Here is a 115,343-nt window from a genome sequence, read left to right on the forward strand (position 1 = left end):
CGGCGCTGTCGACCTTCTGGCCGTCTGTGCACTACTCGCCGGTTCCCTACCGGCGATCGCGCTGAGCCGACGAATCGTCGGTGCCATACCGGACCGAGTCCATGCCGCCGCCTACATCGCTCTACTCGGCGTCGTCACGGCAGTGATGGTGATTGCTTAGCGAACGGCGTATCGCAGATAGATGACGCCGCCGTCGAAGGTTTTCTCCTCGAGCAGTTGCAGATCAAGCCGGCTTTCCGGGAGAGCTCGCAATCCGCCACCGATATTGACCGGACACAGGAACAGTCTGACTTCATCGACCAAAACCGCCGCGAAAGCACTAACCGCAACCGTCGGTCCACCGATCGAGATATCTTGTACCGCTTCACTCTCGAGCAAACGGATGAAGTCTTCATCGAAGCTCGGGACAATCCTGGTACGTGCGGTCGACACCTCGTTCAGCGTCGTGGAGTACACGATCTTGTCGATTCCACGCCAGATCTGAGCGAACTCGGCGGTCGCCGCCTCGATACCGGCAAACTCGTCCGGAGCCAAAGGTCCTCCTGCCACCGAAGAACGCTCGAGATCCTCGGACGCCATTGTTTCCCAGGGAATCATCGTCTCGTACATCCGGCGCCCGAGCAGGTACGTGCCGACTCCCCTCTCGAGCTCGTTGACGAACGCGTGGACCTGCGCGTCGGGAACCGCCCAGTCGAAGTTCCCCTGCTCATCGGCCACATACCCGTCGATCGAGCAGATCGCCGAGTAGATCAGGCTCACCATCGGTCCACGTGCAGCACGTTGTCGACCGGTTCACGGGCGGCGGGTTTGAACGTCTCGCCGGTGAAGTACGCCGTCGGGATGAGCGCAGCCTGATGGAATCCGGCCGGAATGCCCAGCAGCTCGGCAACTTCCGCTTCACGCTGCAAATGCAATGTCGTCCACGCCGTACCGAGCCCACGTGCCCGCGCGGCCAGCGCGTAACTCCACGCAGCCGGGAGTAGCGAACCCCACAGGCCGGCTTGGTTCCCCTCCGGCAGCGTCTTGCCCGCCTTGATACACGGAATGAGAAGGACCGGCACCTCACCCATGTGCTCACCGAGCCACGCGACGCTGGTGCCCACGCGTTGTTGAATCGGCGCGCGATCGGGATCATCGGCGAAGAGTTTTGCCGCCGAACCGTGAGAGGCAAGGTACTCGTCGGTGACTTCCTTGTAGATCTGCCCGACTGCTGCACGCAGTGCCGGATCGGTCACCACCATCCACTGCCAGCCCTGGCGATTCGAACCGGAGGGCGCTTGCAGGGCGATCTGGAGGCATTCCTTCACCAGGTCCAACGGCACGGGACGGGTCAGATCCAGACGCTTTCGAACGGTCCGCGTTGTGGTCAGCAATTCGTCGGGTGTCAGGTCGAGTACGGGATACGACGTCATCCCCCGATCATTGCACTGTCGCGAGCAGTGAGCAGGACTGTCCGTCTACACTTTTCTGATCCCGTGCGTGCTCGTTGTCGGGAGTATTTCCCGATCAAAGGACTTTCGACATGAGTTGGCACGTCTGGTTGGCGTTCTTCGGAGCAAGTTGGGTGATCAGCCTGTCGCCGGGGGCCGGCGCCATTGCGTCGATGTCGTCGGGACTTGCCTACGGCTTGCGACGCGGATACTGGAACATCTTCGGGCTGCAGTTGGGATTGTTGCTGCAGATCGGAATTGTCGCGGCGGGGGTCGGTGCAATTCTCGCCAGTTCGACCGTGGCCTTTTCCTTGATCAAGTGGTTCGGTGTCGCATACCTCGTCTACCTGGGGATCAGGCAGTGGCGATCGGCGCCCACCGAGGTGGAGACCGACGAGGCAGCCGCGAGCAGCTCCGGTCCGATGATGATGCTTCGCGGATTTCTCGTGAACGCGAGCAATCCGAAGGCCGTCGTTTTCATGCTCGCAGTGCTCCCGCAGTTCCTGGACCCGTCGGCGCCGCTGCTGCCGCAGTATCTGATCATCGCCGCCACGATGTGCGCAGTCGACGTGATCGTGATGACCGGATACACCGGCCTGGCCGCTCGGGTGCTCACCTTGATGCGCTCCCCCAAACAGCAGCGAACCACCAATCGAGTGTTCGCCGGTCTGTTCTTCGGAGCCGCCGGCTTCCTCTCGAGCATCGGGCGTGCAGCGGCTTGATCGGTCACACGGCTCGAGAGATCACAGGCCCGCAATCAAGTTGACGACGGACGCCACGATCACCGAACCGAACAGGTACGACAGCAATGCGTGGCCGAGTGCCATCGCGCGCATGTCCGACGACTTCAAGTTGGTGTCGGAAATCGCGAAGCTCATCCCGACCGTGTACGCCACGTAGGCGAAATCGCTGTACCTCGGCGGTTCTTCCTGATTGAAATCGATTCCGCCGTCGGGGCCGGAGTAGTACAGCCGTGCATATCCGAGGGCGAAGAGCGTGTGGACCGCCAGCCACGAGATCACGACGCTGCCGACTGCAACCGATGCCGCCACTACTTGGTAGTGATGTCCGTCGGGTGCCGCCAGGAGCAGGAACGCGATACCGACCAGGCTCGCGACGGCGGCACCGAGAATCAGCAGGTGCGCGACGTTTCGGGCCGGCTCTTCGCGCGTTGCGTGGCTTGCGGTGAGCGTCGCATCGAAGGGCCAGACCAGAATCCACGTCCACACCGTGAACACCATCGCCGCCACATCCCAGCCGATCAGAAACGCGAATCGGGGATAGCCGACCAACGCCGTGACGACACCGGCGGCCACACCGAGCAGCAGACCCGTCGACACTCTCAGCGCCGGCCCGGCACCCAGGGCGCTCCGTGGAACCGGGTTGATCGGAAGGTCGTGCGGTCGATCGTTCACGGGCTCAGTCAACCACTGTTAGAAGTGAGACGGTGGTTACGTGACACGGCGACTCAGGCGTTGCACGCACCGACTATCGGCTTGCCGTTGAATCTGTCCAGCACGTACTGCAATCCGACGCCGAAATCCGCTACGGCCGGCGCGAGGTGGTTGTTGCCGCTCCCCGGATTCACCGCAGGCAGGGTGTCGGTGAACAACGTCGCCTCGGCCCCGCGCGCGCACCAGTCCTGAACCAGGCGCTGGGTTTGCTCGTACGGGATGAAATCGTCGTTGAGCGCTCCGTTGACCAGAATCGGCGAGGCCGGGGTTCGCCGCCCGATGCGTTGTTCCTCGATCACCTGTTGGATCTCCGGTACCGATTCCACCACGTCGGCGAGTGGTCGTCCGTCTGTGGTCCACGACGCCGTCGACTGCTTCCCGTACTTGGTTCGGGAATCGATGAGGCATTGCCCGGCGACGTCGGCGAGCACGGACCGGCCGTAGTCGTTGAGTCGAGATTCGATCGGCTCTAGGGCGGCGGGATAGCGGTCGAGGACGCCGTTGATCGTGTAGCCGATCGCGGCCATCAGGCCGGTACCGTCGATATGACGCAGAACGCTTGCCAGGTCTGCCGGGGGCGCGCTCGCGTAACTCCCGACCAGATTCAACTCAGGCGCGTATTCGGGTGCCAGTTCGGTTGCAGCGGCAGTGGCGCCGCCGCCCTGCGAGTGGCCCCACAGCGCTATCGGATCGTCCTCTCCTGCCTGCGCGAGGGCTCGGGCAGCGCGTGCACCGTCCAACATCGCATGGGCTTCCTCGGCGCGATTGACGTAGGTATGGACGCCGGGTGTTCCGAGTCCGATGTAGTCGGTGACGAATACACGAACGCCCTGGGTGAGGAAAGCGAAAGCAAAAGCTGACTCGTAGTTGACACCGACACTGTCCACACCGGCACCGTAGTTCGACGGATTCCCGGGTTCCGCCAGGCGGAGCTGACCGGCAGTGGGAAACATCCTCGACGGCGCGCACTGATCACCTTGGCCCTGCGTACCCGGACCGATCACCACCGTCGGGCGGGGGCCCGCTCCTGACCACGGGGCAGCCGGCTCCAGGTACGAGCCCGACACAGCAACCTTGGATCCGTGGGTGTCGGTACTCGAATACAGGATCCGGGTCCCCACACCAGGCACTCCGCCGACGGCACCGGCCAGAGCCAGCGGTTCCGTCCGAATCACCGAACCCGGATCACCGACGTCGCCCGGAATCGCGTCGTAGAAATCGTTCACGGGTTCGGCGTTCGACATCGGTGTGAACAGCAGCGAGGTCGGCAACAGCGCCGATACCGCAACGGCCGAAACCTTCAGTGCCGCGAGGACAACCTTCCGGGTGCTCATGGAAATCCAACGTATAGGCCTCAGTCGACGCGCGGACCGGTTTCGATCTGCGGGACTTCAATCGATCGATACCAACTGTCACGCGAGCGGGCCATGCCGCTGGCCCCCCGATCCCCTGGTTTCACGGCCAGAACCTGATGAATCGTAAGCCTGTGCGGCTCCTCGAAACCCAGGGCACTGGCAGCGAGATACAGCAACCAGGTACGCACCCGGGGAGCACCGACCTGTAAGACCGATGCGTCCCAGTTCTCGCGGAGGTTCTGCACCCATGCGCGCAGTGTCAGTGCGTAATGCTCGCGCAACGCTTCGCTGTCACGCGTCTCGAAACCCGAAAGTTCCAGCGCATCAATGGTTTTACTCAACGGAAGGATCTCACCGTCCGGGAAGATGTACCTGTCGATGAAGCTGGGACCGTCATCGACGTTGTCCGACAACGACTTCACCGCGGCGATGGCATGATTGAGCAGACGACCCCGCGGCACGAGCAGGTCGTAGAGTTTTGCCGTGTACACCGGCAAATTGACCAGGCCCACGTGCTCGGACATGCCGATGCTCGAAATCGCGTCGTAAGGGCCGTCGTCGACGTCGCGGTAGTCCTGCACCCGAATCTCGATGCGATCGGTCAAACCCGCGTCGGCAACTCGCCCCTTGGCGTATTCGACCTGCTCGTTGCTCAGCGAGACTCCGACGACGTCGACGCCGTAGTTCTGGGCGGCGTGTAATGCCATCGATCCCCAACCGCAGCCGACGTCGAGCAGTCGCATTCCCGGCTTCAGATCGAGCTTGCGGCAAATCAAGTCCAGCTTCGCGTACTGAGCAGCTTCGAGGGATTCGACACCTTCCGGCCAGTATCCGCACGAATAAACCATGCTCGGCCCGAGGAACAGTTCGTAGAAGCGATTCCCGACGTCGTAGTGATGGGAGACAGTCGCCGAATCGCGTGATCTACTGTGCCGCTTGCCTCGCTTACTACGCATCTCGATCGCCGGGGGTGACGGTGGTGGACCCACCGCTCCCAAGCCGGCGAAAGTACCGGCGGCGCGAACAATCGAGCGCAGCGGCAACGTCGACAAACGATTCTCACCGAGCCGCGTGACCAGTTCCGGGACGTCGAGGAGCGCGAAGATGTCGCCGTCTACGTCCAGATCGCCGGAAACGTACGCCCTCGCCAGCCCTAATTCGTTGGGAGAGTAGAGGACCCGCCGTAGGGCACGCCGATTCCGGAAGTGAACCTGCGCAGCGGCGTCCGGTGGCCCTGCCTCCGAACCGTCCCAACATCGCACGCGAACCGGAAGCGGAACCCCGATCACTTCCTCGAACACCGTCAAAATCTTGGCCGCGGCACCAGTCACTGATCAACCCTCCGACAAAAGATGGTTAGCCGATGACAGAAAACTTACGCCCGATTCGCGAATCTTTCGCGCCATTTGTCCGAGTTTTGGACAGTGTTCATCGCGGTTTCGGTATTCATCGCCGAGTTCAGGGTTCCACCATTCCGGCGAGGAATTCCACCAGCAGTCTCTTCGTGACCTCACGTGGCAGCGATTCCACTGCCGCGAGGACGGCCGCCATGTCCAAGGGAGAATCGGAAGAGCCCCGAGGATCCAGCCCCGCCGACGTCAACGCTGCCGCGACGGCGTCACTGGGCAACGCAAGAACATCGGCGACGGTGACATCGCCACGTTCGAATGCTCCGGCCAACTCTGCCAGGGCCGGCGGCGCCTCGGCTGCCGCCGAGCCGCGAACGTCGTCGGCACCGAGGACGAGTGCGCTGGTCAACTCGCCGAGCACAGATTCCGTCACCGGGGTCACGGTGAGGTGGGTTGTTCGAGGCAACGTCGTCCCGTCAGGTTGCGTCGATGCCGGCTGCCCTTGAAGGACGAAGCCGCGAGCACCGACAGCGCTCACCCAGCGATGCGGATCCACTCGCCGTTCGAGCGGCACGGAATCGTCGGTAGCGACCGCGAACAGTGGTCCCACCGGCGAGCCCACGACGCGAAGACCCTCGATTGCCTCGACCGTGCCGATCAGTGCACGAGTGGCCCGCTGCGCCCGGGACACCAATTCGGCGTACCCGGATTGCCCGAGGACTTGCGAAATCGCCCAAGCACCGGCAAGAGCAGCAACGGATTTGGAACCGAGAAGCGTGGGATTGACCACCGGGTACCCCGGCCAGTCCGTGAGTCCGAAATACTGCTTGCGATGCAGATCTCGCCCTCGGTGCAGCAGGACCGAAACGCCTTTGGGCGAGTATCCGTACTTGTGGAAGTCGACGGACATGCTGGTGACCCCGGGCACCCGGAAATCCCAGGGTGGCAGATCACCCCACCACGGCAACGCAAGCCCACCGATGCAGGCGTCGACATGCAGTGGAATCGAATGTGCACGAGCAACTTCCGCGACATCGGCGATCGGGTCGAGCGCCGCGAACGGGTAGCTGGGCGCGGAGACGACGATCAAGACCGTGTCTTTCCGAACTGCCGTCGCAATATCTTGTGCGCCGACGCGCCCCGACGTGGGATCTACTGGTACCAGGATCAGTTCCAGTCCGAGCAGGTGAGCTGCCTTGTGGAAAGCGGCATGCGCGGTGGTCGGAAGAACCAGCGAACCCTCACCCGGCGGGAGCCCACGGAAGTCGCGAGCTGCCTTGACGGCCAACACACAACTCTCCGTTCCGCCGCTGGTGACATTGCCGACGACTACGCCTCCGGCGTCTGTATCTGCGGCTGGGTCTGAAGCTCCATGGAGGAACTCGCGTGCGAACGCAACCAACTCACGCTCCATCACCGCGGTGGACGGGAACACCGTCGGGTCGAGACCGTTGACCGGCTGAACCAATCGAGCTGCGTCCGTTGCCAACTCGTCGAGCGCTGCGAGGCCGCTGTCGTACACGTACGACAGAACCCGGCCTCCGTGCGTCGGAGCGTCCTGCTCGCGAAGCGAACGCAACCGACTCAAGATGTCGGCCGCCCTCTTCTTGAGGTTTGCGCTCTCGACGATCTTGCCCTGAAGTTCCTCGGCCCGAGTGGAACTCATCGTTCACCTTTCGTTCTCGTGAGTGGATTCTTGTTCAGTGCGGTAATTCCGCAATACGACCAGGCTGATCGCAACCAGGATCGCCGGCACGACCGAGAAGCCGAGGGCAATTCCGGTCAGCGCCGATTCCGGTTGCACGACAGTCTCGCCCGCAGTTTTCGAGACGAAGCCGGTCACCGCGAGTACACCCAAGAACACCGCGGGTCCCAGGGCAAGGCCTGCGGTTTCCGCGGCGGTCCAGATACCACTGAGCGAACCACCGCGTTGGCGCCCACCGATTCGCGCGTCGTCCTCGATGACGTCCGGAAGCATCGCCAGCGGGAACACCTGCATGCCGGCGTAGCCGACGCCGGCAAGCGCGACGGCACCGTAGATCCACGAACCCGCGTCGACAGCCGCAAGCGTCAACAACGCCGTGGCGACGACGAACAGAACCGAAGACACCACGTAACCGCGAAGCTTTCCGTACCGATGCGAGAACCGGTACCACAGCGGCATGACGACGAGAGCTGGTCCGACGAGTGCAACGAACAGACCGGTGAGCGCACCTTCGTTGCCCATCACATAGGTCGCCAGATATTGCGCACCCGCCAACATCACGGCGGTGGCAAGAGCTTGGAGCACGAAGACGCTGACCAGCAATCGGAAAGCGCGGGTACGTCGTATCGCGTCGAACCCGTCCCGGTACTGCGAGAGCAACGAGCCGACCGGCGCGTCCGCGTGAGTCACCGTGTGGCGCGCGGCTCCGCGAACTGCCCAGATCATTGCCCCGCACATAAGCGCCGACACCCCGATCGCCATGACCAGATAACCGCGTGCTCCGCCCCCGGCAGCATCGCGGAGCTCGGGTCCGCCGGCGCCGATGACCAGAATTGTCAGGGCCAACACCGCAATTCGAACCGATACCAACCGAGTGCGCTCGTGGTAGTCGCCGGTCAACTCGGTCGGCAACGCGATATATGGAACCTGAAAGAGGCTGTAGGCACTCGCCGCGAGCAGGAAGAAGACGAGCACCCACATCGCCCCGACTCCGGGGCCGCCCGACACCGGGGCCGAGAACGTGAGAATGAAGAGCAACGGCAGTCCCAGAGCGCCTGCGAGCATGAGTGGCACTCGCGTACCGGTTCGATGAGAGCTTCGGTCGCTGATCGACCCGATCAGCGGATCGATCAGGACGTCGGCGATTTTCGGGACAATGACCACAAGCGACGCGAGCGCCGCGGCAACGCCGAGCGTGTCGGTCAGGTAGTACGCCAGTACCAGACCTGGCAGAACACCGAATCCACCCGTACCGACACTTCCCGCTGCGTATCCGGCCACCACACCACGCGAAAGCCTGTCAGGCGATCTACCTTCACGAAGACGTACCGGTTTGTCTGTAGTCACCGTCCACACACTAATGTCACGACTCCGTACCGCGAGGGCAAAAGAATCCCGATGACCAGAAGTCGCTCACTCGGACGGGCCTGGCATGCCAGACTGTGACCCGATTCGCACACGAAACGAAGGTCTGAAGACGATGGTTGACCCACTGCGAGAGATCTGGCCTCCGTACGGAGTCACGATCACGTGTGGGCCCGTCACCTTGCTCCCTGTGCGCGACGATCATTTCCCCGAACTCACTGCGCTGGTCCGAGCCGGCATTCACCCTGCCGAACAGATGCCGTTTCTCGTCCCCTGGACGGTGGGCACTCCCGACGAAGTGTCGCGAAGATTCATCCAATACCACTGGTCGGTCCGCGGAGCGATGACCATGACCGACTGGAAATTCGAAACAGCCATTGTCGTCGACGGAGAAATCGTCGGCTGCCAGGCGTTCGCCGCGACGGACTTTCCTACCAGTCGTACCGGTGAAACCGGCTCGTGGATCGGACGCGGGTTCCAAGGCCGGGGTGTCGGCACTCTCGCCCGACAGGCAATCTGCGCATTCGCATTCGACTCTTTGGGTGCACGAAGCGTGGTGTCATCGGCATTCACGGACAACCCCGCCTCGATCACGGTGTCCACCAAAGTCGGGTACCGCGCAGACGGCACAGTAGAGGAGTTGGCTGCCGACGGTCGCATGACCGTGCGTCGTCTCTTCACCCTCAGCCGCGAAGATTTTGTCGCACCGCCGTATCCCGTCGAAGTGACCGGCGTGCGCGCGTTCAAGACGATGCTCGGCATCGACTGAGCGAGCTACCCGTGCACCGTGAGAACCGAGAGAGCAGCGACAACCAGTAGAACAGTGACAACCGATAGAACAGACACATGGAACCCTCCGACATGATGGCCGCAGTCACCTCGTCCATGCGCGACCGTACCGGGCGCACCCTCGAAGAATGGGTTGAGGCCGTACGGACGTCCGGGGTCGACCCGCTCGATCAGAACGAAGTGCGCAAGTGGCTGAAAGCAGAGCACGGTGTACCGCAGAATTCGCAGTGGGCAATTGCATTCGAGACTGCCGAACAGTCCGGATGGGTGGAGCCGACCGTCGAGCAATACATCGACCAGCAGTACAGCGGCCCGAAGGCAGCACTGCGGCCGATCTTCGATGCAGCCCGACGTCTGATCGAAGAACTCGGAGCCGATGTTCGGGTCGAAGGCCGCGGAACCTACACGCCCTTCATTCGCGCTCGCCAATTCGCCGCCATCGCAGCGGCCACCACGGCCCGAGTCGACCTCGGACTACGTTTTGTCGAGGCCCCCGAATCCGAACTTCTTGTCACGGCCAAAGCTCCCGGGCAGTCGACCCACAAGATCGGGCTCAGCAGCACCGCAGACGTGAACGACGAAGTCGGATCGCTGACAGCGATCGCGTATCAACAGAACGGCCGGTAGGTCACTCACTCACCGCCACGCAAACGCACCTGCAGGCTGCACGAAAGTCCCTGTCCTCCTTGTCGGAGAACAGGGACTTTCTTCACCGCGGGGGAAGGTCGCTGCGACGTGTCAGCTCAGGCCGAAGAGCGCGCCGATGATGGTCCGAGCAGCCTCGAAGAGCGCGTCGACGGACGGAACACCGATTTCAGAGCTGATGGAAAAAAGGGAACCCAACATACGATCCTCCGGAGATAGTTTCTGAATGGCTTACTGCCACAAGGGAAATGCTACCGATTCCACTTGCGGAACTGAAGCAAGGGGACCACGGGAGTGACAATTCCGGACCAAAGTCCCGGCCCGTTAGATCTACTGCACCCCAGTATGATTGCGATCCTTCGAATCCGAATCGACACCTTCGAGATAGCCGACGAGAACTTGGGCGACCTCCGCCAACACCTCAGTGCTCGACATTTCCGAGTGGGAGCAGTCGACCAGGTACGCCCGCAACGGCCCCACCAGTTCGGACCACCTTTCGACCAGGTGACGATGTTCAGGCAGATCATGCTGCGCCACAAACAGTTCCACTGACCCGAAATAGTGCCTCGGCGTGTGGTCCCGAACGATTCGCGACAGTTTTTCCACCCGACCCACTACGGATTCGAGTACCGTATCGGAAAGGAAATCCATACCGGTCTGCCTTCGGATCTCTGTCGCAACGTCTGTGAAAGTCAGTGCTGCAGTTTCAGTTTCAACCTCGGATAGCCCGATCTGCGCGAACAGTTCGGAAGGTTTCGGAGCCGCTTGTACCGATGGCATCATCTCCGGTAACAGCGCGTCGAGCATGACAACCGAACCGACCAGATCGCCGGCCTCTTCGAGCTGGCTCGCCATCTCGAGCGCGATCGTTCCGCCGGCAGACCAACCGAGTAGATGGTATTCACCCGACGGCTGCACCGTCCGTACGGCATCGACGTACCCCGACGCCAACTCCGCCACCGTGCCTGGCAATTCACCTGCTCCCGTTGCCTGGATGCCGTACACCCGTCGACCCCGCAGCTGACCGACGAGTCCGGCGTAGCACCAGGCGATTCCGCTGACCGGATGCACACAGAACAACGGCGGCCGTTGGTCATCGGGGTCGCCGCCGAGCATGACGACCGTGTCCAGCGGATCCGAACGAAGCGAATCACCCTCGAAGACATCGGCATGAACGAGATCCATCCGAGAGGCAAGCTCCGCCACAGTTCGGTCGGTGAAAATCCATTGAACCGGGAATTCCCTGTTCAGGCTCTCACGCAAGCGCGTAACCACTCGAACTGCACCCATCGATGTCCCGCCGAGCTCGAAGAAGTCGTCATAGCGGCCGACCGATTTCGCGCCGGTCACGCCCTCGAATGCCTGTGCCACGTGACGTTCGGTATCCGAGATGGGTCGATCCACACTCGACCCTGGCTGCGGTGAAGGAGCAGGAAGTGCCGCTGCGTCTATCTTCCCCGAAGCGAGCAACGGTACCTCGCCCACTATCGTCACCGACGAAGGCAGCAGGTGCTTCGGCAGCAGGCCGGAGACGAACCCGCGAAGCTCCGATTCCGTCGCCGAACCGTTTTCCGCCAGCGTTACGTACGACCGGAGTTCAGCGGCTCCGTGCCCGTCGTCACAGACAACGGTTACCGAGAAGGCCACTGCTCCATGGCTTGACAGGGCCGCGTCGACCTCCGCCGGTTCCACGCGGACACCCCGCACCTTCACCTGCGCGTCGTTGCGACCCAGGTACTCGAGCGCTCGGTCGTGACGCCTACGACGCACGAGGTCACCCGTGCGATACATCCGAGTCCCCACCGCATGAGGATTGGCAACAAAGCGCTCGGACGTCAGAGCCGGGGAAGCGACGTACCCCCGTGCCACATTCTCACCGGCGAGGAACAGTTCTCCCGCAACGCCATCCGGAACCGGTCGGAGCCTCTGATCGAGAACAAATGCTGTCGTACCAGGGACTGGAGTGCCGACAGTGACGTCCGCGTCAGTGATCCGTGCGGAAATCGATGCCGCGATCGTTGATTCGGTCGGTCCGTATCCGTTGACGATGCGATGTCGGGGTGACCACGCCGACGCAAGGCGCGCAGAGAGCGGCTCCCCCATCGATTCGACGATCAACGGTTGCACTGCATCCGGATCGACTGTCGCCAGGACCGTCGGCGTCACGATCAGATGTGTTACGTCGGCGGCTATCAGCAGATTCGTGAGTTCTTCTCCCCCGTAGACGAAGTCGGGAGTCAGAATCAACGTTCCACACCCTGCAGCCGCGAGAAGGATCTCGATCACCGACGCGTCGAAGGTCGACGACGCCAATTGCAGGACTCGGGGGCCACGCTCGAGCTCGGCGATCTCGGCGTGTGCGGTGCAGACGTTCATGATTCCGCGGTGTGAAACCTCCACGCCCTTGGGTCTTCCCGTGGAACCCGACGTGTAGATGACGTAGGCGAGGTTGTCGGGGTGAGCCGGCGTTGCCGATACCTCGGCAGCGCCACCAGCAGTGCGGGATTCGTCCATCGCCACCCACTCGACGCACTCGGGCAAACTCTCGGCTGCACCTCCCGCTGTCAAACCGACAACCGAACCGCATTCCTCGACCATCGTCTGCCGGCGCGCTGTCGGCAGCGCCGGATCGAGCGACAGCCACGCTGCGCCTGCACGCGCTACTGCCCACAACGCAACGATCCACAGATGCCCGCGCCCGAGCGCAACGGCCACCACGTCGTCGGGTCCGATTCCTCGGACCACCAACTCGCGTGTCCAGTGCGACGACTCCTCGTGCAGGTCGCGGTAAGTCCAGCGTCTGCCGTTCTCTTCCAGCGCGACGCCGTCGGGCGCCTGACGCAGAGCGCGTTCGAAAATGTCGGCAATCGTCAGAGGTTCGACGTGGCGAGGATTCGCAGCAGTCAGCGCCGAGCGTTCGAGTCCGGACAGCAGTTCGATCTCCCCGATCACAATCTCGGGTTCCGCGGTCACTGATTCGGCGATACGTCTCACCCGCTGCATGAACAGTTCCGCGGTCGACTCGCGGAACTTCTCCGTCGCATACAGCAATCGAATAGTCAGACTGTCACCGGTGTCGACCAGGTCCCACGTCAAGTCGTAACCGGTCGACGCCCCTGAATTGTCGATGTCGAAGACGGTAATGCCGTCGATCTGCGGCAACTCCAGCGCTCGCCGGTACGCCAGCATGACCGTGAACAGCGGATGCTCGTTCATCCTGCGCGGCGGATCAACCTTCGCAACGACGTCGTCGAACGAGACGTCCGCGTTCGCCATTGCTTCCAGATCGACGCGGCGAACCTCGTCCAGAACAGCAGCGAAACGATCGGTGGAGTTGATTCTCGTGCGCAATGCGACAGTACCCACCATCATTCCGGCGACGCTCAGCAGCGCCGGATCGTTCCGCAGACTCACAGCTGCTCCCACCACGACGTCGTCCGTGACGCACTCGCGAGCGAGCAGCACGGCAATCACGCTGTGGACGACCATGAATACCGTGACACCATGCGAACGAGCCAACGCCGACAACGCGTCGTAGGTGGCGCCGTCGAGGACTTCCGCCACCATCTCCTCGGATCGTGAAGACACGGGACTCCGGGGGTTGTCGACGGGTAGAGCCAACACATCCTCGACGCCACAAAGTGCGTCCGACCAATAGTCGAGTTGCCGGTGAGCCATGCTGAGAGAATCCTCGGGGTCACCCAAGCTCTCTCTCGCCCAGAAACTGTAGTCGCCGTAGCTGATCTCCCCCGACGAGCGATCCCAGGGAAGACCTGCCGACCTGGCCTCGAAGGCTGCCACGAAATCGGTCAGGATCGGGCCCATCGACGCTCCGTCGATCGCGATGTGGTGAACAACGATGACCAGGACCGTCAGTCCTGCAGAGTCGACTCCTGCCTTTTCGGTGAACACACGCACACGGAACGGAACATCTCGTTCGAGATCGAACGGCACAGTCGCGAATGCCGAAGCGCTCGCACGGATATCGCCGACGTATACCGCAGTGAGATCGAATGCAACAGAGTCCATTTCAAGTTGTTGCGGACCGAATTCACCCGGAACACAGACAGTTCGCAATACGGCATGGTGATCGACGACGTCGCCGAGGGCGCTGCTCAAGACCGAACGATCGATGTCGTCTGCCAGGACCGCTGCAAACGTCAGGTTGTACGCAGTCGATTCCGGCTGAAGCTGATTGATCAGCCAGAGTCGTTGTTGTGAGGGCGCCAGCGGGGCCGGCTTGCCGGGATCACGTCGAGTCAGTTCGCGGCGTTTGCCATCGGACGCGCTCGCCGACAGCCACTGAGACATCGCTCGCGGCGACGGATTGTCGAAGACGGCGCGAACAGGCACATCTCGCGCGAAGATCGAGGCGAGTCGACCTGCCACCGCTGCCGCGGCCAACGAATCACCACCTGATTCGAACAGGTTGTGCAGAGCGCCGAAACTTCCGGACACGTGTTCCGACATGACAGCGGTGACGAGTTCCTCCGAAACCGTCACTGCTGCATCGGGCGCCTGGCTCTCGAACACATGGCGCCGCAACGCATCTGCGTCCAGTTTTCCGTTCGTCGTGAGCGGGATCGACTCCAATACGACCACGCGGCCGGGCATCAGATACGCAGGCAACATCGTGGCCAACTCGATTGTCAGCTGATCCGCCTCCACACCATCGCCGACCGCACATGCAACCGCAATGTCGTCGACGAGGACAACCGCCGCAGCCTCGACGCCCGTGCACCGACGCAGAGCTGATTCGATTTCGGCGGGCTCGACGCGGATTCCTCGCACGCTCATCTGACGGTCGGAGCGTCCGACGAATCCGAGCGTGTCATCCGTGCGGCGATGAACCAGATCACCGGTCCGATAACGGCGGTACCCACCGGGTGCTGCGATGAACGACGTGGCGGTGCCGGCAGGATCTCCGGCATAGCCCATCGCAAGCCCGGGCCCGCTGACGTACAACTCACCGATCCCGGCCCACGGCACCGGACGCAGTCGCGTATCGAGCACCTCTGCACCGATTCCGGCGAGCGGGACTCCGATGGTGACCCGATGATCCACTTCGGCGACAGTGGTGACCACCGTGCATTCCGTCGGTCCGTACGCATTGAGCATTCGCGCGCGGCGACTCCACGCACGCGCGGTGGAAGGTGAGAGCACATCGCCACCGACTGCCACCACCTCGAGCGAATCGAACCGCTCCGGAGCCATCGTGTCGAGTACGGCTGGAGTGGACAACATGTGAGTGACGCCGCGTTCTGCGACGAATTCTTCGAGTGCCCTTCCGCCGAAAGCCTCCCGAGGAGCGACCGCCAAGGTAGCCCCGGCGCCGATCGCCAACATCATCTCGAGGATTGCTGCATCGAACGTCGGTTTGTAACCGTGCAGCACAACCGAGTCCGAGGTCACGCCGTACTTGCGGACAGCATCGTCGGTCAGCAGGCCCAGTCCTCGGTGGGTGACTGCAACGCCTTTCGGTTCACCGGTCGACCCGGACGTGTGAACAACGTACGCGACTGAATCCGGATACTGCCGACCGGGAACAGGGCTGCGATCGGAGAGGACTGTGCGCAGCTGCTTCAGACGTGCCGGTGGCAGGTCGGGGTCGATCGGCACGAATGCCGCTCCCGTTTTCGAGATCGCCAACATTCGGACCAGGTACGCGATAGTCCGCACCGCCGGAATCTCGTACACGGCACCCGGTCCTGCTCCCCGAGCCACCAGTTCCCAGGCTTGGGCATCCGAGGCAGAGTCGAGTTCGGCATACGTCACCGTGCGGTGTCCGTCGTCGAGAGCAATGTTGTTCGGGAATCGCGCCGCGGTGGCGGCGAAGATCTCGGTCAGTGTGCGGGACGAATCGACCTCGGCAGCAGTCCAACTGGGCGCCGCGCCCACCACGAGATCCGAAACGAGTACTGGTACATCCTCGGCAATCGAGGTGAGCACTCTCGACAGCTGTCGGGTAACCGCGTCGGCGCTCGAAGGATCGAATGCGCTCGCGGCATAGATGAGCGCTCCGGTCAATGAACCGTCGTCAGCGGGTGCGAGCGAGACATGCATGGGGAACTTCGTTGTCGCGGTCTCGATTTCGCGAGCCTCGATCGTGAGGCCGGAAACCTCCACGGCAGGGATCGCGAAGTTCTGCAGACCCAGCGCAATCTGGGGAGTTCGTCCACCGAGCAGCTCACCAACCAACTCGGCAGGAACAGAGCTGTTTTCGAACGCTGCCACATCAGCATCGAAAGCTGCACCCAACAGAAGATCGATCGGCACGTCCCCGTCGATCCGAAGGCGAAGAGGCACCGTATCCACGAACATGCCGACCACGCCGTCGAGCTGAGGCGCCCGCCGTCCGTCGACAGCTGTCGCGATCACGACATCGGGATTTCCACTCAGCTTGGCAAGCACCACCGACAACGCCGCATGAACCACCGCGAACAGCGAGACCTTCAATCGGTCGGCTCGCGCCTGCAGTGCCGAGGTGATGACGGCTGGTATCACGAAGTTCACTCGCTGCGCTAAGGTATCCGGCCCGCCATCGGAGTGATCCACCGTCAGCGGAGACACAGATGTCACACCGTCCAGCGTTCGGCGCCAGAACTGCTCGACGACAGGGGAAACGTCACGTGCTGCCTCCCACGCGGCAAAATCCCCGTACTGGATCGGCAACGGAGACCATTGCGAATCCAGTCCAGCTCGTCGCTTGCCGTACGCGGTCAGCAGGTCGCCGACCACCGTTCGCATCGACACCCCGTCGACTGCGATGTGATGAAAGCTCACTGCCAGAACGTGCCTGACCGGTGACACCTGGAGCAGCATCCAGCGCACCGGCAGGTCTGCCGCTACATCGAAACCACGCGAGCCGAACTCTCGCAGCAGCACCTCGACCTCGATGTCGGCGACCAGCCGCGTTTCCATTGTCACGGAGGTCGGAGGATCCACGACCTGAACCGGTGGAGTGCCCGGATACCGGGTTCTGAGGACATCATGACGACCGACAAGATCCGTTGCTGCCTGACGCAGCGCGGCCGCGTCGAGTTCACCGTCGATCTCGATGCAGATCGGCAGGTTGTACGCGCCGCTCGCCGTGTTTCGCTGATTCAGTACCCACATCGCACGCTGGTTTCGTGACAGGGGTGCGGGCGTGGGGTCGCGGCGCGGTTCCAGTCGGACAAGATCGGTCACCGAGTCGTTCTGCTCGAACGAATCGAGCCGGGCTGCCAATGCCGCAACTGTTGGATGCTCGAATACGGTCCTGAGCGGAACAACCAGCCCCAGAGTACTACTCAAGAGCGAGGTAACCTCCGCGGCCGACAGCGAGTTGCCCCCGAGCGAGAAGAAGTCTGCGTCGCGGTCGTCCTCATTCCCACCGAGGACGGAACCAAAAGCTCCGGCTACAACACGTTCGGTGGCGGTGGCCGGCCCCTCTGCACGGGAAGCATCCAGTGTCGGCGACGGGAGACGGGCGAAGTCGACCTTGCCGTTCCGCATCGGAAGCTCGCCCTCGATGTCGACGATGGCATGCGGAACCATGTACGTCGGAAGGACTTCTGCGGCGGCAGCGCGAAGTTGACCAGTGTCAACTCTTTCGGCACCTGAACTTCTCACGTAGGCGACCAACAGAGGACTTCCACCTTCGGCCGACCGAACCCCGACGACACAGAAGTCGACGTTCGCGACAGACTGAATGACTGCCTCGATCTCACCCGGTTCGATCCGGACACCGTTGACCTTCACCTGCACGTCGGTTCGCCCGAGATAATGCAGGCGATACGTATTTCCCTCGGATTTGGGGCTTTCCGGCTTCCACATCACCAGATCGCCCGTCCGGTACATCCGGGCGCCTGAACCGGTTGCCACGAATCGTTCCGCAGTTCGGGCCGGTTGGCCGGCGTAACCGCGAGCGAGCATTCGACCTGAGAGATACAGTTCGCCGGCGACTCCCGGCGGCACCGGTTCGAGTCGATCATCGAGCACGACGGCGTCGACCCCGGCCAGTGGATACCCGATCGATCCGTCGTGAGTGTCACCCGACAGTTGTTCGATCGACAGTGGTTCGGTAGCAAGCGAATACATCGTCGACTCGGCAGGTCCGTATCCGTTGATGACTCGGCGTCCGGCTTGCCAGCGCTTCGCCAACGCGCCGCCGAGTCGCTCGCCCCCGAACATCACCGTGGAAAGGTCCGGCAGCGAAGGATCGCCGATCGAGGCGACGACAGTAGGTGTGGCGCACAGATGAGTAATTCGCTCGCGCCTCAGTGCTGATGCGAGTCCCGAGCCGAACAGTTCTTCGTTCTTCGCCAGAACGAGCGTGGCCCCGGACGCACTCGCGATGAGCACCTCGAGCAACGTCATGTCGAATCCTGGCGCTCCGCGATGGAATACGCGAGAACCTGGCCCAGCCGAGAATCGACCGGGCAGGTCTTCGGCGATCACACCGAGCCCGCCGTTGGTCACGACCACAGCCTTGGGGGTTCCGGTCGTTCCTGACGTGAAAACTACGTAGGCCGCCAGGTTCTCGGAATATTCGCGCACCGAGTCGGTGACTTTCTCACCACCAGCGTCTTCAGCACCAGCGTCTTCACCACCAGCGTTGCGGCCGCCGATCGCTCCGGTGCCCAGTGTGTCGAGGACATCGCGTACTCGCGCCTGCGGCTGTTCCGGGTCCGTCAATGCCGGAGCTGCACCGACCTTCGCGATTGCCCACAGTTGCACGATCGACGCAATCGACCGATCTGCAGTCCAAGCAGCGACCTGGTCGACTCCAACTCCCCGGGAGCGCAACTCGTCGGCTGCGACATCCGACTGGGCATCGAGTTCCCGGTAAGTCAGTGTGTTGCCCTCACCCTCGACCGCCACAGCGTCCGGGGCGGATTCGACGCCGAAGCGCAGCATGGAGGCAAGTGTCGTACCGGAAAGTCGAGATCGATCAGGCCGGTCGACCGCGCCGTGTGCGGGGACGAGAAGAGCTCGTTCCGCACTGTCCAACAGGTCGATTTGCCCTACGGCGACATTCGGGTCGACAGACACTTGATTCAGGAAGCGCTCGAACCGGCCCGCAAAGCTCGATACCGTCAGATCATCGAATAGATCAGCGTTGTAGACGAATTCGAGACCGAGTTCGCCCCCGACCCCCTCGTCCGTGACGTTGACCTGCAGATCGAAATTTGCGTGCCTGACTTCAGGAGCAATCTGTGTGATGTCCAGCCCTGGTATCGACCACGCGGCGGTCTCAGCAGTTCGGAACGAGAGCGCCACCTGGAACAACGGATGTCGCGAACGCGATCGCGGTGGGTCGATCAGATCGACCAGCGATTCGAAGGGCATCTCTGCGTGCGCGAACGCCGCTACGTCACGCTGACGAACCTGCTCGACCAACCGGCCGAACGAGTTCGACGGATCGACTTCGGTTCGAAGAACAATCGTGCCGGCAAACATGCCGACCAGCTCGTCGAGTTCAGGTGTGACGCGTCCGGACACAACAGTGCCGACAGCTACGTCATCGCTACCGTTGTACCTCGCCAACAGCGCCGCGAGAGCGGCGTGTACAACCATGAACATGGTCGCGTTGTTCGATCGTGCGAGTGTCTGAAGGCCCGTTCGTACCGAACCTGAGATCTCCACCCGACAGCTCGACGCACGGGCGAACGTCGAACGTGGACGATCGAGGGGAAGCGTCACCTGCTCGGGAAGTCCTTCGAGAGCCTGCATCCAGTAGCTGCGTGCCGTCTCGGGAATCCCCGATTCCCTTTGCCATGCACTGTAATCGGAGTATTCGAGCGCGAGCGGCGACCACTGCGGAGCGTGCTGCGCCGAGCGGGCGATGTACGCCGCAGTGAAGTCGCGGACCAACAATTCGAGTGATCGAGCGTCGGCGGCAATGTGATGGACGACGACAGCCAGGATGTGCTCGACAGGTGAAACCTGGAGAAGTGCCGCACGTACGGGCGGATCAACGGTGACATCGAAGCCCGAACCCACCAGTTCTGCTACACAATTCTCGGCGTCGCCGCCGTCGAGTGCCTCGAGCTGAAAGGCCGGAAGCGCATCCTCGGCGTCGAGCACCGTCTGAACCGGGCCGCCGCCGACAACCGGGTACACGGTCCGCAGAGTGCGATGGCGATTGATCACGTCACGAATTGCCAGTTCGGCCGCAACCACGTCCAGCTCGCCTGCCAAGCGCAGCACGATCGGGATGTTGTATCCGGCGGAGTCTGTATCCAACTGATTCAGAATCCACATTCGATGCTGGGAAGCTGACAGGTGCACTTCCGTGTTGTCCGAACGAGGCCCCAAGGACACGTCAGACGCGTGCTCCGCGCCGGTTCGCCCTACACCTATCCGCGCAGCAGCGATGTCTGCGAGCTGATCGACGGATGGGTGCTCGAACACATCGCGGACGTCGAGGTTACAGCCCAGGGCGGAGTTCAGACGCGACGAAAGACGAGTGGCGATCAAGGAATTGGCGCCTTGATCGAAGAGGTTCCGGACCGGATCGACATGCGGAACTTCCATCAAATCGCTCAGAATGGCTGCGACTGTCTGCTCGAAGAAGTCTCGCGACTGCCGAGTCGGCTGCGTGAGAGACACCGGGGTCGGCAACGATGCTCGGTCGATTTTGCCGTTGATCGTGACCGGTAATGACGCGAGCGCCATCAAAGCCGACGGAACCATGTGCGCGGGCAGCAACGAACGAGCAGTCCGCAAGACGCCGTCGAGGTCGTGTCCGCTCCCCGGGGTGATGTAACCGACCAAAGTCGGCCCGCTGTCGAGTTCTCTCACCACTACCGCGGCCTGCTCCACCGACGTGTGAGCCAACAGCGCGGATTCGACCTCGCCCGGTTCGATGCGGTAACCGCGCAGTGCCATCTGACCGTCGGCGCGGCGAACATATTCGAGTCGGCCGGCTCGCCAACGGACCAGATCGCCGCTGCGGTACATCCGTGATCCATCGAATCCGGGTTCAGGCACGAATCGCGAAGACGTCATCGCGGGTCGACCCAAGTAGCCTTCGGCCACCTGCGGACCCGCAACATACAGTTCGCCGACAGATCCCGGAGGGACGGGCTTCAACGACGCGTCCAGTACGTAGCTGCGCAACCCTGGTAGTGGGGACCCGATCGGCGAGACAGTCTCGTCACCGGGGACAAGATCGAAACTGGTGACATGGACTGTGGTTTCGGTGATTCCGAACATGTTGACGCCCCGCACGTCCGGGTGCCGATCGAACCAAGCCTCCACGCGCCCGGCGTCGAGGCGATCACCGCCGAAAACAATCGTCCGGAGCGGAAGCAGCATTTCCTGCGTGACTTCCGCCAACGCATAGAAGGCGGCCGGGGTCTGATTGAGAACGGTCACTCGTTCCCGCACAATCAGATCCGCGAATCTTTCGGGTGAGCGCGCGACATCACCGTCCACGATCACGAGGGATCCGCCAGTGGTCAACGAACCCCACATCTCCCAGACCGAGAAGTCGAATGCGTACGAATGAAACATCGTCCATACATCTTCGGCGTTGAAGTCGAAGATCTCTCGGGTCGAGGCGAGCAGCGCCAACACGTTGTCCTGAGACACCACTACGCCTTTGGGAGCTCCAGTTGATCCGGAAGTGTAGATCACGTAGGCGGCGGACTCCGACTGTGCAACGGGCCAGTCGGCCGTAGCGTCAGTCGTCTCGTCCACGAAGATGACAAGTTGCTCGTACCCAACGAACCGCCCAGCAGATTCGTCCGTCGACAGAATCGCTTTCGGGCCTGCATCGGCAAGTACGTAGTGGATACGAGCGTCGGGATACTGCAAGTCGATCGGTACGTACGTCGCGCCCGCGCGAACGACAGCGATGATGGCTACGACGAGGTCGACCGATCGAGGCAGGGCGACCGCCACGCGATCACCGACTCGAATTCCTCGATCGATCAAGACAGCGGCAAGGCCCTCCGAACGAACTCGCACCTCTTCATAGGTGAAACGAGTATCGCCACTCGACACCGCGATTGCATTCGGATGCCGGGCTGCGACGGCCCCGAAGAGGTCAGGCAGCGACTGCGCGACAATCGACGGCGCCGGCACCCGAGCCGACAATTCTTCGCGTTCCGCAACACTGAGAACATCGATGTCACGCAGCATGATTGACGAGTTCTCGGTAATCGAGCCACACACTCGACGAAGCCGCTCGACCCAGCTCTGCACGGTGCCTGCATCGAACAGATCGGCGGCATATCGGAAAGTGCCGCGAACACCGCTCGCGTCGCCGTCAATCGTACGATCCTCGCGCACAGTCACTTCGAGGTCGAAGCGAGGGTGGACCGGAGGTAGCGGAGTGCCGTGCGCCGTCAAAGTTCCCATCGCGATCGCGGAGTCGGGCGCTACCGGATCGACAGCGAGAACCACTCTGAGGAAAGAATTCTTCTCACCTACGCCCCCACCGACCGCACGGTCGACCACCCAGTCGAACGGAACGTCGGCATTGGACAGGGCCGCCACATCAACCTCGCGCACCTGAGTCAAGAACTCACCGAACGTGTCTCCGCCGCGAAGGAGCGTTCGCAGCGCGACGGTCCCGACGAACATACCGACGACACCGTCGAACGAAGGATGCGTTCGTCCGGAGGTCGGGGTCCCGATGACCACATCGGACGCACCGGTGATCTTGCTCAGTGCGATCGAAAGGCAGGCGTGCAACACCATGAAGGTTGTGCAGTCGTGCGCGCGAGCGATCTCGTTCAGCGCCGCATGGATGGGTGAGGGCAACTCGAACGTCACGTCCCGAGCCGACGACGGTTGGTCCGGCCGGCGGGATCTGTCCACGGGAAGCGCAAGAGTCGGATCAACACCGGCGAGTGTGTCGGACCAGAATTCCAGCTGGCGTCCTGCCAAGCTCTGTGGATCCGCGGGATCACCGAGAATGGTTCTGTGCCAAGCGGAATAGTCGCGGTAGTCGAGAGCGGGCGAAGGCCAGATCGGCGACCGTCCGTCGGCGCGAGCGTCGTACGCCGCGACGAGGTCCGAGACGATCGTCGCGAACGAAAGGCCGTCCAGGGCGATGTGATGGGCAACCACGGTCATGCGGTGGTCGGCGTCGCTGCCGGAGGCGAGGATCAAGCGAAGAGGCGCATCGGTCGCCAGGTCGAAACCCGCCGCAACCAAATCCGCTGACGCAGCCTCGTAATCCTCGGACGCAACCTCGATCAGAGTCACCGGAGTCGCGGTCGCAACCTGGATCGGCCACGCATCGTGATTCTGGTCGAACGAGAAAACAGTACGCAAGACGAGATGGCGATCGGTCAGGTCACCTACCGCCGCCCTCATCGCCTCGATATCCAGAGCACCACTGAACGCGACCTCGAACGCAATGTTGTACGCCGACGACTGGGGATCCAGACGGTTGAGTAACCACAGGCGTTGTTGCGCCGGTGCGATTTCCACGACGAGGTCGTCCGAAATGCGTTGGGGTTCCACCATCCACTCCGCCCGCCCCGCACGGATTACCCGGGCCAGGCGCGCCGGCGTCGGGGCACCGAACACGTCCCTGACACCAACCCGTCTTCCGAGAGCGGAACTCACTCGCGCGGCAACATACACGGCGTCGAGTGAACTACCGCCCCAGGCGAACAAGTCGGAGTGCGGTCCGAGAACTCCGACGCCGAGGACCTCGGCCATCACCGAGGCAATCAATTCCTCGTCGTACCCGATCGGGTGGTTGACCGCCGCGCGCTGCTCGGCCGGCGCGGACGACGCCGGTTCGGGGAGCGCTGAACGGTCAGTCTTTCCATGGCTCGTGACGGGCAATGCTGCCAAAATGGTCACCGAACTCGGCAGCATGGAACGAGGAAGTCGGGAAGCCAGATGATCGAGCACCATCGTCTGGCTCAACGGATGAGCTGCGCCTTCGTCCGCGGTCACATACGCCGCAAGCGACCCGGATCGCTCGACCACCGCTGCTTGCGCAACGCCGGGAGTCGACAGGAGCACAGCCTCGATCTCGCCCAGTTCGACGCGTACTCCACGGATCTTGACTTGTTGATCAGAGCGACCCAAGAACTCGAGTTGACCGGCATCGTTCCATCGCACGACATCCCCGGTGCGGTACATGCGCTCGCCGGCACCAGTGGCACCAAAGGGCGCCGCTACGAAACGCTCCGAGGTCAGCGTCGCGGAAAGATACCCGCGCGCCAGTCCTGGTCCCATCACGTACAGCTCACCCACGGCGCCGACCGGAGTCGGACGCAACCACGAATCCAACACCACAGCGGCAACGCCGTCGATCGGACGCCCGATCGGAGTATCACCGCCAGGCTCGAGTGGCTCGCTCATGAATGCCGCGACGGTCGCTTCACTGGGGCCGTACGAATTCACGATGTCGACGTGACTCGACCACGCATCCACTAGCGCTCCCGGCGGTCGCTCGCCGCCGACGTTCAGGACTCGAAGTTCCGGCAAAGCCCGAGGATCCATCGTCAACGGAACCGATGGCGTCGAGTTCAGGTGCGTGACACCTTCGAGCCGCAAATAGTCTTCGAGGTCCACTCCGCCGATCAATCCGGGAGGAACGATCACTGCGGTCGCGCCGCAGCCGTGTGCAAGCAGAATCTCGAGGATCGCCACGTCGAACGATGTGTTTGCAAGGAGCGCGACGCGGGAGGAACTATCGATGTTCAGACGCCGTGCGTGAGAACGCAGCAACGGCACAATGCCTCGGTGCGTGACCGCGACACCCTTCGGTCGCCCGGTAGAACCAGAGGTGTAGACCACGTAGGCGGTGTCATCCAGAGACAGGTCGGCGATAGATGAACCCGCCCCCACGCGTCGATCCACCGGCCCTTCGACGGTCTCGTCGCCACTGGGATCAACGACGCACACCCAAGCCGGCACGTCCACGAGTTCGCCACCGACCACAACCGACACGTCGGCGTCGTCGAGAATGAAAGCGACACGCTCGGAGGGTGTTTGAGGATCCACGTAAAGAAGGACAGCACCAGCCCGCACTACCGCGTGGAATGCAACTACGGAATCGGTCGAGCGCTCGGTGAGGATCCCGACGACGTCACCTCGTCCGACTCCGTTCTCCACGAGCAAGGCGCAGAGTGCATCCGCGCGAGCGCCGAGCTGGTCGTAAGTGACGTCCACACCTTGCTCGCGGATCGCGACAGCACTCCCCTGCCCTGCGCCGCCTCTGATGACCGAATCGAGCGTCGCGAATCCGTCCGTCCGCGGACCCAGCGCGGGGACCAGATCCTTCACTTCATCCGTCGAGAGGATGCGGAGGTCACCGAGCGCACAAGTCGCCGAGTCGAGGAACCCCTCGAGTAGCCGAACGAACTGACGATGATGCATCGCCAGGTCACGTTCGCTATAGAGGTGCGGATTGGCTTCGAAGGAAAGGCGAACGTTCTCCCCCGCGATCGACGGATAGATGCTGAAGAACAGGTCTTCGGTGGGGCCGGATGTGAGGACGTGAAACTCGCCGACGACGTCGCCGAGCCGAATGGCTTCGTGAAACATCATGACGTTCACGGCCGGGCCCGCCGCCTCACGGGATCCGCCCTGACCCTCCTGGAAGCCCATGTCCTCGTAGCGGAATCGCTGGTGGCGTAGTGCACCGGTCATCTGAACCGAGATCTGACGCACCAGTTCTCGTGGCGACAGATCCCGTTCGAGTTGCGCACGAACAGGCACGATGTTGGACAGCATCCCACCTGAACGTCTCGACGTCGCCGTGGTGCGGCCGGACACCGGCAAGCTGAGGACTACGTCACCGGAATCCGTCATGCGACCCAGATAGGACGCGAATGCACCGACGAGGACCGCCACCTCGGACGTAGTCCACTCGGTCGCGACATCCGAAAGTTGTTTTGCAAGAGTTGGATTCAGTGTCCGAACCATCATGCGCTGCGGCATGGACGTCAGCCCGGCGCCGTCGGCGAGGCGAACCGGGCGGGGCAGGCCTTCGGACATCTCCGTCCAGTACTGCTCGTCCGATCGATACCGCGACGAGGATCGGTAATCGACGTCGAGGTCATGCAGTGCACGTACCCCGAGACCACCGAAAGGAGTCAGCGTCTTGCCATGAACCAGATGCGAATAGCGCTCGGCCACCCGAGCGGTGAGTGTCATCGCCGCATGTCCGTCGAGCACGAGGTGATGGGCGTGCGAGTACCAGTAGTAGTGCTCATCTGCCAGGTGAAGCAAGGTTGCCGAGATCAGGCGGTCAGACATCACGTCAAGTGGCCGTGAGTATTCCGCTGTCATCCACTCGTTCGCGCGCTGAACCGGGTCGCGGTCGCTGCGTAAGTCGAGGTATGCGAGATCGTCGACGATCGAATGATCGACGACCTGTGCCGGCTCGGCATCGGTAGCGACGAGGCGAACGAACGGCGACTCCAATTCATGACATGCCGTATTCGTTGCCTCGATCAGCGCGTCGACGTCAACCGGTCCGCGTAGTTCCACGTACTGAGCCACCACGAACGGAGTTGACGGACTCAATTGCTGCGCGAACCACAGCGCGAGCTGAGCCCGAGACAACGGAAAAGCACTCAACCCGTCACCTCACATTTCACCAGCCTTGTTTTTCACGAACGTTCGGTGGCTGATCACGTGAATCCATGGGAGCGAACACCACGAACGGCCGAACCGAACCCTACTGTCTCGTCTAAGTTTTCACCACTGGGCCAACACTGCTAGACATGTCGACGCAGCTTTCACGCACTCAAACGTCAGGAGCTTCAGCGGATGAACAACGACACGGTGGGACCAAAGTCCGACGACGATTCCGGGGCTGAACCGAGCGGCTCCAACACCATCCCACCGAGGGGCCCGGAGCGCGAAACCAAGGGGGCGGCCGCTTTTCTCCGAAGCCGTAGAACGGCAGTCGCGATCACCGCAACGACGCTGGTAGTGGGCGGTTTCGTGGCATGGCTCGGGTACACGGCATACGAAGCGAAAGACAACCTGGAGGCGGCTCGCGACCACGCACAGTCGGCGAAGAGCGCTCTCCTGGCCGGAGATACGGGAGTCGCAGAGTCTGCCGCGGCGGAAGCCGATCGCGAAGCATCGGCCGCATACGACAACACCCATTCACTCCCCTGGAACATCACCGCCGCAATTCCCGTCATCGGGTCGCCGTTCGAGTCGACGCGCCAGATGACCGAGGTCGTTCAGGGGCTTACGCGTGACGTTCTCGGCCCTGCCGTGACTACCGGAACTTCACTCGCACCAACGGAATTGGTGCAGCCCGGTGGGCGCTTGGCACTCGCACCGTTACGCGAAGCGGAACCGAAACTGGCCGAAACAGCTATCGCCGCGGAATTGCTGTCGTCGCAGGCACAGGAAGTTCCCGAATCGAAGTACCTGGGCCGAGTTAACGATGCCAGAGCAGAATTACAGTCGCAGACAAGCGAACTGGCTACCCTCCTGACGAACACCGCCACCGCGGCGCGCATCGCACCGGCGATGCTCGGCACCGACGGACCGCGCAACTACTTCATCGGTTTCCAGACCAATGCGGAAGCGCGAGGAACCGGCGGCCTGTTGGGTGGATACGGCATCGTCCGAGTCGACAACGGCGCCGCTCGGGTGGACACACTCTCCCCCAACTCCGAACTAACACTGGACAATCAACCGATAGACCTTGGTCCTGACTTCAACCAGCTGTACGGAAACAGTCGACCGACCACCGATTCTCGCAACAGCAACCTCAGCTCGCACTTTCCCTACGCAGCGCAGATCTGGCAGTCCCTGTGGTCACAGGAGTCCGGGGGTGAGATGGTCGACGGTGCGATAGCGACCGATCCGATCGCCCTGAGTTACATCCTCGAAGCGGTAGGACCGATCAAGATGCCCGACGGAGAGTCGGTCACCGCCGACAACGTCGTGGAACTGACCGAGTCGACTGCGTACGCTCGCTTCCCTTCCGACAACAAGGCACGAAAGCAGTATCTGCAGACAATCGCAGCTCGTGTCGTGGAGAAGATGACCGGGAACATCAAGTCGCCGAGCGCACTGCTGGAAGCTCTGGGCAAGGGCGTCAGCGAGGGCAGAATCGCCGTGTGGAGCTCTCACCCCGACGAACAATCGGTTCTTGCCGACACCGTCCTCGGGCACACCATTCCCGATGATGCGGCTCCGTATGCCGGTGTGGTGATCAACAACCAAGCCGGCAACAAGCTCGACTACTACCTCACACGAGAAATCGACTACACAGCCCAGACGTGCACCGGCGACACCCGAAAGACAACGGTCACCGTTCGACTGACCAACAACGCGCCCGACGCCGACCTGACCGAATATGTCAGCGGGATCGTCGACAACCCCGGACGACTGCCCAATGGCACCAATGTGGCTGCAGTCACTCTGCTTGCGACAGCCGGCGCCAAACTCGATGCCGTCTCCGTGGGTGGACAGATTTCGTTTGCCGTCAACGGAACTGAACAGGGTCACCCGGCCTACATGACCAGGGCCGTCATTCCGCAAGGCCAGACGGTTGAGCTGAAGTTCGATCTGACCGAGCCCACAGCCGAGGGCGAAGCTCGCGTACCGGTCCAGCCGCTTGTCGACGACCCGAAGATTACCGTCGACGTTCCTAGCTGCTGAGCTTGACCGGCAAACGTCGACGAGGCCCCTGGCATGTCGCCGTTTGTCGGGCTCGTGAACTTTCAGCAGATTTGAAACTTTGCCAAAGGCTAGCCTATGCTTCCTGACGCGCCTGGAACCGGCCGTCGGCTGCGATCCGTCGGAGTCTCACTCCTCGGCGCATCGACAACGGAAGGTTCCCCATGCGATACGCCCGCGTGCGCTCACTTCGCCGAACTGTGGCGCTGAGTGGATTGGTCATTGCCGCCCTGGTAATCGGCGGATGCAGTAACAACGACACCGCAACCGAATCGAGCAGCAGCGACTTCGAAACCGTCACCATCGAAAGTGCGCTCGGAAACGCCGTCATCACCGAAAAACCCGAGCGAATCGTGACTCTCGGCATGGGGTCGGCAGAGACCGTAATCGCGCTCGGCACGATCCCCGTCGGCGTCGAAAAGTACGCATGGGGCAGCGACGACACCGGGTATCTGCCGTGGGTCCACGAAGCGGTCACGAAGCAAGGCGGCGAACTGCCAGAGCAGTTCACCGGCGGAACCGATCTCAACATCGAGGCGATCATCGCTCTCGAACCCGACCTGATCCTCGCCCCCTGGTCCGGCATCACACAGCAGCAGTTCGACTCACTCAACGCGTTCGCGCCGACCGTCGCCTACGCCGAGAGCCCCTGGACCATCACGTGGGAAGACCAGATCAACGTCATCGGCAAAGCCATGGGCGAATCCGAGAAGGCGACAGCCGAAATCGACAAGATCAAGTCGCAGTTCGCGGAATCGACTGCAGCACATCCGAACTACGCCGACGTCAGCTTCTCCTTCATCTACAACACGGGCCCAGGAACCCTCGGCGTCTTTTTCGCCGAAGAGCAGCGTGTGGCCATGGTCCGCGCACTTGGCCTGCAGGTGGATCCCGTCGTCTACACCTTGACGGAATCTGAAGGAACAGACTCCGCCGTCATCGGCCTCGAGAACGCAAACCTCCTCGACAAGTCCGACCTGCTCTTCACCTTCTACTCGGACCCGGCCAACCGGGCCGAGATCGAAGCGCAGCCCGCTTACCAGGCAATCCCCGCTGTGGCTCGGGGAACTGTCATCGCTCCGACCGAACAGCCCTTCGTCACCGGTTCCTCGATGATCAACCCTCTGACCGTGCCCTGGTCGCTCGAGCGCTACGTGCCGATGATCGACGAGGCAATCGCGAAGCTGAACAAGTGATGTAGATCAGCATCGTGCGATCGAGAAACCCGCGTCCTATTCGGACGCGGGTTTCTTGCCGTCGCGTTCAGCTTTGAATCGCATCCACTCACTGCTCAGCATGCGATTGTCGATGATCCACCCCATGTAATCGCGCATGTTGAGCACACGAATGTACGCGGGACCGTTGGGATTTGCGTACTGCAGGGCCTCGGTCGCAAGCTTGCGTTGATTCTCGAGATACACGTGCTCTGTTTCGAGGAATCCGCCCCACACGTCGGAATCCATGACGTAGTAGTGAGTCCGATCCCGAGGCTTGCGCGTGAGCTTGACGAACCCCCGGTCGATCAACCGACGAATGTAGGTGGACACCGATCCGCGACTTGCTCCGAGTGCCTGCGCCAACTCTTCGGCGCTGACCCCTGGCGACTCGCTGATCAACAGATAGCCCGCAATACGTCCTTCGATGCGGGCCCCACCGCCGGACTGCCAGTACACGGAGAACTGGTCGATGAACCAGGTGGAGAAATCGTCACCGCGAGCAGGGCTGGCATCGCCCATTCGTTGAGCCTCCGACGTCTCTGGGTACGAACAATTCGCCACTATTGTGCCAGCACCACCGTCACCGAGCCGAAATCACCAGCCCTGGAGTGGTTGCGATGAACTCGAGCTGTTCGATTGTCAAAGGCGACGCCGATGTGGAGCCAGCCGATGTCACGAACTGGGTCACCACTACTGTTTCGCCGGAGGGGTGAACAACCCGGACCGTGTCATCGCCCGAGCCATCGGGATCGACCAGGCGAGTCACGGTGGTGGAGCCTGGCAACGTCAGTGTGTCACCCGGTTCCGGCACAGCGGTACCAACTGATATTTCGACATCGCTGCTGCCGTCCGCTGTCGAGGCGACGATCCGCTCGCACACTCCTCCCTGTCCGTAATCATCTGGAACCAACGAACCGAGCGGGCGCTCCAAAGTGACGCCTGCCGCGCCGAGATCCTTCCAACGTGCATCGAGCAACTGATTCAGTCGGTCGATATCCATGCGCGACGCAGGTGGACCGGCATTCACAGAATCGGTGTAGCAGGATGCCATCGGCGGCGGCGTCGAGTCTGGAACCGGCGCAGTCACCGCAAGCCCCGGCGCGGTCGCTAACGCGATCAGTTCGTCCATCGTCAAGAGCGGGGAAGCATCCGACGAAGTTCCGGTCGACGTGTCGACGCTGGCAACAACCCGGGATCCATCACCGAGATACGCGACGACTCCGCGCTCGCCCCCGACTTCCGAACCGTCTTTGTCTTCGAAATCGGCTCTGTCCTCGAAATCGGCGATGTCGAGCACTGTTCCGTTTTCGAGATGCTCCCGCCGATCCACCAGACCCTCCAAGCACGGCGGCACCGGCTGATCCCATGCACGCACCTGAACCGAGATATCCGCAGTCCGCCCGACGCGAGTCAAGGTTCCCTTCGCCGACGTAGAACCGCTGAACTCGATCGGGTCGACCCCGTCAGGAAACGAGGCACCCCGGTAATTCTGGATCGGCGCAAACTCGAGCGATTTCGATGGACTCGCAAATACAACGTCGACATCGGAAGGCAGCGATTCGAGTAGTGCGTCGCTCATGGCGGTGGCCTTCGGTCCCGAGAACCATGGATAGTCCGGGTCGTCATAACCGGGCTCACCGGCAAAACCGTAGTTGATACGCACCGGCGGACCCGGCGATGCCACCGAATCGCAGCCGGGAATCGACGTGCCCGTGTCCTCGTTCGTCACCGCCGCGACAACAGTTCCCAAGGCGACGATCGAGACGATCACCAGCCCGTCACGCCAGGTCCATTGCTCGCGGCGACGGTTCGACTCGTGTGCGGTGCGCCCAGACATTTCTCGATCATTGCCTACGGCAACAACTACGTCACTATCCGACATACCCAGTGAGGTCGTAAACCGTGGAATTTCCCACGGTCGTCGATGCGAAATTGGCTTCGACCCATTCCTGGATGGCACTCGACGTGCTGTCCCCGCTTTGGCCCTCTCTCTGGCTTCCGCCCTGGCTACCCGCAATGTAGTAGTGAATTTTTCCGTCTGCCACGTACTGGATGAATTGATCCAATGTCGGTGCGGGATCGGAACTCCAACCGCCGATCGCCATCACCGCGGTATTGCTGGCCAACTCGTAGGTTGCTGCGCTTTGCGAGCCGTTGGTCGCGGCCGACCACGTGGTGCCCGCATTGACCAGCATTCCCGTCAACTCGGAAGTACTTTCACTGCCGCTACTCAGTTCTTGCCCGTTCGACGCCGGATTTACAGTCGCGTCAGAAGAATTCGGCGGAGCGTCACCGTTTTGCAGCTCTGGGCCCCCACCCATACCTCCTCCCCCGCCCATTCCGGAGTCGGACACGGCGCCGGTTGGTCCGGCCGTCGGGATGGATCCGCCGTGCGCTGTTGCGGCAGTGGCAATCGCGTAAGACGCAGAACCGGTTATCCCTGCCAACGATCCAAGAATCAATCCAGCGACAGCGAGCTTGCGGAATCGATCCTTGGCTCCCACTAAAACCAAAATCGCGCCGACGACAGTGCCCGCCAACAGAATCCACTTCAGCATCGGCAGCCAGTCGGCATTGCGGTGCAACAACACCCAGCTCCAGATTCCTGCGGCCAGCATCGTCGCAGCCAACCCGCAACGTCCGATCCAACGGGCACGGACCAACCACAGAGCGTATCCACCGGTCCCGATCATCCCCGCGACGGCGGGCGCCAGCGCAACTGTGTAATAGGGGTGGATCGTGCCGGACATATAGCTGAAGATCAGGCCGGTAACGAGAAACCAACCACCCCAAAGGATCAACGACGCACGGACAAGATCTGTGCGCGGTGCGCGTCCCCGAGCGAGCAGTCCGAACACCACTGCGATCAGTGCCGCAGGTATCAGCCAGGAAATCTGGATACCCATCTCGCTGCCGAACAGCCGCTCCAGTCCGGTACTCCCCCCGAAGCTCGAACCCGCACTGCCACCGGCCATTCCGCCACCGCCACCGGTGCTCCCGAAAAGTCGACCCAATCCGTTGTATCCCATTACCAAGTCCATGACGCTGTTGTTGGTCGATCCGCCGATGTACGGGCGAGAATCAGCGGGCCACAGCCACACTGCCAACACCCACCACCCAGCCGATATGACAACGGACGCAGCACCGATGACCAGGTGGGCCAGGCGAGTCCGCAAGCGCACCTGTCCGGCGATCAAATACGCGGCACCAAATGCAGGCAACACCATCAGCCCTTGCAGCATCTTGGTGAGAAAGGCAAACCCCAGCGCTACTCCTGCGAGCGCCACCCACATAGCGGCTCGACGACCTATCGCCGTGCACATGGCGCGAATAACGAAGTAGCCGGCGAGAGTCATGAGCAGAACCAACAGTGCATCAGGATTGTCGAACTTGAACATCAGGGCGGCAGCGGGCGTAGCTGCCAAAACAGCTCCCGCCACCAAACCCGCAGCGGGCGACGCCACTCGTTTGACGGCCGCGTATACGAGCGCAACTGATCCGATGCCCATCAATGCCTGCGGAACTAGAAGGCTGGCACTCGAAAATCCGAAGATTCGCCCGGACACACCCATGACCCACAATGAAGCGGGCGGTTTGTCGACCGTGATGAAATTCGAGGTATCGAGGGACCCGAAGAACCACGCTTTCCAATTCTGGGAGCCGGCCTGCGCCGCTGCAGCGTAGAAGGTGTTGGCGTAGCCACTCGCGGTCAGATTCCACAAATACAGGACTGCCGTTGCTGCCAACAGGATCGTCAGCGCCAATCCTGTACTGCGCGTGCGGAACCACGACGGCGAGGGCTCCGCGCGATGGGCAGTTGGTGCCGGCCGCTGACGCGGGGCCGGATGCAGAACGGCGGTCATCAGGAAGTCCCTTCACGAGTTACTGTCCTGCCAACGATCGCGTCTCCAACCCTGGCGGCACTGGGAGCCGGCTGGAAAGTTGCTGTGAATGGCTCAGGTCAGGGAGCGCTCGAATAGCACGACGCTGAACCAACCGTTGTCGGCATCGTCTCCGAAGTCACGACGCCCTACCTCGGCGAAACCCGCGTCTCGGTAATAGCGGCGCAACCGCACGTTGGTTTCTACACAATCGAGCCGCAGGTACTGCGCGTTCTCCTGCGCGGACCGTCGATGGGCCCAGACGAGTAAGCGTTCGCCCAACGAGGTGCCCGAGAATTCTCGATCGATGACCAATCCGTGCACGTAACCAGCACGCTCGTTCGAATCGGGCCAGACCACAGGGTCCGACCAGATCAACCGCAGGGCGCCGACAATCCTCGACTGCTCCCGGTCTCGCGCAACAAAGAACTCCCCTCTCGAAATCTGCTGCTCGACCTGCTCGACAGACACTTCACGCGGGCGCCACTGGATGATTCCGCGTTCTGCCAACCAGTCTTCTGCCGCGTGCCTCAGCGCCAGAATCTCCGGCCCATCGGTCTCGACCGCTTGCACAACGTCGACAACCATATGACCTCCCCCATATCTGCAGCCGTTCACAACAACACGGCCTCCAGGCCCCAACCCGGGTGTATCTCCGAGTTGAAGCCTATCGGCGTGAAGTTGTGCGCCTGAACGGGTGTCACCACTCAGTCAGGTTTTGAATGTGGTGTTCGCCGGTCGCGGGTGCTGGCCGGGGTCGATCGAGGGCGGCGGGATGAACCACGGTTTGTTGTCGACACCGATCCGGATATCCCATTTCCCGACGAACCCGGATTTCCGGTGCATCAACCGGTGATGTGAACGGCACAGCAGGACCAGGTTGTTCATCACCGTCGGCCCACCGTTCGCCCAGTGCCGAATATGGTGCGCATCAGTCCACGCGGGCACACATGTGCAACCCGGGAACGCGCAGCCTCTGTCTCGGGCGATCAACGCCACTCGCTGTTCAGCGGTGACCAACCGTTTTCCTGGTTGCGCATCGAGCGGTGCCCCGTGACCGTCGAGCAGAACGGTCGACAGGAAACAATCACACCCGAGAAGCCTGGTCTGCGACACCGACAGCGGTCCGAGCCAGGGCATGTGCCCGACATCAAGATCCGACACAGCCATTCCGTCATCAGCAGTGGAGGGTGCTGCGGCGCAGTCCCGATGCTCCGCCAGATCCCGAGCGTTGATGTGCACGTTCACGTGCGGACGCTGACCACCATCGGTACCGGTCTTGGCGCAGTCCAGATAGCGGCGGATCAGTTCGGTGAACCCGTCCGCCGTGCGTTTCGCCGCCGACCGAGCATCCGGCGTCCCATCCGGTGCCGGGGTCGGCATCGTCAGATTCGACAGGACCGACAACAGCATTTCACCGGTCAGGGCATCGAAATCACCACGCACCACCACCCGGCCGTTCAATGTCGAGGCGATCCGCAACTCATTGAGATCGACATCCTCTGCGGGCGGGATCTCATCCGATTCGAACAACCGCTCCAAGGTCGCGATCACGTTCCGCACCTTCGTGGTCGTCGCCTCCACCCCCGATGCCGCAGCCAACAACAAATCGATGCACTTCGGTAGCGCCTCCTCCGGCATGCCTTTAGGTGGTGACTCGCAGAACGCCACGATCAACACGGCATGCTCGAACGAGCAATCCCCGCCATCGAACCGAGCCGCCACACCCGGAAACGGCCGCAAAGCCGCACCCAACGCGGCGATCTTCTTCCCGTCCCGAACCTGCAACATCGTGTTAGCCGCCAACCACGCACCCACCCCGCGGCTCGCAATCACCTGATCATCCGGGCGCAACGACAACTCGTCCACCACCGCCACACGAACGGCTTCCAGGCGCAGAATCTCCGCACTCGCCTCGACAGCAGCAGCGCGCAACTCGGCAGCAGTCAACTGCCACAGGCGTCCGCGTAACCCCACCGCAGAACCTGACACCACATCCGACAACAAGACGCTCATTGAATCCCCCGATCCCCTCCCCATATCATACTCGAACACCCGTTCGAGTCAAGAGTGGTAGACCTCGAGCGCCCGCGCTACCGATTCGTCACCCGCAGGTAGCAACGGCAGTCGCACATTGGGAGTCGGAATCTGTCCCAACGCATGCAATACGCCCTTGATCACAGTCGGGTTCGGTTCGGAAAACAGAGCTCCGGACAGCTTCGACAAACTCCGCCCGAGGTCACGGGCGCCGTCCACATCGCCACTGTCCCAAGCTTTTACCAAGCGGACGAACTCAGCGGTCGACACATGAGCGGACGCCAAGATGCCACCGGCCGCACCCAAGGCCAGAAGAGGCGCGAGAAACAGATCATCCCCCGCCAGTACGGCGAAGTCGCCTGGAAGATCCGCGAAGAGTTCGACGGCAGCTGCGTCGATACCGCCCGCGGCATACTTCACACCAACAACCCCGGGCAAAGTACCCACCTCCTGCATAGTGCCGCTGTCCAGATCGCACGCAGTTCGGTACGGCACGTGATAGACGATCAGCGGCACTGGGCTCGACGACTGCAGATGCGCGAAATGCGCCACCACACCGGCTTTCGACGGCCTCGTGAAGGAGGGAACCGGCACCAAGGCCGCCGAGACCTCAGGCCACCGAGCCAGCCTCCCGAGCGCCTGCGCACTGCCCGCCGTGTCGTTACTGCCCGCGCCGACGATCAACGTCGCGCCTCTCGCACGGCACACATTCGCACAGATATCCAGAACGGTCACTCTCTCCTGCTCGGTGAGTGTTGCGGCTTCCGCTGTAGTCCCCAGCGCAACGAGTCCGACCGCACCCTCGGAGAGGACCTGGTGCGCAAGCTGTTCGAGTGCATCGGTTGCAATACGACCGTCGCTCTCGAAGGGCGTGATCAGTGGAACATGGATTCCGGCCAGGTCAACTCGAGTCACATTCATAGAACTCAGCCTCACCGAACAAACCTTGTAGGTCTAGTTCGCATTTCTATCGTCGAGCGTAAGCTGAGCTGATGCTCGATGTTCGTCGACTGAAGCTCTTGCGCGAACTAGCGCTGCGCGGAACCATCGTTGCCGTTGCCGAGGCGCTGTCGTTCAGTCCCTCCGCGGTGTCGCAGCAGTTGGCCGTCCTCGAACGTGAAGCCGGCGTGCCGCTGCTGGAACGAACAGGCCGTCGCGTCCGGCTGACACCCGCCGGTGAGAACCTCGCACGTCATGCCGAAGCCATCCTGCAACGCCTGGAGCAGGCGTCAGGTGAATTGGTCGACGCACGTCGTGGACTGGCGGGGCCGCTGCGCATCGGAACGTTCCCGACCGCGGCACGGGCGATCCTCCCGGCGGCATTGATCGCCCTGTCTCGCGAGCTTCCCGGGTTGGAACCGATGGTTTCGGAGATCGACCCGGCGGACGTCGCCGACGACCTACGAGCTGGGACTCTGGACTTGGCATTGATTCACGACTACGACTTCGTCCCTCGCCCCACCGAACCGGGCCTGACGACATTGCCGCTGTGCAGCGAAGCCGTGTACCTCGCTTCGAGTGACATCGAGTCAGATCCCCACGACGCTGTCGCATCACTGACCGACTGCGTAGAACGTCCCTGGATTACCGCAATTCCCGGAACTGCTTGTCATGCAATGACTATTCGCGCATGCCAGGCAGCTGGATTCACCCCGAAAGTGCGACACCACATCGACGAGTTCGCCACCGTTCTCGCCCTCGTCGCTGCGGGACAGGGTGTTTCGCTGGTTCCTGAACTCGGAGCAATCCATCCGCCGCTAGGTGTGCGCCTGACGCCGATGCCCATTCGACGAAGGACCAAGATTGCACACCGAGCGGGCTCCGACGCTCACCCGGCGGTCGCAACCGTGACAAACGCGCTTCGCTCGGCCGTCCCGCAACTGCTGGACGCCGAGCAATAGCGGCATCTACATGTCGAGCCCGAGGTCGAGGACCGTCACCGAGTGTGTCAGGGCACCGACAGCGAGATAGTCGACGCCGGTTCGGGCGTACTCTGCGGCAACGTCGATGGTGAGACCACCGGATGACTCGAGTTTGGTTTCTGGAGCAACAGCGTCTCGGCGCTGGACCGCGATCTGCGTCTGCCACAGCGGGAAGTTGTCCAGCAGAACAAGTTCCACGTTCTCCGCCAGCACCTGATCGAGCTGAGTGAGGTTGTCGACCTCAACTTCGCACTCGATGTCCGGGGCGAGCTCACGGACCGCACGAAGTGCTGCGACCACCGAACCGGCAGCAGCAACATGGTTGTCCTTGATCAACGCCGCGTCGCCCAATCCCATACGGTGGTTGACGCCTCCGCCCACGTGGACTGCATATTTCTGCAGAGAACGCAGTCCGGGCAGCGTCTTTCGGCTGTCCCGCACTTTGGCATGAGTGCCGGCGATGGCGTCGACCCACTGTGATGTCGCCGTGGCGATTCCCGAGAGATGGCAGACGAGGTTGAGCATCGTGCGCTCTGCCGTGAGAAGTCCGCGGGTGGGCGCGACAACGGTGAGCACCGATTGACCTGGCGCAACCCGAGTTCCGTCGGCCACCCGATCAACGACCTCGTAGTTACCCGCGCCGATCACCTCGTCGAGAACAAGCAGTCCGACGTCGATGCCGGCGACAGTACCCGAGGAGCGTGAGACGACCGACGCCTTCGCGACCGCATCGGCGGGAACCGTTGCGGTAGAAGTGATGTCGGGTCCATAGCGCAGATCCTCGTCCAGAGCGAGCCTGACCAATGTGAGCAGCTCGTCACGGTCGAGCGGCGCGGGCAGGATCTTCTGCTCGGTCATCAATGAACTCCTGTCAACAACATGTCGGGTATTTCGAGCGCTCCGTCGGCACCCATCTTGATCCGAGTGCTGCGACGCTGATTCGGATCTGTTTCAGGATAGTCGGTGCGGGTATGGCAGCCACGGCTCTCGGTTCGCGCCACGGCCACGTCGACCAATGCAGTCGCGGTCAACGTGAGCGCCGCGTCTTCGAGGTCCGGAGCAGCCACCGCCACTGTCTGTTCGGCGTCGGCAAGCGCGGCTCGCGCAATCTGGAGACCGCCTCCGTCGCGAACCACTGACGCGTGTGCCGTCATGACGGACTGCACGGTCTCTCGCGGCAGGATCGGCATCGGCTTGCGCACCACGTTGACCACTTCGGCATGAACCTCGCGACGCTCGGCAGCTGCGATTCCTGCACGCTCCCCGACTACCAAACCCTCGAGAAGGCTGTTGGACGCAAGACGATTCGCGCCGTGCAATCCCGTGCGAGCCACTTCGCCTGCTGCGTAGAGACCAGGCACTCCCGTTCGTCCATGGACGTCGGTGGCGACTCCGCCGCACGAATAGTGCGCGGCCGGGGCGACCGGAATTAATTGGGTGCGTGGATCGATGCCCGCTTCGAGGCAGGACGCCGTGATGGTCGGGAATCTCGAATCGAAACCGTCGAGCTTGCGAGCGTCGAGATAGACGTGATCAGTGCCGAGATCGCGTAGGCGTGCTGCGATTGCCCTCGAGACCACGTCACGCGGGGCGAGATCACCCAGCGGATGAACACCTGCGGTGACCGAATCACCGTTGGTGTCGACAAGAATCGCGCCCTCGCCGCGGACCGCCTCACTGATCAGGGGTCGGCGGCCTACCCCGCCCGGAGTGAAGAGCACCGTCGGATGGAACTGAACGAACTCCAGGTCCGCAATCGCCGCACCGGCTTCGAGTGCCAACGCGATTCCGTCGGCAGTCGCTCCGGGCGGATTTGTGCTGCAGGCATACAGCTGACCGAGTCCGCCGGTAGCGAGCAGCACCGCGGGCGCATGGATCACTCCGAGGCCTTCCGGCGAGGAGACGATGAGTCCGCACACCCCACGCCGGTTGGTCACCACCTGGACTGCCGCTGCACCGAACAGAACGGGGAGCCCGGCAGCATTGAGAGCCCGCTGCACTTCCGCGCCAGTGGCGTCGCCGCCGGCATGGATGATCCGACGCGTGCTGTGCCCACCCTCGCGGGTGCGCGACACCTCGCCGTCTCGCCCGCGATCGAAGACCGCTCCCAACGCGGCCAGCGCAGCAACAGCGTCGTGACCAGCTTCGACGATGGAATAGACGGCTTCCTCGTCGCACAAACCGACGCCGGCCTCACACGTATCCGAAACGTGCGACTCGACGGAATCGGTATTCAGATCGTCGACGACCGCGATGCCGCCCTGCGCGTACTGAGTCGCGGTGTCCGTCGGACCGCCCTTGCTGACCGTGAGTACTTTCAATCCCCGCAGAGAAGCGGTGCGCGCAGCGGTGAGGCCCGCGACACCGCCTCCCACGACGACCAGGTCGGCATGAGCCTCCCAGGCGAAACGCCCGGCAGGGCTGGTCACTCGCCGCCGCCCGGATTACCGATCTCGATCATGCGCTGCACCGACTTCTGTGCACGCTTGGCCATCTCGAGATCGACGTGGACCTCGTCCTTGCCCTCGAGAAGGCAGCGAAGCAACGCGGCAGGCGTGATCATCTTCATGTACGGGCACGACGCGCGGTCGTTGACGGCCTGGAAATCGACGTCGGGCGCTGCCTTGCGCAACTGGTGCAGCATCCCGATCTCGGTCGCGACCAGAACCTGCTTGCTCTTGGTGACGCGGGCAGCGTCGAGCATTCCGCCGGTGGAGAGAATCTTGACCTTGTCCGCGGGGACCGCGCCTTCACCGGCTAGGTACAGAGCCGAAGTAGCGCAACCACATTCAGGGTGCACGAACAGCTCGGCGTCCGGGTGCGACTTGGACTTGGCCGTCAGCTCGTCACCGTTGATGCCGGCGTGCACGTGGCACTCACCAGCCCAGATCTGCATGTTGGTACGGCCCGTCACGCGCTTGACGTGAGCTCCCAGGAACTGGTCCGGCAGGAACAGAACCTCGCGGTCGGGATCGATCGAGTTGACCACGTCGACGGCATTGGACGAGGTGCAGCAGATGTCGGTGAGACCCTTCACCTCTGCGGTTGTGTTCACGTACGACACCACCAGCGCGTTCGGGTTGTCGGCCTTCCACTCACGAAGCTGCTCGGCATTGATCGAGTCGGCCAGAGAGCAGCCGGCTCGCTCGTCCGGGATCAGCACGGTCTTGGACGGCGACAGGATCTTCGCGGTCTCGGCCATGAAGTGCACACCGCAGAAGACAATCGTGTCCTCGGGCGCCTCGGCAGCGATTCGCGACAGCGCCAGGGAGTCACCGACATGATCGGCGACGTCCTGAATCGCAGGCAGCTGGTAGTTGTGCGCAAGAATCGTCGCGCCGCGTTCGCGAGCCAGACGTTTGATCTCAGCGGCCCACTCGGGGGTCGCTTCGACTCCGTTGTATCCGCCGGGGCCGTCGTGAATCTGCGAGGCCGATCCCTCCCATAACGTCGTGGTCGTCATGGCGTTCTCCTTCACCGTGAACCCGGGCTCGTCACCCAGTTCAAATCCGGACGGGCTGGCCCGGATTTCCGTATTCGAGGTTTTCGACTTAGGATCGAAAACGTGCCCAATAGTAACACCACCCACGAAGTGCTTGCAGCGGTGTTCCAAGTTCGCACCTTCCCCGCAAGCATCGCCGCAGGTGACGGCGATCACTGCCCGCAAGGTCGTGAAGAGTTGGCCGTGCTGCTGTGGCAGCGTGCACTCAACCCACAGAAGGGCACGTGGTCCCTGCCCGGGGGCACTCTGCGCGACGACGAGGACCTGACGACCTCCGCTCGACGACTCCTCGCCGAGAAGGTCGACCTACGAAAGGTCGCCCACCTCGAACAGCTCTCCGTCTTCAGTGATCCACAGCGCGTGCCGGGTCCGCGCCGCATCGCGTCGACCTTCCTCGGACTCGTTCCCCTCAGCGCCGACCCACAACTGCCACCGGACACGGCCTGGCACCCCGTTTCGAAGTTGCCGGAGATGTCGTTCGACCACGGAACCGTCGTACGGCACGCGCGCAATCGACTTGCCGCGAAACTCTCGTACACCAACATCGCATTCGGGCTGGCCCCGGAAGAGTTCGCGATGTCGACACTGCGCGAAATCTACTGCGCTGCCCTCGGTTACCAGGTCGATGCCACCAACTTGCAACGCGTGCTGGGGCGTCGAGGCGTTCTGACTCCCACCGGCAACACCGCACCGTCCGGCAAGTCGGGTGGACGTCCACCCGCCCTGTACCGTTTCACCGACTCCACCTTGCGGGTCACCGACGAATTCGCCGCACTACGGCCGCCAAGCTGACACCGATCGCACTGTCAGGCAACAGCTTCGAGACTTCCGCGCTGCAACCACACCGAGGTCACGGCGCCGGCCGGATCGATGACCCGGTTGATTACACCGAACCGAGTAGTCACCCGATCGAGAATCCGATCGGCCTGCCAACGATCCGTCGGATCGGCGACAATCGCAAAGAAGCGATGGGCAGGTTTTCCCGCCATGACGCGAACCAATTCGGTGACCGTCCGCGCCGTGACTGCCACGCTCCAACCAGCGTCGAGAAACTCGGCGGCCGTGCGCGCACCGTGCTCGAATCCGATGTCCGTGACAAGTACAACTCCCCTGTTGGGGGCGATCTCTGAAACACTCATTGCCGAACCTCCACTCGGAATCAAACTTCTTGACTCCTATGTAAGTCCGCAATCTTGTGCTTCCCTTGTGCTGGTTCTGTGAGAACTCTGGGGAATTGCGCGCCCCACCTCAGACAGCCCTGGAAAGGCCCGCCCAGAAGACCGTCGAGGCCGCGTTCACCACCTCGCCCACCGGCACGTCGCCCAACATTCCGCCCGCAGCAAGCGTCGCGACGCCGTGGAACGTCGCAAAGGCAACCAGCGCAATACTTTCCGGATCACCGGCGGCAATGTCACCGGCGGCCTGAGCTTCCGAAACGAGCCGGACGGTCAGGTCCATCGTCGCGTGCCCCGCGTTGACGACAGTTTCGGCGGCGCCCGGCGCATGCTTGTTGCTGTACATCAGAGAGAGCAGGCCCGGATGCTCCAGCGCAAAATCCACGTAGGCATTGGCGAGCGAGGAGAACCGGGCCCTCGCGGTCGGTGGAGCATCCGCGACTGCCCGCTCGAGCTCACCGGTCATCCGATGGAATCCACTTTCGGCCAAGGCATCGAGCAAAGCCTGGCGATCACGAAAGTGCTTGCCCGGAGCCGCGTGGCTCACGCCCGCCTCACGCGCGAGTTGCCTCAGCGACAACTTGTCGACGCCATCTCGTTCGAGTGTTGCTTCGGCCGACGCCAGGAGTTCCTGTCGCAGGCTGCCGTGATGATACGGCTGTTCGTGGGCGGGCATGGTGGCACCATATCAAAATGTTGTCATTGACAACTATGGTGTCAGTGCCTACATTTGGGATCACCCGAACCGAAGGAGCCACCATGGCCATCGACGTAGCCGGAACCACCGTCCTCATCACCGGAGCCAGCGCTGGGCTCGGAGTGGAATTCGCTCATCGCTTTGCCGCTCGCGGCGCAAACCTGGTTCTGGTCGCCAGGCGGGCCGACCGCCTCGAGGCACTCGCCACCGAACTCCGTGGCGCCCACGGCATCATCGTGACAGTCCTGCCCGCCGACCTGGCCGCACCCGGCGTCGGTGCATCGCTGCACCAGGAGCTGACAAACCGTGGCATCACCGTCGACTCGCTGATCAACAACGCCGGATTCGGAACACACGGGGCATTCGTGGACGAAGATCTCGAGCGCGTCACGTCCGAGATTCAGCTCAACATCGCCACGCTGGTCGAGCTGACACACACATTCCTGCCCGACCTTCTCACCGGCCGCGGAGCACTGGTCAACGTCGCCAGCACAGCGTCGTTCCAGCCGACACCGGGCATGGCCGTCTACGGCGCGTCCAAGGCGTTTGTACTCAACTTCACCGAAGCACTCTGGGCCGAAGCTCGCGGCAGCGGATTGACTGTATTGGCGGTGTGCCCCGGTCCGACGCGCACCGAGTTCTTCGACGTAGTCGGCTCCGAAGACGCGGCGGTCGGGCGAATGCAGACGGCAACTCAGGTGGTGGACACCGCTTTCCGAGCACTGGATCGACGCTACGCGCCGCCGACCGTCGTATCGGGACTGCCGAACTGGGTGTCCTCGATCAGCACTCGCTTCGCAACCCGCCGGTTGGGCGCGCTGATTTCCGGGCGACTGTTGGGTGACGTGCGAATGAAAGCCGAAACCAAGCGCTCGTCGACCTCTGCGGCGTAGCGACGCAACAGTTACGGAAGTTTCGGCTGGCTTTCGACTTCGGCCTGTTCGGTGTCGGTGGCCGGATCCCCAGATTCCGGATCCCCAGATTCCGGATCCCCGGATTCCGGGTGGTCCCCCACCCCGAGGTCGTCGTACGGATTGAGCACTGCAAGAACCAATGTCACGACGCACGCCGCGAGCGGCTGAAACAGAAGCACGAGCAAAGTTCCGACGTTCGGGGCCCGCGCGATGATCTCCCCGACCGCCGGATTGTCGGCCGTGGGGAAACGCAGTTTTGTCACGCCCGAACCCACGAGTGCCATCAGTCCGGTACCTGCCACTGAACCGACTATCAACCCGCCCAGGGCATAAGGACCTCGACTCAGGCGTGCCAACCAGGCCGCCACCGCCGACAGCACACCGACGATCAGTGCCAGCCAGATGAACACGGCGCTCGCGTCGAACTGATGAAGGCTCTCACCCGTCAACGCGACGCCGCGCCCCTCGGACACCACCAACAGGTGCTCGGCCGGAGCCAAGAACGCCCACAGCACACCGACGAGCACGCTCACGCCCGCAATGGTTGCGGCGATCACGATCGCGGTGCGCAGACGAATCTGCCGAAGAGAGATCACACAGAGTGACGCTACCTGCGGGCGACGTCGATCGAGTCGACGACACCGTGTCGGGAGCATTTCGCCCACCATCCGTCAGGGCTGACCTGAACGATCATGCGGCGCCCGCACTGCTCGCAGAAGCGAGGAGGCTCGAGCCCCATCGACGCCGCAGTCGGCGTCGGATCGTCGACGCCGTCGACGATCCGACGCCCGGTGAACGGGTTGTACCGCTCCTCGGTCACCGGAGTGCTCACAGAGTGTCGTTCAGTGCTTTGATCGGCATCTGCAGATCCACCAACAAATCCAGATCCTTCTCGGCGGGACGTCCGAGGGTCGTCAGATAGTTGCCGACGATCACGGCGTTGATTCCGCCGAGGATGCCCTGCTTGGCACCCAGGTCGCCGAGAGTGATCTCGCGTCCACCCGCGAAGCGCAGGATCGTGCGAGGCAGCGCGAGACGGAAAGCGGCCACGGACTTGAGCGCCTCGCTGGCGGGCAACACGTCCAGATCACCGAACGGGGTACCCGGACGCGGGTTGAGGAAGTTGAGCGGGACCTCGTCCGGCTCCAGTTCAGCCAGGTTGGCCGCGAATTCTGCGCGCTGCTCCAGGGATTCGCCCATGCCGAGGATTCCGCCGCAGCACACTCCCATGCCTGCTTCGCGAACCATCCGAAGCGTGTTCCACCGCTCTTCCCACGAGTGCGTGGTCACGACGTTCGGGAAATGCGACTTCGAAGTTTCCAAGTTGTGGTTGTACCGGTGCACACCCATGGCGGCCAGTTGGTCGACCTGCTCCTGGGTGAGCATGCCGAGCGAGCAGGCGATCTGGATGTCGACCTCGTTGCGGATCGCCTCGATGCCTGCGGCAACCTGAGCGAGCAACCGGGCGTCAGGTCCGCGGACGGCGGCCACGATGCAGAACTCGGTAGCGCCCGACTTCGCAGTCTGCTTGGCAGCTTCCACCAAGCTCGGGATGTCCAACCACGCCGCGCGAACCGGCGACTGGAAGAGTCCGGACTGCGAGCAGAAATGGCAGTCCTCAGGGCAGCCGCCCGTCTTCAGGCTGATGATGCCCTCGACCTCGACCTCCGGTCCACACCACTTCATACGCACATCGTGGGCGAGAGCCAGCAGGTCTTCGAGCCTGTCGTCGTCGAGTCGGAGTACGTCGAGCACCTGGCTTTCGGTCAGGCCAACTCCTCTTTCGAGAACTTGCTCGCGCGCCTGGTCGAGGATGTCGACCGTCGCAGGGGCCGTGCTAATCGGGGGCGGGGTCACAGACGTCTCCTTCGAAACCAGCAAAATTGAACACCGTACAAGTTGAACGGTGTTCACGTTAGAGACGTGGTGGAATACTGTCAAAGGCGGGTCCGATCGACATTCGATCGAAAGCGCTCCACAGCGGGACGAAACGAGGGGAACAACAAGTGCAGTTGCGACGCGGCGACGTGCTGGACGGCGCCATGGCGATACTCGACGAGTTCGGACTTGCCGACCTCACGATGCGCAGGCTCGCAACCTCACTAGGTGTCCAACCCGGCGCCCTGTACTGGCACTTCCCGAACAAACAGACCTTGCTGGGCGCGGTTGTCGACAAGATCCTCGAAGACCTCAACGCCCCCGTCGACGCAGACACGTGGCAAGAAGCGTATTCCGAACTGGCACACAGACTTCGGTCTGCCCTACTGGCGCACCGCGACGGCGCCGAGTTGGTCAGCGCCACCTTCGCCTCGCGGATGACAAGCAGCAAGGTGCGCGAGCATTTCGTACATGCCGGGCAAGAATCCGGTCTCTCACGCGAGCACGCCCAACTCGCGGCGTATGCCCTGCTGTATTACGTACTCGGCCATACCGTGGACGAGCAGTCCCGAGCGCAGATGGAAGAGATGGGGGCACTCACCCGGGCTCCCATCTCCCCCGACTCCCCCGAGGTCATCGGCGGCGGTTCCGACGAGGACCTCCTCGACGGCGATCCGACAGTGCGCTTCCAGTTCGGCCTGGACCTGTTCATCGACGGCATTCGCACTCGCCTGAATTCGATCCCCGATTCAACGCCCATCGAATCGGCTCTACGACACTCCTGACAGTCGGAGTACTGCAGTAGTGCCGGCCGCGACAATCACCACGACCACCAACGGCGCCTTGAACCAGGCGCAGATGCCTCCGGCCACCACGCCGAGCATCCGCGCCGGCCCCGCAACGTCATGCCCGGTGAAGACCGTCGATGTCACAACCACTGCGAGCAGCAGCACCACGACAGCACGATCGAGGGTTTTCTCGGCGAAGCCGGAGAGCTTCACCCGAGCGCGGAGCAGAACGCCACTTGCCCGCAAAGCGTAAGAACCGCAAGCGAACACGACGATACCGATCCAGACCGACGCGGTATTCATCGAACCTTCTCCCGGAACGGTATCGTCACCGCGATACTCAGCAGCGCAACGAGCGGAGCGGTACCGGGCGGCAGGAACGGCGACGTGGCCACCGCGACTGCTGCACCGATCAGGGCGGCAAGCAGCGTCACCTTCTCCTTCAGCGCAGGAAAGACAAGGGCCAGAATGACAACCGGAAACGCGGCATCCAATCCCAACGCGCCGGGGTCTCGGACGACGCTGCCGAGCAGCCCGCCCAGGAGAGCTCCGATCGGCCACGACACCGCGATCCCGATTCCACAGAACCAAAAAGCCGCACGCTTGCGCTCCACCGATTCCTGCGCCATGGCGACCGCGACGCTTTCGTCGTTGACCAGGTGCGCGCCGACCAACTTGCGCCAGCCCGAGCCCCTGCGCCAGCCTGAATCTTTGTAGCGATCCCTGCCGAGGAATGATCCTGCCGACATCCCATAGGCGAAGTTACGGGAGTTGATCAACAAGCCCGCCACAACAGCAGCGGTGGCACTGCCTCCGGCTGCGATGATTCCGATGAACAAGAACTCCGAAGACGCTCCCAGAACGAGTACAGCCAACGCCAAAAGCTGCCACAACGAGAATCCAGCCGATCCTGCCGTCACACCGTAGGACACACCGACGATGGCCACGGAGAGACAGATCAGCACGCTCACCCGAACCGTGTCTCGATCAACTGTTCGCCATAAAGAACGCATGTATTCTATGTTGAACGAAGTGACACCGTTCGTCAAGTAGAACGATCGATCGGAGAATCGAACGATGCCCAGTAATGAAACGGATACAGCGGAGACTCCTCAGAAACTGGTCGCCGTCGCACTCAAACGCGAACGTGCCCGAGCAGGCTTGAGCCTTTCGGAGGTCGCCCGGCGCGCCGATATCGCCAAGTCCACACTCTCCCAACTCGAATCCGGACTCGGAAATCCGAGCCTCGAAACTCTGTGGGCACTCGGAAACGCATTGGGCGTGCCGTTCTCACAACTCGTCGACTCTCAGGCACAGACCGTTCAGTTGATTCGAGCCGGAGAAGGTCCCGCGATTGCGTCGGCAAACGCGTCGTACATCGCGACACTCTTGGCGCCGAGCCCACCGAACGCACGACGCGATCTGTATCGGATAGTCGCCGAACCGGGCGAGCCGCGTATTTCGACTCCGCATGCACGCGGCACCACCGAACACGTCGTGATCGGCACCGGACGGGCGCAGGTCGGGCCCACTGCAAATCCGATCGAACTCGGACCGGGCGACTATCTTGCTTATCCCGGCGACGAGGAGCACATCTTTCGGGCGCTCGAACCAGGGACGACAGCGATCTTGGTATCGGAACACACCTGAGCCGCGATGAGTTTCGCCGCTGCGGGAAGTCTGTATCTGGGAGGTGATGTGGCCAGAGCCTCGATTGCCGACGACAGTAACGACCGACAGCAGGAGGACCCATGTCCGGATCCAGCATCAGCAGCATTTTGCTCTCGAGCACCGACCCCGAACGCTTGCGCGACTGGTACGCCGAGGCGTTCGCCCCGAAGGTCGACCGGACTCCCGGCGAACCCGGCTACGACGTGCTCGACTTCAACGGTTTCTACGTGATGCTCGACAGACGCGACGACGTCGGCGAGACCAACCCCCAGCCGGGTCGCATGTTCCTCAACGTCGAAACCGACGACGCCCGGTCGATCGCACAGCGCATCGATGCACTCGGCGGAAACTGGCACGCTCCACTCGAAGACCGCGGGGGCAGTTTGTTCGCCACTGCGATCGACCCCGACGGAAACTACGTTCAGATCATCGAGTTCAGCGAGGAAGCCAGGGCCGAGATGGAATCCGGAATGACGGATTCCCAAACCACCTAGTCCGGCAACCGCTGGGAACGGAGATAGTCATGCTTACAGACACGAAAGCATTCAGCGGATTTTCGGTGACAGACATCGACTCTGCAAAGAAGTTCTACGGCGAAACACTCGGGTTGAAGGTAACCGACGAAGACATGGGACTGATTCGCCTATATCTTGCCGGCGGAACCGAGATCCTCGTTTATCCGAAGCCGAATCACGAAGCGGCGACCTACACGATTCTCAACTTCGTCGTCGACGACATCGACACAACCGTCGACCAACTGACCGCACGTGGCGTGGAGTTTCTCAAATACGACGGATTCCCCCAGGATGCGCGAGGCATCATGCGTGGCAACGGCCCCGACATCGCGTGGTTCACCGATCCCGCCGGCAATGTTCTGTCGGTGATCAAGGAGTCCTGACGCGCTTAACCGCTGAACAGCTGCGACTGCCGCTGTTCAGCGGTGTCGGTGTTGGAGCGTTCTGCTGCCGCAGTTTCACGCTCGGCAGCCAGTTGCTCGGCGCTTTTTGCGTCGACAACGGGCTCCGACGCGCTGAGGTCGGAAAACAAGCCACTGCTCGATTCGTTCACATGCCACCCTTTTGCCTGGTCATCGTTGCCGCGCGCAGATAAACCTGCGTTAGAGATCGGTCGATGGCTACTCAATTACTGCCGCCCGTACGGCGCCGACAAGACGCCGATGACTCAGCAGTTCTTCACCCAGTGTTGCACGCCTGTGTTTTCCACGAGAAATTCGGTCCAGACGGGTTGTCATCGCCCGCACGGCGGAGCAATGTGAAAGATGAGCGCGGAGCAGGTCGGCAGCACTTTCGTCGGACACCTGGCCCCTCAATTCACCGCACAATTTTTGGAGGAATCATGTTGGGAATTGCTTTGGGCCTCGGCAGCGCCGCTGTCGGAATCGGCCTCGGACTGCTTGGCGCAGGAGCGGGAATTCTGCTGAGCGACAAGACCGTCAAAACCGCACGACGTGAACTCACCGCCTGACGAGGGCGAGCGCACTGAATTTTTGGGCACTCGGGTCGGTATTCGGGTGAACGCCGCGATGCGACACCCCGCGCAGTGGGTGTTCGCACGGGCCGCGCATCGACGTGGCGTGCATACCGGCGTAGATGTTCCGACGAGCGCGCAGGACGTGCTCGACCGGTTGACGGCACTCCGAATAAGTACGTGGAGTTACGGATTCGACCACAAGTCGGTCCGTCACCTGGGTCCGATGGCGCAAGACTTTGCGGCGATTTTCGGCTTGGGATCCAACGCCCGCCGGATCTCCGCCGTCGACGCGAACGGCGTCTGCATGGCGAGCATCCAAGCGTTGAACCGCAAGATCAGTGCCCTCGAGACAGAACTCAGCGCGCTCGAGAAGGACGTGAACAGACTGAGACGGGAAACGGGAGACACGAGCACGACTCGGAATGCATTGGAAACAAACAACAATCACATATCCACACCGCTCGACGAATTCGGTGGATCCACCGGTCTGTAGTTTGTTCGGTGTGACCGCCCCTGATTCAGACTCCGACTCAGCGCCCAACGTGATTGCCGCGCTGTTCGACGTGACGTCCAATTCAGTCGGCGACGAACATGTCGAACAGGTACTTGCCGAATTCGGCTTTGGCGCAACGGAGGTCGCGGAGACCGCGGCCCTCATCCGGGCCAGTCGGTCGGAATTTCGGCGACTTCGCCGTCGCGAGAACGAATTGGCGGTTCTCTATTCGAGTGCACGTGAGCTCGCGCAGGTTCGCGACGTGGACACACTGCTGCAGAGGCTGGTCAACCGCGCACACGACATCATGGGCACCGACGTCACGTACCTGTCCGAGTTCGACGTGATCACTCGTGACCTGAATGTTCGAAAGACGGCCGGCGCGGTCTCGCCGGAACTCCAGCATCTGCAAGTTCCTGCCGGCGCGGGACTGGTCAGCGCGATTGCCGAATCTCGAGCAGCCCAATGGGTTCAGAACTACAGCGACTACACGCAGTCGCGCCATGACGAAGTGGTCGATGCCGCGATCGTCGCCGAGGGTCTGGTGGCGATTCTCGGCGTGCCGATGCTCTCCGACGGCCAGATCCTCGGAGTCCTGTTTGCCGCCGACCGCCGGGAACGACGATTTACCGCAGATCAGATCGCCCTGCTCTCGGCGCTGGCTGATCACGCCTCGGTAGTCCTGCAAACCGCACGGGCGCTGGACCGCGCCGAGGAATCCGCCGCCGAGACCGGGCGAGCACTCGACGGGCTGCGCGAGCACGTGTCCGCGCGGGACAAATCGAACATCGTCCACCAGGATCTGATCCACGCCGTTCTCCGCGGCGGTGGCTACGCCCAGGTTGCACGAACCCTCAGCAGCGCACTCGAACGCAGCACCGTCGTCGTCGACAATGAGCTACGCCCTCTCGTCACATCGTCGGGTGAGCAGATCACGACGGTGCCGTTGTCGCTACCTCGCGCCGTGTCCGATGCCATCGACCAGAGTCGCCGCAGTGGCCGATGCACGTTTGTCGCCGATAACAGCGAGACCGTGATCCAACTCGTCAGCGCCGTCACCGCCGGAGAATCGTTCCTCGGGGCCATCTTGCTGAATCGTTCGGACGCGCCGATCGGCCCCGTCGAACTCCGGACCGTAGAACGGGCAGCTCAGGTCACTGCCATCCTCGTGTTGCAACACTCGGCGGCGGCAGCAGCGGACCGGCGTGCACGTGACGAACTGGTCGCCGACTTGCTGAGCACTGCGCCCGAGCGCAGGCGCGATCTCGAACGTAGGACCCGAAACCTCGGCATCTCCCTCGGCGAACTGGACACCGTCCTCGTGGTGTCGGTCGCTCCGGAACTCCGCACCGCCGCGCTCCGCGCAATCGGGCAGTCTCTGCCGGTAGCGGGGTTGGCGGCGCAGCATGCCGGATTGATCGCGGTGGTCTCGCGCTCGGGAAACCCGGCAGCCGCGGCGACGGTCATTCACCGTCAGATCACCGGTTCGGTAGGACCGCACGCAGTAGTCATTGCGCCGGCGACGGCGGAACGCCCCGAAGAGCTCCCGGCGCGCTTCACCTCGGCGCTGCGCACGGCCCGCCTACTCACGGCATTGGGCAAGACCGACGGCGCGGTCACGACGGCGTCATATCTGCCGTACACCGTTCTGTTCGGCGAAAATCCGGAATCACTTCATCAGTTCATCGACGAAGTAATCGGCCCGGTACTCGCGTACGACCGCGACAAGGACACCGATCTCACCGCGACCCTTCGTGCCCTGGTACGCAACGACGGGAGCCCGACCAAGGCTGCCCGCGCACTCAACTATCACCCCAACACCGTCGTTCAGCGTCTCGACCGCATCCGTACGCTCCTCGGTCAATCGTGGCGGGAAGACGAGAACTTTTTCCGGGTGTCCATGGCGACGAGGCTCGACGAACTTCGGGACGTGGGAACCGAAGAGGCCGGAAGCGGCATCACCGACAGCGCCGATGGTGCATGACACTACAATTTCGACCGATCGATGTGTCGTGAGCACGTGGCCTGGCAAGCATCGACCTCCCTACTGTGAAGCGGAGCACAGAACCACTTCAGGAGGACGACCCCACGTGTCTATGAACAACCGGTCCATCAACAGCCGCATCGCCGATTTCCGGTCCTACGACGTCGCCGCACGACGCGCCGAGATCGTCCGCCAGACCGACCTGACCGAGGCAGACATCGCGGTCTACGACGCCGCCGACGGCCTCACCATCGACCAGGCCGATCGCATGGTCGAGAACGTCCTCGGCGTCATCGGCATCCCGGTCGGCGTGGCCACCAACTTCACGATCAACGGCACGGACTACCTGATCCCGCTCGCCACCGAGGAGCCGTCGGTGGTCGCAGCCGCAAGCAACGCTGCTCGCATCGCACGCGGACTCGGCGGCTTTCACGTCTCGAGTACCCCGCCGATCATGCAGGCCCAGATACAACTCGTCGACGTCGTGGATCCGGCAGCCGCCCGTATCCGACTCCTCGAGGCACGTGAAGAAATCATTGCACTCGCCAACGAACAGGACCCGAAACTGGTCAGCGTCGGCGGTGGCGTGAAGGACGTTTCGGTACGCATCGTTTCTTCGGACAAGGCCGCCTACGTCGTCCTCCACCTTCATGTCGACGTACGAGATGCGATGGGCGCCAACGCAGTCAACACGATGGCAGAGGCAATCGCGGATCGAGTAGCCGAGATCGGCGGCGGGCACGTCGTTCTTCGCATTCTCACCAACAAGGCAGATCTGCGGCTGACGCGCGTTCGTGCCGTGTTCGACGCCGAATTGATCGGCGGCGCAGAGGTTGTGGACAACCTGATCCATGCCGCACGCTTGGCAGAGCTGGATCCCTACCGCGCCGCGACACACAACAAGGGCATCATGAACGGCATCAGCGCCGTGGTGTTGGCAACCGGAAACGACACGCGCGCAGTCGAAGCCGGGTGCCATTCCCATGCAGTCAACGCCGACGGAATCTACTCCTCACTCTCGCATTTCGAGAAGAATGCCGACGGCAACATCGTCGGCACCCTCGAGCTACCCATGCCGGTCGGCCTCGTCGGCGGCGCCACCAAGGTGCACCCGGTAGCGCAGGCCGCAATCAAGATGCTCGGCGTCGAGAGCGCCGAAGAACTCGCCGGCATCATTCTGGCAGTCGGCCTGGCGCAGAACCTGGCTGCTGTCCGCGTTCTGGCCAGTGAGGGTGTCCAGCGCGGACACATGGGGCTGCACGCCCGCAACATCGCTGCCACCGCCGGAGCGCAGAAGAGCGAGATCGACGCCGTGGTGGCACGCCTGATCGCGGACAAGAGCATTCGCGTCGAGCATGCCGAGAAGGTTCTCGCCGAGATCCGCGGCGGAAACTGACGACAATGACCGAAACAGTTGCAGGATCACCGGTGTGGAAGCCGGCGCCTCATCGAGTGCCGGCACCGGGACTGCCGACCTCGGTCCGGATCTACGAAGTCGGGCCACGCGACGGACTTCAAGCGGAAACAGCGGTGATCCCGACCGAGACGAAAGCCCAGTTCATCGAACGCCTGGTCGCGGCCGGCTCCCGCACTGTCGAATTGACGAGTTTCGTCTCACCTCGATGGATCCCGCAACTTGCGGACGCGGAAGAATTGATGGGTCGGCTGCACCTGCCGGACTCGGTACGTACGGTCGTTCTTGTCCCGAACCGCAAGGGTCTCGAGCGGGCCGTCGCCGCCGGAGCGAGCGAGGTTGCAGTATTCGTCAGCGCCACAAAGGAATTCGCGAAACGCAACCTCAATTCCACGGTGGACGGCGCGATCGCCGCGGCTGCCGAGGTCACTACGGCCGCCCGAGCCCTGGGACTTCCCGTCCGCGGCTACATCTCCATGTGCTTCGGCGACCCCTGGGAAGGCTCCGTGCCCGTCGAGCGTGTCGCCGACATCGCAAAGACCCTGATCGACAGCGGTGTCACGTCACTCTCACTCGGCGACACCATCGGCGTCGGCACACCTGGCCATGTGCTCGCTTTGCTCGGCGCCCTCCGAGAACGTGGCATCCCCACATCGCAGATCGCCATGCACTTTCACGACACCTACGGCCAGGCGCTGTCGAACGTCTATGCGTCGTTGACCGCTGGGGTATCCGAATTCGACAGTTCCGCAGGTGGTCTCGGACGGTGCCCGTATGCCAAGGGCGCGACCGGAAATCTCGCCACCGAGGATCTGGTGTGGATGCTCCACGGCCTCGGGATCGACACCGGCATCGACCTGGATTCGCTCACCGATACAAGCAGCTGGATGGCCGAACAGATCGGCCACTCGAGCCCGTCCCGAGTTGTCACCGCCCTCCGCGCAGCACGCACCTGACACCCGCAACGCAAGCCCCTCATCTCGCAAGCCCCTCCCTGTACGACCCCGCCATGCATGACACTGGAGAAGACTGATGTCACCACCGCAGCCGGCAACGACGCCGACCACCACAACCGAGCCGACCGAGCAGCAGACATACCTCGAAGTCTGGGGTGACACCGTCAACGGTCGACACCTCGCGATCTCCGTTGCAGTCGGCAGTGTCGTCGGCGCCTCGGCCCTTCTCGCGGCCCAGGCACTGTTCGAACGGGTCGTCAGCGAACCGTCGTTGGCCCAGGCGTACAGCCTTCTGGTCGGCATCGCGGCCTGCCTGCTCGCCGGCGTGGTCTGCGGAATCTTCATCAAGCCGAAGCGGATAGTCGCCTTGGCCGCCGCCGACGCGGAGTCGATCGACGGTGTCATCACGACGATGAGTGAACAGCGCCAGGGTCTGGGCACTCTCGCCGACATTCCGGAGCAGAGCCGACAGGAACTTCGCGAGCTGGGTCTGTACGACCACTTCGCCGCTGCCGAGGCCGAGCACGCACGGGTCTCGAACACACCGAAGGACGGTGGGCGCGCATGAGTTCGGTTCTGACCAACGAAATTCTGATTGCCGTTCTCTTCGGCATCATCGGTGCGGTCGCGTTCACGTTCATCGGATTGATCTCCGGCACGGACGAGACCGCCACGATCGCACCGCTGACTCTGCTCGTGATTCTGCTCGGCGCTCCCCCGGCGGCGGTCTTCACGTTCTTCCTCTCGGGTGCGATCGCCAAACACATGACGCACGCGGTGCCGACGATGCTGCTGGGCATTCCCGGCGACACGATGGCGATTCCACTCTTGCCGGAAGCGCAGATGATGCGCTCACTCGGCATCCCGCACATCGCACTCCGCAAGGCGATCTCGGGAGCAGTGATCTCGGCGTTCGTCGCTGTGCCGGTTGCCGTTTTGTTCGCGACCATCCTCGCGCCGTTCGCGGACACCGTTCAGTCGATAGCACCGTGGCTGTTCCTGGTCGCCGCCATCGGCATCGCCTACGCCTCACCAGGCCGCTGGGCCGGGGTTGTCGCCCTCGTTCCCTTCGTCATCTTGATCCTCGGCGCCCGCGCGTTGACGTCGAATTACGATGTGTCGCTGAACATCAGCTACTTCCTTGCGATCGCAGTCGGGCCGCTGATCGCGGACCTCGCATTGACCTTGGGCCCGTCGAGCCGTAAGGACATGGAACGCAGTGAACCCAAAACCGTTGCATTGGCCCCGGACATCAAAGGATGGAAGGGATACTTCCCCAATCCTCTGAAGGTCCTCGATCGCAAGCAGATCGGTTACACCGCCGCCGCTTCCACGGTGTCGAGCGCAACCTTCGTCTTCAGCCCGGTCGCCATGACTGTTCTGATGGGTGAGCTGGTAGGTGCGCGGATCAAGAACGGCTATCACCGACTGACCACAATGGTCTCGGCGAAGAACGGTACGACGGAATCCACCTACATCGCGGAAACCCTCATCCCACTCGTCGCTTTCGGCCTTCCGCTCAGCCCGCTCGCGGCAGGCCCCGCAGCCCCTCTGTTCAACGCTCCACCGGTGTTCGAGACCAATCAGGAAACCGGAGTGATCAACAATCTCTCCACGTACCTGACGCAGTGGGAGTTCCTGCTCTACGGACTGCTCGCAGTGGTCACGGCAACGGTCATCGCATACCCGTTTGCCATGAACTACGCGTACCGCGCTGCGTCAGCGGTGGTCAAGCACATCAGTCACGAAGCTGTGATCGCGGTGTTCACGGGACTCGTCGTCGTCATCAGCATCTGGGAGGGCGGCATCCTCGGGCTTCTGATCACCGTGACGGTCGGCCTGGTCGGTGGTCTTCTCGGGCGCCTGTTCAAGATTCACGGCGGAGTTCTGTTCATGGGTTACTACGTAGCGCTGTTCAGTGTTCCTGCCCTGATCAATCTGTTCTGAATCGGTCGACTCCACCACCACGTGCGGACCCGCAACAAACTGCGGGTCCGCACGTATTTCTTCAGCTACCGACCGTGAGCGCCACGGTTCGATTGCGGTCCAACTTCTTCGCTCGATACAACGCCTCGTCAGCGCAATCGACCAATTGCGTCAGGTCTGCGTCGCCGTGGGGTGAACACGCGACACCGATGCTGACGGTCGGCCCGAATTCACCCAATACTGCCGACGAATTCTCCGCTTGCGCGCGTCGAATCATCTCGGCTGTTTCGGTCGCACCCTCGAGATCGACACCGGCCATCAGTACGACGAACTCCTCGCCGCCCAATCGGGCGAAGAGATGCTTGTCATCGAGGTGCCGCCGCACCTGATCGGCAAAACTCACCAACGCTGTATCGCCGGCACGATGACCGAGGTTGTCGTTCACCATCTTGAAGTGATCCAGATCCATCATCAGGACGCTGACCGGACGTCCAGAGGGGCGACGCGGATCGGTCGCACCCGTCACGCTGCCGCCTCGCCGCAGGAATTCGTCCCGGCGCAACGCACCGGTGAGATCGTCGTGGGTGACGGCCTGGGTGAGTGCCTCGAGCGCGCGGCGACGCTCGAGGATCACACAGGCCACCGCGATCGGCGCTACCGCCAGCAGCGACAATCCGATCTGGACCGACGCGCTGACCGGCGAGACGCCCTCGCTGGACAATCCGAGATGGCCGTCGGCCGTCAGTACCAACGTCCAGGCAGTTGACACAGCGGTGAGCACCGACGTGACAAATACATTGGTGAGCAAGGCTGCAGTCACCAGCGCCGGCATGGCAAACGCGATCGCTCCGGCACCGCCTACCACCCACTCCAAGATGATGCAGACGGCCAGCAGCGCCGTCGGAACGACTGATCGACGCACAAGCGTGGCAACAGCTTTCGGTTCTCGATCCACTCGTCGAAGCGAAGGGAATGTCAGCACCAAGGGGACGATGGTCATGTAGTTGACGAACTCACTCGAGAACCAGAGCAACCAGCCGTCCCACCACTGCCCGCCGAACAGCACGCGGTTCGCGATTCCGCCCACGAGCGCCGCCATCGACGCGGCGGCGACAGTCATCGACACGAGATAGCCGACGGACTGAATACTGGTCAGTCGACGGTCCTCACTGTCGACCCAGCGAAAGGCGTAGAAGCCGCTCGCAACCCCGACGATGTTGGCCGCGTTGAGCCACACCGTGGACTCCCATGCCCCACCGGTGATCAGGTCGGCTCCGACATAACCGACTACGACGCAGATCCAGGTGAGCAGTGTGGCGGAACGCGGCGACCGAAAGAGGATCCCGAGTAGCAGCGCGTTCGCCGGCCAGAAGACTGCAAGCGTGCCCGGCAGACGGCTCAGAATTCCGACCAGGCACGAGACGAAGACGACTACGCCGATAAGCAGTGCGCGACGAACGGCCGATGACGACAACGACTTTTCGACCGTGCTCACCACCTACATTCGACTGACCTACTCACAATTCGACAACCACTGTCGGTGACCAAGGCGCCCCGGATGCAGGGTCGCCGCAAGACACCCGTCGAAATATACCGACCGGAATCGTACGCGAGGGACGTCGAAACCCAAGGCGCCCCACTGTGCCTTGGCTATCGATGCGGACAAATCGGATGCTACGTCGTCAGTTGGTCAAATGAAGTTCACCGAGCGTGATCGAAGCGGTGCGAGCAAACTCTCGGACACTCGCGCCCCCACTTCCGGCAGGCATTACCCCGAGAAGGGGAACACCGCTGACCGAGACCAGATCCTCGCGATTGCATCTCTCGGCGAGGTCCGGTTCCTGCGGCCACGAACCGATCACCAACCCGGCGCAGTCCACGCCGGATGCACGTAGGGCTTCCACGGTCAGTGCCGTGTGATTGAGCGTGCCCAGGCCGGACGCAACCACCAGCACCACTGGCGCTGCCAGAGCCGCGGCAAGATCGCGAGCGGTGAACCCGTCGACGCCCAAGCGGACCAGCAAGCCGCCGGCGCCTTCGATCAGGGTCAAGTCGTGGGTGGTGTCCAGGTCGGAGGCGACCCGAACCACGTCGTCGAGCGCCAACAACGGGAGACCACTTCGACGTGCAGCAGTATCCGGCGCCAAAGGTTCGGGGTACCGCGCCAACTCGACCAGCGTCGCACCGCCGCCGGTCAGACGCTCGATCTCGGCCAGATCACCCGCACCGTCCACGTCGACGCCGGTCTGGGCCGGTTTGAGCACTGCAACCGACTTTCCCGACTGCAAGGCCACCGATGCCAATGCGGCTGTCACCACTGTTTTTCCGACGTCGGTCGACGTTCCGGTCACCAGGAAAATGCTCATGCTCGGGCTCCGGCCAATACTTCGCGCAGTACGAGAGCGATCTGCTCCATCTCGGATGCGGACAGCGTCGCTCGTGCGGTCAGACGCAGCCGTGACGTTCCTTCCGGAACCGACGGCGGGCGGAAGCAACCGACATGCAACCCCTGATCCCGGCACGCCGACGCGGCATCGAACGCCCGCTGCGGATCACCGAGAACGACTGAGACGACAGCAGATTCAGGCGACGGAGCACCGGTGACGTCCGCCAACTCGGATGCCCGGGCCAGGACGTCGAGCGCTCGCGTCGGCTCACGCTGGAGTACGGCGAGTGCAGCCCTGGCCGCGCCTACGGCGGCCGGTGCGAGACCGGTGTCGAAGATGAACGTTCTTGCCGCGTCGATGAGATGCGCGCGGATCTTGTTGTCACCGAGCACAACTCCGCCCTGGCTGGCGAGCGACTTGGACAGTGTTGCCGTCACGACGACGTCGGGTTCACCGGCCAGGCCCGACTCGTGGACGAGTCCACGTCCACCGGCACCGCGCACACCGATGCCATGCGCCTCGTCGACCAACAGGATCGCCCCGTACTCGCGGCACACCTGATGCATCTGCCGCAGTGGCGCGAGGTCTCCGTCGGCACTGAAGACCGAATCGGTGACGACCAGCGCTCGCTCTTCCACTCTGCTGCGCAACGTGTCGGCGAGAAAGCCCACGTCCGAATGCGGAGCAACGGCGACCCGAGCACGTGACAGGCGGCAGGCATCCACCAGCGAGGCATGCGATCCCGCATCGGAGACGATCAACGACCCTGGACCCGAGAGCGCCGTCACCGCGCCGAGATTGGCTGTGTAACCGGAGGAGAAGACAAGTCCGGAGTCCGCCCCGACGAACTCGGCCAGTTCGACTTCGAGCAGTTCGTGTTCGGTGGTGGTGCCGGTGACCAGACGCGAGCCCGTGGCGCCCGCGCCCCAACGGCGCAGAGCCGCCGCGGCACCCTCGATCACATCGGGGTGCCGCACGAGTCCGAGATAATCGTTCGACGCCAGGTCGATCAACGGGGAGTCGACCGTGCGAGGACGGAGTTCGCGACGCAGTCCAGCGGCCCTGCGGTCCGCTTCGACGGCCGTCAGCCAATTCAGCGAGGTGTTCACTTTTCCGACCATACTTGAACACCGTTCAACTCAATGGTTAGGGTGCATCCGTGCTCACAACCGGACTTGATCCCCATGACGTCTCCGCCATCGATGCCGATGTCCTCTGGCATCCGTACGGATCGTTTCCCGCGTCGACTCGTCCGCTGATCGTCGACTCTGCGCAGGGGGCTACCCTGACGCTCTCCGACGGCCGCCGATTGGTCGACGGGATGAGCTCGTGGTGGGCCGCCATTCACGGCTACCGCAATCCCGTGCTCGACACCGCCGCCGCACGGCAGCTCGGCAAAATGAGCCATGTCATGTTCGGCGGACTGACGCACGAACCCGCCGCTCGCCTCGGGCGACTGCTCGTCGACATCACACCACCTCACCTCGACAAGGTGTTCCTCTCCGACTCCGGTTCGGTGGCCGTCGAAGTCGCAGTGAAGATGTGCCTGCAGTACTGGCGGAGCCTCGGAAAGCCGTCGAAGAATCGTTTGATGACCTGGCGCGGCGGATACCACGGTGACACCTTCACCCCCATGAGCGTCTGCGATCCCGACGGCGGCATGCATTCTCTCTGGACCGACGTCCTGCGCCCTCAGGTCTTCGCGCAAGCTCCCCCGGCGGGCTATCTCCCCGAATACGTGCAGGAGTTGGAATCGCTCTTGGCCGAGCATCACGAGCACCTCGCAGCGGTGATCGTGGAACCAGTGGTCCAAGGTGCCGGCGGAATGCGTTTCCACGATCCCGCGTACCTGATCGACCTGCGTAACCTCTGCGACAAGTACCAAGTCCTCCTGGTCTTCGACGAAATCGCGACCGGATTCGGACGCACCGGAGAATTGTTCGCCGCCGATCACGCCGGCGTCAGTCCCGATGTCATGTGCGTCGGCAAGGCACTGACCGGCGGGTACATGAGTCTGGCGGCAACGCTGTGCACCACGGAGATCGCGGAGACCATCACTGCCGGTGAGGGCGGCGGGCTGATGCACGGCCCCACCTTCATGGGCAATCCACTCGCGTGCGCCGTCGCGGTGGCGTCGACCGAACTTCTGCTTGCGATGGACTGGCGGCGTGACGTCGCAACCCTCGAACGTGGCCTCGCTCGAGGCCTCGCCGAAGCCGTCACAATTCCCGGGGTCGTCGACGTCCGCGTCAAAGGCGGAATCGGAGTGATCGAACTCGAACAGCCGGTCGACATGCAGAGCGCGACCGATGCAGCCGTCGACGCCGGCGTCTGGCTCCGGCCGTTCCGCAACCTCGTATACGCGATGCCTCCGTACCTGTGTTCGGAGGCAGAGGTGGAACAGATCACAGCCGGAATGCTTGCAACCGCCCGCAGCCAGGCGAAACGGTGATCGGCACCGTAGACAGTCGACGAGATTCGATCGGCTGCACCCGATAGGGTCTGATTCATGGATCAACCGCCGAGCGAGACCTCAGCCACTCCCATCCCGGTATGGCCTGGCAGTGCGTACCCACTCGGTGCCACCTACGACGGCGCGGGGACCAATTTCTCGCTCTTCTCCGAGGTCGCCGAGGCCGTCGAACTGTGCCTGATCGCCAAGGACGGAACCGAAACCCGCATTCGGATGGACGAGGTCGACGGTTACGTCTGGCATGCGTACCTTCCGTCGGTATCCCCCGGCCAGCGATACGGCTACCGCGTACACGGGCCGTACGATCCGGCTGCAGGTCTGCGATGCGATCCGAGCAAACTCCTGCTTGACCCGTACGGAAAAGCGTTCGACGGAGACTTCGACGGAGACCGTTCGCTGTTCTCGTACGACGTCGAATCGGCGGCGGACCCCGAACCTTCAGGAGACGACGAATCTCCCGCCGTGGGGCCGCAAGAGGCTACCGACGAAACGAGTTCGGAAGCCGAATCGGACGAGGTGGGCCTCGAAGACGACTCGCCCACGGGCGATCAGGAATCGGAAGAGATCCTCGAGCCCGAACCCTTCGAGCCGGAACCACTCGTCGACGAACCCGCCACCATCCCTTTCCCCCAACATGATTCGCTCGGCCATACGATGTCGACCGTCGTCATCAACCCGTTCTTCGATTGGGCGTCCGACCACTCGCCGAAGCGTCCTTATCACGAGACGGTCATCTACGAAGCGCACGTCAAGGGTATGACCGCGACGCACCCCGGAGTTCCGGAGGAATTGCGCGGCACGTACGCGGGGCTCGCTCATCCGGTGATCATCGAGCACCTCACCGATCTGGGTGTCACGGCGATCGAACTGATGCCGGTCCACCAGTTCATGCACGATCAGGTGCTTCTCGACCAAGGTCTGCGAAACTACTGGGGTTACAACACCTTCGGCTTTCTCGCTCCACACACCGACTACTCCTCGGCCACGAAACCCGATGCGGCCGTAGCGGAATTCAAAGCCATGGTGCGCAGCTTCCACCAGGCGGGTATCGAAGTGATCCTCGACGTGGTCTACAACCACACCGCCGAGGGCAATCACATGGGGCCGACCATCAGTTTCCGCGGAATCGACAATGCCGCCTACTACCGCCTGGTCGACGGCGACGAAGAGCACTACATGGACTACACCGGAACGGGCAACAGCCTCAACGCCCGTCATCCGCATACGCTGCAATTGATCATGGACTCTCTGCGGTACTGGGTCACGGAGATGCACGTCGACGGTTTCCGCTTCGACCTCGCCTCGACACTCGCCCGTGAACTGCACGACGTGGACCGCCTTTCGGCCTTCTTCGATCTCGTGCAACAGGATCCGATCGTCAGTCAGGTGAAGCTGATCGCCGAACCGTGGGACGTCGGCGAAGGCGGTTACCAGGTCGGCAACTTCCCCGGCCTGTGGACCGAATGGAACGGCAAATACCGCGACACCGTCCGCGACTACTGGCGTGGTGAGCCGGCAACGCTGGGGGAGTTCGCCTCCCGTCTCACCGGATCCTCTGATCTCTACGAGGCCACCGGACGTCGCCCCGGCGCGAGCATCAACTTCGTCATCGCTCACGACGGTTTCACCCTGCACGACCTCGTCTCGTACAACGAGAAGCACAACGAAGCCAACGGTGAGAACAACAACGACGGCGAATCGCACAACCGATCGTGGAACTGCGGAGTCGAAGGCCCCACCGACGACCCGGAAATCCTCGAACTGCGTGGACGTCAGAGCCGAAACATACTGGCTACGCTGATGCTCAGCCAGGGCACCCCGATGCTTGCTCACGGCGACGAGATGGGCCGAACTCAGCAGGGTAACAACAACGTTTACTGCCAGGATTCGGAACTGTCATGGATGGATTGGACTCTCGCGGAAACCAACGCCGACCTCGTCGAGTTCACCAAGCGCGCAATTGCCTTGCGCGCCAAGAACCCGGTCTTCCGGCGTCGTCGATTCTTCGAGGGGCGACCTATTCGAAGTGGCGATCAGAGTCGCGACATCGCCTGGCTCACGCCGTCTGGCGAAGAGATGACTCCGGCCGACTGGGACAGCGGTTTCGGCAAGTCGTTGGCTGTCTTTCTCAACGGTGACGCGATCCCGGAACCGAACTACCGTGGCGAGCGCGTCACCGGAGATTCGTTCCTTCTCTGCTTCAACGCCCACTACGAAGATCTCGAATTCTCCACCCCCAACGCGGACTACGCGTCGGAGTGGACCGTCGTACTGGACACCTCGGTCCCCACCGGTGAGAGCGATACCGTGATCAAAGCCGGAACAACATTGGATGTAAAAGCGCGAGCATTGACGGTACTTCGCAGAACCGCTTGAGGGAGACGTGCACATGGCCCCGATAACCAGCACCTACCGACTGCAGTTGCGACCGGATGCATTCACTCTTCGTGATGCGGCCGCACAGGTGGACTACTTCGAGGCCTTGGGGGTCTCACATCTCTATCTCTCCCCCATCCTCACTGCGACGTCCGGATCGACGCACGGCTACGACGTCACCGATCCGACAACCGTGTCCGAAGGACTTGGTGGCCGCGAGGCCCTGGTGGAGCTCTCGCGCGCCGTTCGATCACGTGGGATGGGCCTGATCGTCGATCTGGTCCCCAACCATGTCGGTGTCGCCAAACCTCGCGAAAATGCTTGGTGGTGGGACGTTCTCACGCACGGGCAGTCGTCGGAGTACGCGCATTTCTTCGACATCGATTGGGCCGAGGACAACGGAGCCAACGGCGCCGACGGCAAACTCTCACTCCCGGTACTGGGCAGCCCGGACGATCTCGACGCACTGACTGTCGAGAAAGATGGCGAGGAAACACTTCTCGCGTTCTACGAGCACCGCTTCCCCATCGCTGCCGGTACTGAATTCGGATCTCCACAGGAGGTGCACTCCAGGCAGTCGTACCGACTCGTACCGTGGAACGCCGGGATCGTCAATTACCGACGGTTCTTTGCCGTCAACGAACTCGCTGCGCTGCGCCAGGAGGACCCCCAAGTCTTTGAACTCTGCCATCGGCAGGTGAAGTCGTGGGTCGACGAAGGACTGATCGACGGCGTTCGCATCGATCATCCGGACGGACTCGCGAATCCGGCGGAATATCTCGGGCGCCTGCGAGAACTGATCGGACCAGATCAGTGGCTCGTGATCGAAAAGATCCTCGGCCATACGGAACCACTCGATCCGATGCTCCCGATCGACGGCACCACCGGATACGACGCCCTCAATCAGCTGGGCGGCATTTTCGTCGATCCCGCCGCCGAACTCGAATTGACCGAACTCTCGGCAGATCTGACCGGCGACGACGGGGACAGTACGTGGTTGCATCACACCGAACGTCAGTTCAAACGCGACACCGGGCGCGGTGACCTGGCACCGGAGGTTCGCAGGCTCGTACGTGCAATCCGACGCGAAACCGGAAGTCGTTGCAGTGAGACCGAACTGAACGACGCAGTTGTCGTCGCGATCGCTCGGATGCCGGTGTACCGATCCGACTACAGTCCCCTCGCCGGTTTGGCCGCTCGGATCGTCGGTGACATGCACGAATTGGCTCCCGGACATGAACCATCGTTCAACGTGTTGGCGCAATCCCTGGTGAACAGCGGTGAGGCCTCAGTTCGCTTCCAGCAGGTGTGTGGCGCTGTCATGGCCAAGTCCGTCGAAGATCGACTCTTCTATCGGACGGCGCGCCTGGTCTCACGTCAGGAAGTCGGCGGCAACCCTGCATCGCTTGCCGTCTCCGTCGCCGAATTCCATCTCCACAACGCGGACCGAGCGAAGCGGTGGCCGCGCGCGATGACGAGTCTGTCCACTCACGACACCAAACGCGGCGAGGACGTGCGGGCACGGATCGGTGTTGTGTCTCAAGTGCCGACCCTGTGGGCCCGGCTGATTCGCGAGTGGGAAGACGTGTGCCCCAGCCCTGATCCGCTTACCGGATTGTTCTTGTGGCAGAACATCATCGGTGTGTGGCCGACGGACGGCCGCTCGGCAGCCTCGGTTCCAGAGCTGCGCGAGCGTTTGCACGCCTATGCGGAGAAAGCCGTCCGCGAGTCCGGCGCCAGGACTTCCTGGAACGATCCGGACGTCGACTTCGAGTCGGCAGTGCACCGCTGGATCGACGAGGTGATCGACGGCCCGGTCGGTGATTCGGTCAGCGAATTCGTCGGCCGGATCGCGCGTCACGGCTGGTCGGACTCTCTCGGCCAAAAGCTGCTCCAACTTCTCGGGCCCGGCGTTCCCGACGTCTACCAGGGCACTGAGCTGTGGGAGGACTCGTTGGTCGATCCGGACAACCGGCGGCTTGTCGACTACGGAACGAGGCGATCACTGCTCGATTCCGGCGCCGCGCCGATCGACGCAACAGGAACCGCAAAGTTGCACCTCGTTCGCACGGCACTGACACTGCGGCGGGAGAACCCCTCGTGGTTCGATCACGGTGAGTACCGGCCGGTCTTCGCTTCAGGTTCCGGATCCGGTCATCTGGTCGGCTTCTCGCGCGGCCCGGCAGGTGATCCGCCTATGGTCGTTGCTCTGGCGACGCGACATTCGCTCAGACTCTCGTCGCACGGTTGGAGAGATACGCGAGTGGACCTGCCAGATGGCGAATGGGTCGACGCACTGAGCGGACAACCCGTCTTGTCTTCGGATGCGCGGGACATCTTCGCTGCCGGGCCATGTGCCCTGTTGAACAGGGTGCGCTGAGCGGTTTCCGCTGACTGGGCATTCACCCCCGAAAAGAACTTCGTCGCGCTAACTTCCGAAGAGCAGATCATCACCACTAGTCGGAGGTTTGAGCATGGCCGCCAGTCGATTCACCGGAAAAGTTGCCTTCATCACCGGAGCCGCCCGTGGTCAGGGGCGCGCCGAAGCTGTCCGGCTGGCAGAAGAGGGCGCAGACATCATCGCCGTCGACGCGTGTGTTCAATTCGAATCCACCTCGTATGCCGGCGCCACCGACGACGACCTGGCCGAGACAGTCGAACTGGTCAAGGCCCTGGACCGTCGAATTGTCGCTACCAAGACCGACGTTCGCGACTTCTCTGCACTGTCCGCGGCGCTCGCGGCCGGCATCGACGAATTGGGGCGACTTGACGTCGTCGTCGCGAACGCCGGAATCTGTTCTGCCAACATGTCCTGGGAAATCACGCCCGAGCAGTGGCAGGAAACGCTCGACGTCAACCTGACCGGCGTCTTCCACACCGCCAAGGCAGCGATCCCGCACCTGATCAAGCAAGGCACCGGTGGCTCGATCATCTTCACCAGCTCCGTCGCCGGCCTGCGCGGCCTCCCCTTCCTCGGCCATTACGTCGCGAGCAAACACGGCATCACCGGTCTGGCCAAGACGATGGCCTCGGAGTTGGGGCAGTACAACATTCGGGTCAACACCATCCACCCACACGGCGTGGAAACCGGAATGCAGATGACGGACATGCGGCCGCTCATCGACGCCAACGCCCACACACTCGGTCCGATCTTCATGCAGACCTTGCCCGACCCGGTCAGCCAGCCGGAGGACATCGCCGCCGCCGTCGCGTTCCTCGGTTCCGACGAGGCCCATCACATCACCGGCATCGCGATGCCGCTCGATCTGGGCACCCTGATCCGCTGATCGAATCTTCTCGAGTTTTTCCCGTCCTCGGGGAATATCGCTTCCCCGAGGACGGTTGCGCGAGACATGACCAAAACTGTTGTAGCGCAGACGTACGGCACGCCCGAGGTCCTGAAGCTGGTGGACGTCGATTTACCGGCGCCGAAATCAGGTGAAGTCCTGGTCGACGTGAAGGCGATCGGCGTCAATCCCTTCGACTTCAAGCTCTACAGCGGCGCTTTCGGCACCGACCCCGAGAAACTTCCCATCCACCTCGGCGGCGAGGCAGCGGGCGTCGTCTCGGCTGTCGGCGACGGCGTCACAAATGTGACCGTCGGCGACGAAGTGATCGTCAGCCCCGGCAACGGCCTCTACTCCGAACAAGTAGTCGTGCCGGTCTCCTCTGTCACCGCGAAGCCCGCAGGCATCAGCTGGGAACAGGCAGCCGGCCTCCTTCTGGTCGGCGGAACTGCAGTCGACGCCCTCGACACCATTCGGGTCGGTTCCGGCGACACCGTTCTCATCCACGGCGCGTCCGGCGGCGTCGGCGCGATCGCTGTTCAGCTGGCAGTTGGTCGCGGAGCTACGGTGATCGGCACTGCGGGAGCCTCGAATCAGGATTACGTGCGCTCGCTCGGCGCCACGCCTGTGCTCTACGGCCACGGCCTCGAAGCGCGTGTCCGTGAACTCGCGCCGAACGGCGTCGATGCGGCGTTCGACACCGCCGGAACGGACGAAGCCGTCGATGCATCTCTGGCTTTGGTCACCGACAAGAGTCGCATCGTCACCATCGTCGCGTTCGGACGCGCCCAGACCGACGGCTTCGCGTCCGTCGGCGGAGGCAATCCGGCAAGTGCGGAAGCGCGTTTGAAGGCACGATCCGAACTTGTCGAACAAGCCGGTTCCGGACACCTCATCGTGAAGATCGCCAAGACCTTCCCGCTAGCGGACGTGGCACTCGCTCACACCGAGTTGCAGAGTTCGCACCCCGCGGGAAAGTTCATCCTCGTTCCGTGACCTTCAGCTCTGTCTTGCCTAGGCCTTAGGGGCGAGTGGAACCAACAGGGTGGTGCCGAACGCGACGAGCACCGATTCGCCTTCGCGTTCGGCATGTACCTCGGCAGTGACGAACACCTGCTTGCGCCCGGCCTTGACCGAGCGCGCCGTAGCGACAAATGCGGTTCCGACGCCCGGACTCACGAAATTGACCGCGCAGTTGGACGCCGCCACGACACCTACCTGGGTGAAAGCAGCAAATCCGCACGCGGTGTCGACGAGTCCCGCCACGAGCGCAGCGTGCAGGTGTCCCGAGTACTGGCCCAGATCCTCACGCCATTCGAGCCGCAGACAAACGCGACCCGGTTCGGCCTCCGTGACTTCGAATCCGGCCCACCGGTTGAAGGCCGCCGAGGCGTTGACCGCGCGCAACTGTTCGAGCATTTCAGAATTTCCCATGTAGACCAGTCTACATAGATTGTGGTGGATCGCTGGGGTGTTTAAGCTCCAACTCGTGGCGACTCCCCCGAAACACCGCGAAGCACTCGTACGAGCTGCGGCCGATCTGTTTCGCCGCCAGGGGTATGCGGCAACGGGCCTCAACGAGATCCTCAAGTCGAGCGGGGCGCCGAAAGGTTCGCTCTACCACTACTTTCCCGGCGGCAAAGAGCAGATCGGCGAAGAGGTCGTCCGCGTCGGCGGGCAGTTGGTCACCGACACCCTGACCGAACTCGCCGACAGCCAATCGGACGCCGGGTCGCTGCTGCGCGAGTACGCGCGGTTGCTCGCCGGATGGGTGAGCGATTCGGATTTCCACGAAGGCTCGCCGATCACGACGGTGTTGTTGGAACTTGCCCCCGATTCGGAGAGCGTGACAGCCGCCGGACAGGCGGTGTATCGACAGTGGACTTCGCTACTGCGCGACACACTGATCGCGTCCGGGGTCGGACGTGCGCGAGCGGAACGGCTTGCCGTCCTTGCAGTGTCCGCGCTCGAGGGCTCGCTGGTGCGGGCTCGCGTCGAACGATCCGGTCAGCCGATTCTCGACTCCCTCGGCGAGGTCGCCGACGTGTTCGACGGAGCAATCGCCGCGGCGCACTCGCACTGAGCGAACGCGACCTGAGCGAACGGCACTCTCGGTCTCATGAAGGCGCCGAAAGGTACGTTCGCTCGGAATCGGAGGGTGGCTCAGTCGGCTTCCGGGCGCCACCTCGAGCACCACCGCGGGCCGCGCCGATCCCTGCGACGACGACGCACGCGATACCTGCCACGGCCAGAACACTCGGAACCTGTTGCAGCACAACCAGACCGATAAGCTGCGCGAAAGCAGGCTCGAGACTCATCAGCGTGCCGAACGCCGCCGTGGACAGCCTTCGCAACGAGACCATCTCCAGAACGAACGGCACGACGGGCAGCAAGATCGCGAGTCCGAGGCCCACGAGAATCAGATGCGGAGTCAGCCGCCCGATAGCCGAGTGGCCTACGGCAATTGTCGCGGCCAACCCGGCTACCGCCATCGACACCGCCAGCCCGTTGATACCGGCAACCTCGTCGCCGACGCGCTGGGTGAGCACTATGTACATCGCCCAGCAGAGCGCCGCACCGAGTGCGTACGCCACACCGACCAGATCGACTGTCCCGGCCCATGGTTCGGTGAGAAGCACGACGCCCACGCCTGCCAGAACCGGCCACAGAACGCGGCCACGCCCCCGGAGCAATGCAACCGTCAGCGGACCCAAGAATTCCAATGCGCTTGCTGTTCCCAGCGGAAGTCGCTCCACCGCTGCCATGAACAGGAGCGTCATACCTGCGGTGACCACACCCAGAACCACGCAAGCCAGAAACGCCTTGCGAGTGAACACCGAGGGGCGGGGCCTGACGATGATCAGAAGAATGATGCCCGCCCAGGCGAGTCGTATCCACGCCGCTCCGTCTGCGCCGAGCTGATCGATCAGACCCACCGACACGGCGAGCCCGAGCTGCACGCACAACATCGCCAGAACAGCCAGGCCCACTCCGGCCCGCGCTTTCGTATCCATAGCTGAATTGAACGGGAGGCCAACCGTTCGTGTCCACGCGATTTTGACCTACATTATGTTCACGATTAGTGAATGATCGAAGGATGGAAACCCGTCGACTCCATCTCCTCCTCGAACTCTCCCGCTTGGGTTCGATGCGTGCAGTCGCCGAAGCGCACAACCTCACGACGTCGACAGTGTCCCAACAACTCGCGGCCTTGACCGCGGAGACCGGTACCGCACTGATCGAGCCCGACGGTCGCCGGGTGCGGCTGACGCCGGCCGGTCAACGACTGGCCGATCATGCCGTCACCATCCTGGCAGCCGTCGATGCAGCTCGCCTGGACCTCGATCCGGACGCGGAACCGGTGGGGACCCTGCGAGTCGGCGGATTCGCAACTGCGATCAGAACCGCGATGCTCCCCGTCGCTCGAAGCCTGCAACGCAGTCACCCGCAGGTGGACGTGATGATCTACGAATACGAACCCGTCGAGGCTTTTGCACTCCTCGAACGCGACGATCTAGACCTCGCACTGACGTACGACTACAACCTTGCCCCCGCGTCGCCGAGCCCACTACTCGAAGCAATTCCGCTCTGGTCGACGCCCTGGGGACTGTGTGTTCCCGACGACGCCAAAGCTCCCGACAAGTCCACAGAATCCGGAATCGATCTCCGCGCCTTCGCCGACACGTCATGGATAGTGAACTCACGCAACACGGCAGACGAGCGCGCTGTGCGAACCCTCGCCTCGCTGGCCGGGTTCACCCCTCGGATCACTCACCAGATCGACAGTCTCGACTTGGTCGAACTCTTGATCCTCAGTAGTTACGGCGTGGGGCTGATGCCGCTCGAACGCAAGACTCGCGAAGGCGTGCGCGTCGAACCACTCGTCGATCCGCCCGTCATCCTCACTGCCTATGCGGTGACGCGTCGCGGCCGATCGTCGTGGCCGCCGCTTCGGCTCGTGTTGGACCGACTCACGGCCTACCGATAACTCACATCCGATCAGCGTCGCCGTCGCGGCGCTGCTGCTTGGCAATTCGACGCTGCTCTTCCGCCCGCTCGCGGCACTGACGCAAGAAGGCTTCGTCCGCCGCCGGATCCTGCGCAACGGCACGTCCCGGGCGCTCGTATTCGCCGTATCCGGTTGGGCCGACGTAACCGCGGGGCGCGTTCTGTCCGCGCCCGACCACCAGCCACAGAACCGATCCCAAAGTAGGAAGGAAGATGATGATCAGAATCCAGACGACCTTGGGTAGGTACTGGATGTAGGCGTCATCTCTCGTGATGGCGTCGACGATGCAGAAAATCCACAGCAACATCGTGATGAGGCCGAACAAGGCATAGGGCACGCTGGCGATTCCTCCCGAGAATAAAAAACCCTCGCCATGCTAACGAAAACAGACCAATTAGTACATTAGATTCTGGCGAATGTTGAACTCGAGCCATCCTCGGTACGCATCGACGTCCCACCCACTGACCCGACGCAATTGCTGATGAAGCTGAGGCGAGACGAAAGCGGCAAGTATGCCCGCGGCTTTCTCGAGCGAAATCTCAGGCCTCAACAAGCCATGCTCGGAGAGACCCTCGGCTATCGACATCGCATTGACGGCCGACTGATCCGACGACTCCTCGGATAGTCGACGCATGTCGGCATCCGCACCCGAGGATTCGACCGCAACCATCATCAGAGCGCCGGCACGTTCGAGCAGTCCGATGCCCTGAGCCACGATCTGGGAGACGATCCGGCGAACGTCATCGGGGTCCGAGGCCAGGTTCGGCGCGCCGAGTGGAACCTCTTCGGCATCGAGCGCCGCAGCGAGGGCCGCTTCGAAGATCTCGAGTTTCCCGCCGGGGAAGGCTGTGAACACCGTCCGATCGGCGACGCCGGCCGAGGCGGCAATCTGCTTGACGGTGGCACTGACATACCCGTCTCGAACAAACAAGGCCGTCGCCGCATCACGAATGAGTTCACGCGTTCGCTGCGCGGAAGCTTCACGCACGCGGGAGTGGTACTGGCGTCTGCCCTCCATTGCGCACACTTTAGCCGCATTCGATGCAACGACCATGCATGGAAAGAATCGTGCAGCTCAGGAGCCTTTTCCGGGGTGGTCTATCCAGCCATCGCTACCGGGAAACACCAACGCCTCGTGGCCGTTGTCGTACCTGACCAGATAGGGAGGACCGCCGTCCTCGCCGTGCACCTCGAGAACCTCGGCAGTTACCTCCGCCTGCCCCACCACGCGCCCCTGGACGTGGAGACGGTCACCCACTTCGGCATGCATCACTCCTCCTCGCTGCCCGCTCGCGCAGGCGCAGACCAACCACTGACGTTGTTCCCGCCATGCCGACTCGGAAACCCTGGGGCGAGTTGCCGTCGTGAGAAATCGCATATTCACCGAAGGTGACACCGACGGGTGAACAGTGGTTCACTCATGGGTGAATTCCCGTTCACCATCGCCGCGTGAAGGACCGTCTCTTGGCATTGCACTCGTCTCCGACCACTCGCCGTTCAAGTCGGCTCATTACCGCAATTCTCTGTCTTTCCGGCACCGTGGTCGCGCTGCAACAAACGATGGTCATTCCGTTGTTGCCCGATTTCCCGAAGATCCTCGGCGTCAGCGCTGACGACGCCTCCTGGCTCGTCACCGTCACGCTCCTCACGAGTGCCGTCGCCACTCCGATCGTCTCCCGCCTGGCAGACATGTTCGGAAAACGACGCATGATGCTGATCTCGATGACGATGATCGTGGTCGGATCACTGGTCGCGGCGATCGGCGGCAACTTTGTCGCCCTGCTGATCGGACGTGGTCTCCAGGGCTTCGCGATCTCGATGATCCCCGTCGGAATCAGCATCATGCGCGACGAACTGCCCAAGGAGAAGGTGGCGTCGGCAACAGCGTTGATGAGTGCCACTCTCGGAATCGGCAGCGCACTCGGGCTCCCGCTGTCCGGGTTGATCTTCGAGCATCTGGGCTGGCCCGCCATCTTCTGGCTCTCGGCGATCGTGGGCGTCCTGCTGATCATCGCGGTAGCCGTCGTCGTCCCGGAATCAAGTGTTCGTACCCGCGGCAAATTCGACTTCCTGGGCGCGGTCATGCTCTCGACAGCACTCACGGCGATCCTCCTCGCCATCTCCAAGGGCGCCCGTTGGGGATGGACGAGCGAACTGACATTGCTGATGTTCGTCATCGGAATCGTGACTCTCGCATTGTGGTTCCCTTACGAACTCCGCGTCACCCAGCCGATGGTCGATCTACGAACGTCGGCCAAGCGGCCTGTTCTGCTGACCAACGTCGCCTCGATCCTCGTCGGCTTCTCGATGTACGCGAACAACCTCTCCACCACCCAACAACTTCAGATGCCGAAGATCTCCGGCTACGGCTTCGAACTGGGCGTGATGGCGGCCGGACTGTGCATGATTCCGGCAGGCCTCGCGATGGTCTTCTTCGCGCCCGTCTCCGCGAACATCACGAAGCGATTCGGAGCCAAGATCACCCTGATCGTCGGCGGCACGGTGCTCGCGCTCGCCTACATCGCGCGAGTGTTCCTGACCGGTTCGATAGCACTGATCATCATCAGCGCGGCGGTGGTCAGCATCGGAACCGCAATCGCCTACTCCGCGATGCCGATGCTGATCATGCGATCGGTTCCGATTACCGAAACCGCGTCGGCAAACGGCCTCAATTCGCTGCTCCGCTCAGTCGGTACTTCCACGTCCAGCGCGGTGGTTGCCGCCATGCTCACTTCGATGGTCATCCCGTCCGGGCCGGGCGAGGGCCTTCCGTCGATCGACGCCTTCAAGAACATCTTCTGGCTGGCCGCCCTCGCCGCCGTGGCTGCTGCCGCTGCCGCTGCGTTCATTCCTCGCCGCGGCGCAAAACCGGAAGCGGCACTTCGCCCGGTGACCCCGGAAGGGTTCGAGCTTCCCGACGCCGCCGTGTCCGAAACGGAAATTGTGGTTGCCGGTCGTGTGATCCGGGCCGACAGCCGACCGATCCGGCAGGCCGTTGTCACCGTGATGGACATGGAGGGTCGACCGATCGACTGGAGTCGCGCCGACAACGAGGGCAACTTTTCCCTCGCCCTACCCCGGCCCGGACGGTATTTGGTAGTGACGAGTGCCGACGGCTGGTCCCCTCGGTCGCAGGTGATCGCTTTCGACAGCGCGCAATCGACGCACACCGTCGAACTCGGTGACCGCCTCACCATCTCCGGCAAGGTCGGAGTCGGCGGCCGAACAACCTCGGGAACCGTCGTCACACTCACGAAACCGACCGGCGAATTCGTCGCATCCACGGTCACCGACGGAACCGGGCACTACGGAATCGCACTTCCCACATCCGGCCGGTACATCCTGACCGCGCTGACCGAGAGCGGACACGGCACATTGGCTCGTCAGATAGCGGTCATCGCGCAGTCCACCGTCGTCGACTTCGACGTACCCGTCGATGCCGAGCCGTTGACGACAGTATGAACGCCAGTATGAGCAACCGAACGCATGGCGATCGGGTATCGAAGCGAGCGACATGAGCAGCGGCGAAGCCAGCATCCTCACAGCAGCGAAAGCCTTGTTCGCGGAACGAGGTTACGCATCGACGACCATCAAGGACATCGCGGTCGCAGCCGGCTACTCCCCTGCCCTGGTCATGAAGATCTACGGCAGCAAAGCTCGGCTGTACTCGGCTGCGATCCCGTCCGCACCTCCGATGGACGAGGATCCGAATGCCGACGCCACCGGAGACATCGGCTGTCAACTGGTCGAGAAACTTGTCGCTCGTAGAGAATCCGATGAAACCGATCCGTGGGCAATGCTCGCAGTACACGTTCACGAGGCGCCAGATCCGGCCGCCGCTCGGGCCGAGATCAAGCAACGATACGTTCACGGGATCGCGCGCCGCATCGGCGACACGGAGCCCGGTTTGGTACGCAGCCAGATCGTCGTCTCACTGCTGCTCGGACTGGCCACCGGCATGCGGACGCTCGAACTCCTCGGTGAGGATTCACTGTCGTCGGAGGATCTGATCCGGCGCTACGGAAGGCTGATTCAAATAGCCGTCGACGAAATCGAACCGGTATCCGAGCACGAATCGTTCATCAGTGACACGGTGGAGGAATGACGACTTACCGATACCTCGACGCCGACCGGAACCTCCTCGAAGAGAAAGATTTCGAAACCGAGCAGGACGCACAGGAATACCGACTCTCCGTCCTCGGTGCCGAACACATCGAGCCCACCGACGAATGATCCTGTCGAGTCCCCGATCGGTCAGGAAGACTTCGCGGCAGTGGTGAGTTCAGCGATCAAGGCTTGAACGCGCCGCTCGATTTCGTCACGGATCGGGCGAACTGCTTCAAGGCCCTGTCCGGCCGGGTCGTCGAGAACCCAGTCTCGGTAACTCTTGCCGGGGAAGATCGGGCACGTGTCGCCGCAGCCCATGGTGATGACGACATCCGAATCCTGGACGGCGTCGACAGTGAGGATCTTCGGAGACTGCGCTGAGATGTCGATACCGCGCTCTGCCATCGCCTCGACCGCTGCCGAATTGACGGTCTCGGCGGGTGCGGATCCGGCGGAACGGACCTCGATGGCGTCGCCTGCGAGATGGCTCAGGAATCCCGCGGCCATCTGAGATCGACCGGCATTGTGGACGCAGACGAACAACACCGATGGTTTGCTCATGACCTCGCTCTTTCTCGACTGGATGAAACCTCTTCGACTGCAAAGCGTTTGCGTAGTGCAAGGGAGACATAGACCAGCCCGACGAGCACCGGTACCTCGATCAGCGGGCCGACGACACCGGCAAGAGCTTGCCCCGAGGTGGCGCCGTAGGTGGCGATGGCTACCGCGATCGCGAGTTCGAAGTTGTTGCCCGCGGCGGTGAACGCCAGGGTCGTCGTGCGTTCATAGCCCAATCCGATTGCGGCGCCGAGGATGTAGCCTCCGCCCCACATGAGCGCGAAGTACGCGAGCAAGGGCAGCGCGATCCGGACGACATCCCAAGGCTGGGAGGTGATCTGTTCGCCCTGCATCGAGAAGAGCACGACGATGGTGAACAGCAGACCGTAGAGCGCCCAGGGGCTGATCTTGGGGATGAACTTGTTGTCGTACCAGTCGCGGCCTTTGGCGCGTTCGCCGAAGAAGCGGGACAGAAAACCTGCCAGCAGCGGGATACCGAGGAAGATCAGAACGGATTTGGCGATCTGCCAGGGCGAGGTGTCGATGGTGATCTGTTCGAGGCCGAGCCACCCGGGCAGGACCGAGAGGTAGAACCAACCGAGCACGGCGAACATGATCACCTGGAACACCGAATTGATGGCGACCAGCACCGCGGCGGCTTCGCGGTCTCCGCAGGCCAGGTCGTTCCAGATGATCACCATCGCGATGCAGCGAGCGAGACCGACGATGATCAAACCGGTTCGGTATTCCGGCAGGTCAGGCAGAAACAGCCAGGCGAGGGCGAACATCAGCGCCGGGCCGAGAACCCAGTTCAGGAACAGGGAGCCGGCGAGGAGTTTCTTGTCCCCGGTGACTGTGTCGAGGCGGTCGTAGCGGACCTTCGCCAGGACCGGGTACATCATGATCAGCAGACCGAGGGCGATCGGTAGCGAGATGCCGTCGATCTGCACCTTGTCCAGGGCAGTGTTCACACCGGGGATCCAGCGTCCAACCAGCAGGCCGACGACCATGGCCACGCCGATCCAGACCGCCAGATAGCGGTCGAGGGTGGAGAGTTTTCCGACGACTTCGGGGTGTTCGGTGGTGGCAGCGGTGTTGCTCATGCGGTGACCTCAGCGCAAGCGTCTGCGGCACTCACGCTCGCACCTTCTACCAGCAGAACGGCGGAAAGCTGTTGCAGCGCAGCCGGAATAACCCAGTAGTACACCCAGGTCCCGCGTCGTTCACAATCGAGCAGCCCGGCCTGGCGCAACACCTTCAGGTGATGCGAGATAGTCGGCTGAGACAAGTCGAACGAGTCGGAGATGTCGCAGACGCAGGCTTCACCACCCTCGTGACTTGCCACCAAGCTGAGCAAGCGGAGACGAACCGGATCGCCGAGGGCCTTGAACATCCGAGACAAGTCTCCGGCCCAATCCTCAGTCAACGGTTCACGAACGAGCGGGGTGCAGCAAGCCTCGGAGTCCGGCAGCTCTTGATTCGACATTCTTCGATATTGACAGATATCGAATCAACGCGCAATCGGGCATCCGGTCAGCCGGATCCCGGACTCATCCCTCGGCGATCGCCGTTCGACGCTCGAGCAGAACAGTGTCGCGCCACACGCCGTCGAGTTCGGCGATCTTCTCGCGAAGGCCGACCGTTCGAAACCCGGCCGAATGATGGAGCGAGATGGAGGCACGGTTCTCCGGGAACATCGACGTCTGCAGAGTCCAGAGTCCGTCGGCGTCGGCGGCCATGACTTGCTTGCGCAACAACGCCTTTCCGACGCCACGACCACGCATGCCGTCCGCAACGTACACGGAGTTCTCGGCAACCCCGCGGTAGCAGTCACGCTCGGAAACCGGACTCAACGCAGCCCATCCGACAACAACACCCCCGATAGTCGCCACCCATCGATGCTGCGGCAGCCACCGTTCGTGGAGATGCTCACGCGAGGGGACCTCAGCGGCAAAGGTGGCATTTCGGGTGTCGATACCCTCGCCGTAAATACGGCGAACCGCATCCCAGTCGTCGTCGATCATGGCCCGGACAGAGACATCGTCGGGCAGATCACTCGGGCAGCACGGACGCGGAGCAAGGACTCCCATCACCACATCCGCCGCCTGCGGCAAGGCAACGCAACACGTCGGACTCATCGCGACGACCGTGCTCGTCCCTTCCTTACGCATGGTCACAAAACCCACATCGGCGAGCTTGCGCAGGTGGTGCGACACCGTCGGTTGCCCGATCCCCAACGCCTCGGCGAGCGCTCCGACGGTAATACCACCGACCGCGCTCGCTACCCGGTGAAGCAATCGGACGCGCATCGGCTCGGCAAGGCAGGCGAACCACTGCGCGTAGGTATCGGCATCGCCCTGCGCGAGGACGGAAGAACGGATCTGATCCGGGTCCGAATCGCCGACTCGCACCGTCGGAGTCTGCAGCGAAGTCATCTCTCCACTATATCGACAGCTGTCGATGGTTGCCTACATTGATGATCGTCGATACAGTTCTCCGTAGATCGATAATCGTCGATGAAAGGCACGAAAATGAACCCCCTACCCGTTGTCGTGATCGGGGCCGGCCCGATCGGCCTGGCAGCCGCAGCAGAACTGCGCGAGCGCGGACTCACACCCCTTGTATTCGAGCGCGGAACCACAGCCGGTGCTGCGATCTCCGAGTGGAATCACGTTCGACTGTTCTCCCGGTGGTCCGAACTCGTCTCCCCCGCCGCGCGGCGACTCCTCGACCAGAATGGATGGAGCTCACCCGACGGGCAGACCTATCCGACCGGCCGGCAATGGCGCGAGCTCTACCTCGAACCACTCGCCTCGGCCCTCGCCGACCTGGTCCAGTTCGACACCGAGGTGATCGGCGTCGCTCGACGCGGACGTGACCTGGTCGTCGACGCCGGACGCGACAGCGAACCCCTCTCGATTCACCTGCGGCGCCGGGACGGAACCGAGGATCGGATGTTCGCCCAGGCCGTTGTGGATGCGTCCGGCACCTGGGGCACCCCCAACCCGCTCGGTGGTGAAGGTCTTCCTGCACTCGGCGAAGGCGCTGTGGGTACTGCGATCCGGTACCGGGTTCCTGATCTCGACGATCCGGCAGTGCGGGCACAGTTCGCCGGAACGCACACCGTCATCGCAGGTAGTGGCCACTCCGCGCTGACGGCGATCGTTGCGCTGTCAGGGTTGGCGGAGCAGGCTCCGAGCACCCGCATCACCTGGGCGGTCCGCCGAGGAAACATCGGCTCTGCATTCGGAGGCGGCGACGCTGACGAACTGCCCGCGCGCGGCGCCCTGGGCTTGCGTGCAAAGAAGGCCGTCGAGGATGGCCTGTTGAGAGTCGTCACCGGCTTCCGCACCGCAGAGGTGACAACTACCCCTTCGGGACAACTCATACTCGCCTCCGATGCGGGTGATCGCATCGAGAACGTGGACAACGTCATAACGCTGACCGGCTTCCGCCCCGATCTGTCCTGGCTCTCGGAAATTCGACTCGGCCTCGACCCGGTCTTACAAGCACCGGTCGAGCTTGCTCCGCTGATCGACCCGAACGTCCACTCGTGCGGCACCGTTTACCCGCATGGCGCGAAGGAGCTTCGCCATCCGGAGCCGGGGGTGTACTTGGCTGGAATGAAAAGCTACGGCCGAGCACCCACCTTCCTGGCGATGACCGGCTACGAGCAGGTTCGCAGCATCGCAGCCGAGCTCGCCGGCGATCACGAAGCAGCGGCCCGCGTCGAGTTGGTCCTTCCGGAGACCGGAGTCTGCGGCGGCGCAGGCATTTTCGACGAACCTGACACAGCAGAAACCGACACAGGGAAAGCCGAGGGCGGATGCTGCAGCGCCCCCGCTCCGAAACTGATCACGCTGTCTGCACCGTCCGGCAACACCTGCGGATAGAAACAGTCCTTGACGACGGAACCAGCCCGCCGGGCTGCCACATCCGGCCGAACAAGGCATGCTGATCGTGTGCATACATTCGAGGTCTGGGCGCCAACACCGGAATCGGTCCGGGTCGAAGTCGACGGCATCACGCACGAGATGGACCGGACCGACGACGGGTGGTGGCGCGCCGAGGTCGACTGCGACAACCGCGCTCGCTACGGCTTTGTCGTCGACGGTGAAACACTCCCGGATCCGCGTTCACCACGCCAGCCCGAAGGCGTGCATCTCCGCTCCCAACTGCACCAACTCGACGAGGCGTCCTGGACCGACTCTCAGTGGACCGGACGACAACTCCCAGGATCATCGGTCTACGAACTGCACATCGGAACGTTCACCCCCGAAGGAACATTCGACGCCGCGATCGAACGTCTCGATCACCTGGTAGACCTCGGCGTCGGCTTCGTGGAAATCATGCCGGTCAACGGCTTCAACGGAACTCACAACTGGGGCTACGACGGTGTGCTCTGGTACACGGTCCACGAGATCTACGGTGGCCCGGACGGATTGCAACGCTTGGTGAATGCGGCCCACGAACGCGGACTCGGCGTGATTCTTGACGTGGTCTACAACCACCTGGGCCCGTCGGGCAACTACCTCGAAAAGTTCGGCCCCTACATTGCCGATGGAGCGAACACCTGGGGCCGAACGATCAACATCGGCGGTCCGCAGTCGGGCGAGGTTCGCGAGTACATCATCGGGAATGCCCTGCGATGGATGCGCGATTTCCACATCGACGGTCTACGCCTCGACGCCGTCCACGCGTTGGTCGATCACACCGCAACGCACATCCTCGAGGAACTCGCCGTCCGAACGGAAACACTGTCGGCCCATCTGGGCCGACCGCTCACGTTGATTGCCGAAAGTGATCTCAACGACGCCACTCTGATCACGCCACGAGCGGCCGGCGGGTTCGGCTTGGACGCGCAGTGGGACGACGACATCCACCACACGATTCACACGGCCGTGTCCGGCGAACGCCAGGGTTATTACGCCGACTTCGGATCCTTGGAATCCCTTGCAAATACATTGCGGCGCGGTTTCTTCCACGCCGGAACGTATTCCTCGTTCCGTGGACGGGTTCACGGCCGGCCGATCGACATCACGCATCAGCCCGCCAGCGCCCTGCTCGCATACACGTGCACCCACGATCAGATCGGCAACCGCGCGATCGGGGACCGCCCGAGCGCCTATCTGACGCCAGGACAATTGGCGATCAAGGCGGCGCTGGTCCTGCTATCGCCGTACACACCGATGCTGTTCATGGGCGAGGAATGGGGAGCGACCACTCCGTTCCAGTTCTTCACCTCGCATCCGGAACCGGAACTCGGCGAGGCCACTGCCAAAGGCCGCAAAGCGGAGTTCGCGGCGCACGGCTGGAACAGTGACGACATTCCGGATCCGCAAGACCCACAGACATTTCTGCGATCGAAACTGGACTGGGACGAGCGAGACGACGAGACACGCGCTCGCGTCCTGGCCTGCTATCGCGATCTACTTGCCCTGCGCAGGAGGCGAATCGAGATCACCGACCCTTGGCTGGGGAACCTGCACGTCGACTACGACGAGGACGACCAGTGGATCACCTTGCGCCGCGGCGCATTACAGATCGTGTGCAATCTGGGAACGGACGCGGCCTCGGTTCCGGTCGGCGGAACCCCCATCCTCTGGTGGGATCCGCCGACACAGGACGAGACCGCGTCCGCAACAGTGGTGCCGGGGCACTCGTTCGTCGTACTCGAAAGCTGACTAACTCTCGAGATTCCGGTATTAACGCTTCGCGTTCTCTGGTGTACTCCGCAGCATCCGCAACACCAATGCGGCACTGACGAACAGAACCAAAGCTGTTGCACCGGCAGCAACGTGCATACCGTCGACAAACGCCGACTTCGCGGAATCGGCAAGCACCGAACCGAGTTCACCAGGTAGGTACGTTGCTTCCTGCAGGGCACCGCCGAGCGTGCCCTGTGCAGCGTGCGCCTGATCTGCTTCGAGCATCGAGGTGTCGATTCCCTTGCGGAAGATCGCCATCACCACGCTGCCCAGGATCGCCACGCCGAGCGCGATGCCGAGTTCGTACGCGGTCTCCGACACAGCGGACGCAGCGCCGGCGCGTTCGGGTTCCACCGAGCTGACCACGAGATCCGATGTCAACGTCAACGCGACACCGACACCAGCACCGGCCAGACCGAAGCCGATCACGAACATCAACGGGCCGCTGTCGACGCCGAGCGCGAGCAGCATCGCAGCACCGATACCGGCAACCGCGAGGCCCGCGCTGAGCACGTGAGACACCGACCACCGGCGAATCAACCAGGCCGCCGCAACCGCGGTGAATGCGCTGAGCAACATACCCGGGAGCATCAGCAGGCCGGCGTCGAGCGCCGAGTTACCCAGCACCAACTGCAGGTACTGCGAGCCGAAGAACAGGACACCTGCCAGCGCGAAGATCGAGAGCAGGTTGGTGATGACGGCGGTGGAGAACGACGCGTTGGCAAACAGCTTCAGATCCAACATCGGATCCTTCAGCATCCGCTGACGACGCACGAACACGTAACCCGCCGCGAGACCAACGAGGCCGATCACCAGCAACGTGATGCTGACGCCGTGCACCACGGATTCCTTGACCGCGTACACCAGCGGCAACATGGTCGCCATCGACAGACCAGCGCTGATGAGGTCGAATCGACCCGGATTGGGGTCCTTCGACTCCGGGATCAGGATCGGGCCGAGTACAACCAGCGCGATCATGACCGGAATGTTGATCAAGAAGACCGAACCCCACCAGAAGTGCTCGAGCAACCAACCACCGACCAACGGGCCGGCCGCGGTACCGCCACCGGCCATCGCGCCCCAGACACCGATCGCCTCGGTGCGCTGACGCGGGTTGACGAAGATCGTGCGGATCAGACCGAGGGTGGCCGGCATCAGCGTTGCACCGGAAATACCCTGCAGCACGCGGGCGGCAATGAGCATCTCGGGACTGACAGCGAGAGCGGCGATGATCGAGGCGAGACCGAAGCCGACTGCGCCGATCAGGAGCAGTTTTCGCCTACCGATCCGGTCGCCGAGCGTACCCATGGTGATGAGCAGACCGGCGAGCACGAACGAATAGACGTCGATGATCCACAGCAACTGCGTGCTGCTCGGCTCGAGGTCGGCGCTGATGAACGGAAGCGCAAGATCGAGCACCGTGCCGTCGACTGCGATGAGCAACACAGCAAAGGCAAGGACTATCAAGCCCGCCCAGTCACGCTTTGTCGCCCGAACCTCGTCGGGATTGATTGCAGACGTCTGATCTGCCGACACTGACATTGCTCCCCTGCGACTTTCTCTGAGTTCTTTCGAAAAGATTTCACTGAACCGTCCAGCCGGTACAGTAGGTCTACGGTAACAGTGAACCGTCCGAGCGGTAAAGTTATTTCCGGGTAGGGTCACATCACATGGCTGCCGACACTCGCGATCGAATTCTCGACGCACTGGAGAAGCTGCTGCTGGTCAGCGGCGTTGCCCAAGTCACGCTCGAAGGCGTTGCCGCCGAAGCCGGGGTTTCCAAGGGCGGACTTCTCTATCACTTCCCCAGCAAGGAAGCCCTCCTCGCGGCGATGGTCCGCAGACTCGGGGAACGCTCGGATCAGCAACTCGACGACGCCGTAGCCGGCGGTACGACGGTCACCGAGTTCTATCTGCAGATCCCCGATGCGAACGAAAGCGAAGAACTCTCACTCTTCCGGTCGATCATCGCGGCACTGAGAACAGTCGACGGACAACACGACGAAATCCAGAAAGCCGTCACACATGTGATGCGGAGCTGGGACAAGGGCCTTCAGACCGAGATCGCCGACCCTGTGCAGGCCGAGATCATCCGACTCGTCGGCGACGGCCTGTATTTGGCGGCGATGCTCGGGCTCCCCCAGCCGGATCCCGAATTGCATCGACAGGTGGTCGAGCGACTGCGGCCCTGACCGGGGGCGTCTCTTACGTCAGATAGCGGTACGCCGGGCTTCCCGGCTCGAGCCTCTCGGACTGCATCGGCGCGCGCTCCATCCGCTCGAGTAACGCCGCCAACCCGTCGGCGGAACCGAGTTCGATACCCACCAACGCGGCACCCGTCTCGCGATTGTTTCGCTTGACGTACTCGAACAGCGCGATGTCGTCGTCCGGCCCGAGCACGTCCGAGAGGAAGCGACGGAGCGCTCCCGGTTCCTGCGGAAAGTCGACCAGGAAGTAGTGCTTGAGCCCGAGGTGAACGAGCGAACGCTCGAGGATTTCGCCGTAACGAGAGACGTCGTTGTTGCCACCGGAGATCAGGCACACGACGGTCGAACCCGGCTCGAACGTCAAATTCTGAAGTGCCGCAACGGAAAGCGCTCCCGCGGGTTCGGCGATGATGCCCTCGCTCTGATACAGCTCGAGCATCGCCGTGCAGATAGCGCCCTCGTCGATCTGATTGACGACAAACGATCCCGAACCGGACCGTGTCTGAAGTTGACGAGCCACGAGCGGCAACGACGCGTGCGACACCACGGCGGCACCCAGACGTGAGACGACCTCGTAGGGAACATCGCCGATCCTCTTGACCGCTGCGCCGTCGACAAATGGATCGACGTCGGGAAGGGTCACCGGGCCCCCGGCAACAAGAGCGGCCGTCATTGACGCCGCACCGGACGGCTCGATCCCGACGATCGACGTCTTGGGCGACCGTTCGTGCAGGTAGGTGGCGATGCCCGCAATGCAACCGCCGCCGCCGACCGGCACGACGATCGTGTCGAGAGGGGCGTCCAATTGCGTGAGAATCTCCGCTGCGATGGTTCCTTGCCCTGCAGCGGTGCGCACGTCGTCGAACGGGGGAACCATGGTTGCGCCGGTTTCGGCTACGTCCTCGGCGGCCGCAGCAGCGGCGGCGTCATAGGTCTCACCGATCATGAACAGTTCGACAAACGCTCCGCCGTGGGCGCGGATGCGATCACGCTTCTGCTTGGGGGTATTTGCCGGAACGTAGATCCGACCCTTGATCTGCATCGTTCGGCACGCGAAAGCAACACCCTGCGCATGGTTACCGGCACTGGCAGTCACTACGCCGGCACCGCGTTCAGCCTCGTTGAGCTGAGCGATCAGGTTGTAAGCGCCACGAATCTTGTACGAACGAACGCCCTGGAGGTCCTCACGCTTGAGATACACGTGTGCCCCGGTCAACGCCGAAAGACGATCGCTGTACTGCAGGGGTGTCGCCGCAATGACGTGCTGAATTCGCTCGATGGCCGCGTCGATCTCCTGCGCGTCGAGCGCGGGGACGGTGGACTTCGTTACTACGACATCGGGCGAGTTAGACACCCCGCCATTTTCGCACGTCGGAGATCAACCTTCCCACCACCCCGCCCCGCATGGTCTGCGAGGCAGGGTGGCGGTAGGTCAGCCGCGCGGATCCAACTGTGAGGGACGTGGCACGTTCCGCAGATTCGACTTGGCCATCTGTACTGCCTCGCCGACGCCGCCGTTCATCACCATCTTCGACATCGCCAAAGCGAAGCCCTTCATCTGACCACCGGTGATGGTGGGCGGCAACGACAATGCCAACGGATCGGTCACCAGATCCACCAAGGCCGGACCGTCATGATCGAGCGCGGCGCGTAGGCCCGCTTCGATGTCCGCGGGATTCTCGATTCGGCGCGAGAAGATACCGAGCGCAGCAGCAACCGCCGCGTAGTCGACCGCGGGCACGTCGACCCCGAAATCCGGAAGGCCGTCGACCAGCATCTCGAGCTTGACCATTCCGAGCGTCGAGTTGTTGAACACCACGATCTTGACCGGCAACTTGTACATCGCGACGGTGACCAACTCACCGAGCAGCATCGACAATCCACCGTCGCCCGACACCGAGATGACCTGACGCCCCGGACTCGACCATGCAGCACCCATCGCATGTGGGAGCGCATTGGACATCGATCCGTGCAGCGCCGAGGAGATGAAGCGTCTCGATCCGTTCGGATTGAGATAGCGCGCCGTCCACACGTTGCACATCCCGGTGTCGGCGGTGAAGATTGCGTCGTCGGCTGCCAGATCGTCCAAGATCGAGGCCGCATACTCGGGGTGAATCGGCGTGCGCTGCTTGACCGGATCCGTGTATGCACCAACCACTTTGGTCATCAGAGTGTTGTGCTTGGCGAGCGTGTCCTCCAGGAACCCGCGGTCGGTCTTTCGATCGAGCTGCGGAATCAGTGCGCTCAAGGTGCTCGCGGCGTCGCCGTGCACAGCCAGGTCCAGGCTGGTTCGACGCCCCAACCGCTCGGCCGCGATGTCGATCTGAGCGGTACGAACGTCATCGGGCAAGAACTGATCGTAAGGAAAGTCCGTACCGATCAGGAGCAGGAGATCGGCGCCGTGGATACCGTCGTGCGCCGCACCGTAACCGAGCAATCCGGTCATCCCGACGTCGTACGGGTTGTCGTACTGGATCCATTCCTTGCCACGCAGTGAATGCCCGATGGGAGCGCCGACGGTTTCGGCCAACGCCAGAACCTCCGCGCGCGCATCTCGCACGCCCGCGCCGGCGAAGATCGCAACCTTACGCGAGCCGTTGATCACATCTGCCAACGCCTTGACGTCACCGGCATCCGGAACGACTGTCGGCCTCCGCGTTTCGACGAGCGTCGGCGGAGTGCCCTCGGCCGGGCAGTCGGCGATGTCCCCGGGAAGCACGATCACCGAGACGCCGTTTCGAGCCACCGAATGCTGAATCGCCGACTGCACCACGCGTGGTGATTGCACTGGGGTGCTGACGAGTTCGGTGTAACTCGAACATTCGATGAAGATCCGCTCGGGATGCGTCTCCTGGAAGTAACCCATACCGATCTGGGCACTCGGAATGTGCGAGGCGATCGCGAGGACCGGCGCGCCCGAACGATGAGCGTCGTACAGGCCGTTGATCAGGTGAAGGTTTCCGGGGCCGCAGGATCCGGCACACACTGCGAGTTTTCCGGTGATCTGGGCATCCGCTGCGGCCGCAAAGGCGGCTGCTTCCTCATGCCGGACGTGTATCCAATCGATTCCGCCCTTCTCGGAACCACCGGTGCGACGAACCGCATCGACGATGGGATTGAGACTGTCACCGACAATGCCGTAGATCCGACTGACACCCGCGTCAACGAGCTGCTGAACCAATTGATCTGCAACGGTTTTCGGACTCATCAGACCTCCATGACACACTCACGGGAGTCGGGATCGCCGACCCCCGGGAGTGACGATTTACTTGTGATTGATGCAGCGCTTCTTGTGGAATGCGGGGTTACTTGGGTTCGAGCACGAACACCGGAATCTCACGATCGGTCTTCGTCTGATAATCGGCGTAGTCGGGGTACGCAGCGACAGCGCGCTCCCACCAGACCGCCTTCTCGTCGCCGGTGACTTCCCGAGCAACCAGGTCGAAGACCTGCGTCGCGTCACGCAGCGTGACGTGCGGGTCGGCTTTGACGTTGTAGTACCAGACCGGATTCTTCGGGGCGCCACCGAGCGAAGCCACAACGGCATACGAACCGTCGTGCTCGACGCGCATCAGCGGCGTCTTCCTGACCTTGCCGGACTTTGCCCCGATGGTCGTGAGAACGACGACGGGCATGCCGTTCATGTCGTTTCCCTCGGTGCCACCGGAGTTCTCGATGCGTGCGACCTGATCGGCGGCCCACGACGCTGGACTGGGTTCGTACTCACCTGTGATTGGCATGTGTACCAGTGAACACCCACTCGAGCACCTTGGCCACCGAACCACGCCGACCAGGCCGGTCGCCCGCGCACTCCCCTGGTTGATCGATTAAGTGAGCTGCCGATCAATAAAGTTCGCTTGCCCGAACTCTCATCTCTGGCTACTCTGAAACCACAGCTTCGAACAGCCGTATCGGAAAGGGACGAGATGACCACCGCAGATATCTCCACTCGCGAATCACGCCCCTCCCCCGACTATTGCGTCGATCTGGCCGGAACTCGGTGGCCGCTGTACAAGATCGAAGCTCTCGTGGTCGGGTTCGTGCTGTTCGTCGTCGCCGGTGCCGTCACGCAGTCGATGCAGGTGGCCGTACTGACTGCCGCAACGGCCGCTGTAGTCACGTGGTGGGTACGGCGCGTGCACTACTCACGCACCACCTGATCACCGCACTCCCCCGAACTCCCGCGAACCACGAAGGGACCTTGCTGCATCAGCAGCAAGGTCCCTTCGTTCGGTTCAGGTCCGCTCGGCGGTCAGACCGTCAGGCAACTCGGTCCGAGCAATGCCTTCAGGTCGCCCATCAGTGCCGAGGACGGTTCGACCCGAAGGACGTCGTCGACCTTCCACAAGCTGATTTCGGTTCCGCCGATCAGTCGGACATGGACATCGGACGTCCCCGGATGCCTGGTCAACACCTGCTTGAGAGCACTGAGCTTGTCCTTGGTGCATTGCCGAAGCGGCAGCGAGACCGACAGGGGGCGCGCGACCCCGATCGCCGAAATATCAGGCACCGCAAGGTCGTTGCCGATCAGCGACATCCGATCGTCTCGGATCGAAACGCGAGCCTTGACCAACACGATGGCATCCTCGGCGATGTCCATTCCGTACACGGCGTACGCCTGCGGGAAGAACAGCACCTCGATTCCACCCACGAGATCTTCGAGCTGCACGATGCACCAGGTCAGACCGTTCTTGTTGACCCGACGGTCCACCGAGGCAATGATGCCGCCGAGAGTTACCTGGGCACCGTCCTGAACGCCGCCTTCGAGTATCGCGGCGATGGACGTGTCGGACTGCTGCCGAAGAATGTGCTCGACGCCGTTGAGCGGGTGACCGGAGACATACAGCCCCAGCATCTCTCGTTCGAGCGCCAGGCGATGCTTGGAATCCCACTCTTCGTCAGGAATCTTGACGTCGAACACCGAGGTGATCGACTCGTCCGCCTCGGCACCACCGAAGAGGTCGAACTGTCCGATCGCCTCCGCCTTCTTGGTGCTCATCACGGAATCGATGGCGTCGGCATGGACCAACATCAGGCCCTTGCGCGGATGACCCAACGAGTCGAAAGCACCGGCCTTGATGAGCGATTCGGTGACCTTCTTGTTGCAAGCCATCGCGTCGATCTTGCCGAGATAGTCGGAGAAATCGGTGAACTTCGACTTCTCGGTGCGCGCCTTGATGATCGACGCGACGACGTTGGCGCCGACGTTGCGCACCGACCCCATACCGAAACGGATGTCGTCGCCGACGGTCGCGAAGTCGACGCGTGACTCGTTGACGTCCGGCGGGAGAACGGTGATGCCCAACTTGCGGCAGTCGGCGAGATAGATCGCGGACTTGTCCTTGTCGTCACCGACGGAGGTCAGCAGACCCGCCATGTACTCGGCCGGGTAGTTCGCCTTGAGGTACGCAGTCCAGTACGACACGAGTCCGTAGCCGGCGGAGTGCGACTTGTTGAACGCGTAGCCGGCGAAGGGAAGGACCGTGTCCCACAGCGCCTTGATGGCGGCTTCGCTGAAGTTGTTGTCCAACATGCCCTGCCGGAAGCCGGCGTAGGCCTTTTCCAGCTCGGACAGCTTCTTCTTACCCATGGCGCGACGCAGCAAGTCGGCCTGGCCCAGGGTGTACCCGGCCACCTTCTGCGCCAGTTGCATGATCTGCTCCTGGTAGATGATCAGGCCGTATGTCTCCGAGAGGATCTCCGCGAGCGGCTCCTCCAGCTCGGGGTGAATCGGCTTGACGTCTTCCAAGGCGTTCTTGCGCTTGGCGTACGAGATGTGGGCGTCCACACCCATCGGTCCCGGTCGATACAGCGCCAAGGCGGCGACGATGTCGCCGAATCCGGTGGGCTGCATCAGTTTCAGCAACTCGCGCATACCGCCGCCGTCGAGCTGGAACACACCGAGAGTGTCGCCGCGGGCGAGCAGTTCGTATGTTGCCGCATCGTCCATCGGCAAAGTGTCGAGGTCGAGGTCGATGCCGCGGTTGGCTTTGATGTTCTCGAGCGTGTCGCCGATGACCGTGAGGTTTCGCAGACCGAGGAAGTCCATCTTGAGCAGGCCGATGGCTTCACACGAGGGGTAGTCCCACCCGGTGATGATTGCGCCGTCCTGGGCGCGCTTCCAGACCGGGATTGCGTCGGTGAGCGGTTCGGACGACATGATGACCGCGCAGGCGTGCACACCGGCGTTACGGATCAGCCCCTCCAGACCCACCGCAGTCTTGTAGATCTTCGCGACGTCCGGGCTGGAGTCGATGAGTGCTCGAACCTCGACGGCCTCCTTGTACCGCTCGTGCTTCGGATCGGTGATACCGGAGACAGAGATGTCCTTGGCCATGATGGGCGGCGGGAGTGCCTTGGTGATCTGATCGGCGATGGCGAAGCCCGGCTTGCCGAACTGGACGCGAGCCGAGTCCTTGATGGCAGCCTTGGTCTTGATGGTGCCGAAGGTGATGACCTGGGCGACCTTGTCGTTGCCCCACTTGTCCGTCGCGTAGCGAACCATCTCGCCGCGACGGCGATCATCGAAGTCGATATCGATATCGGGCATGGACACACGCTCGGGGTTGAGGAATCGCTCGAACAGCAACCCGTACGGGATGGGGTCGATGTTGGTGATACCCATCGCGTAGGCCACCAACGAACCGGCAGCCGATCCACGGCCGGGCCCGACACGGATCCCGACGTCCTTGGCGTGGTTGATCAGGTCGCCGACCACGAGGAAGTAGGCCGGGAAGCCCATTTCGTTGATGACGCCGATCTCGTAGTCGGCGCGGGCGAGGTACTCCTGCGGCGGTCCGCTCGGGAAGCGGCGATCGAGTCCGCGCATCACCTCGGCGCGCAGGAAGGTCTGCTGCGTGTGTCCCTCCGGGACCGGGAAGATCGGCATCCGGTCGTGGAATGCCCAGACGTCCTCGTACGACTGCACACGCTCGCCGATGGCAACGGTGTTGTCGCATGCCCCCGGTACCTCGTTGTCCCAGATGGCGCGCATCTCGGCAGCGGACTTGAGGTAGTAGCCGTCGCCGTCGAACTTGAAGCGAGTGGGGTCGGAGAGCGTCTTGCCGGTCTGAATGCAGAGCAGCGCCTCGTGATTCTCGGCGGCGTCCTTGGTGACGTAATGGCAGTCGTTGGTGGCAAGTGGCGGAATACCGAGTTGCTTGCCGATGTCGAGCAGACCCTCTCGCACACGGCGCTCGATCGAGAGACCGTGATCCATCAGTTCGAGGAAGAAGTTGTCCGGGCCCCAGATCTCCTGCCACTTCGCGGCAGCTTCGAGAGCCTCGCGATCGTGACCGAGACGAAGGCGGGTCTGGATCTCACCGGACGGGCAACCCGTGGTCGCGATGATGCCCTCGGCGTGCGCGGCGATGAGCTCCTCGTCCATCCGTGGCCATTTACCGAGCTGGCCCTCGATGGACGCGAGCGACGACAGCTTGAAGAGGTTGCGGAGTCCGGTCGCGTTCTCGGCCACCATCGTCATGTGGGTGTACGCACCGCTACCGGAGACGTCGTCGGACTTCTGGCTGCGATCGCCCCACAGAACTCGCTTGGTGTTGAAGCGAGACTCGGGTGCGATGTAGGCCTCGATGCCGATGATCGGCTTGATGCCGGCGCTCTTTGCCTCGTTGTAGAACTGGCTGGCGCCGTACATGTTTCCGTGGTCGGTCATGCCGACTGCGGTCATTTCGAGACGAGCGGCCTCCTCGAACATGGCGCCGACCTTGGCCGCACCGTCGAGCATCGAGTACTCGGTGTGATTGTGAAGATGTACGAACGAGTCAGCCACGTGCGCCTCTCTGAAGGTCTGGGAGCGAGATCGAGTGTATGCCGCGCTGCCGACACGACCGGCGACCGACGTAGCGGAATCGCCGTGCGCCGCCTCCGGTCACGTGACCGGAACCTCGGGTTCGGCGCTCGACCTCACCGAACGCCGCGAACGTCGACCGGCGACGAAGGTGTCTGTCGTGAAGATCACCAGTGCAGCCCAGATCAGAACGAAGCCGATCCAGCGTGAGGCCGGCATGTCCTCGTGCATGACGGCCACACCCCACGCCATCTGGAGCGCCGGGGTGAGGTACTGCAGCATGCCCATCGTCGCCAACGGAACTCTCTGAGCGGCGACGCCGAACAGGAGCAGCGGCAGCGCGGTGACCGGGCCGGCGGCAAGCAGCAACAGGCTGTGCCCGGTACCGCTGCTGATGAATGCACCGGCCCCGGTCAGGCCGAGAAACACGAGATAGCCGACCGCGAACGGTGCGGCAACGACTCCCTCGGCAGTCAAACTGGTTCGAGGATCGAGCGGAACCACCTTCTTGACCAACCCATAGGTGGCAAACGAGCCGGCGAGCAGCAAAGCGACGATCGGAGGTTTCCCGAAGTCGACCGTGATCACCACAACTGCCGTGGCAGCGAGAACGAGCGCGGCGATCTGGGCGGGACGCAATCGTTCGCGGAAGATCACGACGCCGAGCAGAACGGTGACCAGCGGGTTGATGAAGTACCCGAGAGCCGCCTCCACGACGCGGCCTGACACCACGGCATAGATGTACGTTCCCCAGTTCACGGCGATCGCGGCTGACGCCGCGGTCACCAGCAGCCAGGTGCGTGCGCTGATTCCGCGAAGCGATCCGAGGCGGCCGGCAAAGGCCAACACGATCAGCATCAACAGAAGGGTCCACACCACCCGGTGCGCAAGGATCTCGACCGGATCGGCGAAGTCGAGTAGTCCGAAGAATGCCGGGAACGTTCCCCACAACAGGAAAGCCGCCACACCGTAGAAGATCCCCGAGGACGAACGGGACTCAGCGCGTTCGTCCTTGTTCACAGAACCGGAGTTCACGGGACCGGTCCGTCGTCGGGGCCGGGAGCAACGACGTCCACGTACTCCGGCAGCAAGGGACGGACGGCCGCCAACCACGGCGAGGCGTCGGACGGCAACGCTTCCACTGCACGGACGTTCGAGTCATGTTCGATCGCTTCGAGTCCTTCGGGAGTAGCTCGCACCAGCACGCCCACCGCGCAGGCGCACCCGCCGGACAATCGCTTCGCCGACGCGAGCGCCACCTGTTGCTGACGATCGGTGTCGCCGCCGAGCGAGACCAGTCGCGTGGCTGCAACCCCGGGCGATCTGCGCACTGCTTCGTCGTTGTCGGGAACGGGCACCGACATGAGCGGCGTCTGGACGCGCTCGATCGGAACTCGGAACATGACCCTGGACACGCGAACGCCCGAGACCTCAGCGCCCGGCACCTGAACACTGCTGGTCGTCGTCATGACATCGTCGACGGTGAGTGCCTTCGTGAACGAGACCAACGCCCACACCGGCCCGTCGACCGACGCAACAGAATCTCGCGCTCGGTCGAGGTAGTCCGGGACAGCTTCCCCACTGTCCGGACCCAGAGTGTCCGTCCGGATCGGCGGGGTCGGCACGGGATTCGCGAACCCCACGCCCACCACCGCCGCCACACCGACCACCACCGCGACGACGGCCGGCGCGGGGGTAAGCCCGCGCGGTGTCATGAGGACCGGAGAACTTCGAGTGCGTGTTCGAGATCCTTCGGGTACTTGCTCTTGATCTCGACCCAGCGACCGTCCGCCGGATGTGCGAATCCAAGAGACACGGCGTGCAGCCACTGGCGCTCGAGGCCGAGCCTTTCGGCAAGTCGAGGGTCCGCGCCGTAAGTCAGGTCGCCGCAGCACGGATGGCGCAACGCCGAAAAGTGGACACGGATCTGGTGTGTGCGACCGGTTTCGAGGTGCACGTCCAGCAGACTCGCTGCCTGGAACGCCTCGATGGTGTCGTAGTGCGTGACGCTGGGCTTGCCGTCGGCCGTGACCGTGAATCGCCAGTCGTTCCCGTGATGGCGTCCGATGGGCGCGTCGATCGTTCCGCTGCTCGGGTCGGGGTGTCCCTGCACGAGAGCGTGGTAGCGCTTGTCGATGGTCCGCTGCTTGAAAGCGCGCTTGAGCAACGTGTACGCGCGCTCGGATGTGGCAACCACCATGACACCCGACGTTCCGACGTCCAGGCGGTGGACGATGCCCTGACGCTCGTGGGCACCGGACGTCGAGATGCGGAAACCGGCCGCGGCAAGTCCGCCGATGACGGTCGGTCCCGTCCACCCGACGCTGGCGTGCGCGGCAACTCCGACGGGCTTGTCGACTGCCACGACGTCGTCGTCGGCGTAGAGAATCTCCATTCCCTCGACCGGTGTCGCTTCGATGGTCAGGGGCCGCGGCGGTTCGGGCAGGACTACCTCGAGCCACGACCCTGCGGTCAGACGATCGGACTTGCCGACGGCCACACCGTCGACGAGTACCGAGCCTTCTTCCGCGAGTGTCGCGACCACGGTGCGCGAGAGTCCGAGAAGGCGCGCGAGGCCGGCATCGACGCGCATGGCATCGAGACCGTCGGGCACGGGCATCGAACGGGATTCCCTCACTTGGTTTCTCCCTCGGCTGCAGCCTTCGATTCGGTGAGCTTCTTGTCGTCCGCCTTGTGATCACGCAGGCGTTCACCGTTGGGTTCGAAGCCGAACAGTGTCAGGACGACGAGCAGAATCGCGCCACAGACGATCGCGGAATCCGCGATGTTGAACACCGGCCACCAGCCGACGGAGACGAAATCCACCACATGTCCGCGCATGATTCCGGGAGAGCGGAAGAATCGGTCGACGAGGTTACCCAGCGCGCCGCCGAGAACGAGGCCGAGACCGAGCGCCCACCACGGTGATCGGAGCGTGCGACCGATCTTGATCACACCGATGACCACACCGATTGCGACGAGAGTGAGGATCCACGTCATCGACGTCGCCATCGAGAACGCTGCCCCCGGATTGCGCACCATCGTGAATGTGACCACGTCACCGATGATTTCGATCGGCTGCCCCGGTTTGACCGCGGCGACTGCCCACACCTTCGTGAGAATGTCCGAGAGCAGGATGACAGCGGCGATGGCAATGAGCATGGTCAGCCGGCGGGGCTTTTCGAGCGGCGCAACCGCCAGGTCACCGTCTTCCGATTTCACGGCTTCCGGTTTCACGGTTTCGGGCTCGTCGGCCTTCGAGATTTCGGTAATCGGCTGATCCTCCGCGTTGACATCTCGGTCTGGGTGGTCTGTACTCACGCAACCATCATCCCTCATGTTCACCGCACCGGGTCACGCACTCTGCAACTGCGGCTAGCCTGGAGCGCGTGCCACTGCTGTCCACGACCGGCCGACGCGTTCCGTTCGCCCTCGCTGCCCTCGCTCTCACCACCGTTCTCACCGCTTGCGGCGACTCGGATCAACCTCCGAACACCCCGACCTCCTCGCCGAGCGAGGTCACTGTTCCGGTGACCGCCGCGACGGTCGAAGTTCTCGAGGCGGGGAGCGAGCCGCGCGAGGTTTTGCGTACGAACTTGCCTGTCGGCACCACGCAGACGGCGACGCTCGTCACCCAGGCCGTCGTGAGTCAGCAGATCGATCAACAACCGGCGCAGGATTTCTCTTCGCCGGAGATCACGATCCCGCTCTCGGCAAACGTGACCGCTGACGATCCCACCGCAGTCGTTGACCTCACGCTGTCGTCGATGACCTCGCCCGATGCAACGCTGCAGGCTGCGCTGAGCGGGGCCGACGGGTCTGCGGCCGGATTGTCGGTCACGGATTCGGGCGCCATCACCGCCCTACGGTTGAAGCCCTCCGCCAACTCGGCCAATGCTGCCCGCGCTGCAATCGAACAAGCGCTGGGCCAAGCGGTCTACCGGACCGTTGCACTCCCCGACGCTCCGGTCGGTGTCGGCGCACGTTGGGTGGTTCGGCAGCAAGTCAGCAGCGAAATCCTGCTCGATCAGACAACCACCGTCACGCTCACCGCGCGCGAGGGCAATCGGCTTTCGCTCGCGGTGGACGTATCGCAGACCCCGCAGAGCCCGGTCTGGAACCTGGCTGGTGACGCCGGAACGCTGAACATCGATCAGTACGTCATGGCCGGCTCCGGAAACCTCACCGTCGACCTCTCACTCCCCTTGCCGATCGACGGACAGATGACCGTCGGCGGCGACCAGGCATACGGCGACCCGGACAGCTCCTCGGTGATCCGGCAGACCATCTCCAACAGCATTCGGTGGGAATCGTGACACGCCGGTCGCTTCTCGCACTTGGTCTGACCGCAACGGCGGCACTGTTCGTCGTGACCGGTTGCGGCTCGGACGACTCGCCTGGTGCCGACACGACTACGCAGGTTTCCGCCCCACAGGTCGGCTTGGCGCCGTTCACGGCTGCTCCGGCCGCACCGCTGAGCGGGGCGCCTCTCGACCGTGACGGCCTGCAACGAGCCGCGCTCACCCTGTCCGAGCTACCTGCGGACTTCGACATAGTTCCCGACCCGGTCGACGACCTCGGCCTCGCACCGGCGCCGGAGAGTTCGGAGGCGGACAAGTCGAGCACCGACCCCGCCGTCTGCGCCCAGGTTCTGGCGCCGATAGCCACCCAGGCTCCCGGATCGGTCGCCGACCTCTCCGACATGTTCACCGGCCCCGATTTCACGAGCATCGATCAGGACTCTGCTTCGTACGCCGACGGCACCGCGGCAGCAGCAGCTTTCGAGAAACTTCAGACCACGCTGGCCGGGTGCGCGGAATATTCAGGAACCGATGCCGACGGAACGACAATCACCTATCGCGTCGGCGGAGCGTCGGACCCGAACGTCGGCGACGCGTCTTTCGCTTTCCGAATCATCACGGAGAGTGGCGGTTTCACCTTGGTCGCCGATGCGATCGTGGCCGCAGTCGGGACCACGTTGACCCAGGTGTCCGCAACTGCGCCGAGTCCGATCGCCCCCGACGTGCTGCACTCGATGGCATCGGCCGCCGCCGATCGCCTGCGCGCACAAACGCCCTGACAACGAGCGGATTGGTCCCGTCTCGGCCTTACGCGAATGATTCGGGACCACAGACCCTTTGACAACTGCCCGTCCACACTGAACGGTGAGAGTAGGTACGAAACAGACCAACGCGACACACTGATGTGAGGAGCCAGAGTTCATGCCGGAACCCAGAAGGTCAGATCACACCGATTACGTAGCCGTCAATCCGATCTTCTCGAGGCCTGGCGAGGATTCGGTTGCATCGAAGTACACACTCGAACCCGACGGCATGCTTCCCGAGACCGCGTATCAGATCGTCCACGACGAAACGATGCTCGACGGCAATGCGCGGCTCAATCTCGCGACGTTCGTCAGCACGTGGATGGACGATCACGCCACCAAACTGTATGCCGAGTCGTTCGACAAGAACATGATCGACAAGGACGAGTATCCGCAGACCGCCGCGATCGAAACCTATTGCTGGCGCATCCTTGCCGACCTCTGGCACTCGCCCTCCCCCAAGGACGCAATCGGCACCTCGACGATCGGTTCGTCCGAAGCCTGCATGCTCGGCGGCCTGGCGATGAAACGACGCTGGCAGCACGCACGAAAAGCCGCGGGCAAGTCCACCGAAAAGCCAAATCTCATCATGAGTTCCGCGGTCCAGGTGTGCTGGGAGAAGTTCTGCAACTACTGGGACGTCGAAGCGCGTTACGTGCCGATCAGCGAGGAACACCGCACCCTCGACGGTCACGATCTGGACAAGTATGTCGACGAGAACACCATCGGCGTCGTCGCGATCATGGGCGTCACGTACACCGGGATGTACGAGCCGGTCCTGGAAATCTCGAAGGCACTCGATGCGATCCAGGCGAAGACGGGACTCGACGTCCCCATCCACGTCGACGGCGCTTCCGGTGCGATGATCGCACCGTTCCTTCAGCCCGAACTCGAATGGGATTTCCGACTACCGCGCGTCCACTCCATCAACACCTCGGCGCACAAGTACGGGCTCGTCTACCCCGGCCTCGGCTGGGTGGTCTGGCGATCGCAGGATCTACTTCCCGACGACCTCGTCTTCAAGGTGAGCTACCTCGGCGGCAGTATGCCGACCTTCGCACTGAACTTCTCGCGTCCCGGCGCTCAGGTGATCCTGCAGTTCTACTTGTTCCTGCGTCTCGGCCACGACGGCTATCGCGCGATCCAGCAGTCCTCACAGGACGTGGCGAAATTCCTCGCCGAAGGAATCGGGAAGCTCGACGCCTTCGAATTGTGGAACGACGGTTCCGACATCCCGGTCTTCGCGTGGCGCCTCGCCGAGGGCCACACGTCCAACTGGACGCTGTACGACCTCTCGGACCGGTTGCGAGGCAAGGGCTGGTTGGTGCCGGCCTACCCCATGCCGGACGATCTCGCGGATCTGACAGTGCAGCGCATCGTGGTTCGTAACGGACTGAGCATGGACCTGGCGGCCAATCTGCTGCGCATCATCGAAGAGGAAACCGCGTTCCTCGACGAACTGGACAGCCCGATGCCGCGGCCGCGCGTCACCGAGGGATTCCATCACTGACGTCGCTTACCACGTGAAGAGCGGCCGCCCACTCCCCTTCGGGAGTCGGCGGCCGCTCTGGTGTTTCAGGTGTTACCGAGAGATCAAGCAGCGCAAGCCGGCGAGGTCAGACCTGCAACGCCGACGATCTGGCAAGCGGTGGTCTTCGAGAGCTTCCAGACGCCGTCTTCGTAGACGAACGAAGCCTGCAGGCCCTGCTGCAGCGGCTGGCCGTTGACGACGATGTTCAGCGAAGCTGCTGCCGTCTCGCTGCCCGTGTCGGTGACCGGGTCGAGGATCTCGACCTGCGCGCCGGCAGCCTTGGCGGCAGCGGCGACCTGGTTGATCAGCTCGGGATCAGCCTCGGCGCCCTGGACGAGGTTGACCTTGTCTGCGGCCGGAACGGTTTCGTCGAGTGCCTGGGCGACCTTGGCGTTGAGCTCAGGGGCGGTCGGCAACGCGACCGGCGCATCTGTCGAGTCCGAGGCCGTCGTGGTCGTCGTGGTCTTCGACGTCGTGGTGGGCGAGTCGGTCTTGTCATCCGAGCCACAAGCGGTCATCGTCAGGGCTGCTGCGATCGCCACGGCTGCAACGGTCATCTTCTGAAGCTTCAACTTCTCAGTCCTATCCATTCGGGTGTTCACATTCGAGCGTCAGTCGAACATCGTGCTTGCTCGAGGATCGTCGACAACATTACCCAACGGTAAGCGGAAAAAGTCTAAGGACATCCTCAGAGAAGGCTGTCGACCGCATCTGCTACCTCGAGCACCTCATCGGATTCGGCAAAGGTTTTGGCGATTCCCGTTCCGCTGGAACGGGTTTCGAAGCGAACGGTGACCACACCGTGCCCGGCGCCCTGCACCCAACCGTGTCCGTATTCTGGATGCTTCACGTCCAAACCGGGGTGCCAGTAGCGCTGAGGGACACGTGCTGCCACCGGAACGTCGAGTTCGGCCTCATCGAGGGCGCCCGTGAGAGTCTCGACCGGATAGCCGGGAACGTCCTGATCCAACTCGGGAAAAAGTGATCCTTGCCGAACGGTGGACAAACCGGCGAATCCCACACCGACCAGGCGAATCGGCCCCAATTCCTGTGGATCGATGACCTGTTTCTGCGCAGTCGCGATGAGGATTTGGCGGTCGATGGTGGCAAACGGCAGCGTCACGGATCGAGTCAAGATACTCATGTCGGACTTCTTGAGCTTCAGTACGACGGTGCGAGCAGCTCTTCCGTCCTTCTCCAGCCTGGAAAATGCTGCACGACCACTACTTTCGACGGCGGCGCGCAGTTGCGCCATCGTGACGATGTCTGCGGCGAACGTGGATTCCGCGCTGATCTGCTTGGATTCGGCACGCTCGGCGACCGGCCGATCGTCGATCCCCTGTGCGAGCCGATGCAACCCCGGTCCGACAGTGGTTCCGAGTATCGACGCCACCTCCGCTATGGGAGTGCGGGCAAACCCTCCGATGGTTTCGATGCCGAGACGCTTGAGCTTTTCCTCGGCAACAGGGCCGATCCCCCACAGCTTTCGCACCGGCAGTGGATCGAGCAACTCGTGCTGCATCCCGGGAGGAATCACTGCGACGCCGTCGGGCTTTGCCAGTCCCGACGCGATCTTGGCGACCTGCTTACCTGCGCCGGCCCCGATCGAAGCGACCAACCCGGTCTCGGCTTTGATCAACGCCCGCAGGTCCTCACAAAACGCGCGGACCTCGTCAGCTCCGACACCGGCCAACTCCACCGGTTCCCCGAAAGCCTCGTCCACCGACAGTTGCTCGAGGATCGGCATACGAAGGCGCAACGCGTCGAACGTGCGTTTACTGAGAACCGAGTACAGGGACATCCGTGGCGGCAATACCACCGCTCCACCACCGACCATCCGGCGTGCTTGATGCATCGGCATTGCCGATCGCGCACCGAAAACTCTCGCTTCGTAACTTGCCCCGGCCACCACCCCGCGCCCGCCCAAGCCGCCGACCAGCACCGGGCGACCTCGCAGAGTGGGACGCGTCAACTGCTCGGCGGAAGCGAAAAACGCATCCATGTCGAGATGCAGCACCCACCTACGACTTCGTGTGGGATCACCTTGATTCATCGGGCGTTACGGTTCTCTCAAAAGTAGGTGCAGAATTTACGTCCGCGCCTTCTTCTTCGGCGACTTCTTCTTCGGCAGGGGCAATACGTCGGCAGTCCGTTGAATGAAGGCGTGCAGGTGATCGAGGTCCTGCAACCGTTCCTCCGTCACCCGGTAATAATCCTTCGCTCCCGGGTACGGCGGAGCCAGATCGGCCTCTGATCCGAACTCCGTACTGACCTCGGTGGGTGTGACGAACAGAACGTCTCCGCAGATCAAGCCCACGATCTTCTCGTCGCAATACAATCCGTACTCGCCGAACATCGCCCTTGCCCGCACGTCGAGCGGTTCCAACTGCTCGAGAATGCGCGCCACGGTTTCCTTGCTCGTACTCATGAGAGCAAACTACTCCGGCACCCCGACATACAGACATTCATCGGAGAGCCGGAGTAGTCGCGTCGGTACTAGACCTTCGTGATTGCGGCGCGGATACCCTCACCGAGATCGACGGCGTCGTCTCCCGCTTCACCCACCGAGAAGGAGGTGGCCAGAACCTCACCGGCGATCAATTCGCGATGACGCTCTGCCCACTCCTTGCAGTCCTGCGGAACCTCGAGCACGACGTTGATCCGGTCCGAGACGTCCAAACCGGCGGCACGGCGCGCATCCTGCAACTGACGGATACGGTCCTTGGCCCATCCCTCGGCTTCGAGTTCCTCCGTCACAGCGGAATCGAGTACGACCAGTCCCGCACCGTCCGGCAGAGCAGCCGTCGAATCCGGCTCGGCCGCAACCAGTTTCTGCGTGTACTCCTCGGGCAGCAGTTCGATGCCCGCCGCAACCACGACGCCGTCCGCGTTCTCGGTCCAGTCGCCCGCCTTGACCGCCTTGATGACAGTCTGAACGGACTTGCCCAGACGCGGTCCTGCAGCACGCGCGTTGACCGCGATCTCGAAGCGCCCGTGCACGTCGACGTCATCGGTCAGATCGACCTTCTTGACGTTGACCTCGTCGGCGATCAGTCCGAGGAACGGACGCAGACGCTCGGCATCCGGCGCCGCAACCGTGACCTCGGGCAGCGGAAGACGAACACGCAGATTCTGCGCCTTGCGCAGGCTCAGCACCGTGGAGCACACGGTCCGGACGTCGTCCATCGCCGCTACCAGCTCGGGGTTCGCGGGGAGCTCCGACGCCTCGGGCCAATCAGCCAGGTGAACCGAGCGCTCCCCGGTCAGCCCGCGCCAGATCACCTCGGACACCAGCGGCAACAGCGGCGCAGCGAGACGCGTCACGACCTCGAGCACGGTGTGCAGGGTGTCGATCGCGTCGCGATCCTCGTCCCAGAACCGCGAACGCGACCGTCGCACATACCAGTTGGTGAGTGCGTCACAGAACAACCGAAGCTCGTCGCACGCGCCGGCGATGTCGTTGACCTCGAGGGCCTCGGTGATCACGTCGCGGGTGGTAGCGAGCTTGGCCAGGATGTACTGATCGAGGATGTTCTCCGAATCGGTACGCCACACACCGGATTCCGGCGCGTACAACTGCAGGAAGCTCCAGGCGTTCCACAGCGGGAGCAATGCCTGACGCACACCTTCGCGGATGCCCTGCTCGGTCACGATGAGGTTTCCGCCGCGCAAGATCGGCGAAGACATCAGGAACCATCGCATGGCATCGCTGCCGTCGCGGTTGAACACCTCCTTCACGTCCGGGTAGTTGCCCTTGGACTTGCTCATCTTGAGTCCGTCGTCGCCGAGCACGATGCCGTGCGCAGCAACGGTTTTGAACGCCGGACGATCGAAGAGTGCGGTGGCCAGCACGTGCAGCGTGTAGAACCAGCCGCGAGTCTGCCCGTTGTACTCGACGATGAAATCGCCCGGGAAATGGCCCTCGAACCATTCACGGTTCTCGAATGGGTAGTGCACCTGCGCGTACGGCATCGAACCGGATTCGAACCAGCAGTCGAGCACCTCGGGAACGCGGCGCATCATCGACTTCCCGGTCGGGTCGTCGGGGTTCGGGCGGACCAGGTCGTCGATCATCGGGCGATGCAGATCGGTCGGACGCACACCGAAGTCTGCCTCCAACTGATCGAGCGATCCGTAGACGTCCGTACGCGGGTACTGCGGATCGTCCGACACCCACACCGGGATCGGGCTGCCCCAGTAGCGGTTTCGGCTGATGTTCCAGTCGCGTGCACCTTCGAGCCACTTGCCGAACTGGCCGTCACGGATGTGCTCGGGCACCCACGTGATGTCCTTGTTCAGCTCGACCATGCGATCGCGGAACTTGGTGACCGCGACGAACCACGAGGGAACCGCCATGTAGATGAGCGGCTGCCCACTGCGCCAACTGTGCGGGTACGAGTGCTCGATCGTCTCGTGCCGCAGCAGCTTTCCAGCAGCCTTGAGGTCCTTGATGATGACCGGGTTGGCGTCGAAGACCATCAAGCCCTCGTACGGCGGAACCATCGAGGTGAACTTTCCACCCGGATCGAGCGGCTGCACGACCTCGATACCGTTGGCCGTGGCGACATCCATATCCTCCTCACCGAAAGCCGGTGCGAGGTGGACGATTCCGGTTCCGGAATCGGTTGTCACGTAGTCGGCCGAAAGCACGACGTGCGCGTTCGGATGTCCGAGGAAGAAGTCGAACGGCGGTATGTACGACAGTCCGACCAACTCGGCGCCCTTGTGACGGGAAACGACCTCGGGGTCCTCCCCCAGCTCACGTGCGTAATGAGCAACCCGTGCTTCCGCGAGCACGTACCGCTTTCCGTCCTCGCCGAGCACCTGGACGTAGTCGACCTCGGGATGAACCGCAGTGGCCAAGTTGGACGGCAGTGTCCACGGAGTCGTGGTCCAGATGATCGCGTTTGCGCCGTCCAATGGTGAACCCGGAGCGACCAGCGGCATGTCGACCGTGACTGCAGGATCCTGACGCATCTTGTACGCGTCGTCGAGACGAGTCTCCTGATTGGACAGCGGAGTCTGCTCGTACCAGCTGTAGGGCAGCACGCGGAAGCCCTGATAGATCAGGCCCTTGTCGTGCAGCTCCTTGAAGGCCCACATGACGGACTCCATGAAGTCGACGTCCAGGGTCTTGTAGTCGTTGTCGAAGTCGACCCAACGTGCCTGGCGGGTGACGTAGTCACGCCACTCGTCGGTGTACTTGAGCACCGAGGCCTTGCAGTACTCGTTGAACTTGGCCAGACCCATGACTTCGATCTCGGCCTTGTCCTTGATGCCGAGCTGCTTCTCCGCTTCGAGCTCTGCCGGAAGGCCGTGGCAATCCCAGCCGAAGCGTCGTTCGACCTTGCGTCCACGCATTGTCTGGAAGCGCGGCACCAGGTCCTTGACGTACCCCGTCAGCAGGTGGCCGTAGTGCGGCAAACCGTTTGCGAATGGCGGTCCGTCGTAGAAAACGAACTCTTCGCTGCCGTCCCGATTGGAAACCGACGCACGGAAGGTGTCGTCGTCGTCCCACTGTTTCAGGACTTTCTGTTCCAGTTCGGGGAACTTGACTCCGGTGTCGGCGGGGACACCGTAGTCGACTTTGGGATACCCGTTACTCGCCATGGCGATCTCCTCGTGCCAGTCGGACTCGGCACGGGGACGACGTGGCGCTTGTGCGCCGACACCGCGGTACCACCCCGTTTGCACCCCGTAGATCCGCGCTTGGATCCCGAGGTGCCACTCGATCGAGCTGTGACGGGCTCACCCGTTCGGTTCTACTGAGTTCTGGGCGCCTGAAGCGACAAGAACCGTTCTTCCGAAAGCTCCCCGGTGATTGCCGGATCACAGCCTGGTATTCGTGTTGGACAGTCTAATACTCGTCCTGGACCTTGTCGGAACTCGCCCTAGGACTTGTCGGGGCCACCCGGCGACTCGCCATGATTTCTCTGATTGTCATCGTTGGCGGTGGCTGCATCGTCGATCGACGAATTCGAGGAACTCTCGACTCGACCGTAAGGCGACGACATTCCGCTGCCCGATGCCGGGTCATCCAACGAAGGAACCGCCTTCCTGCTGGTCAGCGCACTGACCAGCAGGAGGACGGCACCTGCTACACAAATCGCGATACATGCCCACGCCCAGATCAGCGACCCTGTGGTCAGGGCGACGATCAGGAGAGCGAAACCAACTCCCGCGAGAACCAACGTCACGACCAGCACGTATCAACCTTTGTCCGGTCCGATAGCTGAGCCGACGGGGCGCTCTCGGTCAGCTGTTTCCCTTGGCGAAGGACGGGCTGTAGGAATCCTGTCCACCGTCGACCGGAACGGCCGAGCCGCGCTGTTCGAGCTCTTCGAGCTGCGATTCCAGGTAGGACTTCAGGCGCACCCGGTACTCGCGTTCGAACGTCTTGAGCTGCTCGATACGGCCCTCGAGGACCGATCGCTGCTGGTTGATGGTCGCCATGATTTCGGTGTGCTTCTTCTCGGCGTCCGCCTTGAGAGCGTCTGCCTTCTCCTGAGCCTGGCGAAGCTGGGTCTCGGAGCGAGTCTGAGCGTCGGTGAGCATCGCCTCCGACTTGTTGCGCGCATCCGCGATCATGCCGTCAGCCTTGCTGCGAGCCTCGCTCATGAGCTGCTCGGAGTTGGTGCGGGCACTGCCGAGCAGCTGCTCGGACTCGGTCTTGGCATCGTTGGTGAGGCGATCCGCCATCTCCTGAGCCAGTCCGAGGACCTTCGCGGCCTGCATGTGGGTGTCGCCACTCTGCGGCGCTGCAACGGCAGCAGCGGCGGGAACCGGCGCTGCAACAGGTGCAGGCTTGGGCGGTTCGACGACCCGAGCGGGCTCCGGCTTGGGCTGCGCTGCGACGGGTGCTGCCTGCTGAGCAGGTGCCGGCGACTTCTTGGCAGCCGCGAGCTCCTGATCCAGCTCACCTACGCGCTGGCGCAGGTCCGCATTCTCTTCGATGAGCTGCGACAGCGCCTGCTCGACGAGGTCGAGGAATGCGTCGACCTCATCCTCGTTGTAGCCACGCTTGCCGATAGGCGGCTTGCTGAACGCAACGTTGTGCACGTCAGCTGGAGTCAGTTGCGGCATGGAAGGATCCCTTCACGCGTCATTTGGCGGTCTAGCAAGCATTCAGTTGCAACACAGTCTACGTAGTGGCGAACCACTGGATGAGTTATGGCATCCATTCTGGCACACCACTCACTCGGACTGCGCTCAGCGAACAACCGACATCAGGATGATGACGATGAAAAGCAAGACCATGATGGATAGATCCAAGCGAACTCCACCGAGGTTGATCGGGGGGATCAACCTGCGGAGCAGTTTCACCGGAGGATCGGTGATCGTAAAAATGGTTTCGAGAATGACTGCGACCAATCCGGTCGGTCGCCAATCTCTGGCAAACGAACGAACGAACTCGACGATCACTCTGCCGATCAGCAACAGCCAGAAGACAACCAGCACCAGATAGATCACAGAGAGAAGCGCGTCCACACCCTCACTCTGCCTGACTTCTGCGGTGTGTCCAAAACAGACACACCGCAGCAATTCCGGAACCGGTCCGCATCGAGTCCGTCTTGTAACGGCCGGCGATGGGTCCGAATGCGGCGTCCGCCGAGACGGGCCGCCGTTCGAATGTGCTCACGTCACCCCTGCTCAGGGGCCGGACTGCGGTCGAGACCATCATTTCTGGCTGTAGAAACCCGTCTCGGCGATCCGACGGCGCTCCTCGGCGGAAACGTCGATGTCGGCCGGTGAGAGAAGAAACACTTTGGTGGCTACCTTGTCGAAAGAACCACGCAATGCGAACGCCAGGCCGGCCGCGAAATCGACCAGACGCTTCGCGTCGGCGTTGCTCATGTCGACCAGATCCATGATGACGGGAGTGCCGTCCCGGAACCGCTCACCGATCGTGCGGGCCTCTGCGTAGCTCTGCGGACGCAGTGTCGTGATCTTGGCGAGCGGGCCGCCGTCGTCGACAACCGGCGCACGTCGCGCTTCGGGTCGCTCTGCGCGCGCGTCGACCGCGAGGTTGCCACGGCTTGCAGGGCGCGGCGCCATCGCCGGGCGGCTGCTGCGGCTGGGAACGGTGTCGACGCGGGGCCGGGAATCGTAGCGATCGAACTCCGCGTCCTCTTCGTCACGACGACTGGGCGCGTAGCTCGCCTTCGAGAAGGCAGGTTCGACGAACTCGCGGTCGTCGCGCTCGGCATAGCCGTCGTGACTACGACGGGGTGCGCGGCGAGCCTGATCGGGCTCCTCCACGTATTCGTCCTCGTAGTCATCGAGGGGAACCATGCCGAAGTAAGCCTTGAACTTATGCAGGTTGCTCATTGATCGACCTTCCTTGGCGCGGCGGAATCAATCCGACTGCGACCGGTCGCAGCGGTGTGGACGGGTTGGGCGATCACCTGAGCGATCACCTCGAGATTACTGGTCGTGAGCCGAGCAGTGCGGTTCCGACACGCACGCAGGTTGATCCGTGGCGCACTGCAGCCTCCAGATCGCCGGTCATACCGGCCGAGAGTTCGGTTGCCCGGGGATGCGATTCGAGGATCAAAAGATGTGCCCTGCGGAGGATTTCGAACTGCTCGTCCGGATCTGATCCAAGCGGCGGGACGGCCATCAGTCCCGCGAATTCGAGACCTTCGGCTGATTCGATCCGCTCGGCGAGAGGCGTTAGCTCGCCCGTCGGAACTCCGCCACGCGCGGGGTCTCCGTCGAGACTTACCTGGATGAGCGCCCGGAGCGGCTCCGTGCGCTCACCGTCCGACAAAGCACTCAGCGCAGCCCGATCGAGTGCATCGGCCAGTCGCGCACTGTCCACCGAGTGAATTGCATAGGCCCACTTCGCTACCGATCGAGCTTTGTTGCGCTGCAACTGTCCGATCATGTGCCAGCGAACCGGATCATCGATCGCGCCCGTCTGTGCAGCGCCGTCGAAGTCCGCGACCTTCTCCACTGCTTCCTGCTCACGCGACTCACCGAATTCACGGCAACCCAGTTCGTACAGAATTCGAGCGTCGGACGCCGGAAAGAATTTGGTCACCGGCAGCAGTGCTACGTCGGAAACCTCGCGACCGGCGGCAAGGCAGGCGGCCGCCAATCGCGCCCTCACCGAGTCGAGTGCCGTCGATATTTCTGTCAGCCGCATTTCCGTCTCGCGCATTTCTGCCTAGACGGTTTCCTGCGCTGCGGGCGCTTCCATCCAGATCACTGCAGCTTGACGCCCGGTCAGAGATTCTCGGCGATGACTGAACAACGCGCGATCCTCGATCGTGCACCGCGGGTCCTCGGCGACACCGGACACACCCGCGGCGAGCAACTGCTTACGCAGTCCCGCACGCAGATCGAGCCCCGGCGTGCCCTTCTCGGTGCGAGTTGCACTGCCCGGCAAGTGCTTTTCCACGTCCGCGCGCATCGCAGCGGGAACCTCGTACTGGCGACCGCTCGCAGCCGGACCGAGGAAGGCGCCGATACGCGAAACGTCCGCGCCCTGACGCACCATCTCCGCGAGGACGCGCGGGACGATACCGATGCGGGCACCGATCCGTCCGGCATGAACGGCCGCGATCACACCGGCCTCCTCGTCGGAGAGCAGAACGGGAACACAATCTGCACTGAGGGTGGCGAGCGCCAGGCCGGGAACAGTGGTGACCAGAGCATCCGTCGCCGGAATCACTTCGTCGGTCGGTTCCGTCACGACAGTGACGTTGCGCGAATGGATTTGTTCCATCCACACGAGATGGTCAGGCTCGACGCCTATTTCGCGTGCCAGACGTCGGCGATTCGCATCGACGGCTGCCGGATCGTCTCCGACGTGATCGCCCAGATTGAACGACTCGTACGGTGACGCGGAAACACCACCGGCTCGGCTGGTCACGACGCGGCGAATGCGGGTGCGGGTGGTCGACTTCTCGGTACTCAAGATAAGTGTGCTCACAAACGTCGAAAGTTGTCGTCCGGCTCAGACGTGACCGGACATCCAGTCAAGAACAGGGTACCCAGAAATTCCGGGCACCCTGTTCTCGAAACTGTTTGTAGCCCTACGTCAGCGACGCATGAAGACCGGCACGTCGACGTCGTCGTCGCCCTCGTCTTCCTGGACCGGCGCATGGCGTGGGCCACCGATCGGAGGCAAGCTGCCCGAACCGGTGGTCTCGCGCGCTGCGGAAATCGGCTGCTCGCCAGCAGGTTCGGCGGCCACCGGTGACCGGCCGACCTCACCCGCGCGCCCGGCGCCGATAGCTCCACGTCCCTGCGCGGTCGACTCCACGGGACGACGAGCCGGAGCTCCTCCGTCGAATCCCGCAGCGATGACCGTCACACGAACCTCGTCACCGAGTGAATCGTCGATGACCGTTCCGAAGATGATGTTGGCGTCGATGTGGGCAGCTTCCTGCACCAGCGAAGCCGCCTCGTTGATCTCGAACAGACCCAGATCGCTACCGCCGGCGATCGACAGAAGCACGCCGCGGGCGCCTTCCATCGAAGCTTCGAGGAGCGGGGAATTGATCGCGGATTCCGCCGCCTTGATCGCGCGTCCCTCACCCCGCGAGGAACCGATTCCCATCAACGCACTACCGGCACCGGACATGACACCCTTGACGTCCGCAAAGTCGACGTTGATCAGACCCGGAGTGGTGATGAGGTCGGTGATGCCCTGGACGCCGTTAAGGAGAACCTCGTCCGCGCTGCGGAACGCGTCCATCAGGCTGACGGCCGCGTCACCCAGCTGGAGCAGGCGATCGTTGGGAATGACGATCAGCGTGTCGCAGGACTCGCGGAGCGCCTGGATTCCGGTATCCGCCTGTCCCCCACGACGCTTGCCCTCGAAAGAGAACGGTCGCGTCACGACACCGACGGTGAGTGCGCCCAGCTTCCGGGCGATGCTTGCCACGACAGGGGCACCACCGGTTCCGGTGCCACCACCCTCGCCTGCGGTCACGAACACCATGTCGGCGCCCTTGATGACCTCTTCGATCTCGTCCTTGTGATCTTCGGCTGCCTTGCGACCCACTTCCGGGTCGGCACCGGCGCCGAGGCCACGGGTCAATTCACGACCGACGTCGAGCTTGACGTCGGCGTCACTCATCAGAAGGGCTTGCGCGTCCGTGTTGACCGCGATGAACTCGACTCCCTTGAGTCCCTGTTCGATCATGCGGTTGACTGCGTTCACGCCGCCGCCGCCGATGCCGACGACCTTGATTACGGCGAGGTAGTTGTGCGGGGGCGTCATCGGCTCTCGCCTTCCGTGTCGTGTTTCACGCTGCTTGTCAGTGCTGCTGTCTTTGTTACTGCTGTTTTTGTAGCTTCATGCTCTTCGAGAACAACCCTAAACCTCAACCACAGGGTTAGAGTTATGTCAAGTATTCGATCTGAAACGAAACGCTATGCACCGTCGTCGCGTTCCGCCATTAGGCGCGCCGAGACACACCGAAGTATTTGCTGCGCACTGACGCACGGCTGCACCGTGCGCTATCGGACCGTCGGCAGATCGGGACTGGACACGTCGTACGTCTGCCCCGGTTGGGTCAACAGCGGAAGCGTGACAGCAGCCTTACGATCCGAGTGCTCGACACCGCCCCAGTTTACGACGCGACCGTCGAGCAGAGTCAGCGTGACACTCGAAATCGACCGAGCGGCAATCTCTCCCACCTGAAATCTCAGATCCGGCGGCAACACCGACAACACCTCGAGCGCGGCAAGCGTCGGCTCGTCGTTCCACCCGGGCGTCGGTGTCACCAGACGCGGAACCCCGGGCGGCGGGACGCCCATCTCGAAGTCGACGCCCTTCTCGTCCAGCAGGTGTGCACCCTCAGGTGAGTCGACGAAGACGACCGGTACCCGTTCGGTGACGGTGACGCGGATAGTCGACGGATACATGCGCTGCACACGAGCCGAGGCCACCTTCGGAATCGTCGCCACACGTGCGGCGGCGGCGCCGGTGTCTACCCGCATCAACGGCTGACCGGTCGGTACGGCCAGGAGCGAAAGGATCTGTTCCTCACTGACGGTCGTCGCACCGAGAACTTCGGTGCCCCGGACCGAGAGCACCGGAGACAACCAAGCCGTCAACGCAATTCCCACCACCAGCACGATTGCCAGCGGCGCCACGATCAGCGGTCGCTTGAACCACTTACGAGTCGGTGTGGGTTCGGGAGCCGGCTCCGTCGACCGCGTCGAGTATCGCGATTCGGTGCGAGTACTGCGCCGACGCGTACTGGTGGCTTGTCTGGCTCGAGGATCTCGACGCCCGCGCCGACTTCGTGCGTCGGGTGTCATCGCGGCGCGGGATGCGGCGCCGAACGCAAAGCATCGAGGATCTGTTTGCCGAGCATGGTCACGTCACCCGCACCCATCGTGATGACGATGTCGCCGGGGTGAGCCAACGCCGCCACCTGCTTCGGCGCCTGTGACAGATCCGGTTGATAGTGAACAGGTTTCGTGACCGACTGAGCGACCAGCGCACCACTGACGCCCGGCATCGGCTCTTCGCGCGCGCCGTAGACATCGAGAACGACAACCTCGTCGGCCAAGTCCAGCGCCTGCGCGAACTCCTCGGCAAACGCGGCGGTGCGTGAATAGAGATGAGGTTGGAAGACCACGATCACGCGTCCGGCCGCCGAATTGGTCGACGACGAATCGTCCTCCGGTCGAACCAGATCCGCCGCCGCGCCGAGAACCGCACGAACTTCGGTCGGATGGTGGGCGTAGTCGTCGAACACCCGGACACCACGCTCGCGGCCGGTGAACTGGAACCGGCGGTGTACGCCACCGAATCCGGCGAGCCCCTCGACGATCTCCTCCGTCTCGGCGCCGGCGTCACGGGCAGCCAGTAGAGCCGCAAGTGCGTTGAGCGCCATGTGACGACCCGGCACTGCCATCCGCACGGTTCGCGCGGCGCTCTCGCCCGCCAGGTGGAACTGCAGGACTCCCCCGACGTCGTGCGCATGGAAGCCCAGTAGTCGGACTCCGACCTCGACACCGTCGACAGGCTCGAAGGCGGTGCCCGCCTCCACCTCCTGCGCGTCTGCCGATCCGTAACCGAGCACCCGGATGTCCGTACGGCCCGAGGCCACGATTCGCTTCGCGAGATCCGCCGATCCCGGGTCGTCGAGGCAAGCAATCAAGAGCCCACCCGGACGCAACTTGTCGACAAAATGGTCGAACACCTTCACATACGCTTCGACACTCCCGAAATAGTCGAGGTGATCGGCCTCGATGTTGGTCACGACGATCACGTTGGGGTCGTACTGCAGCAGCGACCCGTCACTCTCGTCCGCCTCCGCGACAAAGACGTCACCGCTGCCGTGATGGGCATTCGTTCCCGCTTCGTTGAGTTCGCCGCCAACGGCAAACGAAGGGTCGAAACCACAGTGCTGCAGGGCGACCACGAGCATCGAGGTCGTCGACGTCTTGCCGTGTGTACCCGAAACCAGGAACGTGCGATTGCCCTGCATCAGTGATGCAAGGACAGCCGGCCGAAGAATCACCGGGATTCCGCGGCGAGCGGCCTCGACGAGTTCCGGGTTGTCCTTCGGGATAGCCGCGTGCGTCGTGACGACGACGGTCGGACCACCCGGCAGCAGGTCGAGAGCATCGGCGTCGTGGCCGATCCGGACCTGCGCCCCGCGTGCACGGAGCGCCAGGACTCCTCGGCTCTCCTTGGCGTCCGAACCCGAGACGAGGCCCCCGCGGGAAAGCAGAATTCGAGCGATGCCGGACATACCGGCACCGCCGATTCCGACCATGTGTACTCGCTCGAGGTGGGCGGGCAGCGCGGTCATCGGTTTCCCCTTGCGTTTTCCTGGACGGCGTTTTCCTTTGCCGCGATGTCGAGCACGATCCGTGCGATCTCGGTTGCCGCGGTGCGGTGCCCGACGTTGGCAGCACCACTGCTCATCTTGTCGAGGCGCGCGCTGTCGCTCAGCATCGGGACGACGGTACCGGCGACGAACGTCGGCGTGAGCTCGTTGTCGGAGACGATGATCGCACCGCCCGCTGCGACAACGGGTTTCGCGTTGAGTTCCTGCTCACCATTGCCGTGCGGCAACGGAACGTAGACGGCCGGTAGTCCGACCGCCGAGACCTCGGCGACCGTCATCGCGCCCGAACGACAGATAGTCGCGTCGGCTGCGGCATACGCGAGATCCATCCGCGAAAGATAGGGAACAGCCACATACGGTGCCGTCTCCGAGTACTGCTTGACTTCGAGAGAGTTCTTGGGTCCGTGTGCGTGAAGGACCGAGATCCCGGCCTTCGCCAGTTCTTCCGCTGCTCCGGACACCGCGTCGTTGAGCGACTTCGCGCCTTGCGATCCGCCGAAGACGAGCAGAACGGGACCGTCCTGAGGTAGTCCGAAGTACTCGCGAGCTTGCGAGCGGAGTCCCGCTCGATCGAAATTGGCGATCGACGCGCGAACCGGGATGCCGACGATCTCGGCGTCCTGATCGCCGCGGTTCTTCACTCCGGAACCCGGAACAGCAGCAAGCACCCGCGTCGCCAGGCGAGCACCGATCTTGTTCGCGATGCCGGCACTGGCGTTCGCCTCGTGGATGACGATCGGAATCTTGCGGCGGCGCCGAAGAACACCGCCACGTGCGGCAAGATACGCCGGAAGCGCGACGTAACCACCGAAACCGACGATCACGTCGGCGTCGACGGAATCGAGTACCTCACGGGTCTTGCGCACCGAGGCGAGGATGCGTGTCGGCAGTTTGACGAGATCCATCGTGGGCTTACGAGGAAGCGGAACCGGGGGAATGAGCTCGAGCGTGTACCCGCGAGCCGGCACCAAGGTGGTTTCGAGACCACGCGCCGTCCCGAGCGCAGTGATTCTGGTGTCGGGCGCAGCGGCCTTGACCGCGTCCGCGACAGCAAGTGCGGGTTCGATGTGACCAGCCGTGCCTCCCCCTGCCACCACTACCGACAGAGCCGATTTGTTGCCGCTCACCTACGAATTCCTCGCTCTCGAACTTCTCGTGGATCTTGTGCCCTACGTGTCGGCGCCTGCCGACGCTGACCATTCTGCCCTCCCGCGGTGCGCTTCCGTGACCCAGCGGCCGCACCTCGGTTGGAATCCGAGGAAGGGCGAGCACCTTGATCTGCCCGCTTGCGTCGATCGCCCGTCTCGATCGCGCGCCGGCCGTCGCGTCCGCGTGCCGGTTCGATCTGCCGTGCGGGCTTCGGTCGACGGATCGGCCGGCCCCCTGACGGCGGGTGGTACAGCACGGGCTTCGGCAGTCTGAGCAACTTCGAGATCTTGCCGTCCTGCCCGGAGTTCAGAGCGGCAACTGCTTCGGGCTCGTGGCGCGCTGCATTGGCGATGACACCGAACATGAACAATGTGATCGCCAAGGACGAACCGCCGGCGGAGACCAAGGGCAACTGGAGTCCGGTCACCGGCAGCAGTCCGATGACGTAACCGATGTTGATCATTGCCTGGCCGACGATCCAGGTAGTTGCAGTGGCCGACAGGAGCCGCCAGAACGGATCGATGCTGCGGGCTGCGATCCGCAATCCCGTGTAGACGAATACAGCGAACAAACCGATCACCACTGCGCAGCCGACAAATCCCAACTCTTCGCCGATGATCGCGAAGATGAAGTCGTTGTGCGCGTTGGGTAGGTAGTTCCACTTGGCGACGCTCTGACCGAGTCCGCGTCCGAAAAGGCCCCCGTCGGCGAGCGAATACAAAGCCTGCTTGGCCTGATAGTTGTTGCCCTGCAGGTCGTCGCTCTTGTTGAAGAAGGCTTGAACTCGATCGGAACGATAACCGGCCGTCATCGCCAGCACGCCCGCCACGACGACGCCCGTCACCGCGATCGAGCCGAAGAGCTTCAGTGGCAGCCCACCGAACCACAGCAGGGCCCCGACGATGATTCCCAATGCGATGGTCGTACTGAGGTTCGGTTGCGCGACGACCAGCGCGAAGACCAGCATTGCTGCGGGCACGAGCGGAATCAGGATCGACTTCACGGATCGGTCGTCCGGCCGCCGCGAAGCCAACAGATGGGCGCCCCAGATCGCCAACGCGACCTTCATGATTTCCGAGGGCTGCACCGAGAACCCGCCGACGTTGAACCAGCGACGCGCGCCCTGCGCTTCTGTGCCGATTCCCGGAATCAGGACGAGTACCAGCATGATCAGCACGACGACGAACAGCGGAAACGAATACTGCCGGAGCACTCTCGCCGGGATCCGCAGCGCGACGTAGAAGAGCACAGCTCCGAGAATCGCGAAGATCAACTGCTGGGTGAACAACGAATACGCCGAGCCACCGGACACGTACTGCTCGACGCTCGACGCCGACAGAACCATCACGAGCCCCAAGACAGTCAACATCGTGGCAATCGTCACCACCAGGTGGAACGACGCCAACGGCCGCGCCAACCAGGCACCGATTCGGGTCTTGGGACCCTTGGTCATAGCAAGTTCCCGGCTTGGCCAGGCGAATCCGTGAACGGATCGGGTAATGCGGCTACGGCGGCGGCGAAGCTGTCACCACGGTGTCCGTAGCTGGCGAACATGTCCAAGGACGCGGCGGCCGGGGCGAGTACAACTGCATCACCGGGGGACGCCAACTCGGCAGCTTCGATTACCACTGCGGCCATGACGGCATCCGCGTCGGCACCCGACGGCAGCCGGATGGTGAGAGTCGAGTTGCTGCTGTTTTCGCTCACCACTGCATCGTCCCCCGACATCACGTGCACCACGGGAACATCGGGTGCGTGTCGCGCGAGCGCGTCCTCGATCACACCAGCGTCACGCCCGAGAAGGACAGCGCCGGAGAGTCGAGGGCCGACTTCGCTCACCAATTGGTCGACGCTGGCTCCCTTGAGCAGACCGCCTGCAACCCAGACGACGCGATCGTGCGCGAGTATCGACGGTCTGGCTGCGTGCGGATTGGTGGCCTTGGAGTCGTCGATGTACACAACGGACCCGACACGGCCGACCAGCGCCCCTCGGTGTGGGCCGACCTTGTGTGCGGCCAGACCGCGTTCGACGACGTCTGCCTCGAATCCGAGTGCCCGCGCCAAGGCGGCGGCGGCCAGCGCGTCCATGACGCCTGCCGGGCCGGCGGGATCTATCGACGCTGCTTCGGCCAAGCGGACGTGATCGCCGAATGCGTTGTCCACGAGG

Annotated in this window: 99 protein-coding genes (2 of these 99 running past the window's edge); 37 read left to right on the top strand and 62 right to left on the bottom strand. The window is 62.8% G+C overall.

All coding sequences use genetic code 11. The features are described 5' to 3' along the window. Window positions 1-160: the final stretch of a sulfite exporter TauE/SafE family protein gene (locus tag ACN50D_RS21950; protein ID WP_307850447.1), read on the top strand. The gene continues 644 nt to the left of window position 1, outside the view; only the last 160 of its 804 coding nucleotides appear in the window; its start codon lies beyond the left edge, outside the window; its stop codon occupies window positions 158-160. Here ACN50D_RS21950 and ACN50D_RS21955 read toward each other — a convergent pair. Further along, window positions 157-762 carry a dihydrofolate reductase family protein gene (locus ACN50D_RS21955; protein WP_211921144.1) on the bottom strand — a complete coding sequence of 202 codons (606 nt, stop codon included), beginning with the start codon at window positions 760-762 and terminating at the stop codon, window positions 157-159. The two genes, ACN50D_RS21950 and ACN50D_RS21955, sit on opposite strands and share 4 nt — an antisense overlap. Beyond that, entirely contained in the window at window positions 756-1,412 is a 657-nt protein-coding gene (locus ACN50D_RS21960; protein WP_003942413.1) for a nitroreductase family protein, read from the bottom strand. Before ACN50D_RS21960 ends, ACN50D_RS21955 begins: the two co-directional genes overlap by 7 nt. Window positions 1,413-1,522: 110 nt before the next feature. Between ACN50D_RS21960 and ACN50D_RS21965 the strand changes: the two genes are divergently transcribed. Beyond that, a complete protein-coding gene (locus tag ACN50D_RS21965) occupies window positions 1,523-2,152 on the top strand; it encodes a LysE family transporter (RefSeq protein ID WP_037130153.1) in 630 nt (209 codons plus the stop codon). Window positions 2,153-2,173: 21 nt separating this feature from the next. On the opposite strand, the gene ACN50D_RS21970 is transcribed toward ACN50D_RS21965, so the two are convergent. The 5 genes from ACN50D_RS21970 to ACN50D_RS21990 all read right to left on the bottom strand — a co-directional run bounded on the left by ACN50D_RS21970 (window position 2,174) and on the right by ACN50D_RS21990 (window position 8,649). Then, window positions 2,174-2,845 carry a DUF1345 domain-containing protein gene (locus ACN50D_RS21970; RefSeq protein WP_030537075.1) on the bottom strand — a complete coding sequence of 224 codons (672 nt, stop codon included), beginning with the start codon at window positions 2,843-2,845 and terminating at the stop codon, window positions 2,174-2,176. A 53-nt stretch (window positions 2,846-2,898) separates the two neighbouring features. Next, window positions 2,899-4,218 carry a lipase family protein gene (locus tag ACN50D_RS21975; RefSeq protein WP_211921146.1) on the bottom strand — a complete coding sequence of 440 codons (1,320 nt, stop codon included), beginning with the start codon at window positions 4,216-4,218 and terminating at the stop codon, window positions 2,899-2,901. A 20-nt stretch (window positions 4,219-4,238) separates the two neighbouring features. After that, window positions 4,239-5,570 carry an SAM-dependent methyltransferase gene (locus ACN50D_RS21980; RefSeq protein WP_007732273.1) on the bottom strand — a complete coding sequence of 444 codons (1,332 nt, stop codon included), beginning with the start codon at window positions 5,568-5,570 and terminating at the stop codon, window positions 4,239-4,241. Between the two features lie 127 nt (window positions 5,571-5,697). Next, window positions 5,698-7,254 carry a pyridoxal phosphate-dependent decarboxylase family protein gene (locus ACN50D_RS21985; protein WP_211921148.1) on the bottom strand — a complete coding sequence of 519 codons (1,557 nt, stop codon included), beginning with the start codon at window positions 7,252-7,254 and terminating at the stop codon, window positions 5,698-5,700. Window positions 7,255-7,257: 3 nt separating this feature from the next. Beyond that, window positions 7,258-8,649: an MFS transporter gene (locus ACN50D_RS21990; RefSeq protein ID WP_211921150.1), complete on the bottom strand. Its 1,392-nt coding sequence runs from the start codon at window positions 8,647-8,649 to the stop codon at window positions 7,258-7,260. Between the two features lie 124 nt (window positions 8,650-8,773). On the opposite strand from ACN50D_RS21990, the gene ACN50D_RS21995 reads away from it, so the two are divergent. Both ACN50D_RS21995 and ACN50D_RS22000 read left to right on the top strand, forming a co-directional pair. After that, window positions 8,774-9,427 carry a GNAT family N-acetyltransferase gene (locus ACN50D_RS21995; protein ID WP_193595236.1) on the top strand — a complete coding sequence of 218 codons (654 nt, stop codon included), beginning with the start codon at window positions 8,774-8,776 and terminating at the stop codon, window positions 9,425-9,427. 77 nt (window positions 9,428-9,504) lie between these two features. Then, window positions 9,505-10,074, top strand: coding sequence for a DUF5655 domain-containing protein (locus tag ACN50D_RS22000; RefSeq protein ID WP_007732279.1), 570 nt, complete (start codon window positions 9,505-9,507; stop codon window positions 10,072-10,074). A gap of 348 nt (window positions 10,075-10,422) precedes the next feature. On the opposite strand, the gene ACN50D_RS22005 is transcribed toward ACN50D_RS22000, so the two are convergent. Then, window positions 10,423-26,634: a non-ribosomal peptide synthetase gene (locus ACN50D_RS22005; RefSeq protein WP_211921152.1), complete on the bottom strand. Its 16,212-nt coding sequence runs from the start codon at window positions 26,632-26,634 to the stop codon at window positions 10,423-10,425. Window positions 26,635-26,826: 192 nt separating this feature from the next. On the opposite strand from ACN50D_RS22005, the gene ACN50D_RS22010 reads away from it, so the two are divergent. Next, complete coding sequence (locus ACN50D_RS22010; protein ID WP_064444169.1) at window positions 26,827-28,686, top strand: DUF4012 domain-containing protein; 1,860 nt, start codon at window positions 26,827-26,829, stop codon at window positions 28,684-28,686. A 182-nt stretch (window positions 28,687-28,868) separates the two neighbouring features. Continuing rightward, window positions 28,869-29,900: an iron-siderophore ABC transporter substrate-binding protein gene (locus ACN50D_RS22015; protein ID WP_007732282.1), complete on the top strand. Its 1,032-nt coding sequence runs from the start codon at window positions 28,869-28,871 to the stop codon at window positions 29,898-29,900. A 36-nt stretch (window positions 29,901-29,936) separates the two neighbouring features. On the opposite strand, the gene ACN50D_RS22020 is transcribed toward ACN50D_RS22015, so the two are convergent. From ACN50D_RS22020 to ACN50D_RS22045, 6 genes are all read right to left on the bottom strand, one after another. Further along, window positions 29,937-30,440, bottom strand: coding sequence for a GbsR/MarR family transcriptional regulator (locus ACN50D_RS22020; protein ID WP_003942377.1), 504 nt, complete (start codon window positions 30,438-30,440; stop codon window positions 29,937-29,939). A gap of 61 nt (window positions 30,441-30,501) precedes the next feature. Then, window positions 30,502-31,758, bottom strand: coding sequence for a hypothetical protein (locus tag ACN50D_RS22025; RefSeq protein WP_064444168.1), 1,257 nt, complete (start codon window positions 31,756-31,758; stop codon window positions 30,502-30,504). 34 nt (window positions 31,759-31,792) lie between these two features. Next, a complete protein-coding gene (locus tag ACN50D_RS22030) occupies window positions 31,793-33,784 on the bottom strand; it encodes a glycosyltransferase family 39 protein (RefSeq protein ID WP_211921154.1) in 1,992 nt (663 codons plus the stop codon). Between the two features lie 93 nt (window positions 33,785-33,877). Beyond that, window positions 33,878-34,390, bottom strand: coding sequence for a GNAT family N-acetyltransferase (locus ACN50D_RS22035; protein ID WP_007732288.1), 513 nt, complete (start codon window positions 34,388-34,390; stop codon window positions 33,878-33,880). 123 nt (window positions 34,391-34,513) lie between these two features. Next, window positions 34,514-35,818, bottom strand: coding sequence for an HNH endonuclease signature motif containing protein (locus ACN50D_RS22040; RefSeq protein WP_211921156.1), 1,305 nt, complete (start codon window positions 35,816-35,818; stop codon window positions 34,514-34,516). Between the two features lie 48 nt (window positions 35,819-35,866). Further along, window positions 35,867-36,760: a dihydrodipicolinate synthase family protein gene (locus ACN50D_RS22045; RefSeq protein WP_064444166.1), complete on the bottom strand. Its 894-nt coding sequence runs from the start codon at window positions 36,758-36,760 to the stop codon at window positions 35,867-35,869. A 71-nt stretch (window positions 36,761-36,831) separates the two neighbouring features. On the opposite strand from ACN50D_RS22045, the gene ACN50D_RS22050 reads away from it, so the two are divergent. Further along, window positions 36,832-37,740 carry a LysR family transcriptional regulator gene (locus ACN50D_RS22050; protein WP_211921158.1) on the top strand — a complete coding sequence of 303 codons (909 nt, stop codon included), beginning with the start codon at window positions 36,832-36,834 and terminating at the stop codon, window positions 37,738-37,740. A 6-nt stretch (window positions 37,741-37,746) separates the two neighbouring features. On the opposite strand, the gene nadC is transcribed toward ACN50D_RS22050, so the two are convergent. The 3 genes from nadC to nadA are packed head-to-tail and all read right to left on the bottom strand — an operon-like array spanning window position 37,747 to window position 41,224. Further along, window positions 37,747-38,619, bottom strand: coding sequence for a carboxylating nicotinate-nucleotide diphosphorylase (gene nadC / locus ACN50D_RS22055; protein WP_003941805.1), 873 nt, complete (start codon window positions 38,617-38,619; stop codon window positions 37,747-37,749). Continuing rightward, entirely contained in the window at window positions 38,619-40,190 is a 1,572-nt protein-coding gene (locus ACN50D_RS22060) for an L-aspartate oxidase (protein ID WP_003941771.1), read from the bottom strand. Before ACN50D_RS22060 ends, nadC begins: the two co-directional genes overlap by 1 nt. After that, window positions 40,187-41,224 carry a quinolinate synthase NadA gene (gene nadA / locus ACN50D_RS22065; RefSeq protein WP_003941702.1) on the bottom strand — a complete coding sequence of 346 codons (1,038 nt, stop codon included), beginning with the start codon at window positions 41,222-41,224 and terminating at the stop codon, window positions 40,187-40,189. Before nadA ends, ACN50D_RS22060 begins: the two co-directional genes overlap by 4 nt. Before the next feature lie 102 nt (window positions 41,225-41,326). Here nadA and ACN50D_RS22070 point away from each other — a divergent pair, with 102 nt between their 5' ends. Next, window positions 41,327-42,055: an NUDIX hydrolase gene (locus tag ACN50D_RS22070; protein WP_007733069.1), complete on the top strand. Its 729-nt coding sequence runs from the start codon at window positions 41,327-41,329 to the stop codon at window positions 42,053-42,055. Between the two features lie 14 nt (window positions 42,056-42,069). On the opposite strand, the gene ACN50D_RS22075 is transcribed toward ACN50D_RS22070, so the two are convergent. Together ACN50D_RS22075 and ACN50D_RS22080 are read right to left on the bottom strand one after the other, a co-directional pair. Further along, window positions 42,070-42,402: a hypothetical protein gene (locus ACN50D_RS22075; protein ID WP_003941794.1), complete on the bottom strand. Its 333-nt coding sequence runs from the start codon at window positions 42,400-42,402 to the stop codon at window positions 42,070-42,072. 109 nt (window positions 42,403-42,511) lie between these two features. Continuing rightward, complete coding sequence (locus ACN50D_RS22080; protein WP_193595233.1) at window positions 42,512-43,114, bottom strand: TetR/AcrR family transcriptional regulator; 603 nt, start codon at window positions 43,112-43,114, stop codon at window positions 42,512-42,514. 83 nt (window positions 43,115-43,197) lie between these two features. Between ACN50D_RS22080 and ACN50D_RS22085 the strand changes: the two genes are divergently transcribed. Continuing rightward, window positions 43,198-44,028 (top strand): SDR family NAD(P)-dependent oxidoreductase, encoded by an 831-nt coding sequence (locus ACN50D_RS22085; protein ID WP_065352566.1) that lies wholly within the window; start codon window positions 43,198-43,200, stop codon window positions 44,026-44,028. 11 nt (window positions 44,029-44,039) lie between these two features. On the opposite strand, the gene ACN50D_RS22090 is transcribed toward ACN50D_RS22085, so the two are convergent. Genes ACN50D_RS22090 through bioB form a run of 3 tightly spaced genes read right to left on the bottom strand, consistent with a single transcriptional unit; the run spans window position 44,040 to window position 45,891 of the window. After that, window positions 44,040-44,645, bottom strand: coding sequence for a DUF2567 domain-containing protein (locus ACN50D_RS22090; protein WP_211921160.1), 606 nt, complete (start codon window positions 44,643-44,645; stop codon window positions 44,040-44,042). 11 nt (window positions 44,646-44,656) lie between these two features. Next, window positions 44,657-44,881: a hypothetical protein gene (locus tag ACN50D_RS22095; RefSeq protein WP_003941741.1), complete on the bottom strand. Its 225-nt coding sequence runs from the start codon at window positions 44,879-44,881 to the stop codon at window positions 44,657-44,659. Further along, window positions 44,878-45,891: a biotin synthase BioB gene (bioB, locus tag ACN50D_RS22100; RefSeq protein WP_211921330.1), complete on the bottom strand. Its 1,014-nt coding sequence runs from the start codon at window positions 45,889-45,891 to the stop codon at window positions 44,878-44,880. Before bioB ends, ACN50D_RS22095 begins: the two co-directional genes overlap by 4 nt. A gap of 164 nt (window positions 45,892-46,055) precedes the next feature. Here bioB and ACN50D_RS22105 point away from each other — a divergent pair, with 164 nt between their 5' ends. After that, entirely contained in the window at window positions 46,056-46,712 is a 657-nt protein-coding gene (locus ACN50D_RS22105; RefSeq protein ID WP_064444164.1) for a TetR/AcrR family transcriptional regulator C-terminal domain-containing protein, read from the top strand. On the opposite strand, the gene ACN50D_RS22110 is transcribed toward ACN50D_RS22105, so the two are convergent. Both ACN50D_RS22110 and ACN50D_RS22115 read right to left on the bottom strand, forming a co-directional pair. Next, window positions 46,698-47,018, bottom strand: a complete 321-nt coding sequence (locus tag ACN50D_RS22110) for an AzlD domain-containing protein (protein WP_007733089.1) — start codon at window positions 47,016-47,018, stop codon at window positions 46,698-46,700. The genes ACN50D_RS22105 and ACN50D_RS22110 overlap by 15 nt on opposite strands. Then, on the bottom strand, window positions 47,015-47,728 hold the full coding sequence (locus ACN50D_RS22115) for an AzlC family ABC transporter permease (protein WP_064444274.1): 714 nt from the start codon (window positions 47,726-47,728) through the stop codon (window positions 47,015-47,017). Before ACN50D_RS22115 ends, ACN50D_RS22110 begins: the two co-directional genes overlap by 4 nt. Window positions 47,729-47,792: 64 nt before the next feature. Here ACN50D_RS22115 and ACN50D_RS22120 point away from each other — a divergent pair, with 64 nt between their 5' ends. The 3 genes from ACN50D_RS22120 (at window position 47,793) to ACN50D_RS22130 (ending at window position 49,284) form a co-directional block, all read left to right on the top strand. Next, on the top strand, window positions 47,793-48,365 hold the full coding sequence (locus ACN50D_RS22120; protein WP_047270126.1) for a helix-turn-helix domain-containing protein: 573 nt from the start codon (window positions 47,793-47,795) through the stop codon (window positions 48,363-48,365). Window positions 48,366-48,466: 101 nt separating this feature from the next. Next, a complete protein-coding gene (locus ACN50D_RS22125) occupies window positions 48,467-48,880 on the top strand; it encodes a VOC family protein (protein WP_003941719.1) in 414 nt (137 codons plus the stop codon). A 29-nt stretch (window positions 48,881-48,909) separates the two neighbouring features. Further along, window positions 48,910-49,284, top strand: a complete 375-nt coding sequence (locus tag ACN50D_RS22130; RefSeq protein ID WP_064444163.1) for a VOC family protein — start codon at window positions 48,910-48,912, stop codon at window positions 49,282-49,284. Between the two features lie 5 nt (window positions 49,285-49,289). On the opposite strand, the gene ACN50D_RS22135 is transcribed toward ACN50D_RS22130, so the two are convergent. Beyond that, window positions 49,290-49,454 (bottom strand): hypothetical protein, encoded by a 165-nt coding sequence (locus ACN50D_RS22135; RefSeq protein ID WP_003941708.1) that lies wholly within the window; start codon window positions 49,452-49,454, stop codon window positions 49,290-49,292. Between the two features lie 288 nt (window positions 49,455-49,742). On the opposite strand from ACN50D_RS22135, the gene ACN50D_RS22140 reads away from it, so the two are divergent. The 7 genes from ACN50D_RS22140 (at window position 49,743) to ACN50D_RS22170 (ending at window position 56,671) form a co-directional block, all read left to right on the top strand. Beyond that, window positions 49,743-49,871, top strand: a complete 129-nt coding sequence (locus ACN50D_RS22140; protein ID WP_003941742.1) for a hypothetical protein — start codon at window positions 49,743-49,745, stop codon at window positions 49,869-49,871. Next, window positions 49,855-50,370 (top strand): tail fiber domain-containing protein, encoded by a 516-nt coding sequence (locus ACN50D_RS22145; RefSeq protein ID WP_307850449.1) that lies wholly within the window; start codon window positions 49,855-49,857, stop codon window positions 50,368-50,370. Before ACN50D_RS22140 ends, ACN50D_RS22145 begins: the two co-directional genes overlap by 17 nt. 10 nt (window positions 50,371-50,380) lie before the next feature. Continuing rightward, window positions 50,381-52,354: a helix-turn-helix domain-containing protein gene (locus ACN50D_RS22150; protein ID WP_307850451.1), complete on the top strand. Its 1,974-nt coding sequence runs from the start codon at window positions 50,381-50,383 to the stop codon at window positions 52,352-52,354. Between the two features lie 112 nt (window positions 52,355-52,466). Then, window positions 52,467-53,750 (top strand): hydroxymethylglutaryl-CoA reductase, degradative, encoded by a 1,284-nt coding sequence (locus ACN50D_RS22155; RefSeq protein WP_054827941.1) that lies wholly within the window; start codon window positions 52,467-52,469, stop codon window positions 53,748-53,750. A gap of 5 nt (window positions 53,751-53,755) precedes the next feature. Beyond that, window positions 53,756-54,724, top strand: coding sequence for a hydroxymethylglutaryl-CoA lyase (locus ACN50D_RS22160; RefSeq protein ID WP_080712772.1), 969 nt, complete (start codon window positions 53,756-53,758; stop codon window positions 54,722-54,724). A gap of 76 nt (window positions 54,725-54,800) precedes the next feature. Beyond that, window positions 54,801-55,292, top strand: a complete 492-nt coding sequence (locus ACN50D_RS22165) for a hypothetical protein (protein WP_003941716.1) — start codon at window positions 54,801-54,803, stop codon at window positions 55,290-55,292. Next, window positions 55,289-56,671: a tripartite tricarboxylate transporter permease gene (locus tag ACN50D_RS22170; RefSeq protein WP_003941745.1), complete on the top strand. Its 1,383-nt coding sequence runs from the start codon at window positions 55,289-55,291 to the stop codon at window positions 56,669-56,671. The genes ACN50D_RS22165 and ACN50D_RS22170 overlap by 4 nt, the downstream gene beginning before the upstream one ends. Before the next feature lie 61 nt (window positions 56,672-56,732). Here the strand turns inward: ACN50D_RS22170 and ACN50D_RS22175 are convergent, their stop codons facing one another. The 3 genes from ACN50D_RS22175 to ACN50D_RS22185 form a co-directional block, all read right to left on the bottom strand. Then, window positions 56,733-58,145 carry a GGDEF domain-containing protein gene (locus tag ACN50D_RS22175; RefSeq protein WP_223304505.1) on the bottom strand — a complete coding sequence of 471 codons (1,413 nt, stop codon included), beginning with the start codon at window positions 58,143-58,145 and terminating at the stop codon, window positions 56,733-56,735. Between the two features lie 187 nt (window positions 58,146-58,332). Next, window positions 58,333-59,016: a dethiobiotin synthase gene (bioD, locus tag ACN50D_RS22180; protein WP_030537106.1), complete on the bottom strand. Its 684-nt coding sequence runs from the start codon at window positions 59,014-59,016 to the stop codon at window positions 58,333-58,335. Further along, window positions 59,013-60,158 (bottom strand): 8-amino-7-oxononanoate synthase, encoded by a 1,146-nt coding sequence (locus ACN50D_RS22185; RefSeq protein ID WP_007733119.1) that lies wholly within the window; start codon window positions 60,156-60,158, stop codon window positions 59,013-59,015. The genes bioD and ACN50D_RS22185 overlap by 4 nt, the downstream gene beginning before the upstream one ends. 38 nt (window positions 60,159-60,196) lie before the next feature. Here ACN50D_RS22185 and ACN50D_RS22190 point away from each other — a divergent pair, with 38 nt between their 5' ends. From ACN50D_RS22190 to ACN50D_RS22210, 5 genes are all read left to right on the top strand, one after another. Next, a complete protein-coding gene (locus ACN50D_RS22190; RefSeq protein WP_007733120.1) occupies window positions 60,197-61,489 on the top strand; it encodes an adenosylmethionine--8-amino-7-oxononanoate transaminase in 1,293 nt (430 codons plus the stop codon). Between the two features lie 57 nt (window positions 61,490-61,546). Next, on the top strand, window positions 61,547-63,886 hold the full coding sequence (gene glgX / locus ACN50D_RS22195) for a glycogen debranching protein GlgX (protein WP_125051233.1): 2,340 nt from the start codon (window positions 61,547-61,549) through the stop codon (window positions 63,884-63,886). Between the two features lie 13 nt (window positions 63,887-63,899). Then, window positions 63,900-66,266, top strand: a complete 2,367-nt coding sequence (gene treY / locus ACN50D_RS22200) for a malto-oligosyltrehalose synthase (RefSeq protein ID WP_211921164.1) — start codon at window positions 63,900-63,902, stop codon at window positions 66,264-66,266. A gap of 94 nt (window positions 66,267-66,360) precedes the next feature. Further along, entirely contained in the window at window positions 66,361-67,173 is an 813-nt protein-coding gene (locus ACN50D_RS22205) for a mycofactocin-coupled SDR family oxidoreductase (protein ID WP_007733124.1), read from the top strand. Between the two features lie 66 nt (window positions 67,174-67,239). Then, window positions 67,240-68,169: an NADP-dependent oxidoreductase gene (locus ACN50D_RS22210; RefSeq protein WP_030537111.1), complete on the top strand. Its 930-nt coding sequence runs from the start codon at window positions 67,240-67,242 to the stop codon at window positions 68,167-68,169. 18 nt (window positions 68,170-68,187) lie between these two features. Here ACN50D_RS22210 and ACN50D_RS22215 read toward each other — a convergent pair whose 3' ends face one another. Next, window positions 68,188-68,607 carry a PaaI family thioesterase gene (locus tag ACN50D_RS22215; protein ID WP_230587613.1) on the bottom strand — a complete coding sequence of 140 codons (420 nt, stop codon included), beginning with the start codon at window positions 68,605-68,607 and terminating at the stop codon, window positions 68,188-68,190. Window positions 68,608-68,662: 55 nt separating this feature from the next. Here ACN50D_RS22215 and ACN50D_RS22220 point away from each other — a divergent pair, with 55 nt between their 5' ends. Continuing rightward, on the top strand, window positions 68,663-69,256 hold the full coding sequence (locus ACN50D_RS22220) for a TetR/AcrR family transcriptional regulator (RefSeq protein ID WP_003941729.1): 594 nt from the start codon (window positions 68,663-68,665) through the stop codon (window positions 69,254-69,256). Between the two features lie 34 nt (window positions 69,257-69,290). On the opposite strand, the gene ACN50D_RS22225 is transcribed toward ACN50D_RS22220, so the two are convergent. Next, window positions 69,291-70,187: an EamA family transporter gene (locus ACN50D_RS22225; RefSeq protein ID WP_058039470.1), complete on the bottom strand. Its 897-nt coding sequence runs from the start codon at window positions 70,185-70,187 to the stop codon at window positions 69,291-69,293. 83 nt (window positions 70,188-70,270) lie between these two features. Here ACN50D_RS22225 and ACN50D_RS22230 point away from each other — a divergent pair, with 83 nt between their 5' ends. Then, window positions 70,271-71,161, top strand: coding sequence for a LysR family transcriptional regulator (locus ACN50D_RS22230; RefSeq protein ID WP_030537113.1), 891 nt, complete (start codon window positions 70,271-70,273; stop codon window positions 71,159-71,161). 1 nt (window position 71,162) lies between these two features. Here ACN50D_RS22230 and ACN50D_RS22235 read toward each other — a convergent pair whose 3' ends face one another. Genes ACN50D_RS22235 through ACN50D_RS22245 form a run of 3 tightly spaced genes read right to left on the bottom strand, consistent with a single transcriptional unit; the run spans window position 71,163 to window position 72,452 of the window. Next, window positions 71,163-71,519, bottom strand: a complete 357-nt coding sequence (locus ACN50D_RS22235) for a PLD nuclease N-terminal domain-containing protein (RefSeq protein WP_003941757.1) — start codon at window positions 71,517-71,519, stop codon at window positions 71,163-71,165. Between the two features lie 57 nt (window positions 71,520-71,576). Further along, a complete protein-coding gene (locus tag ACN50D_RS22240; protein WP_030537114.1) occupies window positions 71,577-72,200 on the bottom strand; it encodes a TetR/AcrR family transcriptional regulator in 624 nt (207 codons plus the stop codon). Between the two features lie 57 nt (window positions 72,201-72,257). After that, a complete protein-coding gene (locus ACN50D_RS22245; protein WP_003941743.1) occupies window positions 72,258-72,452 on the bottom strand; it encodes a DUF1918 domain-containing protein in 195 nt (64 codons plus the stop codon). A gap of 179 nt (window positions 72,453-72,631) precedes the next feature. On the opposite strand from ACN50D_RS22245, the gene ACN50D_RS22250 reads away from it, so the two are divergent. From ACN50D_RS22250 to ACN50D_RS22260, 3 genes are read left to right on the top strand one after another with little or no spacing between them, the layout of a single operon-like run. Continuing rightward, window positions 72,632-74,644, top strand: a complete 2,013-nt coding sequence (locus ACN50D_RS22250) for an MFS transporter (RefSeq protein ID WP_030537115.1) — start codon at window positions 72,632-72,634, stop codon at window positions 74,642-74,644. Between the two features lie 52 nt (window positions 74,645-74,696). Next, window positions 74,697-75,287, top strand: a complete 591-nt coding sequence (locus ACN50D_RS22255) for a TetR/AcrR family transcriptional regulator (protein ID WP_003941800.1) — start codon at window positions 74,697-74,699, stop codon at window positions 75,285-75,287. Then, window positions 75,284-75,415: a hypothetical protein gene (locus tag ACN50D_RS22260; protein WP_256082667.1), complete on the top strand. Its 132-nt coding sequence runs from the start codon at window positions 75,284-75,286 to the stop codon at window positions 75,413-75,415. The genes ACN50D_RS22255 and ACN50D_RS22260 overlap by 4 nt, the downstream gene beginning before the upstream one ends. 21 nt (window positions 75,416-75,436) lie before the next feature. Here ACN50D_RS22260 and ACN50D_RS22265 read toward each other — a convergent pair whose 3' ends face one another. The 4 genes from ACN50D_RS22265 to ACN50D_RS22280 all read right to left on the bottom strand — a co-directional run bounded on the left by ACN50D_RS22265 (window position 75,437) and on the right by ACN50D_RS22280 (window position 78,282). Next, window positions 75,437-75,850, bottom strand: coding sequence for an arsenate reductase ArsC (locus tag ACN50D_RS22265; protein WP_003941758.1), 414 nt, complete (start codon window positions 75,848-75,850; stop codon window positions 75,437-75,439). Continuing rightward, window positions 75,847-76,950 (bottom strand): ACR3 family arsenite efflux transporter, encoded by a 1,104-nt coding sequence (gene arsB, locus ACN50D_RS22270; protein WP_211921166.1) that lies wholly within the window; start codon window positions 76,948-76,950, stop codon window positions 75,847-75,849. Before arsB ends, ACN50D_RS22265 begins: the two co-directional genes overlap by 4 nt. Continuing rightward, entirely contained in the window at window positions 76,947-77,333 is a 387-nt protein-coding gene (locus ACN50D_RS22275) for an ArsR/SmtB family transcription factor (RefSeq protein WP_003941739.1), read from the bottom strand. The genes arsB and ACN50D_RS22275 overlap by 4 nt, the downstream gene beginning before the upstream one ends. Window positions 77,334-77,397: 64 nt before the next feature. Then, on the bottom strand, window positions 77,398-78,282 hold the full coding sequence (locus tag ACN50D_RS22280) for a helix-turn-helix domain-containing GNAT family N-acetyltransferase (protein WP_058039465.1): 885 nt from the start codon (window positions 78,280-78,282) through the stop codon (window positions 77,398-77,400). 96 nt (window positions 78,283-78,378) lie between these two features. On the opposite strand from ACN50D_RS22280, the gene ACN50D_RS22285 reads away from it, so the two are divergent. Together ACN50D_RS22285 and treZ are read left to right on the top strand one after the other, a co-directional pair. Beyond that, entirely contained in the window at window positions 78,379-79,740 is a 1,362-nt protein-coding gene (locus tag ACN50D_RS22285) for an NAD(P)-binding domain-containing protein (protein WP_050655316.1), read from the top strand. A gap of 69 nt (window positions 79,741-79,809) precedes the next feature. Beyond that, window positions 79,810-81,531, top strand: a complete 1,722-nt coding sequence (gene treZ / locus ACN50D_RS22290) for a malto-oligosyltrehalose trehalohydrolase (protein WP_193595228.1) — start codon at window positions 79,810-79,812, stop codon at window positions 81,529-81,531. Window positions 81,532-81,552: 21 nt separating this feature from the next. Here the strand turns inward: treZ and ACN50D_RS22295 are convergent, their stop codons facing one another. Then, a complete protein-coding gene (locus ACN50D_RS22295; RefSeq protein ID WP_054781564.1) occupies window positions 81,553-83,097 on the bottom strand; it encodes an MFS transporter in 1,545 nt (514 codons plus the stop codon). 128 nt (window positions 83,098-83,225) lie between these two features. On the opposite strand from ACN50D_RS22295, the gene ACN50D_RS22300 reads away from it, so the two are divergent. Then, window positions 83,226-83,747 carry a TetR/AcrR family transcriptional regulator gene (locus ACN50D_RS22300; RefSeq protein WP_003941685.1) on the top strand — a complete coding sequence of 174 codons (522 nt, stop codon included), beginning with the start codon at window positions 83,226-83,228 and terminating at the stop codon, window positions 83,745-83,747. Window positions 83,748-83,760: 13 nt separating this feature from the next. On the opposite strand, the gene ilvA is transcribed toward ACN50D_RS22300, so the two are convergent. The 3 genes from ilvA to ACN50D_RS22315 all read right to left on the bottom strand — a co-directional run bounded on the left by ilvA (window position 83,761) and on the right by ACN50D_RS22315 (window position 87,502). Continuing rightward, window positions 83,761-85,116, bottom strand: a complete 1,356-nt coding sequence (gene ilvA / locus ACN50D_RS22305; protein WP_007733150.1) for a threonine ammonia-lyase IlvA — start codon at window positions 85,114-85,116, stop codon at window positions 83,761-83,763. A 78-nt stretch (window positions 85,117-85,194) separates the two neighbouring features. Next, the gene (locus tag ACN50D_RS22310) at window positions 85,195-86,970 is read right to left on the bottom strand and encodes a pyruvate dehydrogenase (protein ID WP_211921168.1); all 1,776 of its coding nucleotides are present in this window, start codon (window positions 86,968-86,970) and stop codon (window positions 85,195-85,197) included. 97 nt (window positions 86,971-87,067) lie between these two features. After that, complete coding sequence (locus tag ACN50D_RS22315) at window positions 87,068-87,502, bottom strand: nitroreductase family deazaflavin-dependent oxidoreductase (protein ID WP_003941666.1); 435 nt, start codon at window positions 87,500-87,502, stop codon at window positions 87,068-87,070. A 186-nt stretch (window positions 87,503-87,688) separates the two neighbouring features. On the opposite strand from ACN50D_RS22315, the gene ACN50D_RS22320 reads away from it, so the two are divergent. Then, window positions 87,689-87,922, top strand: a complete 234-nt coding sequence (locus tag ACN50D_RS22320; protein ID WP_003941759.1) for a hypothetical protein — start codon at window positions 87,689-87,691, stop codon at window positions 87,920-87,922. A gap of 92 nt (window positions 87,923-88,014) precedes the next feature. Here the strand turns inward: ACN50D_RS22320 and dnaE are convergent, their stop codons facing one another. From dnaE to lspA, 5 genes are all read right to left on the bottom strand, one after another. Further along, entirely contained in the window at window positions 88,015-91,551 is a 3,537-nt protein-coding gene (gene dnaE / locus ACN50D_RS22325) for a DNA polymerase III subunit alpha (protein ID WP_003941755.1), read from the bottom strand. 99 nt (window positions 91,552-91,650) lie between these two features. Next, window positions 91,651-92,604, bottom strand: a complete 954-nt coding sequence (gene rarD / locus ACN50D_RS22330; protein WP_007733157.1) for an EamA family transporter RarD — start codon at window positions 92,602-92,604, stop codon at window positions 91,651-91,653. Then, the gene (locus ACN50D_RS22335) at window positions 92,601-93,284 is read right to left on the bottom strand and encodes a hypothetical protein (RefSeq protein WP_211921170.1); all 684 of its coding nucleotides are present in this window, start codon (window positions 93,282-93,284) and stop codon (window positions 92,601-92,603) included. The genes rarD and ACN50D_RS22335 overlap by 4 nt, the downstream gene beginning before the upstream one ends. Further along, on the bottom strand, window positions 93,281-94,207 hold the full coding sequence (locus tag ACN50D_RS22340) for an RluA family pseudouridine synthase (protein ID WP_007733161.1): 927 nt from the start codon (window positions 94,205-94,207) through the stop codon (window positions 93,281-93,283). The genes ACN50D_RS22335 and ACN50D_RS22340 overlap by 4 nt, the downstream gene beginning before the upstream one ends. Next, the gene (gene lspA, locus ACN50D_RS22345) at window positions 94,204-94,890 is read right to left on the bottom strand and encodes a signal peptidase II (RefSeq protein WP_372450117.1); all 687 of its coding nucleotides are present in this window, start codon (window positions 94,888-94,890) and stop codon (window positions 94,204-94,206) included. Before lspA ends, ACN50D_RS22340 begins: the two co-directional genes overlap by 4 nt. Window positions 94,891-94,958: 68 nt before the next feature. On the opposite strand from lspA, the gene ACN50D_RS22350 reads away from it, so the two are divergent. The 3 genes from ACN50D_RS22350 (at window position 94,959) to ACN50D_RS22360 (ending at window position 98,183) form a co-directional block, all read left to right on the top strand. Next, a complete protein-coding gene (locus ACN50D_RS22350; protein WP_003941753.1) occupies window positions 94,959-95,885 on the top strand; it encodes a hypothetical protein in 927 nt (308 codons plus the stop codon). Further along, window positions 95,882-96,649, top strand: a complete 768-nt coding sequence (locus ACN50D_RS22355; protein ID WP_228401058.1) for a sensor domain-containing protein — start codon at window positions 95,882-95,884, stop codon at window positions 96,647-96,649. Before ACN50D_RS22350 ends, ACN50D_RS22355 begins: the two co-directional genes overlap by 4 nt. 142 nt (window positions 96,650-96,791) lie before the next feature. Next, window positions 96,792-98,183 carry a glutamate decarboxylase gene (locus ACN50D_RS22360; protein WP_042921836.1) on the top strand — a complete coding sequence of 464 codons (1,392 nt, stop codon included), beginning with the start codon at window positions 96,792-96,794 and terminating at the stop codon, window positions 98,181-98,183. A gap of 83 nt (window positions 98,184-98,266) precedes the next feature. On the opposite strand, the gene ACN50D_RS22365 is transcribed toward ACN50D_RS22360, so the two are convergent. From ACN50D_RS22365 to murD, 16 genes are all read right to left on the bottom strand, one after another. After that, complete coding sequence (locus ACN50D_RS22365; protein WP_223304502.1) at window positions 98,267-98,761, bottom strand: hypothetical protein; 495 nt, start codon at window positions 98,759-98,761, stop codon at window positions 98,267-98,269. Window positions 98,762-98,892: 131 nt separating this feature from the next. Further along, window positions 98,893-100,257: a DNA polymerase IV gene (locus tag ACN50D_RS22370; RefSeq protein WP_042452844.1), complete on the bottom strand. Its 1,365-nt coding sequence runs from the start codon at window positions 100,255-100,257 to the stop codon at window positions 98,893-98,895. A 36-nt stretch (window positions 100,258-100,293) separates the two neighbouring features. Continuing rightward, a complete protein-coding gene (locus ACN50D_RS22375; RefSeq protein ID WP_211921172.1) occupies window positions 100,294-100,632 on the bottom strand; it encodes a TfoX/Sxy family protein in 339 nt (112 codons plus the stop codon). Window positions 100,633-100,700: 68 nt separating this feature from the next. Further along, window positions 100,701-103,814 carry an isoleucine--tRNA ligase gene (gene ileS, locus ACN50D_RS22380; RefSeq protein WP_030537028.1) on the bottom strand — a complete coding sequence of 1,038 codons (3,114 nt, stop codon included), beginning with the start codon at window positions 103,812-103,814 and terminating at the stop codon, window positions 100,701-100,703. 281 nt (window positions 103,815-104,095) lie between these two features. Continuing rightward, window positions 104,096-104,410, bottom strand: a complete 315-nt coding sequence (locus ACN50D_RS22385; RefSeq protein WP_007733197.1) for a hypothetical protein — start codon at window positions 104,408-104,410, stop codon at window positions 104,096-104,098. Between the two features lie 49 nt (window positions 104,411-104,459). Further along, window positions 104,460-105,287, bottom strand: a complete 828-nt coding sequence (locus ACN50D_RS22390; RefSeq protein WP_003941722.1) for a DivIVA domain-containing protein — start codon at window positions 105,285-105,287, stop codon at window positions 104,460-104,462. A gap of 126 nt (window positions 105,288-105,413) precedes the next feature. After that, on the bottom strand, window positions 105,414-105,692 hold the full coding sequence (locus ACN50D_RS22395) for a YggT family protein (protein WP_003941780.1): 279 nt from the start codon (window positions 105,690-105,692) through the stop codon (window positions 105,414-105,416). 189 nt (window positions 105,693-105,881) lie between these two features. Continuing rightward, window positions 105,882-106,532, bottom strand: coding sequence for a cell division protein SepF (locus tag ACN50D_RS22400; protein WP_003941752.1), 651 nt, complete (start codon window positions 106,530-106,532; stop codon window positions 105,882-105,884). 85 nt (window positions 106,533-106,617) lie between these two features. Further along, window positions 106,618-107,367, bottom strand: coding sequence for a YggS family pyridoxal phosphate-dependent enzyme (locus ACN50D_RS22405; protein ID WP_030537030.1), 750 nt, complete (start codon window positions 107,365-107,367; stop codon window positions 106,618-106,620). Between the two features lie 6 nt (window positions 107,368-107,373). Next, window positions 107,374-108,141, bottom strand: coding sequence for a peptidoglycan editing factor PgeF (gene pgeF / locus ACN50D_RS22410; RefSeq protein WP_051649556.1), 768 nt, complete (start codon window positions 108,139-108,141; stop codon window positions 107,374-107,376). A 108-nt stretch (window positions 108,142-108,249) separates the two neighbouring features. Further along, window positions 108,250-109,437, bottom strand: a complete 1,188-nt coding sequence (gene ftsZ, locus ACN50D_RS22415; protein ID WP_003941788.1) for a cell division protein FtsZ — start codon at window positions 109,435-109,437, stop codon at window positions 108,250-108,252. Between the two features lie 239 nt (window positions 109,438-109,676). After that, window positions 109,677-110,315: a cell division protein FtsQ/DivIB gene (locus ACN50D_RS22420; RefSeq protein ID WP_030537032.1), complete on the bottom strand. Its 639-nt coding sequence runs from the start codon at window positions 110,313-110,315 to the stop codon at window positions 109,677-109,679. A gap of 164 nt (window positions 110,316-110,479) precedes the next feature. After that, the gene (gene murC, locus ACN50D_RS22425) at window positions 110,480-111,988 is read right to left on the bottom strand and encodes a UDP-N-acetylmuramate--L-alanine ligase (protein ID WP_211921174.1); all 1,509 of its coding nucleotides are present in this window, start codon (window positions 111,986-111,988) and stop codon (window positions 110,480-110,482) included. Then, window positions 111,985-113,154: an undecaprenyldiphospho-muramoylpentapeptide beta-N-acetylglucosaminyltransferase gene (gene murG / locus ACN50D_RS22430; protein WP_211921176.1), complete on the bottom strand. Its 1,170-nt coding sequence runs from the start codon at window positions 113,152-113,154 to the stop codon at window positions 111,985-111,987. The genes murC and murG overlap by 4 nt, the downstream gene beginning before the upstream one ends. Beyond that, window positions 113,151-114,629, bottom strand: a complete 1,479-nt coding sequence (gene ftsW / locus ACN50D_RS22435) for a putative lipid II flippase FtsW (RefSeq protein ID WP_007730088.1) — start codon at window positions 114,627-114,629, stop codon at window positions 113,151-113,153. Before ftsW ends, murG begins: the two co-directional genes overlap by 4 nt. Next, a protein-coding gene (gene murD / locus ACN50D_RS22440; protein WP_064113274.1) for a UDP-N-acetylmuramoyl-L-alanine--D-glutamate ligase crosses the window boundary here: on the bottom strand, window positions 114,626-115,343 show its 3' end. It continues 806 nt past the right edge of the window; only the last 718 of its 1,524 coding nucleotides appear in the window; its start codon lies beyond the right edge, outside the window — the gene reads right to left on this strand; the stop codon is at window positions 114,626-114,628. Before murD ends, ftsW begins: the two co-directional genes overlap by 4 nt.

The organism is Rhodococcus sp. SB1D, assembly GCF_048573875.1.
Lineage (GTDB): Bacteria > Actinomycetota > Actinomycetes > Mycobacteriales > Mycobacteriaceae > Rhodococcus_F > Rhodococcus_F qingshengii.

Bases quoted from the DNA above. Each gene is read 5' to 3' on its own strand.
- ACN50D_RS21995 (WP_193595236.1), top strand. From the start codon at position 8,774: ATGGTTGACCCACTGCGAGAGATCTGGCCTCCGTACGGAGTCACGATC.
- ACN50D_RS22295 (WP_054781564.1), bottom strand. From the start codon at position 83,097: ATGTCAGTGTCGGCAGATCAGACGTCTGCAATCAATCCCGACGAGGTT.
- ACN50D_RS21955 (WP_211921144.1), bottom strand. From the start codon at position 762: ATGGTGAGCCTGATCTACTCGGCGATCTGCTCGATCGACGGGTATGTG.
- ACN50D_RS22280 (WP_058039465.1), bottom strand. From the start codon at position 78,282: ATGACTTCGCTGCAGACTCCGACGGTGCGAGTCGGCGATTCGGACCCG.
- ACN50D_RS22050 (WP_211921158.1), top strand. From the start codon at position 36,832: ATGCTCGATGTTCGTCGACTGAAGCTCTTGCGCGAACTAGCGCTGCGC.
- ACN50D_RS22360 (WP_042921836.1), top strand. From the start codon at position 96,792: ATGCCGGAACCCAGAAGGTCAGATCACACCGATTACGTAGCCGTCAAT.
- ACN50D_RS22255 (WP_003941800.1), top strand. From the start codon at position 74,697: ATGAGCAGCGGCGAAGCCAGCATCCTCACAGCAGCGAAAGCCTTGTTC.
- ACN50D_RS22365 (WP_223304502.1), bottom strand. From the start codon at position 98,761: ATGACCGTTGCAGCCGTGGCGATCGCAGCAGCCCTGACGATGACCGCT.
- ACN50D_RS22015 (WP_007732282.1), top strand. From the start codon at position 28,869: ATGCGATACGCCCGCGTGCGCTCACTTCGCCGAACTGTGGCGCTGAGT.
- ACN50D_RS22170 (WP_003941745.1), top strand. From the start codon at position 55,289: ATGAGTTCGGTTCTGACCAACGAAATTCTGATTGCCGTTCTCTTCGGC.
- ACN50D_RS22315 (WP_003941666.1), bottom strand. From the start codon at position 87,502: ATGCCAATCACAGGTGAGTACGAACCCAGTCCAGCGTCGTGGGCCGCC.
- ACN50D_RS22245 (WP_003941743.1), bottom strand. From the start codon at position 72,452: ATGCATGCCGAAGTGGGTGACCGTCTCCACGTCCAGGGGCGCGTGGTG.
- ACN50D_RS22300 (WP_003941685.1), top strand. From the start codon at position 83,226: ATGGCTGCCGACACTCGCGATCGAATTCTCGACGCACTGGAGAAGCTG.
- ACN50D_RS22260 (WP_256082667.1), top strand. From the start codon at position 75,284: ATGACGACTTACCGATACCTCGACGCCGACCGGAACCTCCTCGAAGAG.
- ACN50D_RS22390 (WP_003941722.1), bottom strand. From the start codon at position 105,287: ATGCCGCAACTGACTCCAGCTGACGTGCACAACGTTGCGTTCAGCAAG.
- ACN50D_RS22335 (WP_211921170.1), bottom strand. From the start codon at position 93,284: ATGACACCGCGCGGGCTTACCCCCGCGCCGGCCGTCGTCGCGGTGGTG.
- ACN50D_RS22080 (WP_193595233.1), bottom strand. From the start codon at position 43,114: ATGCCCGCCCACGAACAGCCGTATCATCACGGCAGCCTGCGACAGGAA.
- ACN50D_RS22115 (WP_064444274.1), bottom strand. From the start codon at position 47,728: ATGCGTTCTTTATGGCGAACAGTTGATCGAGACACGGTTCGGGTGAGC.
- ACN50D_RS22125 (WP_003941719.1), top strand. From the start codon at position 48,467: ATGTCCGGATCCAGCATCAGCAGCATTTTGCTCTCGAGCACCGACCCC.
- ACN50D_RS22165 (WP_003941716.1), top strand. From the start codon at position 54,801: ATGTCACCACCGCAGCCGGCAACGACGCCGACCACCACAACCGAGCCG.
- ACN50D_RS22205 (WP_007733124.1), top strand. From the start codon at position 66,361: ATGGCCGCCAGTCGATTCACCGGAAAAGTTGCCTTCATCACCGGAGCC.
- ACN50D_RS22140 (WP_003941742.1), top strand. From the start codon at position 49,743: ATGTTGGGAATTGCTTTGGGCCTCGGCAGCGCCGCTGTCGGAATCGGC.
- ACN50D_RS22010 (WP_064444169.1), top strand. From the start codon at position 26,827: ATGAACAACGACACGGTGGGACCAAAGTCCGACGACGATTCCGGGGCT.
- ACN50D_RS22035 (WP_007732288.1), bottom strand. From the start codon at position 34,390: ATGGTTGTCGACGTTGTGCAAGCGGTCGAGACCGATGGGCCGGAGATT.
- ACN50D_RS22110 (WP_007733089.1), bottom strand. From the start codon at position 47,018: ATGAATACCGCGTCGGTCTGGATCGGTATCGTCGTGTTCGCTTGCGGT.
- murC (WP_211921174.1), bottom strand. From the start codon at position 111,988: ATGACCGCGCTGCCCGCCCACCTCGAGCGAGTACACATGGTCGGAATC.
- ACN50D_RS22085 (WP_065352566.1), top strand. From the start codon at position 43,198: ATGGCCATCGACGTAGCCGGAACCACCGTCCTCATCACCGGAGCCAGC.
- ACN50D_RS22020 (WP_003942377.1), bottom strand. From the start codon at position 30,440: ATGGGCGATGCCAGCCCTGCTCGCGGTGACGATTTCTCCACCTGGTTC.
- nadC (WP_003941805.1), bottom strand. From the start codon at position 38,619: ATGACCGAGCAGAAGATCCTGCCCGCGCCGCTCGACCGTGACGAGCTG.
- ACN50D_RS22400 (WP_003941752.1), bottom strand. From the start codon at position 106,532: ATGAGCAACCTGCATAAGTTCAAGGCTTACTTCGGCATGGTTCCCCTC.
- ACN50D_RS22040 (WP_211921156.1), bottom strand. From the start codon at position 35,818: ATGAGCGTCTTGTTGTCGGATGTGGTGTCAGGTTCTGCGGTGGGGTTA.
- ACN50D_RS22155 (WP_054827941.1), top strand. From the start codon at position 52,467: ATGAACAACCGGTCCATCAACAGCCGCATCGCCGATTTCCGGTCCTAC.
- ACN50D_RS22030 (WP_211921154.1), bottom strand. From the start codon at position 33,784: ATGACCGCCGTTCTGCATCCGGCCCCGCGTCAGCGGCCGGCACCAACT.
- ACN50D_RS22130 (WP_064444163.1), top strand. From the start codon at position 48,910: ATGCTTACAGACACGAAAGCATTCAGCGGATTTTCGGTGACAGACATC.
- ACN50D_RS22075 (WP_003941794.1), bottom strand. From the start codon at position 42,402: ATGAGTGTTTCAGAGATCGCCCCCAACAGGGGAGTTGTACTTGTCACG.
- ACN50D_RS22405 (WP_030537030.1), bottom strand. From the start codon at position 107,367: ATGCGCGAGACGGAAATGCGGCTGACAGAAATATCGACGGCACTCGAC.
- ACN50D_RS22045 (WP_064444166.1), bottom strand. From the start codon at position 36,760: ATGAATGTGACTCGAGTTGACCTGGCCGGAATCCATGTTCCACTGATC.
- ACN50D_RS22310 (WP_211921168.1), bottom strand. From the start codon at position 86,970: ATGAGTCCGAAAACCGTTGCAGATCAATTGGTTCAGCAGCTCGTTGAC.
- ACN50D_RS22225 (WP_058039470.1), bottom strand. From the start codon at position 70,187: ATGGATACGAAAGCGCGGGCCGGAGTGGGCCTGGCTGTTCTGGCGATG.
- bioD (WP_030537106.1), bottom strand. From the start codon at position 59,016: ATGAGCATTTTCCTGGTGACCGGAACGTCGACCGACGTCGGAAAAACA.
- ACN50D_RS21975 (WP_211921146.1), bottom strand. From the start codon at position 4,218: ATGAGCACCCGGAAGGTTGTCCTCGCGGCACTGAAGGTTTCGGCCGTT.
- ACN50D_RS21965 (WP_037130153.1), top strand. From the start codon at position 1,523: ATGAGTTGGCACGTCTGGTTGGCGTTCTTCGGAGCAAGTTGGGTGATC.
- ACN50D_RS22210 (WP_030537111.1), top strand. From the start codon at position 67,240: ATGACCAAAACTGTTGTAGCGCAGACGTACGGCACGCCCGAGGTCCTG.
- ACN50D_RS22285 (WP_050655316.1), top strand. From the start codon at position 78,379: ATGAACCCCCTACCCGTTGTCGTGATCGGGGCCGGCCCGATCGGCCTG.
- ftsW (WP_007730088.1), bottom strand. From the start codon at position 114,629: ATGACCAAGGGTCCCAAGACCCGAATCGGTGCCTGGTTGGCGCGGCCG.
- ACN50D_RS22120 (WP_047270126.1), top strand. From the start codon at position 47,793: ATGCCCAGTAATGAAACGGATACAGCGGAGACTCCTCAGAAACTGGTC.
- arsB (WP_211921166.1), bottom strand. From the start codon at position 76,950: ATGAGCAACACCGCTGCCACCACCGAACACCCCGAAGTCGTCGGAAAA.
- ileS (WP_030537028.1), bottom strand. From the start codon at position 103,814: ATGGCGAGTAACGGGTATCCCAAAGTCGACTACGGTGTCCCCGCCGAC.
- ACN50D_RS22265 (WP_003941758.1), bottom strand. From the start codon at position 75,850: ATGAGCAAACCATCGGTGTTGTTCGTCTGCGTCCACAATGCCGGTCGA.
- ACN50D_RS21960 (WP_003942413.1), bottom strand. From the start codon at position 1,412: ATGACGTCGTATCCCGTACTCGACCTGACACCCGACGAATTGCTGACC.
- ACN50D_RS22370 (WP_042452844.1), bottom strand. From the start codon at position 100,257: ATGAATCAAGGTGATCCCACACGAAGTCGTAGGTGGGTGCTGCATCTC.
- ACN50D_RS22000 (WP_007732279.1), top strand. From the start codon at position 9,505: ATGGAACCCTCCGACATGATGGCCGCAGTCACCTCGTCCATGCGCGAC.
- ACN50D_RS22275 (WP_003941739.1), bottom strand. From the start codon at position 77,333: ATGTCGAATCAAGAGCTGCCGGACTCCGAGGCTTGCTGCACCCCGCTC.
- ftsZ (WP_003941788.1), bottom strand. From the start codon at position 109,437: ATGACGCCCCCGCACAACTACCTCGCCGTAATCAAGGTCGTCGGCATC.
- glgX (WP_125051233.1), top strand. From the start codon at position 61,547: ATGGATCAACCGCCGAGCGAGACCTCAGCCACTCCCATCCCGGTATGG.
- ACN50D_RS22215 (WP_230587613.1), bottom strand. From the start codon at position 68,607: ATGGGAAATTCTGAAATGCTCGAACAGTTGCGCGCGGTCAACGCCTCG.
- ACN50D_RS22185 (WP_007733119.1), bottom strand. From the start codon at position 60,158: ATGGTCGGAAAAGTGAACACCTCGCTGAATTGGCTGACGGCCGTCGAA.
- nadA (WP_003941702.1), bottom strand. From the start codon at position 41,224: ATGACGACCACGACGTTATGGGAGGGATCGGCCTCGCAGATTCACGAC.
- ACN50D_RS22230 (WP_030537113.1), top strand. From the start codon at position 70,271: ATGGAAACCCGTCGACTCCATCTCCTCCTCGAACTCTCCCGCTTGGGT.
- ACN50D_RS22160 (WP_080712772.1), top strand. From the start codon at position 53,756: ATGACCGAAACAGTTGCAGGATCACCGGTGTGGAAGCCGGCGCCTCAT.
- treY (WP_211921164.1), top strand. From the start codon at position 63,900: ATGGCCCCGATAACCAGCACCTACCGACTGCAGTTGCGACCGGATGCA.
- ACN50D_RS22375 (WP_211921172.1), bottom strand. From the start codon at position 100,632: ATGAGTACGAGCAAGGAAACCGTGGCGCGCATTCTCGAGCAGTTGGAA.
- ACN50D_RS22240 (WP_030537114.1), bottom strand. From the start codon at position 72,200: ATGGAGGGCAGACGCCAGTACCACTCCCGCGTGCGTGAAGCTTCCGCG.
- ACN50D_RS21985 (WP_211921148.1), bottom strand. From the start codon at position 7,254: ATGAGTTCCACTCGGGCCGAGGAACTTCAGGGCAAGATCGTCGAGAGC.
- ACN50D_RS22025 (WP_064444168.1), bottom strand. From the start codon at position 31,758: ATGTCTGGGCGCACCGCACACGAGTCGAACCGTCGCCGCGAGCAATGG.
- ACN50D_RS22320 (WP_003941759.1), top strand. From the start codon at position 87,689: ATGACCACCGCAGATATCTCCACTCGCGAATCACGCCCCTCCCCCGAC.